Genomic DNA, 115,343 nt, shown 5'->3' with positions numbered 1-115,343 from the left:
GTACTTGACTTGATGTTCGTCCACTATGTTTACAGCAAAATAAACAATTTCCTTATATTTCATTTTTCTAATTGGATTTTTAACAACATTATGCATTTTCCTGAAGATCATTATATCGGGTATTGTAAAAGCAACTAGAATAATAGCCCTCTTACCATTAATTCCCCAAGTACCTCTTGTGCCTAAAATTAGGGGTAAGGGGCTATTCTTGCCTTGTAGATAATTGTAAACCCACTCTTGTTCGCTTAAGGTTTTTTCACTCATAAGGATAGTCTCACTCTTATTTGAACTGTTTTCGTGATAGTAGGGTTCCCATTGGCTCAGGAGACTATGCTACATAAAGTAAAAAGATATATCAGAGTTTCCAATCCGGAAAGTCTGTTTCTTTTCGTTTTTCATAATCCTTCATTCTTGAGAATGAGTTTCCTAGTTTTCCTACAATGAATCCTTGAGGGCTTGATGTTTGTATATTACCGTTCAACTCTTCTAATTTAATTTTTGCAAACATGTTTGCTACTGTAGCTAAACTTTCAATAGTATCCATTAATTCAGGATTGTCACTGTTGTATCTTTTTGCAATGGAGTAAATATAATCAAGTCTATTTCTAATAAGCTTCAGCGTTTCGATACTAAACTGTTCCTGTGCTTTTGTCATAACATTCCACTCCTTATTAATAAGCCTATGCAAAAAAAGCTAAATGAGGAATGAAATAAAATAAATAAATAAATACGCATACTTTTTCTATGACTTGTTCCACCATTTTGAAATATCGGAATTTCCTTATAAATTGAGTTTTGTAGAAATCCATTACGACAATTTTTTCACTTTGAGTAATGGGACTTTATGATTAAAATACGAGGAAAATGTTGGTTTTTAGAAGAAAAAGCAGGATTTTAATTTTTAATAATGAATATATAATACAAAACAATTTACCAATCAGAAAGTAGAGGATCGGAACCATTTCATTCATCCATCCCAATCCATGTATGAAAGAAGGTATGCGGTATGAACGAAAGTTTTTTTGCGGACTATAAAAAGTTTATTGTTACACCGGTCGATGAAAAGTCAAATGGGAAAGAAGGATTTGATCCGAAAAATTATGCCTCACATTATATTCTGACGCTGTCTATTTACAATTCTCGATTGTCGAATTGGAAGGATGCTAGTAAATATTATATTGATGTTGAAAAAAGTATCAAAACGGTTCTAGCGGAATTCAATCAAAAGCAGTATGAGGGGTACCATCTTCAATTACTTGAATTAGATCAGTTTAAAAATTATTTTGTTTTGGCTCTTTCGTCAAAAATGAAATTTGAATCAAAGGACGAAAATGACCGTGTATCATATGTGGTTGATAGAATGCTAACAAATCCTTTTTATGTGGGACAAGGATGGTTCAATTTAATTGGAGAAAAGGGAAGAGTGGAACGTAAGCTATTTTGCTGCTCTTTTATGAAATATCAAGACGAAAACCCGGGTCACTCAAAAATAGACAAAAAATTCGAAAATGTCAGTGAATTAATTCCTAAAAATGGTGAGATTAAGCTAGTTAAAACACTTTAAATTAATTTGTGGGAATATAAATTTTTAATGTAATAAGGACTTAACACGCCGGTTAAGTCCTTTTAAGTGTATAGAGTAAGATTCTGTCCGCAAATTCCTTTCCATATTATTTTTAATATGTTTTAATCGAATAGGATGATCCATTTCATCCTTTTATTTCGATTAGTTAGTATGAAGTTGTTTAGCCCATTATGGACAAATCTCCTCAACACCCCCTCATAATTAAAATAGTTTGGTTCTGATCACCTGGACCGATAAAGTCTAATGCGGCAGGAGAGAATACTGGAACTTTTCTTTTAGTACCCTCCAAAAGTATTCGGATTGGCTCAAGGACTCCATGATCTTGAAAGGCATTGCCTCCCAAGAATATCTTCTTTTTTGCCTTTTTTCTGAAAACAGCCCTATTTTTTTCACTAACTGTGCTAGCTGCGGCGGGCTCCTTCACATCCTCTTTAAGGTACAATGATGCTTTCTCCGTTTGTTTTACCTCTTCGTCCATTACTGCGACTATTCCTATTTCTTGTTCATTTACCATCAAGATGAAGTGATAGCCTGTTTCCGTTTTCTTTTGCACAACAGCCACTTCATCTGTAATGAAAGTAGCGAACTCTTCGGATTCATTCGTGAGTGAGTCTTGAGGGAGTTCCTTTTTCTTGATGACTCGAAAAAATGCTTTTGCGCCAATTTCTTCATCAGTGAAGTCAAAAGGTTTTATACTTTGTGTTCGTACAAAGTACATGTTTTTAACCCTTTTTTGCCCATTTAATTGGACACATAAAGCAACGTCTTCATTCACCACCTCTCCCTCAACGTTTTCGAGCGTAGGGACATTCATTTTCATTCCTGGAAATTGAACGAAAATGTAGCTGAAGTTTTTCTTGGGCCGTACTTCCAGAAGTCTCATAAACTCACAACCTTTCCGATTTGTTACAAGGTAATTCTCCCTGTAAGATTATAATTCAATATCCATTCTTATCTTCCTTTCTGAGTATGAAGAGTTTTCATCGTCACTTTCTTGGGAATTGCGATAGTTTCTATCATTTGTTGAGTAATTATGAGGAATTCTACTAGCGAAAATCCAGAATTGAAATTCTTTGTCGTTTTAATCTTCCATGCAGCTTACCTAGGGGCAATGTAAAAAAACAGAACGAGATTGGAGTGTCCAATCTCGTTCTGTTTTTTCAAGGTTTTTATTCATGGAATAATTTCAAAAACAGTACCTTGGTTAAAATCAGTTACTTTCATTGAGCCATAAACCCCTAAATAGAGTCTGGTTTGATCCAGATTCGTTCCCAAACTAACATAATAAGATGATTGCGACCCGAAATTATAATCGGTTTCAATTACACTAAAATCATTTAGTTTACCATCTGTTCTTACCCTGGTATAGGCTAAAACCCCTCTAACCGGAGGGCGAGCTTCTTCATGTCTCGCAAGATCGGTAAACACAACGCTTCCCGTTAAATTGGGGATTTCATTCCCCATATAGGCTTGCACTCCTGTAAGTGCAGTTCCTCCAAACTTATCGGGCCTTTGATCTTTATGAAAATAACTAGTTAGGGGCTGAAGTCGCTTCACTGACGATATTACTGCTTCATCGTAATACGCAATTATTTTCTCATCCAAAGCCGGATTTTCAGAGCAGCCCCTTATAATCGAAGTAGGAAAAGCTCCTTCCCATCCTCGCCAGCCCAGGTTTATCAATCCTTCTTGGATTGGTTCAGTGTTTCTTAAAGATGCTTGAACAAGCTGAGTAACTGGTATTGGTTTATAATGAACAAATGAAAAAATCGACTCGACCAAATCCTGTCCGACATTTCCCACATATTTGATGTACTGATTATAAAATCTTTGAAATGAAATGCCTGGTATATTGCGGACTCCTTTGGCAATTACTGTAAGTGTTTCCTGAATAGGTGCGGGAAGTTCATTAAAGCGAGTGACTACGGGTGGATGATAGACATTAGTATTTTTATCTACATCAATTTCAATTATTTTACCAGCTAATTCCATAGGATCCTGGCTTAAATTAAAGGGATCATAACCTGCTCCACCATCTCCTGTTGTTAAAACAAGTTTCCCTGTTTCTGGTGAAAAATTTAAGTTATTTACACCATTATGATTAAAAAAAGGCCTTCTTATGTTAAGTAGGGTCCGTCGTTTTTGAGGTTGACCATTCGATTGTAAAATCCATTCCTCAACTGTATCAATGTGATCATATTTAGTTTCTCTATTTATCCATTTTAGGATTAAGGTTTTGGGATCACATGGGTCAGGCTTAAAATGTTCAGAAAGAGCACCTGGACCTTGTGTTCCAGCTACTGAATAATGAAGATAAAACAATCCAGTAGTATAAAATTTTGGATGAAATGCGAACCCCAGCAATCCCCGTTCATCATATCCACTACCAGAAACACCTTGTTCAGAAGTACCTAGTTTAATGATTTGCGGGCGAATATCTAAAAAAGTCATCAAACTTGAGTTTCCTATGTAAAAGATCTCTCCTACCTGGGTTGCAATAAATAATCTTTCAATGGAGTCTCCCGGAAGGATTGCTGTTTTCATAACAGTGGGTAAATTTAACTTAGTAACAATGGGCCGTAAACGAACCTTAACTTTTTTCACCCAACATTACACTCCTTCATTTTGTTTTCTTTTTTAAGAATATGATTGGAAATGTTCTATTAGTACCAAGTAAGGGCGGAGGAACGGGATAAGCATCGTAATAAAATATTAATATGTTGTTTTATTTACCCTTTAGCAGCTGGGAATTATAGTAAAAAACTTTCATTTACCAACCATATCTCAACTAGTTTATAATAAAAGGATGTCCATATGGGACAGTAGGAGTAGATTCTTAAAGGCTAAGAAGTTTTAAGTAGGTGAGTACAATCGATGTTATTGAAACACGGGTGAGAGGTTTTATAGCTGATATTCAACACCCGAAACAAAAAAAGAAAATAAATATGAATGATTTAGAAATTCAGTTGCGAAAGCTTTTGGATGACTATTTTGAAATGGATGGTTATTCGCTGTTCTATCGTGCCATTGAAACATTACAAGCAGAGGGACAACTTATCCCGATTCAAAATAATCAATTCAATGGAAGAACACCGGCTCTGCCCTTATATTATTGGGTTAATATAAAAGTTCAGCCAGCCAAATGGGATCGTCTTGAGATGATGAAATTAGGTGATCAGTTTGATTTTTCTTTTTATGAACGGCATCCCGAATGGCAAACGAGGGACGAGTGGAATCGAATCCAGAATGTATATACTTTTCTAAAGTTCAGTCAGGAACGGGAAATCGTGTCATTCGAAGAAAGAAGTCTGGAGCTATTCGGCCATGAAAAGTTCTTACTAGACGGTAATAGTTTTCCTGATGGAAAAGGATTTTTAGCTAGAATTGGAATATCAGAAGATCGTTTAAAAATGGTGAATTACGGGGAGCCTTTTGTATTTTGGATGAAACAAGGGACAGAAATAAAAGATATTCAGCGAGTCCTGATTGTTGAGAATCTATCTTTCTTCCATACTTCCATAAAGTTATTGGAAGCGAACGAACTTGATTATGAACCTGAACTGATTATCTATGGTGAAGGGACGAAAATTGAACGGAGCTTTTCCTTCTTCTTTCGAATGTTTCCGCCGAAATCCTATCTTTTTTATTACGCGGGAGATCTAGATGCCTCGGGATACGGGATCACCATCCGCCTGATCGAAAAATACCGAAATAGCTGTATACAGCCTGCCTTAAAAATTTATCGCAAAATGCTGGAATGTCTAGAACAAAGGAATGACCAGAAACAAGGTCAAACACAAAACACCAATTATCGGGATTTATTCTTTCATTGGTTTACTGAAGAGGAGCAAGCGCTATTAATGCAATTATGGCAGGAAAATAAGCGAATCCCTCAAGAAGTTTTAACGATAGAAACCTGGAGGAGATGGATGTGAACGAGTCATGGGAAGGATTCGCACTAAGAATGCAACGATTAAATCCACTGTTCGAGCTTGGGAGGGGGATGGAAGTAGGTGAGCTGAAACCTCATATCCAAACAATTCTCATGCAAGTGCTCCTCACCATCTTTTATCGAGAATTAAATGATGATGATAGTAGACGGAAATCGGATATCAAGTATATGGTCGAAGACTCTATTAAGCACATGAAGCTTTTAGCAGACGATAAGCAAATTGAAAGGATTACTGGCGGGCTCCTGTATCAGGGGAAAGAGGAGTATAGTAAACCGTTTGAAGCCTTATATTACGATGAAATTAGACAATCCTGGGAGACACAGATCTTTCGCTATGTCACCATGGATGAGTTATATACGAATTTAGAGATTGGCGGATCCATTGTATATAAGCTCACAGATGTCGCTCAGGAAATGATTTTTATGAGCAGGGAAATGGCTGAGGAATTTTCAATAACCATTGAACAACTCTACAGTATGCAGCTGATCAAAAATGGTAATTTCAGAAAAGCCACAAGAAACCTCGATCACCTCATTTCACGAGTTAACCGCTTAATGGCAAATGAATTCACATTTCAAAAGGAAATGATTAACAATCCCAAATTCCTATTGGTGGAAGAGGAATGGCAAAGAGCTGACAATCGGGTTGAAATTGAAAAGCAATTTGAAGAAGAAAAAAATCACTTCCGGACCATTACAAGTATGATAGAAAAGACAAAACGAAGGAATGAAGAAGATGATTATATCCAAAAAGAATTGATTCTTCTTCAAGAAAAAATTGGCCATACAAGGCAATTGCATGATCGTTTTGCTAAGCTGGTCATTCAAAATATTTCATATGAGATGAAATTAAAGGCAGAAAATCCTTCTTTATTTTGGGAAAACAGTCTGGTTTCATTTCGAGAGCATTTTTATGAAAATTGGTTTATGAAGGAAGGCGTTCATCGCTTTACCGTTATCGAAAAAGTCCTTTCTCCTTTATTTTCACCGAAGAATGAATTTATTTTGCCGCTTGATTGGATTTGGGGTGAACAAGAATTCAATGAAAAACCATTAACGGAAACTGTGATGGAAGATGAGGTTGAGGACAGCATTACTCGTCAACGCGTGACCAACTGGGATTCTGTTATTAAGGCATGGAGTTATGTGTTTCAATTTTTACAAACAAACGGAGAGTTTTCGTTAACGGATGTAAAGGAGCTGCCATTAGAAGTGCAGGATGTATGGTTTGAGGAATCTGAAACGATTGATTTGTGGATGATGTTCGATAAAAAGCCGCTGAAGGTTCAAGTGATGCATCGAAAAGAAGAAACATTAACCGATGAGAGAGAAATTTTATTATATAAACTAATGAAGGAATATCCACAATTTCAAGTGTTTGAAGGCTCGAAAATCTTTACAATGTTTGATCCTCGAGCGGAGCCTTTTCTATGGTATCAAATGAAGATGACCCCTTTTAAAATATGTGTACAGGAGGAGAAAGGATGAATGCAGAAAGTGTCAAAAAAGCTTCAGCTGTCTATTTCTCGTTATTAAAAGATAAAGTAATCGACGAGACGAGTGAGCATTTCCAAACTTATTTTGATCCGGAAGTGAGACAGACGGTTCTTTTATTAGCAGACGAATCAGGTACATATATTATTGAATCGCCTAAACGCATCCAGTTAGTTGTCCAGCCAACCGGGTCCGTCTTTGCTACGAATTTTACACATATGAAAGAAAAGCATCGGCAAGTTGAATCGAAAAAACATTTTCATCTTATTAGCGTTGTCATTATGTCATTTTTAGCAGCCATCGATCGCAATCAGGCTGCAAAAATCCGCACGAAGCGGGAAGGAATTAGCTACTACGCATTAGAGCGGCAAGTCAACGACCTAATGGTTAAGTGGGATAGCATTCTTAAAGCTAAACCTACCTTCGGAGAAGATGAGCGAATTGATATGAAGGAAGTAGTGACAACTTGGAAATACATGGAGGTTGACACGGACGATTATGGGGTTAAAAAAGGCAATAGACGCACCAGAATCGGTTTAATTGCCGGCGCTATGCGTTTATTGGAGACGGAAGGGTTAATCGTCATACTTGATCGGGACGATATTCCAAAGGTGATTCCAAAACAAGAGCTTTTTGAGCGAATTGAATACCTGTACCACGATTATGATCGGTATGAAGTGTTTAAAAAATTAATGAATACAGAGGAGGATCTGCATGCCGAAAATCCATCGAATTAGAATTGTCGGCCTGAAATATGATGGCATGCAAAAACAATATAAAGACACAACGTTTAATTTCCATAATGAGGAGACATCCACAAATGGCCTTGTTGCGATGATGAATGGGGGCGGGAAAGGTGTGTTCCTTCAGACCATTTTCCAAATCCTCAAGCCTGGAACCTCGTGGGGAAAACAGAACAATCGGTATTATCAGCAGTTCTTCTTTAATAATAAAGAACAATTTATTCCCTATACCTTTCATGTTGTTATCCAATGGGAATTAGACGGTGCTGACCGCACCTATCTGATTACAGGAGGAATGTTCTCAGCCGAGCAGCGGATTTCGATGAGTGAAGAAAGTGGTAATGAGAGTAAAACATTGGAACAGGAGGCTAAGATTCTTCCTGCTATTACATTCTATACAAGAGAATTTGAACGGAAAGAAGAGGCAGTACTTGAGCATATACCACTCTATGAAAATGGTGAGGTGGCTGAAACAGAAAGTTTAAAGGACTATTTAAAATGGAATGGATATGACGTTTACAAAGATACGAAGAAGCACTATCGAATTCTTGATTCATACGGAATTAACCGTAAAGACTGGGATATTATGAAGGACATTAACAAGGATGAAGGCGGCGTCGGGAAATACTTCGAGGGAGCTGAGGATGATCATTCGCTGTTCCAAAAACGAATCATTCCTACTGTGAGTCAAGTCTTACTTCGAACTGAGCATCAAAAGAACGATCTTGTCGAGATTTTCAAGAGTCAGGCAAGTATAGCCAAGGACCTTCCCGTTCTCTTAAAAAGAGAGCAAGCCCATAAAGAGTTTCTAGAAGACATTGTCCCATTTGAAGAGCACTTAGCTAAAGGAGTCAAACATAAGGAAATTGTTCAAGCCAGTTTCCAGGTAGGAAGACAACTGCTCGGTGCTTTAGAGCATTTGAAGCAAGCGGAAGAGGAAACGCTGCTTACTTTAGCGAAAGATCTAGAGAAATTAACGATTAGACAAGCAGAGCTACACTATCGAAGAGACAATTTAGAGTATGCAAAAGCTCATAGAGAGGTAATGAACTGGGAAAAGAAATTAGTGGAAGAAAGGAAGTTGCATACTTCCTTACAAGATATCGTAGGGCAGAAACAGAAACATAAGGAACAGCTGGACTTTCAAGTTTTATTGAAAGAGTGGAGTGAAAACGAACAAAGTATTCGTACGCTTTCACAGCAAATGGCAACATTGGAACAAAATAGCGGCTTAGAGCAAGTGAATCAAAGAATGGATGAGATCAAACAAGAAGCTAGAAAGCAATGGGAGCACTCTTATCAATCAATTCAAGAAGCTGTTACGCAGTATTCCGGGTATCAAAGGTTTTTAAAGAAAAAAGGTACGGAGCTTTCCGGGCAGGATAAACAAAAGATAAAAGACATTGCACAGCTGAGTTCGGAAATTGATTCCCTATACACGCAAATTCACACCTTTGAGTCTAAGGAGTCTGCACTGATCCAAGAATTTGGAGACCGATTAACCTATGATTTTAAGGGAATGATTGAGAGTTTTTCTAAGCAAATTGAAGATAAAAAGACTAGATTAGAAGAGCTGCAAGCAAAGGATAAAGAGTCCAGTGAAAAGCAAAATCAACTTGCCACATCACATGGTACCCTCGTCCAATCGATTCAGTTTTCAGAAGAAAAATGTGAAGGATTATACATTGCAAACGAAAAACAAAAGGAAAAAGAAGCAAAACTGTTAGACAGGCTTCATGGTTTACTTGACATAGTCACGGTACCGCTTACTCACTCGCTCTTATCGAAGTATAGCTTACAGATTGAAGAGATTATGAACAATAATCGACAACAAGCTGAACAAATTAAAAAAGAACTTTGGGAAACTCAACTGGACCATTCCTTAAATGACGAACCCTTCTGGATACCAAATAAAGATGTGAAAGAATTAAAGGAATGGATTGATGAGAAGACGGGTATTGATGTATTTTATGGAACCCAGTTTCTCCAATCTTTAGATCCAGAGGAAATGGCAAACTGCAATACAGCCTATCCCCTGCTTCCTTATGGGTTGGTGGTCAGTCAACATCAATGGCAAAAGATTAATCAGCAGGTTCTTTCAGGAAGAATGTTTAAAAGTCCTGTACCGATTTTCATGCGAGAGGAAATGAATAACGAGAAGCTGCCATCGTCCTTTGTAGTCATTAACGGAACTGAAAAAGGGCTATTAAATGATAAAAATCAATTCATCAACTGGAAAATAAAAATCTCTACACAAATAGAAGAGAAGAAAGATACGCTCATAGAACTAGAAAAAACAGAAACCTCATTGCGTAGAATGCTAAAAGAAATTGATCGGTTTGTAACTAGTGATCTTTCTAGTGATATAGAAAAAGCTATCAAACAGGAACAAAACGCTCTTCTTTCCAAGGAAGCACAATTACAGGAAATCATTATACTAGAACAAAAGGAAAAAGATGCTCAGCTTGAGTTAAAAGGACAGTTGGAAAAAACAATAGGCAGGGTCGAAAACCTTACACGAAATGTAGAAAAATTAGAGGATTTTGATCAAGAAAAAACGCTTCATCAAGAAAATCTAAGGGTGAAAAGTGAGAAAGAAAAAGTAAAAGAAGCTTTGACCGTTCAGCAGCAAGAAATTGAAAAAGAGCACAAAACTATTGCTGACTTGCAAAATAAGTGGAATCAAACCTATTTAGAATGGAAGCTAACAACCGAACACAATATGAAGGAAATCAGATTCTTTATCGAAGATGCTGTTTTTCCTCAAAACGAAAAAGCAGACCTGTCTGAAGAGGTCCCGCGTTTATCACTACATTTATTAGAAGAGATCAACGGAAGTATAGAAGCGCTAAAGCAGCTGCAAAAATCTAAAGAAGAACAGGCTGGAGAATTACTCGTTATTCAAGCAAAAAAAGAAACCGAACAAAAGCTGCAAAAGAAATTAGAGAAAAAACTACATACTCTTAACGAGGCGTGGAAGGACGCTGCGGAACCTGATGAACCTTTAAGTATATTAGAAAATATGCTTCAAATGGCACAGAAGGAAGCAAAGACTGCTGAAAAAGAAGAACGGGAGAAAGGAACGGCAGTAACCGTAGCAGAAACATCATTACAGCATGCGGCCGAACAGCGTGAGAAGGCAGGAAAGAAAATTGCAAAACATGAAAAACAACCGGAAGAATGGGAAGATCTCGACTTAGAAGTTAAGGCTGTTGAGATTAAAGATCAAACAAAAATAACCAAAGAGGAAGTAAAGCAGACAGAAAAACGCCAAAAAGAAACTGAAACAAAAATTGCGGGTTTTGAAGGGGATTTGTTAACCTTATCCGTTATTCTAAAAGAAGAAGCGGCAGCATTTACGAATCAGGATGTAGAAAAAATTAAAAGCCAAGGCAAAGCTTGTATCTTATCTTGGTGTGAAGAACATCAAAAGATTCAGGAAGAAGGCCAAGAGAAGCATGCGAAAATCGATCAGTCTCTACGCAATTTAAAGCTTACGATTGAAGGGAAAGAGTGGGAGATTCGTTTCAAAAATGAAGTACTAACAACACTTGACCATATGGATACTAGGCATTATTCGCATATCCAAACCATAGTTAATAATATGAAGCGTTTTTCCCAAAGAGGATTAGAACAATTAGAACGTGACAAAGAAAGAGCAGAAAAGGCGCAAAACTTCTGGGCCAGCCGTGCCAGCATGAAAGTAATGAGCATTTCAGAAGCGATTCGTTCCATGATTGCGAAAATGAAACTGAAAAATGAACGAGGATCCTTTCCGCTTGTCCAGCTCAAAGAGGATATCTTGCCAAAAATGGCTGAAGATATCGAACCGCTGCTGAAGCAGCATTTTGTGGCTGCTATTAACAAAATCACGAAACAATTTGATATGATTGATGATCATAATCGAGCCTTAGATGAAGAAATAAAACAACTCATTAGTGATGAGCAAATTTTATTCGTATCCCTACGAAATCGCTATCCAGAGCTCTTGGTTTATAATATGCGAACGGATAATGCCTTCATGTACGGGAAACCGCAAAGAGAGCATTATTCAACCTGGCAGACGATTAATCAAGGTTCCAAGACGAAATCCGATGGCAGCGGAGGACAAAAGCTATCGGCTCGAATGGTGATGATGATGATGTTATTATCGGTTAAGAGCGAAACAGATCAAAGCTGGGTTCCTTTGGTCTGTGATAATCCGTTTGGACAGGCAGCATCGGCACATGTCCTTGATCCGATCTTTGCCGTTGCTGAAAAACTGAAGTTTCAATTCATCGTCGTCACTCCGCCCGAACTAGTGAAAACAGAAATCAGTCAAAGATTTGCTGCCTATTATAAATTGGACTTCATACGGGAAAAAGGTAAAGAAATTGTAACGGACACAATTGTTCCGGCATTTCGGATTTACCAGGGAGAAGAAGTCGTTCAGGGAAGGTAAAACAATTTGATAACATAGTATGAGATAAGGGGTGTCCCGAAAGAAGGGGACACCCTAAAAGTTTTGTACGATCCTATTTTACCTTTTGATTTGTTATTTATATTTGATATAATTGTACAATATTTTTACATCATAAGGAGAAACATCATGAAGTTTTCTGGAAAGCAAGTAGTCTTTATTAGTTTTATGTTATTTTCTATGTTTTTTGGGGCTGGTAACCTGATTTTTCCACCATTCCTTGGCCAATCGGCAGGTGCGCATTTTTGGACAGCTCTAATCGGTTTTATAGTTTCTGCGGTAGGACTCCCTATTCTAGGTGTGATTTCCGTTGCGATGGCTGGAAGTTTTAATGATTTAAACCAAAGAGTTCATCCCGTATTTGCTTTGGTTTTTCCATTTTTAATTTATATTGCAATCGGTCCGGGACTGGCCATACCTCGTGCAGGTAGTCTTGCCTTTGAAATGGGTGTAGCACCATTCTTGCCGGAGGCTTTGATGGAAAGTCCTGTTTCCTTGTTCATTTATAGCATCCTCTTTTTTGGACTTGTCACATGGTTATGTATGTATCCTTCCAAGCTAATTCACCTATTTGGAAAACTTTTGACCCCTATATTATTGGCTTTGATTGCTATCATTTTTATCAAGAGCCTAATTGATCCAATAGGTCCCCATGGAGCACCTAAAGGGAATTATCAGATAAGCCCGGTATTTCAAGGTTTTTTAGATGGTTATTTAACCATGGATGCATTAGCAGCACTCGCTTTTGGGATTGTGATTGCCAATACTTTGACCGCACAGGGTGTCCTGGATAATAAAAAAAGATCAGTTTATATGATGTACGCTGGTTTAGGTGCAGGTTTGTTACTTACGTTGATATATCTTATTTTAGGCTATTTAGGTGCAGCAAGTGCTTCATTAGGACACGCAGAAAATGGGGCCATCATTTTATCTAATGTTATGACACATCTTTTTGGAAAAAGCGGAACGCTTCTTTTAGGGATAGTATTTACTCTAGCCTGTTTCTGTGTATCTATAGGTTTAATTACCTCGTGCAGCCAATTTTTCTCCAATGCTCTTCCAAGAGTCACGTATAAAATCTGGGTCCTGATCGTAGCCGTTCTTAGTACAGCTATTGCCAATTTAGGACTAACACAAATCCTGCAAATTTCGGTACCCATCCTTGGCATGATCTACCCAATTGCCATCGTTCTTATTTTCTTAGGTCTATTCGATAATTTTGTAAAGGGGAAACGATATATTTATATCAGTGTAATCGGATTTGTGGCCATTTTTAGTCTCATAGATACAGTAAACAAGACATTTCTCGGAAATAAATGGAGTAATGCTTTTGGAATCCTTCCTTTTTATCATGAGGGAATTGGATGGATCATACCGGCGCTAATCGGTTTAATAGTTGGCTATCTTATGGGAATGTTTAAAGGAGATACTTCTTTTCCTGAAAAAACTGCATAAGGGAAGTAAAAATCTCACTAATCTTTGGGTTAGTGAGATTTTTTTGGAGAAATTTAGCCTTCGGTTATTAATGAATGGATTTGGATACTTTAATTAATGAAACGTTTTTTATGATGACGGATTGAGGTGTGCAAAAATGAAGGCAGTTACTTATCAAGGTCCTAAAAAGGTAGAAGTGAATCAAGTTGATGATGCAAAGATAGAGGACAATGAGGACATTATCGTTAAGATAACATCAACAGCCATTTGTGGGTCGGATTTACATTTATATCAAGGGAATTTCCTCTTGCCGCCAGGGTACATCATCGGTCATGAACCAATGGGGATTGTCGAAGAGGTTGGGCCGGGAGTAACGAAGGTAAAGAAAGGGGATCGTGTGGTCATTCCGTTCACTGTTTCGTGCGGACATTGCTTTTATTGCCAGCATGAAATGGAAAGCCAATGCGACAATTCTAACCCACACTATGATTCAGGTGGGTATTTTGGATACTCAGAGAAGTTTGGTAACTATCCAGGCGGGCAGGCAGAATATTTAAAAGTTCCATTTGGGAATTTTACCCCATTTGTTATTCCTGAGTCGTGTGAACTAGAGGATGAATCCCTGTTATTTTTATCCGATGTTTTGCCTACAGCTTATTGGAGTGTTGAAAATGCCGGTGTAAAAGCAGGCGATACTGTTATTGTACTCGGCTGCGGACCGGTTGGCTTAATGGCTCAAAAATTCTCTTGGATGAAAGGGGCCAAACGAGTCATCGCGATTGATTATTTAGATTATCGGCTTGAACATGCAAAAAAAATGAATCAAGTTGAGATCTATGAATTTACAAAATACCCTGATATGGGTGAGCATTTGAAAGAAATTACCCATGGTGGTGCTGACGTAGTCATTGATTGTGTAGGGATGGATGGGAAAAAATCACCGCTGGAATTTTTGGAGCAGAAATTTAAACTACAGGGCGGAACGCTAGGGCCCATTCAGATTTCAACAAAAGCCGTTAGAAAATACGGGACCGTTCAAATGACTGGCGTTTATGGCGGAAATTATAATGTTTTCCCACTAGGGGCCTTTTGGGTTCGAAATATTTCGCTAAAAATGGGTCAGGCACCAGCCCGGCATTTTATGCCGGGACTATTTGAGAAAATAATGAACAACGAATTTGATCCAAAAGAAATTATTACTCATAAATTATCGCTTGATGAAGCTGACCACGGCTATAGAATCTTTAATAATCATGAAGAAAATTGCATTAAAGTGATTCTAAAACCATAGCCTCTTGAATTTGATGTAGAAAAGGAATTCAAAAAAGCTTATAGACCTCTCGAGAATGTAGAGAATGTCTATAAGCCTTTTTTTGGATTTTATTTGTTTGGATTAAAGTTTTGTAATTCTTTGCGAGTTCCAGGAACTTCAACTGCACCTGATTTAATCTTTTCAATCCATTCATTAACCGCTGCATCAATTTCGTCTTTGTTCGCCGCTTTCGCATTGATAGGGGCTAAGCCAACACCATCTTCAGCTAACCCATATAACGTAACTTCGCCGCCAGGAAAATTGCCATCTTTTGTTTTTGTTGCGAGGTCTTTAACTGCTACATCCACGCGTTTAATGGCTGATGTAAGAACTACATCTTGACCCATGTCAGCTTGGTCGCGGTCAACACCAATTGCCCAAAAGTCTTTTCCTGGGTCTTTGGACTTACGATCATTGGCTTCTTTAAAAAGGCCAACACCAGTAGCACCAGCAGCGTGAAAGATGACGTCCGCACCAGAAGAATACATTTTAGAAGCGATTGCTTGTCCAAGTTCAGCCTTGTCAAACGCACCAGCAAATTGAACGTCAACTTGAACCTCTGGTTTAGCAGCCTTAACACCAGCTAAGAAACCAGTTTGGAACCGTTCGATAACAGGAACGTCCATGCCGCCAATAAATCCAATATGGTTAGATTTTGTTGTTTTAGCCGCTGCAATTCCTGCAAGGAATCCGGCTTCCTGCTCCTTGAAAAGAATGCTTGCAACGTTTGGCAGCTTTACTTCTGCATCCACAATCGCAAATTTAGAATCTTTTTGTTGATTTGCAATTTCCTCAACCGCTGACGGCATTAAGAAGCCAATCGCGTAAACTAAGTCAAAGCCTTCACGAGCAAGTTTATTTAAGTTTGTTGTATAATCGGCATCTGATTTAGAGGCTAGGTAATCATACCCGCCCTTACCTTTGGTTAATCCATTTTCCTTACCAAAATTTTGGAGTCCCTCCCAAGACGATTGGTTAAATGATTTGTCATCAACACCGCCAATGTCCGTTACCATTGCAACAGAGAAGTGATCTTTGTTGTCTCCACCTTTAGTGGTATCGTTGCCCTTGTTATCATTCCCTTTTCCACAAGCACCTAAAAGTGTACCTGCTGCAATTACTAGTGATAGTGCTATTCCCAGCTTACGTTTTTTCAAGATATGTGCCTCCTTAGATGTTGGTAAATAAATATAAACTATTGTTTATAATATAAACTTTCGTTTGTATTATACTTTTAATTATTATTCAGGTCAATTTATTTTGTCCGTACCACACTTAATTATCCATAATTCTAGTTATGCTTCTAATAAAACCTCTTATTTGTTTGACGAGCACATAAATAAATTCCAAATACTGTTTAAAATACATAAATTATGGAGAATTTTATGGAAGTGTGGATATTTTACACAGCACAATATGAATGACAAATTTAAAGGAGACTCGGCGATGTTATTAGTACCACGTGAAATAGACAAACTGATGATTGTTGTGGCGGCTGATCTTGCTAAAAGAAGAAGAGAAAGAGGATTGAAGTTAAATTATCCTGAAGCAGTAGCGCTCATTACTTACGAAGTGTTAGAAGGGGCACGAGATGGAAAAACCGTGGCGGAATTAATGGAATATGGCGCTAATATCTTATCACGTAATGATGTAATGGAAGGTATTGGGGATATGATTGATGATATTCAGGTAGAGGCTACTTTTCCTGATGGAACAAAACTAGTAACGGTGCATGATCCAATTCGCTAGCTATGATAGGAGGGATACAAATGGAAATGGAACCAGGTCAATTGTTTTTGAAAGAGGAACCGATTATTTGTAATGAGGGTAGGGATTTATTCAGGATAAAGGTAACGAATTCCGGAGATCGACCGGTTCAAATAGGTTCACACTTTCATTTCTTTGAAGTGAATGAATCCCTTAAATTTAATAGGGATGACGCATTTGGAAAACGATTGAATATCCCGGCAGGTGCGGCGGTGCGCTTTGAACCGGGTGATGAGAAGGAAGTTGAATTGGTGAGCTATGCGGGAGAACGCAAGGTTTATGGCTTTAACAATAAAACGGATGGATCTGTTGAAGGAGGGTACAACAAGTGAGCTTTAAGATGACGCGGAAGCAATATGCCCAAATGTACGGACCAACTACTGGGGATTCTATCCGTTTGGCAGATACAAATTTATTCATCCAAATAGAAAAGGATTTTACCACGTATGGTGAAGAAGTTGTCTTCGGAGGCGGAAAAGTCATCCGTGATGGAATGGGGCAGCATCCTCTAGTAACAAGAGGGGACGGCATCCCTGATGTTGTGATTACGAATGCAGTTATTTTAGATTATACAGGGATTGTCAAAGCAGATATCGCCATTCGTGATGGAAAAATAGCCGGCATTGGAAAAGCCGGAAATCCATTGATCATGGATGGTGTGGATATTGTCATCGGGGCCTCAACAGAAATTATTGCCGGCGAAGGCATGATTGTAACAGCGGGTGGAATCGATACACATGTCCATTTTATCAATCCCGCACAAGTAGAAGTGGCACTAACAGGCGGACTTACAACGCTAATTGGCGGCGGTACGGGTCCATCAGCAGGTTCAAGGGCTACAACCGTTACCCCGGGTGAATGGAATATTCACCGCATGCTTGAGGCAGTTGAAGGACTTCCGATCAATGTAGGGTTAACCGGAAAAGGCCAGGCGGCAACAGAAGAACCATTAGCAGAACAAATCCGTGCTGGGGTAATTGGTCTGAAGGTTCATGAAGACTGGGGAGCAACCGCTTCTGCCCTAGACTATTCGCTCCGGGTTGCCGATCAATATGACGTTCAAGTAGCACTGCATGCGGATACTCTTAATGAAGGCGGTTTCGTAGAAAATACGATGGCAGCCATTAAAGATAGGGTTATTCACATGTACCATACAGAAGGGGCAGGCGGCGGACATGCGCCTGATTTAATTAAATCGGCTAGCTTTATGAATGTGCTGCCTTCCTCTACGAATCCAACGATGCCATATACTGTGAATACGGTGGATGAACATTTAGATATGCTGATGGTCTGTCATCACTTAAATCCATCCGTCCCTGAAGATATTGCCTTTGCAGATTCACGGATTAGAAAAGAAACCATTGCAGCGGAAGATATCCTTCAGGATATGGGGATTTTCAGTATGACCAGTTCAGATGCACAGGCTATGGGGCGAGTAGGGGAAGTAGTCATCAGGACATGGCAGGTCGCAGACAAAATGAAGATGCAGCGAGGTTCACTAAAAGGAGACGGAAAACTTTCCGATAATAATCGGGCAAAGCGGTATATTGCAAAATATACGATCAACCCTGCGATAACACATGGAATTGCTGATTATGTCGGTTCTATTGAGGTAGGGAAAATTGCTGATCTAGTCATTTGGTCTCCGGCGTTCTTTGGCGTGAAACCGGAATTAGTGATAAAAAGCGGATTCATTGTACACGGAATGATGGGAGATGCCAATGCATCTATACCAACTCCCCAGCCTGTGATTAGCCGTCCGATGTATGCTGCGACCGGGAAAGCTCTGGCAAAAAGCTCGATCACGTTTATATCACAAGCCGCGTATGAAGGGAAGGTTCATGAAAAACTCGGATTAGAGAAACTAATTCTGCCCGTGCATGGAATCCGCAAACTAACAAAAAAAGACATGAAGTTAAACTCTGAAACCCCTGAGCTGACAGTGGATCCTCAAACCTATGAGGTAAGAGTAAACGGGGAGCATATTACATGTGATCCAGTAGACAAGGTGCCGATGGGGCAGCGATATTTTCTATTTTGAGGTGAGATGAATGTTAATTGAAAGAATTGAAACGAATATTGAACAAATGGAAAAGGAAGAAATATTCCGTCGCCATATGGAAAAAGTCTACCTTGACAGTGACCACTTGGTAAAAAGGATTCAGAGAGTTACGACAGACCATGGCAGAGAAATTGGCATACGTTTAAAAGACCAACGTGATCTTATTGCCGGTGATGTACTGTATATGGATGAGAAAAATATGATCGTGATTGATGTGGTCGCGGATGATTTATTAGTCATCAGCCCGCGCAGCATTAAAGAAATGGGAACCATTGCCCATCAATTAGGCAACAGGCACTTGCCTGCACAGTTTGAAGATGATGTAATGATGGTCCAATACGATTATCTTGTGGAGGAACTATTAAAGGAACTAGATATTCCCTATCAGCGGGAAGATCGAAAAGTGAAGCAGGCGTTCCGCCATATTGGTCATAGTCATGGATCATAAATTACTGTCTTTATTGCAGTTATGTGATTCAAACTTTCCTACTGGTGCCTTCAGCCATTCATTCGGACTGGAAAGTTATATCCAGGAGAATATGGTACATAATCATGAGACCTTTTTGCAATGGCTTGAAGTGTATATTTGCGAGCAGCTTATCAATACAGATGGCCTCGCCTGCAGGCTTGTATATCAAGCATTGGATGAGGAAGATTTACTGAAGGTATGGAAGCTGGATCGATTATTAAATGTGCAAAATTTACCCCGTGAAACAAGAGAAGGTACGCAGCGTATGGGTGAACGGATGTTAAATCTTGTTCAGACTTTATATGATATACCAAATTTTTCCGTTTATCGGAAAAGGATTGCGGCAAAACAATCTTTCGGTCACCCTTCAGTTGTTTTTACCATGGTTGCCCATCATCTTGGTATTTCTAAATCAACGACGCTTTTGTTTTACTTGTATTCAGTCGTTTCTAGTCTCGTTCAAAATGCTGTTCGAGGCATTCCGTTGGGACAGACATCAGGACAGAAAATCATTCGTGATGTACAGCCTAAATTAGTTGAAGCAGTAGAAACGGCTCTCCAACTGGAGGAAGCGGATTTTGGCACTGTTTCACCAGGCATTGAATTATCACAAATGAGGCACGAACGTGTAAATATTCGTATATTTATGTCGTAATAAAAGCGGAAGCGCCCTGGTCAGTGGCGTATGGCCTGGAGCACTCCAACTGAGATAAAGGAAACACGAAGAGCCCTAAGCGATTCGATGTTGACTTATCGTAGGGCGGAGAGCGAAGGACACTAGCCACTAGGGCGCTGGAGCTAGACAGTTCTCAAAGTCGAAATTTTAATTTTTTTAAAAGAGAAAGGAAGAGTGGCTATGGAACCAATTAAAATTGGCGTGGGAGGACCTGTTGGGGCAGGAAAAACCATGTTAGTTGAAAAATTAACAAGACATTTAAATGATGAAATTAGTATGGCGGTTGTTACGAACGATATCTACACAAAAGAAGATGCTAAATTTCTTATGCAAAATGGCGTCCTTCCTGCTGATCGAATTATTGGTGTGGAAACAGGCGGTTGTCCACATACTGCTATCCGGGAAGATGCATCGATGAATTTTGCGGCAATCAATGAATTAATTGAAAAACATCCTGATGTTGAGCTGATCTTTGTAGAAAGCGGCGGGGATAATCTTGCTGCAACCTTTAGCCCGGAATTAGTTGATTTCTCAATATACATTATTGACGTGGCACAAGGTGAAAAAATTCCACGAAAAGGCGGCCAAGGGATGATTAAATCAGATTTATTCATCATAAATAAAACGGATTTAGCTCCACATGTAGGGGCAAGTTTGGAAATCATGGAATCAGATACAAAAGTCTTTCGCGGGGACAAACCATTTGCCTTTACAAATCTAAAAGACGATACCGGGTTAGATAACGTCTTAGATTGGTTAAAACACAATGCATTACTAAAAGGGTTGGCTTAAGATGAATGACTGGACTGGTGTCTTACAGTTAGAAGCGGAAGAAAGAAAAGGGAAAACAGTCGCGAAAAAAGTCTATTTCCGGGGCGCATTTAAAGTAATGCGTCCTATTTACCATGATGATTCCGGTCAGGCTTGTTATTATTTATTAAATCCCGGGGGCGGCTATTTAGATGGGGATCGCTACCATATGAAGATCACATTAGGGGAAAATGCTAGATTAACTTTAACAACACAGGGCGCCACAAAGGTTTATAAAACACCAACAGACTATGCATACCAAGAATCAGAAATATTCCTAGGGGCAGGAAGTTACCTTGAGTATATTCCCGATCCGCTGATCGCCTATCAAAATGCAAAATACAAACAAAAAAATGTCATTCGCATGGATCGAAGTGCTACTTTTCTTTATTCAGATATCCTTACCCCTGGGTGGTCACCGGGGGGAGAGCGTTTTAGCTATAAAACCGTTCATTTATTAAATGAAATTTACATGGAAGATGAACTGGTAGTGTACGATCACATTAAATTAAAGCCAACTGAGCAAAATATTAATGGACTAGGATTTATGGAAGGTTATTCTCATTTAGGTTCAATGATGGTAATAAGTGAGCAGGCGGATAGTACATTCCTTGATCAGTTATATACAGCCTTTGATGAGAAGTCATATGATTGTAAAGTCGGACTTTCCTTACTGCCCGTAAACGGATTTACGATTAGAGTATTAGCTAATTCGACGCAAGTCATTGAAAAAATCTTTTCGGACATTCATCAAATGATTAGTCTGGAATGGTTTCAATCAAAGCCAAGCTCACTTAGAAAATATTAAGAGGGTATACGGCCTGATTTTTCTGGAAAAACTCTAAAGGGAAAAACATAAGGAGGCGATTTTATGTTTGAAAACTTTGAAGTATTTCAACTTCAAGAAGGAACCGCACGGGAACAATCACATTTTTCTTTAAATATGGAAGGTAATGATTATAAGGGAATGGTCCATGATGGGAAAATTCATTGGTACAATCCGCATCCAAAGCAAAAGTTTGAAGAAGAACATGTAAGTGCAGTCGAATCGCAGGTCCATCAATTGATGAATGAACATCTTGAATCATAAAAAGAAAGCATCTCTTAAACGGGATGCTATCTTTTTTATGATAAGAATGAATAAATTTCGACTTTGAGAAATGTCCAGCTCCAGCGCCCTAGCGGCTAGTGTCCTTCGCTCTCCGCCCTACGATAAGTCAACATCGAATCGCCTCCGGCTCTTCGTGTTTCCTTTATCTCAGTTGGAGCGCTCCAGGCCATACGCAGCTGACCAGGGCACTTGCGCTTTTCTTGTTAAAATGCAGGTAATACTTTTCGGGCACCGAGGAACAGCCAGGTACAAAATACAAACGGCATGGTTAGTGGTGGAAGTCCATATGGTAAAAGCCAAGTAACAATACTTGCTGAAATCGGGACCGTAAAACATGCAGCAATTGTTCCAAATATAAGACCAGTCTTATGATTCTCATTAAAAACAAGAGAAACTGCAATAATTGTTAAAATGGCATTATATCCGTAAAGTCCCTTGAAAATCAAACTGTGCTCCCCGCCAAGACCATACGATGTTACTAACGCCGCAAGATTGCCCACCATGGCATAAAGTCCAATCCTCCAACCTGCCCAAAACAGTGCAATAAAAAGCAGAATTCCGGAAACAGAATAATCGAGAAAGAAAACTTGGCCGATTCCATTGACTGCCCCATCCAGCCAATTTGCCTCACCTTTTATATTAAGAGTCCAATTGGATAATGATTGCGGCGTGAGGTCCGGGCTTAATTGGAATGTTGTCAATCTGTATGTGGTTAACAGAAAAAACCAGGTTAGGATAATATAGGGGAGTGTAAGAATGGGTACGCCTGTCTGCCGCATGAAATGGATCATCGCTGCAGTAAAGAATGCCGTGATAGCTGCTCCAATAAGCGCAATAATCCAACGGTCCTCACCGCTTAAAAACAAGTACAGAGCCATTCCTGTTAGAACTGAGTTATATCCATATATCCCTTGATTGACACTATTTGGATCTGCCCTGCCAATTTTCGCAATTAACGTTCCGATCACTGCTGAGAAAAGGGTGATTAAGCCTAATGGAACAGAGGCAACGGATATTGCTGCAAAAATAATAAACCCGGAAACAGCATTCTCAACTAAGACTACTTGTGAAATTCCTTTGAGGGTAGTTACCATTAACCAGGTTAATGTTTCCCTGTTTATTACCCTGCTAAGATTGATATGAATGATCACCACTCCTTTTCAGGGCATTCAAAGATTTTGGAAAAAAATCAATGATCGTAAATGGTATTGCAATCAAATTTCTTTATTAAATTTCCCAATTGCATGAAAAAGTATGACTGATAGATGAGAAATTTAATGTTTTCACTGAAATCAACAATTATACATAAGATACCTCATAATGACGAAGTGAGAATGGGAGGAAAAAAGTATGCCTTCTGTCATTAATTTAGGGATTATGAATATTAATTCTCCCCAGCCGAATGCGGCCATTTTTGTTGGTGAATCGATCGTGACTGGTATGGATGGTAACAGAAAATATAATTTGGGATTTGGCGGACTGTATGGTGCTTTTAATGTTGTGGGAGGGAATATCAGTAATAATATCGACAGCTTTGAAATGATTGATGGGGTAATCTTTGACCAAGATTTTAAACCAAATGTAGGCTCCAATGTTTAGAAAAGAATGCAAAAAAAAATCCTTAATTAGGACTCTGATTTTCATGCGGGTTCTCTTTTTTTTGTTTCAGTTTCATTGGACTTGCCTCGTAATTTGTTAAGGATGCATTTGTATGTGCAAAGTTGTTTCGATCCCCATGAATATTCCCTAAGCCTTGGTTATGTTTTTTACTGCTTTTAAAGTCTTCGATAAAATTGTTACCCATGCTAAAACAAGATGCTTCCGATATACTCCCAATTTTAATCGTGCCGATGTGAAAAGTGGGAGAAAGAATAGGGGATGTCATGAATTAATTCTCCTCCCCATTTTCTTTGTTTTTGATCCATTTGCTCCTTGTAACCCGATTTTCATTTCCGGAAATGGTTCCAACTACTTCGTCCAATACACTTTCGTGACGAAATTTCTTATGAGTATTTTGTTTTCCAATGAAAATACCTGATGTATTATTCAATTTGTTAACTGAAACATGATCAAATGTAATTTTAATCATCCCAAGAATTCTCCTTCGCCATTTTTACTAACGTATTCAATTAGTGGGCGAATGACACCATTTTATTATTTGACTAGGCATTTATCACAATCAAGGTACGATGAACATAAAATACAGGAGGCTAAAGGTGGATGGAATAATTGTTACCAAAAATAATCAAAACGTGGTGGGCCATTTATGTTGAAAACGTCACATTTTCATTTCACAGGAGATCTAAATGTGCAAACAATGCAAAGACAATGTGGGATATTTATTGGGGAACGAAATAATGCCGTTGGCTGGAGTTCTCATGGGAAAGAAAACAGTGTTATTGGAAATATTAGCGGCACGTCCAATATCCTTTTAAATAATATCTCAATCTTGAATGACCCGGATTTCATTGATACACCAATTGATGATCGAGATATTAATATTTCTTTTGAATCAAACGGAGAGGATGGCCATATAACGAACCTGGATATGGAGAGTTTAAACGTTAATACGATGTATCAAAATAGTGCAGTATTCGTTGGAAAGGGGCATGTGACTGGAATAGATGGAAACGAAAAAGCGAACTATTCTCAGGGAGGTTTATACGGAAACCATAACCATTTATTAAATAACCTTAATATAAATAACGATCCAGATGTGATTGATGCCATAATGGAGGATCAGGATATTAAAATAGCTAATATTCATAAAGAATCATGATATTTTTCGCTAGAATTTATTTTTAAATCGATACCCCTTGGAGGTTTTTGTTATTTTTGCATCATGAGGGGAAGCTGTGTCGGACATGGCTTCCTTTTTGGCGTTTTCTTTATTCAGCTTGTGAATAAGTGGTTTTGCTAGGTCTTCTGCTCCGTAAATATTATTGCCAATACTAAATTTACCGCTCAAGTCGTCGATTTCTATATTGTCTAATCGAAAGATAATATTTTCTAAATGTTCAATATGAACTTTGTCGATGTGAATATTATTTCCTTCATTTTCTACAGATTGTTTTTCTAGTAATTCAATTATTCGATCTAATTTGATAAATAGAAGGTCATCGACAGTTGCAGCTTTATCCGTTTTAGCTTCTTGTTTCTTTCTGAATGAAAAGAATTTTAACACAGCTTCACCCCCTTAGCTTCATTTTTCTGTGGTATCTCTTAAAAAATCTTATGCAAAGAAAATGGGACTTAGTATTAAACCAATAAGTTGGTTTATTCGTCCCTGAAACTTTTCTTACTTAGTACATAAATACTGCCGCCAAGTGTAAGGACGGAAATAAATTTACTGGCAATGATAAAGTAGCTGGCAGTTTGTGAATCAAGAGTGATGTGAGGGAGTTTAATGAGGCCGATCATGACAAGCATGCTGAAAAGAAGAATGGTGTAATAATATTGATAGGCTTTGTTAACTATCCAACTTCCTTTCTCTTCCTTTTTTGTAGTAAAAACAATCATCGCATAAGACAACACTAACAAGGTCACATACGTTAAGAGCACAACCGCGACACCGATGCCCATAATTTATTTTACAATCTCCTTTCTTTATTAAATATAAAATGGTTTTAATATCGTTCCACTTACAAAATGCCATGTTACATAATTATATTATAACAGGGTATTATGTAACATGCGAAAGAATTGATTGAAGAATGAATTTTGGGCACATTCCCATAGGACGTATCTTTTTTTAAAATGATAAAAAGGTCCCGATTTGAATTGTTTGCAATTTGTTCATTGATTGTTCATATTTAACAGGTATGATAGAAGTTGGAGCATTTGGGTTCAATCACATATTTAAACGGGCTTTGTATTTTGTAATAATATTGTGCTAGAAGGTGGTGCGAAAATGAATAAATTACTCGAAAAGGGTCAAGGTATTTTCAATAAATATATTGGCTTTTTCTTGTTATCTGTAGCTTTACTATGGATCAAAACATACATTGTTCAATTAACTCAATTCGATTTAGGAATAGAAAATACAATCCAAAAGTTTCTATTATTTATAAATCCTTTAGGATCTGCGTTACTATTTTTAGGTGTATCATCCTTGTTTAAGGGTCGGAAAAAGTATGTATCGCTGATTGTGATAGATTTTCTATTATCTTTCTTATTGTATGCGAATATTATTTTTTACCGATTTTTTAATGACTTCATTACGCTGCCGACGTTAACTCAAACGCAAAACTTCGGTGATGTCAGTGGTAGTGTCGTGTCTCTCTTAAAGCCTTATGATTTTTTATTCTTCACGGATATTATTCTTTTAATTGTTCTGCTTGCGTTTCGCTTTGTGAAAATTGAAGTGAAGGATATGCACCGGGGGAAAGTGGCTGCATTATTTTCCCTATCATTGGCAATCTCTTGTGCCAATCTTTCTTTAGCTGAAGTGGATCGTCCTCAATTATTAACGAGAGGATTTGACCGGAACTATATTGTAAAATATTTAGGGATGTACAATTACACTATTTATGATGCAGTGAAAAGTACTCATGCCTCAGCACAAAGGGTAATGGCTGACAGTGACGATGTAACAGAAGTGATTAACTATACAAAATCAAATTACGCTGAGCCAAACCCAGCTTATTTCGGTGCTGGTAAAGGTATGAATGTTATCTATTTACATCTCGAATCGATGCAAAACTTCTTAATTAATTACAAGTTAAATGGGGAGGAAGTCACGCCGTTCTTAAATTCGTTAACAAAAGATCAAAACACCCTGTATTTTGATAATTTCTTTCATCAAACAGCACAGGGAAAAACGTCTGATGCTGAATTTATGCTGGAAAACTCATTGTTTGGACTGCCGCAAGGTTCAGCTTATACAACGAAAGGATTAAATACGTATCAAGCTGCTCCGGCTATATTAGGTCAACAGGGTTATACATCTGCGGTGTTCCACGGGAATTCAGGAAGCTTTTGGAATCGTAATGAGATATATAAATCGTTTGGTTTTAATAAGTTTTTTGATTCTAATTACTATCAAATTGATACCGCTGAGCAAGCTGAATATGGATTAATGGATAAGCCGTTCTTTGAGCAATCCATTCCACTTCTTGAGACCTTGCCTCAGCCATTTTATACAAAATTTATAACCGTATCGAATCATTATCCGTATCCAATTAATGAAGAAGATGCCACCATTGCACCGGCAACCACGGGTGATAAATCTGTCGATGGTTACTTCCAGACAGCCCGGTATGCAGATGAAGCACTGAAGCAGTTCTTCGACTACTTAAAGACATCGGGATTATACGACAATTCGATTATCGTTATGTACGGGGACCATTATGGTATTTCAGAAAATCATAATAAAGCAATGGAACAAGTTCTTGGGAAGAAAATTACCCCATTTGAAAGTGCCGGCCTGCAGCGCGTACCATTATTTATTCGCGTGCCAGGTATGCAAGGTGGCGTGAACCACGAATACGGTGGACAGGTTGACCTTTTGCCGACATTGCTTCACTTGTTGGGAACTGAGACAAAAGACTATATCCAATTTGGGACAGACCTGCTTTCTGATCAGCATGATGACCTTGTGGCTTTCCGAAATGGTGACTATGTGAGTCCGACGATTACTGCTGTTAATGGGAAGTACTATGATTCCACTACAGGGTTGAAATTATCTGAGGACAAGATGGAAGAGGCCAAGAATTATAAGGAAATTGTCCAAGAAAAATTAAGCTACTCAGATAAAGTGGTCAATGGAGATTTATTGCGTTTCTATACACCTGAAAACTTTATTCCTGTAGATCGATCAACATACAACTATAATCAAGACTCCGAAAAAATTTCAAATGGCAAATAATATACTTGAAAGACGGACAATGACCAGACACTGTCCGTTTTTTTTTAACACATAATCAAGTCAATTACATATGATAATTCAGAAATAGCTTGGAGGTGGATTTAATGAGTGGTGCAGTAGGTTTCGGAAATGGTTTTGCGTTAATTGTGGTTTTATTCATCCTGCTTATTATCATCGGAGCAAGTTTTGTCGGTGGCGGGTTTTATTAAAGGATAAAAGCATTATTGTTTAAATGAAGATGGATGGGGATTGCTGCGGCAATCCCTATTTACATTCCTTATTTTTGAATCTTTCCCTCCATTTGGTGTAATGATAATGGAAATAACTGTTTTGTTGAGGATGGGTAAATTTGGGAAAAATTTGGCGCATTTACAAAACCGATTGGAAAAATATATTTAGTGTTCCGACAGCAGCTTTATTGATAGGTGCGCTTATGGTGCTGCCTTCTGCCTATGCATGGGTAAATATCAAAGCAATGTGGGACCCGTACAGCAATACATCCGGGATAAAAGTGGCAGTAGCTAATGAAGATGATGGGGCAGAAGTTCAAGGGAAAACAATCAATGTGGGCAATGATACTGTAAAAAATCTTAAACAAAATCATAAACTTGGCTGGGTGTTTGTTAACAAAAGGAAAGCCTTAAGGGGAGTGGAGAAAGGTGATTACTATGCCTATCTGATCATTCCAAAGGATTTTTCGAAAAAACTAACAAGCATTTTAGAATTAAATCCAGAAAAACCCAAAATCCTGTTTGGTGTTAATGAAAAAATCAATGCTGTTGCCCCGAAAATCACAAGCTCTGGGGCATCCAGCATTACAGCTCAAATTAGTCAGGCCTTTGTGAAGACGGTAGGAGATGCCATTTTTTCAGGATTTTATAAAGCGGGGATTGAGTTAGAGAAAGCTCTGCCGTCGATTCATAATGTAGAACAGCAAATTTTTGAACTAGAAAAGGCTTTGCCACAGATTGAGGAAATGGGGAAAAAGGCAATCGAACTGGAAGGAAAACTGCCCGAAATACGGGAAAAGGGCCAAAAAGTAATCGAGCTCGAACAACGAATTCCGGAACTTCAGCTAGCGGGAAACAGTATTTTGAAGGTGGAAGCTAATTTACCTCAAATAAAAAAAGCTGGTGACAGGGTGCTGGCATTACAAGGGAAGATTTCAGATTTACAGCATGTTAATGCAATTATCACGGATGTAATCGCCAATATGACTGAAATCGAAACGAAAATAAAACAAGGAATAACCGCTGCTGGTGCTGCCCAAACGACCGAGACTGATACCGCAAATAATCAGGAGGAGTTAGCAAGGTTAAATGAGGAGCTTGTGGCAATTCATATTCAAGTAAATCAAACACGCCTTGCCCTTCAGCAAAAAGTCGGCGAAGGGGAAAAAATAATAAATACTGCAGCCGAGTTTTTCGCCAATGACCTGCCTGTCGTTGAACAAAAATTAAAAAAGGCAGCGGAATTTGTGCGCAACGATTTACCCTTACTAGAGGAGGATATTCGAAAAGCTGCAACTTTAGTTCAAACAAAGCTGCCGCAGCTTGAACAGGCGGTCCATAAAGCAGCTGATTTGGCTCGAATTGATCTGCCGGGATTTTCAGCAAAAATCAGAAGTACAGCGGATAAACTTCGCCGGTTCGAAAGCAGCGTGAACATTAACGATTTAATTCAATTGTTGAAGCACGATCCGCAGAAAGAAAGTAGTTTTTTATCAAGTCCCGTCCTTTTGGAAACGAAACGGATCTTCCCGATTCCCAATTATGGCTCAGCAATGACACCTTTTTATACAATGCTGGCGCTTTGGGTTGGAGCTACTTTTTTGATTGCATCCCTGCGCGTGGATGTAGAAAATCCTGATAATGCTTACAGGGGCTATCAGCTTTATTTCGGAAGACTTCTAACGTTTCTTACAATCGGTATCTTCCAAGCTGTCATTGTCGCAATAGGCGATTTGTTTCTCATTCATACGTACGCGGTGGACAAACTATGGTTTGTTTTATTCAGCATTTTTATCAGCATGGTGTTTGTGATTATCACCTTTACCTTATGTTCCGTGTTCGGTAATATTGGAAAAGGGTTAGCAATCATATTCTTGGTATTGCAAATCTCAAGCTCAGGCGCCACTTTTCCTGTTAGTACGACATCAGCTTTTTTCCAAACGATCTACCCATTTATGCCATTTACGTATGCGGTAAGTATGCTCCGGGAAACAGTTGGAGGAATGGTGACTGAGGTAGTATTAAAGGATGTGTTATCATTGCTCGGCTTTGCTGCCGCCAGCTTTCTCTTGGCTATTTTCTTGAAAAAGCCATTAAGCAAAAGAATCCAACAAACCGCCGAACGGGCAAAATCCACGAAAATCATTCAGTAAGTTGTATTATTTGTTCAGTAGAAAAGGACAAAATTTGTTCAAAAAGATGTATAAGATACTGCAGGAAACGCTTCCGTTTTTGTTGAATTATTATCATATTGGAGGCGATGACTGTGGGCACGAAAATGACGGCATTGACAAATCATGATATTCAGATTGGTGAAAAAAACTGTATTTTGTGTAATAAAGACTTTGAATATATTGCTACTATTTGCGGTAGGCCTAATGTAGAGGAATTGTTAAAAAGAGATCATCCAATGAGTATTGCGGATCAAGTAGTCGTCCTTAACAAGGTCTATGCCAATCATCATCACCTTAAAATCATTGACATTGAAATTACAGCCAGATGTCCGCATTGCCAATGCAGTAACCGTTTTACTAGTTATGTTACATTAGAAAATAATCAAAAATAATGAGCATCCGTTAGGGTGCTTTTTCAATTTTCTTGACTAGAACGGGATAGTATGATATTAAAATAATGGTTAGCACTCAAATGTATAGAGTGCTAAAATAGTGTTAGAATTCAAGCAAAAGGAGAGGTCTTAATGGAGACGAAACAGTTTAAAGCCGAATCAAAACGATTATTGGACATGATGATCAACTCCATCTATACACATCGGGAGATTTTTTTAAGAGAGCTGCTGTCAAATGCGAGTGATGCGATTGATAAAATTTATTACAAAGCATTAACGGATGATTCGTTGACCTTTGACAAGGACAGCTACTACATAAAGGTAACAGCTGATAAAGAAAATAGAATCTTGAAAATTGTTGATACGGGTATTGGAATGACCAAGGAAGAGCTTGAAACGAATCTTGGCACCATTGCCAAGAGCGGCTCATTAGCATTTAAAACTGAAAATGAGTTAAAAGACGGTCATGATATTATCGGCCAATTTGGTGTTGGATTTTACTCTGCCTTTATGGTTGCTGATGAAGTAACGGTTATCAGCAAGTCGTTAGACAGTGAGGAATCCTATAAGTGGGAATCAAAGGGTGCAGATGGTTATACCATTGTCCCATGTCAAAAGGATTCAATTGGAACGGAGATTACCTTAAAAATCAAAGAAAATACTGAAGATGAGAATTATGATGAATATTTGGAAGAATATCGCTTAAAGTCGATTATCAAGAAGTATTCTGACTTCATTCGCTACCCAATTAAAATGGATGTGACCGAGAGCAGACTTAAAGAAGGCACCGAAGATGAATACGAGGATGTCCAAGAAGAACAAACAATCAATACGATGATTCCGATTTGGCGGAAAAATAAAAAGGATCTGACTAAAGAGGATTATGAGCAATTTTATGCTGAAAAACATTACGGTTTCGACAAGCCGATTAAACATATCCATATCAGTGTAGATGGTGCGGTAAGATATAATGCCATTCTATATATCCCTGAAAAAATCCCGTTTGACTTTTACTCACCGGAATACGAAAAAGGGTTAGAGCTCTATTCAAATGGCGTCTTAATCATGAACAAATGTGCGGATTTACTGCCGGATTATTTCAGTTTTGTGAAGGGTATGGTGGATTCAGAAGACCTTTCATTAAATATCTCAAGGGAAATGCTGCAGCATGACCGCCAATTAAAGCTCATCGCAAAAAACATAAACAAAAAAATTAAGAGTGAATTACTTACAATATTAAAAAATGAACGCGAGAAGTATGAAGAGTTTTATAACTCCTTTGGCAGACAGCTCAAATATGGTGTTTATAGTGATTATGGAATGCATAAAGAGGAATTACAGGATTTATTGATGTTCTACTCATCAAAAAAGAAATTGGTAACCCTTGATGAATATGTGTCAAGAATGCCTGAAGAGCAAAAATATATTTATTATGCAACAGGTGAAACAAATGAAAGAATTGACAAGCTGCCACAAACAGAACTAGTAGCTGACAAAGGATATGAAATTTTATATTTCACTGATGAAATTGACGAATTCGCCATTCGTATGGTTATGGCCTACAAAGAAAAAGAGTTCAAATCGGTGTCAAGCGGCGATTTAGGCTTTGAAACGGATGAAAATCAAAATGAGGAAACAGAAGAGAAGGATCACAAAGAACTATTTGACTATATGAAAAACATCCTAGATGGCAAGGTAAAGGATGTAAGAGTATCGAAACGATTGAAAACCCACCCAGTATGTTTAACAACTGATGGAGCCGTATCGATTGAAATGGAAAAGATTCTAAATGCGATGCCTAACAGCCAAAATGTGAAAGCTGACAAAGTTTTAGAAATTAATGTCCACCACGGTGTATACGATTCCTTAAAAGCGGCCTTTGAGAACGATAAAGAAAAATTAACGCTCTATACGAACCTGTTATATAGCCAAGCATTGTTAATTGAAGGCTTGCCAATTGAGGATCCAGTAGAGTTTACCAATGATATTTGCAAAATAATGGTCTAAAAAAAAAAGGGGGTTGCAACTTAGGTTGCAATCCCATTTTTTATCATGAATGTGAACTCCAGTTCATCTTTAGGTCGAAAATATGATATAATACTATTAACGGATAAATAAAATTCTTTTCTTTTTAGGAAAATAATATAAAAGTAAATCTAACGATAAGGTGTGGTCCAATGACAGATTTAATAAAAGATAATGTTCAACATCGAAGGCTGCCCCTCAGCAGGGTTATTTTTCGCGTAATTGCTATCACCATTGGTGCAATTCTCATGGCAACAGGACTGGAGATCTTTTTAGTTCCAAACCACGTTATTGATGGGGGTATAACCGGAGTTTCGATCATGCTGTCACACATAACCGGCTGGAAATTAGGGGTTTTTCTATTCTTACTAAACTTGCCGTTTGTTTATATGGGGTATAAACAAATGGGAAAAACTTTTGCTTTTTCTACTGTATACGGAATTATCGTTTTATCCATCTTTACCTCCTTTTTTCATCCCGTTCCTGCTTTTACAGATGATATTCTCCTTGCCACCCTTTTTGGCGGAATGATTTTGGGTATTGGAGTAGGCTTAGTCATTCGTAATGGCGGTGCTTTAGACGGGACTGAGATACTGGCACTTGTCATTAATAAAAAAGTTCCTTTTTCAGTCGGACAGATCATCATGTTTATGAACCTCTTTATTCTAGGAGCAGCAGGCTTTGTCTTTAGCTGGGATCGTGCAATGTATTCACTGTTAGCTTATGTCATCGCATCTAAGGCCATTGATACGGTTGTAGCAGGCCTGGAAGAAACGAAATCTGTCTGGATTATTAGTGATGAAGCTGAACAAATTGGGGATGCAGTAAATGCTCGCTTAGGCCGGGGCGTAACCTATCTTAAAGGTCAAGGTGCTTATACAGGGGACAGTAAAAAAGTCATTTTTAGTATCATCTCCAGATTGGAAGAATCCAAATTAACCACAATCGTAGAGGATATTGATCCAACGGCATTCCTGGCGATAGCGGACATATCTGAAGTGCGGGGCGGCCGTTTTAAGAAACGTGATATTCATTAGCTGGGTGAGAAAAGGAAAAGGATCTGCAAGGCAGATCCTTTGAGTAGTATTAATGGCCAGATTCGATCTCATCTACATGCGATACATATTGTTTATTGATTAAGATAAATAGAACCGAGATCAGCACAAATCCGCCTCCGACGATGAAAGGGACGGAAGGGTTATAAATTTCTGCCAGTTTTCCAGCCATAAATGGGGCAATTGCACCCCCGATAAAGCGAAGGAAGCTGTAAGCAGCTGAAGCTGTTGAACGTTGAACAGGTGCTGCGTTCATGACAGCGGTTGTGATTAATGTATTGTTATTTCCGAGCAAGGCACCGGCGGCAATAACGGCGGCAATAATCACCCATTGCGTTGATGACCAAATACCCATGGCGAATAATAGCAAGGCGAACAGAATTAACATGGCACACATGGATTTAACCGTTCCAAACCACTGTTGCAGCTTCGGAGCCATGAAAACAGAGGTGATGGCCAACAATATGCCCCAGCCAAGGAATACAAATCCCAAGCCATGTTCATCCAATCCCATGACAAATGGTGCATACGCAAGCAGGGTGAAAAAGCCGATGTTGTATAAAGCGGCTGTGATGCCGAAAACAAGAAGAGAACGGTGTTTTAAGGCACGGAATGGATCTAATATAGATGTTTTCGGCTGCTCGGAATCTTGCTTCGGGGCTTTTGGCATCAGCCAGAATAGCCCGATAAAGGCAATAATCATTAGTGTGGCAACGCCAAGAAATGGGCCTCTCCAGGACATGGCACCTAACCAGCCTCCAAGAAGCGGACCGACTGATATGCCAAGTCCAATAGCCGCTTCATACAAAATAATGGCTTTTGCCGTGCCGCTATTGGATAGGGAGACGATTGCGGCTAATGCTGTTGCCACAAACAAAGCGTTCCCCAATCCCCAGCCGCCCCGGAGACTGACGAGTGTCCAAATGCCGTTGGATAATCCCCCAAGGGCAGAAAAAATGGCAATAATAACAATGCCGGCAAGAAGTGTCCATTTAATCCCAATCCTTGAGGAAATCATTCCCGTAATGAGCATGGCAACAGCCATCACCGCGTTATAGCTGGTGAAAAGCAAGGTAACTTCACTATGGGAGGCATGCAATTGTTCAGCGATAGCCGGTAGAATAGGGTCCACAAGGCCAATTCCCATAAAAGCAATGATACAGGCAAAAAATACGGCCCAGATAGCCTTTGGTTGAGTGAATAAACTTCCTTTTATCTCTGGTGTTGAAGGAATAATTGGTGGTATTGATGACATACGCATTTCCCCTTTTTTATTTTTTGTAAATAGTTGTATAATGAAACTATATATTTGTATTATACAACTATTTTCCACTGCGTCAATAGTGTTTTCTTGTCGTGGGGACTTTGAAGCGTTTCTCCATCCTTTGGCGATTGTGTTATCATAGTAAAAAAGAAGAAAAGTTTATCAGTGAGGTATTAATGAAATGCACATGCATGAACAGTCTTTGGAAATGATTGAACTTGAACTGGCAATCCTAATACGCCGGACTACATCCGTTTCAACTAATAAAAAAAAGTGGAATCTTGACAGATCTGCCTACTTATTGCTCCGCCGCATTGCTACAAAAGGGGCAGTCGGGGTTAAGGTGTTGGCTGGCGAGTTTCAGTTAGATATTTCTACTGTCAGCAGACAAGCAGCCGCATTAGAGCATAAGGGGTATTTGTATAAAATTCCTGATCCGTTAGATGGACGGGCCTATTCTTTTCAAATAACGGAGCTTGGAACAAAGGAATTGAACGATCATAAACAGGCGCGATTGGAAAGAATTGCAGAGCTAATAAATGATTGGCCGGAAGAGGAACGGAAGGTATTCGGCCAACTTTTAAAGAAGTTTAATCAAGCGTCCCTTTAAACATTGGCTAGCACCAGGTGATAATCAAGGATATAAAAAAGGAAGCTGTAAAAGCTTCCTATCTTTGTGCCGTTAAAGCGGCAAACTGTTTCAGTGTGGTAGAGTAAGAAATTCGGACGCGCGACATCTGCACCATTTCATCCGGCCGGTTTTTTTCTATAAATTGCCCAGGTCTTGTGGTCGTAGCAAATTGATAATATTTTTTCGTTTCTTCCACTACTTGTTGATTAAAATGACCAAATGGATAGGCTATGGCAATAACTGGTTTACCCGTTAATTGTTCAAGTTTTATCCTTGATGTCTTTAGCTCTTCTTCAAAGTTCTTAATTTCCGGAAGATCAGCATGTGACATCGTATGGGATTGGATCGAAAAAATCCCTGAATTAGCCATCTCTTTTATTTCATCTGCAGACAAATAATAGGGGCTGCTGTCAATATTTCCAGCAACGACATATTCTGTTGCTGCCGGCTGGAACCTTTCATCCTTTAATTCCTGAAGAATCCGAAAAGCATTCATGTTGTTTTTCATCCCATCATCAAAAGTAACAAGGATGGGCTTGTTTACTTTATTTATTTCGTCCCACCGCTCAAACGTAAGGAGTGTATAGCCGTTTTCCTTTAAATAGCGCATTTGTGCTTCAAAATTCGCAGGAGTTACGAACAAATCTTTCAAGCCCTCTCCCTTGTAATCATCGATGGCGTGATACATTAGAATAGGTACATACTGCTGAAATGTCATGGTGGATTTTGCAAGAAGCTCTTGTGCTTCCCCATCGAATACACCGTACACCTCTATCTGATATTCGCCCCGCTGTCCCGAAAATTCCTTCAAATCAAAGCCAATTAAAAAGTCAGTTTCTTCTTGTATGGACGAGAACGTTTTCATAGTATCCCGACCGTCTGCCGTCCGCCAAATTTGGTATTGAACCTCTGGCATATCCATTGCACGATCTTTTAATGATAATCGTACATTTGTGGAGGCAAACGTAATGGGAGAGAAAGAAATGGTTGCTTGAGGTTTAAACTCAGGTATTTCTTTTGTTGGTGGAGCTACCTTGCTATATCCTTTGGCACTCTCAGTATTTGTTGCCTCATGAGGATTTTTCTTTGCGCTTGCAACTTTTATGCTGCAACCGGAAAGCAGTAGAGTAGAGATCATTGCGAACAAAAGTAGGTTATGCATCTTTTTCATCCTTGTAAATTAGTAATCTCGCAGAATATCATATCATTTGCAATTGTTTATGAACAGACTCCATTGTGTCAGGAATCCTCAATTTTTGAAAAAATTAGTTATATATAGTTTGTGTAAAATGGAAAAAATTATCGTGGTAAAATTTTGGTTTCGTTTATAAATAATTCCATTTTTCTATTGAATGGCATACCTTGTTGTCCACCAACTGTTAACTCTCCCTGAGATTTTTTATATTTATAATGAAGTAATAGTGAAAAGGAGAGACAGAAACAGTTTTAACTGGTATTATCATTGTGTGAATCAAATCTTTATCCAAATAGATGCTTTTTACATAATAAAGACAGGAGACAGAAGATAGTGGACACGAAAAGAATGGAACAAGACTTTTTAGGTAAGAAGGAAATACCGGTAGAGGCGTATTATGGGATCCAAACCCTAAGAGCGGTTGAAAATTTCCCCATTACGGGTTATAAAATTAACGGTGAGTTAATTAAAGCGCTGGCAATGGTAAAAAAAGCTGCGGCCATTGCTAATATGAATACAACACGCCTATATAGCGGACTTGGAAATGTCATCAGTCAAGCAGCCGATGAGATCATTGAAGGTAAATGGCATGATCAATTCATTGTAGACCCGATCCAGGGGGGAGCTGGGACTTCAATGAACATGAATGCAAATGAAGTAATCGCTAACCGTGCTCTTGAATTGCTTGGACATGAAAAAGGTGCCTATCTCCATCTAAGCCCAAATAGTCATGTAAATATGTCACAATCGACAAATGATGTATTTCCAACTGCGATTCATATTGCCACACTAAGCCTTCTTGGAAAATTGCTTGAGACGATGAAAGATATGCACAAAGTTTTCAAGAGTAAAGCGAAACAGTTTGAAAACGTTATCAAAATGGGCCGTACCCATTTGCAAGATGCGGTTCCGATTCGTCTTGGCCAAGAATTTGAAGCATATTCTCGTGTACTTGAACGGGATATGAAGCGGATTTCAAATTCTAAGGACAATTTATATGAAGTTAATATGGGGGCAACTGCAGTAGGAACAGGGTTAAACGCAGACCCTAAGTACATTAAGGATGTCGTCAAACAACTTGCTGAAATTAGCGGGCTGCCACTGGTGAATGCCGAGCATCTTGTTGATGCAACGCAAAACACGGATGCCTATACAGAAGTATCTGCTGCATTAAAAGTGTGTATGATGAATATGTCTAAAATCGCTAATGACCTGCGAATGATGGCCTCTGGCCCGCGCGCAGGGCTTGCTGAGATTTCACTGCCGGCGCGCCAGCCGGGATCTTCTATCATGCCTGGAAAAGTGAACCCTGTGATGCCGGAACTGATCAATCAAATTGCCTTCCAGGTGATTGGAAACGATCATACCATCTGTCTTGCGTCTGAAGCAGGTCAGCTTGAATTGAATGTAATGGAACCGGTATTAGTCTTTAACCTGCTGCAATCGATCAGCATCATGAACAATGGGTTCCGTTCTTTCACCGATTTCTGTTTGGCAGGGATTGAAGCAAATGAAGCCAGACTTAAAGAATACGTCGAAAAGAGTGTCGGCATTATCACTGCCGTCAATCCGCACTTAGGCTATGAAGTAGCAGCAAGAATTGCCAGAGAAGCGACGATCAGCGGTAAATCGGTCCGTGAACTATGCCTCCAGCATGATGTTTTAACTGAAGAAGAATTAGATCTGATCTTAAATATCTATGAAATGACAGAGCCTGGGATTGCCGGCGCTGTCCTTCTAGATCGGGATTAAGATAGACAATACATTAATTAAATTCCGCTTTTTAACAAATGGTGCCTGACACCCTTATTATGTTAGGCACCTTCTTTATGTTTTTATCTGTGTTCTTTTAGTTTTTTGTTTAATAGTCGAAAGATTTTTAGAGCAAGTTGGATTTGCAGTAGTTCTTCTGAGTTTTTTAGGTCTGTGTTAAGGATTTCCTTGATTTTCTCGATACGGTAGATGAGCGTGTTTCTGTGTAAAAACATGGCTTTTGCCGTTTCGCTTATATTTATGTTATTTTGAAAATAGTTCTCTAATGTGATGATATAACTTGTCCCATGAAGTTGATCATGTTCATATATTTTTCCGAGACGTTTCATGAAAAAGTCCTCTAATTCCATGTCCTTAATGTTACTGTCCAAGAAATGATAGATAGAATGATCTTCGAAATGGGAGACTCCTCCACGGTCATTAAACTTTTGCATGAGTCTGATTGATTCATTTGCTTCTGAAAAACTCTTGTGAAGTGAATGGATTGTTTCATATTGTCTGCCGATTCCAATTAAATAAGATGTATTCTTTATTTGGTTAGTCAGAACATGATAAAGTTCATTTCCGTACTGTTTTGCTTCATTCAAGGTTATCGTAGGCTTATTTTCATTTTGACCAATTAAAATGATAATGTGATTGTTACGATAAAAGCATGTAATCTCTCCATTTGCTAAATTTGAATGTTCATAAACTAGATCCACACATTTTCTAGCTCTATTCTCTAACTGAACCTTCCTTGCCACTATATCCTCGTACCGTTCAAGGTCCGCTGTATCAAAATTTATTACCATACAAAAATACTTATATTGTGAATTTAAACCATGCAATTCGCTTAGTGATTGAATGGATTCACTAGAAGTTATTTTTCCTGTGAGCAAATCATCAAAGAAATCCTGTCTAATTTTTAATTTTACATCCTCAATCTCTTTTGCTTTTATCATCTCAAGTGCCATAATCGTGGAAGCCTGTTCAAGGATAATATAATCAAATTCCGATAGTTCTCGTACGGTTTGCCAAACAATTATATATCCGTATAGATAATTTGCAACGGCGACGGGTAAGATGCGGCACTTAATTTCCATGGCTTCCAAATGATAAATTCGTTTAATGGACTTCTTCATTTCATTAATATTATCCGGAATGGAATCAATGAACGCTTGGGTGAAAATCGGTCTATTTTTTATTAAATCAAAGCAGTAGGCAAGCGGCACTTTGTTATCCTTGTGCTCCGTGAAATGGAGCAATTTCCAATCCTTATCAACAAAAATGATTGGGTTATTGATGGTTTCGGATAATAAGGAAGAGATCCTTTCGATCCCGCCGCCTTCAAGCGTAATCCTAAAAAATAAATTATGCATGTCTAACGTTTTTCGGTTCAGTAAATCATATCTCCCAGATGCTTTCTCATTAATTATCGAAATAACTCTGGACAGGGTATATTCGAAGGGTAACTCAATTAGTGGTAAACCATACTTATTTGCCTGGTCAATCATATTTTGCGGGAGTTTATCAAAGTACCGCTTCATTTTGACAACGAGCCCAGCGCAATTAATTTCAGATAGCTCCTTAATAATCCTATTTTGCAGTTCTTCGTTATCTTTAAAAATATAGCCAGTTGATAAAAGCAATTCATTAGGAGAAAGCCAATCAAATGCACCAGGGTTTTCAATAATATTTACGATTGATATTTCATTATTGATCCCTTTTTCCCCGGCGATAATTTTTATTCCGTCAATCGCTTTTATTTCAAATAAATCTTTAACTGTAAGCAAAGTCTTCTCACTCCTCTGTCAAAATATTATCACAATCCATTGTATATGTTGCACAATTGAATTCAAATCTTTTTGGATTGATTAAACGATGACGATTTTATGCAATATATCTAAAATAATCATGTAAGGTCTTAAGTTTGTCAAATAAAGGAGGCTTATTCCAGTCAAATTAGATTAGACAAAAAACAGTCTAGGTCTATGAGGTGTTTTGCGTGAGAGAAACAATTTCTGGTGATGTTGAATTTATTCAGCGAATTACTCATTCCAGCTTCAGTGGTTTTGTGCATAGTACATTTAATCGGACACTTAATATTCAGTGTTTAGAGAATGATGAACTATATACAATTGCCAGTAGAAAAATAGACAATGGGCCCAATACTTTAATCATTGATGTGGAGTATATCAATTTAATGGGTATCGAAGTAAATGATAAGGTAACGGTTGAAAATCAAGCCTTGATTATTGAAAATAAACTCGCATTATCTATTAATAAAGCTGTTAAGTGGGAAAGTATGATCCCGACATACCCGAATAATATAGAAATCCTTACTCGTAATGTTAAACGGATGAAGGAATATATCGACAGTTATGGAAAGGCCGGAGGGATGAAAAGACCAATGGCAGCCCAAGGTCCTTTTGAAGCTGAAATGTCCAAGATGCTTGAAAAGCGAAAGAACTTACTTTTGAACGAATTAGAAAATAATCATATGTCATTAGCAATACCGCATGCGGTTTCGCTTATTGGTTTAGGACCGGGTTTGACTCCGTCTGGTGATGATTTTTTAACAGGGCTTTTTACCGTTTTTAATATGAAAAACAGCCCCTTCTATGCCCAGCGTTCATTTTGTGAAGATGTACTAAAGCATGCAAAGACCTTAACAAATGACATTAGCTACATGGCTTTGAAAAAAGCAGCAACTGGGAAAGTGAGAGAGTCTATCATTAATTTAATCGAGTCCTTAATCGCTGGGAACGAAGAAGACTTATTTCTCTCTTTAAATAAAGTACTATCCATCGGATCTTCATCCGGAACAGATATTTCCTTAGGTCTTGTCTGTGGGCTGGAGACCAAATTAAAAGCAGGAGGTAAATTATGACTGTACAAGCTTTGATTAAACCAAACACGTATTTTGATTCAGTGTCATTAATGTCACTGTCAACGAAAGCAAATCAAATTGATGGTGTTGACCAGGCCATTATTGCAATGGGTACTGAAATGAATAAAGAGGTAATGAAGAATGTCGGATTAATGACTCCGGAAGTGGAGGAAGCCAAAACAAGCGATCTTATTATTGTCGTAAAAGCGGCAACAGATGAGTTGTGCGAAAACGCTTTCGAAGGCATTAATGAGTTGTTTACGAAAAAGAGTACTTCTAAAGGTAAAAGTGAAGTTAAATATTCTACTATCTCGTCAGCGGCTCAAAGTAATCCAGATACAAATTTAGCTATTATTGCTGTGAATGGGGCTTATGCCGCAAGAGAGGCAAGGAAAGCACTTGAAAATGACTTAAATGTCATGATGTTCAGCGATAATGTCAGTATTGAAGATGAAATTGAATTAAAGCAAATAGCACATGAAAAAGGCTTATTGATGATGGGGCCTGACTGTGGTACAGCCATTATTGGTAATGTAGCACTCTGTTTTGCAAATGCAGTTAGAAAAGGAAATATCGGAATTGTCGCTGCTTCCGGAACTGGCAGCCAAGAAGTAAGCGTCCGCATTCACGAATTTGGCGGCGGGATTACACAGCTGATTGGAACTGGCGGAAGAGATTTAAAAGAAGAAGTAGGCGGCATCATGATGCTTGACGGCATCCAAGCACTTGAAGACGATGAAGCCACTAAAGTTATTGTCCTTGTTTCAAAGCCACCTGCACCAAGTGTCGAAGAGAAAGTGTTAGCCAAAATTAAAACATGTAAAAAGCCTGTAGTTGTTTGGTTTATTGGCGGTGATGAAGAAAAAATCACTGAGGCTGGCGGCCATTTTGCGAAAATGTCTAAAGAAGCAGCACTTAAAGCAGTCTTGTTAGCTGGTGCTGATGAAAGCAAACTCAACAAACGTGCGTTAAACATTCCGCTTATTGAAGAGGTTCGTACAAAATTAACGCCGGAACAGAAATATATTCGTGGATTATTCAGCGGCGGAACTCTTTGCGATGAAGCCATGCATGCAGCGATGGAGAAATTCGATAATGTCTACAGCAACATTCAAAGAAATCCAGAGTTTCGTTTGAAAGACAGATATTCAAGCCAAGAGCACACATTTATCGATTTCGGTGATGATGAATATACACAAGGCAAGCCGCATCCAATGATTGATCCTGCTACTCGTCTTGAAAGATTCATGCAAGAAGCAAAGGATCCATCTGTTGGTGTCATTGTAATGGACTTTGTATTAGGATATGGTGCACACGAAGACCCAGTCGGGGCATTTCTTCCGGCAATGATTGAAGCCAAACAACTGGCTGAAGATGAAGGTAGACATTTAGAAATTATCGGATATGTTCTAGGAACAGAATTAGATCCTCAAAATCTTGATGAGCAAATTAATAAGTTATTAGCCGCAGGCGTAACACATGCAAGCAGCAGCCAAAACGCTGGACTATTAGCTAGAGAATTTGTAGTGAAGGGAGAATAGCCATGAGTAGAATTAACGATCTTTTTAAAAGTAAGCCATATGTCATAAACGTAGGAATCGAGTCCTTTAAAGATGATTTAACACAACAAGGTTCTGAAGTCATTCATTTAGAATGGACACCGCCAGGAAGAGGTAACCCTGAATTAATTGCTGCGCTTGATAAACTAGAAGATCCTGCGATGTTGGAAAAAATCGAAGAAGCGAATAAGCTTGCAGTTGAAAGAATTATTAATTCACAGCCAGTGTTAATTGGGTACGATCAAGCTATAAATTGCGTACCTGGAATGACGAAAACAACAATCCTTCACGCGGGACCTCCTATTACTTGGGATAAAATGAATGGACCAATGAAGGGTGCTGTTACTGGTGCTATTGTCTTTGAAGGGCTAGCGAAGGATATCGAAGAGGCAGCTAAACTTGCGGCATCAGGAGAAATTACTTTTTCACCTTGTCATGAACACAACTGTGTTGGTTCCATGGCTGGTGTCACATCTGCCTCGATGTTTATGCACATTGTTGAAAATAAAACATACGGAAATATTGCGTACACTAACTTAAGTGAACAATTATCAAAAATCCTTCGGATGGGTGCGAACGATCAAAGTGTTATTGATCGATTAGTATGGATGCGCGATGTATTTGGTCCAATCTTAAGAGATGCGATGAAACTAAATCCAAAAGGGATCGATTTACGTTTAATGCTTGCACAAGCGCTTCACATGGGTGATGAATGCCACAACCGAAATGTTGCAGGAACAACCCTTTTAATTCAAGCATTAACTCCATACATTTTACAAACGGATTATACAATCGAACAGAAGAAAGAAGTCTTTGACTTTGTTGCCAGCAGTGATTATTTCTCTGGTCCTACTTGGATGGCTATGGCTAAATGTGCGCTTGATGCTGCACACGGAATTGAAAATAGTACAATCGTAACCACTATGGCACGTAATGGTGTAGAATTCGGAATCCGTGTTAGTGGGATGCCTGGGAATACTTGGTTTACTGGACCGGCTCAAAAGGTCATTGGCCCAATGTTTGCAGGTTACAAGCCGGAGGATTCTGGGCTTGATATCGGAGACAGTGCGATTACTGAAACATATGGTATTGGTGGGTTTGCGATGGCGACAGCTCCTGCAATCGTTGCATTAGTAGGCGGAACAGTAGAGGACGCTATCGGTTTTTCAACACAAATGAAAGAAATCACAACAACTGAAAATCCGAATGTGACGATTCCATTGCTTGATTTCATGGGTATTCCAACGGGGATCGATGTACGAAAAGTCATTCAAACAGGAATCATGCCTATTATTAATACGGCCATTGCCCATAAAGACGCTGGAATTGGAATGATTGGTGCGGGTATTACCCATCCGCCAGTTGAAGCATTTGAAAAAGCATTGTTAACTTTAACAGAAAATATTCATTAAAAAATACTAGTTTAGGGAAGAATAGAAAGCCCAATGTATCAATCAATGGTCTGCAATTCTTCCCTAAAAATTTTTTCAAAAGGCTAAAGATAGACATGAGAATAGGAGAGAATTTAGATGGAGAAGAATTCCTTAAACATGGATCTTATCTATGCAAGTGAACAAGGAGAAGTGGATGTTGCCCAACGGCTTTTACAAGAAGGCGCGAGCATTGACTTTAAAGATGAAAATGGCCGTACAGCCCTGATGGCGGCAACACAAAAAAATCAAATCTCAGCGGTTAAATTGTTACTAGAAGCAGGCAGTGACGTTAACACAAGGGACATTACTCAACTAACGCCCTTTATTTGTTCAGGAGCAAACGGCTTTCATGAAATTCTGAGTATGATGCTGAATTTTGGTGCGGATCTAAAAAGTGTGAATCGATTTGGCGGCACTGCATTGTTACCTTCTAGTGAGAAGGGATATCTTAAAACTGTTCAGGTATGTTTAGAAGCAGGAGTTCCTGTAAATCATGTGAACAATTTAGGGTGGTCTGCACTGCTTGAATCAGTTATTTTGGGCAATGGAGGCCGTTTATACTCAAATATCATCGAAATGCTTGTAGAAGCTGGTGCAGACGTAAATCTGCCGGATCGGGACGGAAAATCATCCTTGCAGCATGCTATAGAACTTAAACATGATAGGGTTGTGAAAATTCTCAACAGGGATTTCACAGAAGAAAACGAAGTCATTCGGTCAGTAAAAAAACTTTATGCGGAAAATAAGTATGAGGATGCAATTACGGTAATCAATCAAGCTATTGAAAATGATCCTAGTAATCTTGACCTCTACTTTTATAAGGGATATTGCTTACAAGAATTAAAGAAATATATAGAGGCACTTGATGAGTACAACAAGGCATTGGCATTCAATCCAAATGATTTGGATTTCTATTTCTACACAGCCAATTGTTTAAGATTGATGAACAAAGCTGAAGAAGCATTGGCTGAATATGATAAGGCTAGTGAGTTAAATCCTAATGAGACGTTTTATCGCTATCACAAATCCAATTATTTAAGAGAATTGGGCAGGCACGAGGAAGCAGTGAATGAAATGAATCAGCTGCTCTCACTACAGCCGCATCGATATGATTTTTCATTTCATAAGGCAAATAGTCTGAGGTCATTAGGTAAACATCAGGAGGCAATAGAGGCTATAGAGAATGCCATCGAACATGACCCTACGAATCCTTTGTATCATTTGCATAAGGAACAGTCGATAGAGTTACTTAATAAACATTTCAATTAGTGAAAAGACAGGAGAATAATTGTGGAAAAATTGGTTATCGTCGCTATCGGGGGAAATTCATTAGTAAGAGAAGATGGAAGTGGCTCTGTTCAGGAACAATATGAAGCTGTAACTGAAACAGCCGTTAATATTGCTGATATGGTTGCAGAAGGCTTCCAGGTTGTTGTTACACATGGAAATGGACCTCAAGTAGGTTTTGGTCTTAGAAGATCTGAAATAGCAAATGAAGTAGCAGGTATGCCAGTAGTACCTCTTGTAAATTGTGGTGCGGATACTCAAGGCGGGATTGGCTACCAAATTCAGCAGGCATTGATTAATGAATTTGCTAGAAGAGGAATTAACAAAAAAGTGGCAACTGTGATTACTCAAGTTGAAGTTAGCGGTGATGATCCTAACTTTAAAAATCCAACTAAGCCAGTAGGTTCATTTTTCTCTCTCGAGCAATCAGAAGAAATGAAGAAAGAACATCCAGATTGGATTTTTATCGAAGATTCAGGCCGTGGTTATCGAAGAGTAGTACCTTCTCCAAAACCAATTAATATTGTAGAAAAGGACGCCATAAAAACGTTGATTGAAGCAGGCTTTGTTGTTATTGCAGTTGGCGGCGGTGGAATTCCTGTCGTTAAGAATGCTGATAATACGTATGAAGGCATTGATGCTGTTATTGATAAAGATTTTGCAACTAGCCTATTAGCAGAACAAGTTCAAGCGGAAACGTTAATTATTACAACTGGTGTTTCAAGAGTGTGTATCAATTTTGGAAAACCTAATCAACAAGCCCTAGAAAAAATTACCGTTGAGGAATTAAAGCAGTTTACGGCTGAAGGTCATTTCCCTCCAGGCAGTATGCTTCCAAAAGTCGAAGCAAGTTTAAGCTTTTTAGAAAAGAATGGTTCTAGGGTAATAATTACCGATCCTGAAAGTTTAAAAGATGCAATCGTTGAAAAGGCAGGTACGCATATTGTCAATTTGAAATAATTGATAACGGCTACCTTTAGATTTTAGTTGTATTAATTATAATACATTTTTAAGGAGAATTTCACATGGGACATGTATCTTTTTGGAAAAAGGGAGACTTTGCTGCTTCTTTCGGTTTGTTCGTGAATGTTTTAACAGACTTTTTGGTTATGATTTCATTATTAATTGCTGTAGTTGGAATGCCAAAAGAGTTTATTTTTAATCGAATTGTACCTGGCTTTGGGTTTGCTGTACTTCTATCTGGCATTATGTTTGCTTATTTTGCCTATAAATTAGCAAAGAAAACAGGTAGAAAGGATATTACCGCACTACCATCAGGGTCTAGTTCACCTGGTATTTTTCTTATCGTCTTTGTGATTATGCTTCCTCTTTATCATCAAACAAAGGATGCTGCTTTCACAACAACAGTTGCTGTGATGTGGTGCTTCGTTGAGGCTGCTATTTTAATAATAGGTGCATTCCTCGGTGAAACGATCAGAAAGCTTGTCCCTAGAACTGTATTGCTAGCAGCCTTAGCAGGTTTGGCATTTGTATTCTTGGGTATGAACCCAATGCTGCAATCCTTTGAAATGCCAGTAGTGGCATTTGTTGCAATTATTATTATCTTTATGAACTGGTTAAGTAAACATCCAATTTTTAAGAAAATACCTACGGGTTTATTATTGATTGTAATTGGAACTGCAATTGCTTGGATCGCTGGGTATCAAAATCCTGCTGATGTTACTGAAGCTCTAAAATCATTTGGCTTTAATCCACCTATGTTACATTTAAATGGGTTTGCCGACAGTTTTAACGCTGCATTACCATATTTATTAACTGCTGTACCGCTAGGATTATCAAACTACATTTTTAATCTGGAAAACGTTGAAGCTGCTGCTGTTTGTGGAGATGAATATAAAACTAGAGACGTTATGCTTACAAACGGTATTTGTTCAGCAATTGGCGGCCTTTGTGGTAACCCATTCCCAGTAACCGTATATGTAGGTCATGCTGGTTGGAAAGAAGTTGGTGCAGGTTTAGGCTATTCTATTGCTAGCTCCGCTGCCATATTCCTATTATCGATTTTTAGTCTTATGGGTCTGTTGCTAGCTGTTGTCCCAATTGCCGCTATTGTTCCTATGCTCGTGTTTATTGCGATTGTAACAGGGCATCAGGTTGTTAAAGAAAGTCCGAAATTTGAAGCTCCGGCAATCTTTGTATGTTTCTTCCCATGGGTTGCTACTTGGGCACTTACTGCCGTTAATAATGCAATTTCAGCTACTGGTATGTCGGTAGGGAATGGTGCCGATCAGGTTTCTTCACATGCCCTGCACAATGCTGGACTTTTCTACGATGGCTTGGTTGCCCTAGGTAATGGTGCTCCTATTACAAGTGTTATTTGGGGTTGTATAGCAGTATTTACGATCCGAAACACGCCTATTGGAGGCATAATAGCTGCAGTACTTGGAGCTGTTTTAACGTTTGTTGGTGCGATTCATACTAGCACTCTCGGACTTGCACAAGAAATTGCTATGCCTTTCGTTTGGGGATATCTACTAATGGCAGCGTTTTTAGTATATAAACTTTATGTTAATAAGAAAGATAATATTGGTCCCGTTATAGAGTAAAAAATGAATGCAACTTAGATATTAGAACATTTTAATCCCATTCATGGGTTAAGGAGGATTTTTAATATGGATTTTATGAAATTAGCTGCAGATGCAACAATTGTTGGAATGGCGAACAAAGTTGGCGGACCATTTGGTGCAACGATTGTCCGAGGCGATGAAGTGGTTGCAGCAGTAAGCAACACCATGATGAGAGACACGGATCCTTCTGCACATGCAGAGATGGTAGCTGTAAGAGAAGCCTGTAAAAAATTAGGAACTATGGATTTATCAGATTGTGTTGTTTATGCTACTTGTGAGCCATGTCCAATGTGTGTATCTGTTATGATTTGGGCTGGTATCAAGGATGTATACTACTGCAGCACAAGAGATGACGCTGCTAAGAATGGTTTCTCAGACATGCACCTGCGCCAATATTTAGCAGGAGAAGACGATAGTGTCATTAACATGATAAAAGTGGAAGATAGAGAAGATTGTGATGACCTATGGGAGCATTTCCACAAACTAAACAAATAAATCAATGAATCGAAAAAGTCCAGCCTGTCGATGACAGCGCCGGACTTTTTTAGTTATTGGCAAGATGAGTTTGAAGGAAGTCAATGACCTGTTTAAGAGCATTTTGGACAACTGGATTATAGAAATCTTTATCGAATACATGCTCACCGTTTGGAATTGTGATTAACTTTGCTTCGGCTCCTTCTTTTTTAATGGCAGCCCTCATAAAAACAGACTGTTCATAAGGAACATCAGTATCCTTTGTTCCATGTAAGAGAAGCGTTGGCGGATAATCACTAGTTATATTGTGAATGGGACAATACTTCCTGAGTACTTCTGTATTACCTTCTGGACGGATGCCTGTGATTTCCTCAATCCATGTTCCATGCTGTCTTGCATACACATAGAAGAGAAATCGCTCCTCTATTGAAGCTTCTGTGATTGTCTGGTCCGTCACAAGTGATGCAGCAACCCCTTTTGGGACCATATCTTTTTGACAGTAAAAACTACTGGGGGTGATTGCCCATATACCTACTAAATCACCATATCCATAGAAAGAGACAATCGCACGAGGCTTATGAATAAATGTTCCAGCAGAAAGTGCTAAGAAACCGCCTGCTGAACTTCCGATTACGGCAATTCTTTTTGGATCAATTGAAAACTGCTTTGGTCCTTCTAATTCTAACCAATGAAGAGCGTCCTGTATATCCTCAAGAATGTCTGGAAGTTTTGTCCCAGGAGCCAGTCGATAGTCAATCGAAAATATGGCAATTCCATTATCCGTGTATAGTTTTATCATGTCTTCACTGATCTCTTCTCTTGTTCCCCAAACAAGGCCGCCTCCATGAATATAAACGGCAACAGGTGCGTTATCATGGGGAATCCCATGAAAATCAGCCTTAATTTCAAAAAGATCATTTTTCTTATAAACAACTGTTTCTTTCATATCTATATTTCACGTCCTATCATGATAGTGAATACAAGATGATTTTCATTCAATTTAGTTTACCAAATACAGGGACGCAATTCATTAAATATACAACAAAGTAACCAACCAAATTTTACTTGTCTAGGACAAAATTTGTACAAACTCCTTTGTATAACATGCCTAAATGATAGCTTTGCTTTTTGGTGGTTGTAGACAATGACGTTTGCAGTAACTATTACTAAAATTATCCTTGTAAGGGTTTTCCAATGTAATAAAGGTTTCAGTAAATTTTTTAATGTATTTGCTTTTCGAAAATCATTCGTCAGGAATTAAAAAAAGGAGGCTTAAGATCTAGGATTCATGGAATAAGAATTGAAAAAGGCTTGACCGTGTTTACCAAAATAATTAGAGGTGAAATGAAATGGAGCAAACATTAAAGTTGTGGCAAAAAGGAGATTGGGCAGCTTATTTTGGATTACTCGCGAACAATTTAACAAATCTATTGACAATGGTATCGTTATTACTTTTTGTAGTTGGCTTTCCTTCAGAAATTGTTTACGGAAGGATTGTTCCGGGATTTGGTCTGGGAATTTTCTTAGCTAGCTGCTGTTACTTTGTATTTGGCCGTATGCTCGTGAAGGAAACAGGAAGAATGGATATCACGGCGTTACCATCAGGTCCAAGTGCCCCTTCCATATTTACAGTTACTTTTTTGGTTATTCTTCCAGTTTATAAGACCACCAATGACGCCAACTTTGCTTTCTCAATCGCATTGGTGTGGTGCTTATTTGAAGCTTCAATCTTAATCATTGGTGCCTTTATAGGAGACACACTAAGAAAAATCATTCCAAAGACAGTCCTTTTATCCTGTTTATCTGGTCTCGGCTTATTATTATTAGCTATGAATCCCATGCTCCAATCGTTTGAAACTCCTTTAGTAGCGTTTGTCGTACTAATCATTATTTTTCTTAATTGGTTCGGTAAGTCACCTATATTTGCGAAAATTCCAACAGGATTTCTATTATTAGCATCAGGAACAGCATTGGCTTGGATTTTTGGTCTGCAAGATCCCGCTGCTATTACTGCTGCACTCCATACTTTAGGCTTTAATCCCCCTGAAGTACATATAACTAGTGTATTTTCTGGAATACCGCATGCTCTTCCTTATCTAGCTTCAGCGGTTCCGCTAGGCCTGGCCAATTATATTTTTGATTTAGAAAATATTGAGAGTGCTCACGCTGCAGGTGATCCATACAAAACACGCAGAGTCATGCTAGCCAATGGTATTTCCTCTTGCATCGGAGCATTTGCAGGTAACCCTTATCCAGTCACAGTTTACATTGGTCATGCCGGATGGAAAGCCATGGGTGCAGGACTGGGTTATACCATTGCAACAGGTGCTTCGATGCTGATCATTTCGCTATTTGGAATAGGCGCTCTTTTATTATCCATTATTCCAGTTGTAGCAATCGTACCAATCTTGGTATATGTAGGTATCGTTACGGCCAATCAAGTTGTCCGTGAAACTCCAAAACTTGAAGTGCCAGTTATATTCATTTGTTTATTCCCGTGGATTGCCAACTGGGCACTATCATTAGCAAATAATGTTTTATCTGCGGCTGGAACAACTGGGCAAGCAGTTGGTGCTAAGGTACTGGCTGCCAAGGGTGTGTATTATAATGGTTTAGTCCATCTTGGTAATGGTGCACCAATCAGTAGTTTAATGTGGGGCTGTCTAGCGATCTTTGCTATTAAAAATCAACCAATTCGTGCTGCGATTGCTGCGGGAATTGCATCTTTGCTTTCGCTATTCGGAATTATCCACGCTGGAACAGTTGGCTTTGCGCAGCCTGCATCCATGCAATTTGTCTATGCATACCTAATGATTAGCGGATTATTTGTAGTGAAATACTTGATGGATCGCAGTAAGCATACCCAAAATTCAAAAAAAGAAGAAGGCGGAGCTGTAGCGTAAAACTATTTAAGGCGGTGATATGTAGAAATCGGTACAAACGATGGTACAAATTGCGGTAGACTACAACGCTGGCATTGATATTCACCTTCATGAAGGAGGCGAAACTGGCTTAAAGGCCATTCGCCGCCTGGCAGATCTGACTGAGGAAGCTGGCTCACAGGGCAAAGTAACTATTCGCCACGCATTCTCACTCGCCTCATTAACGGCAGGCGCAGATGTTGAAATGGAAAACCGCCTTGCCTCGTTAGGCATCTCACTTGCTAGCCAATTAGTATAGAAAAAATTTATTAAAACGGATGTCAGCTTGTAGCTGTTGTTTTTTGATCCGGCGCTAAAAAAGATTAGTGCCGGCTTTTTATTTCTTTTCAATCGTGGATCGGTAGATTTGTGTATACATACTATCTTGAGCAATATTTTCGAGAAAAAAATCTCCAATTAATTTTAGGTACTCCTCATCATCAAACATTTTTTTATTTTGTAATTCCATTTCTGCTAAACCTTCATAAGTTGATAGAAGGGCGTATGTATGATCCTTTCCAGAAACAGGTGTTAATATCTCTACCTTGTGATCATAATTTTCATTCCTGAAATTTTTAATCTCCTTTAAATTTTCAATTCCCTCCTTAAATTTCTCCTGTTTAATGACAAACGTTTGATAAACATAAACAGACATTTTCACACCTCCAATAAATGAGCAAATTTATTTATTACTATTTACTTATTCCCTATGATTATTCATAGTCCTTAACGGCTATTTTTTAGTTTCCATAAATTTATTAAAGGAAATGTGATATTTTTATCACGTCGAAGTGATAAAATAAAACAAATGTTACGAAATGATTAAAACATTTACAGAGCTTTGAAATAAAAATGGAATAGAATAGGAGAATTTATGAAACGATTTTCCATTTGCATGCGTCCAATAGTATATAAATAGTTTATGATTGTTAAAATACGAGAAAAGTTGGGGAAAAAGAGAATGTTTACAAGGTTACTAACAATTTTGCTAGCTGGAAGTTTACTCGGTTTAGTTGGATGCTCGGAACAAACAACGAAAGAAATACAAGCAAAAGCAAAAGCAGCAGAGCAACAACAGAAAATTGAAAAAGAGAAAAAAGAAATCGAAGATAAGAAACTGGAAGAAGAGCGGAGAAAAAAGGAAGAAGCAAGGCCTATTTACGTCAATATTATTGACCCCAATACAAAAGGCATTGTTAGAACCTTTAATACGAAGGACTTAGGTTTTGGAAAAGACGAGGAAGGATACAAAGCAGAAATAGGGAAAATAACAAGGGAGCTGGCGAGAGGGACAAAAGAAACACAGGGGTACGACCAAAGAATGACTCTCGATCGGCTGGATGCAAACGGTCAGGTGATAAAAGGAACACCGCAAACCATCCTTGATGAAGCGGAGTTAACTGATAAGATTATGCAGATTTCAGCAAAGGGCGGAGATGTAGAAATTCCATTGTATGTAACTGAGAGCGGCTACCAGCAAGAGGAGGCTGCGCAGCTTGGTGAAGTGGTCATTGCTTCCTACACAACGTATTTTAGTACTGGTGCAGCAGGTAGAAACAAAAATATTTCCCTATCAGCAGAAGCAATCAATAATGTTATTGTCGGAACGGGTGACTCATTTTCGTTTAACTCGATAGTTGGTCCAAGTGATGCCGAGCATGGATACCAGCCAGCAAAGGAAATTATCGATGGTAAATTGGTAGATGGGATTGGCGGTGGCATATGTCAAACATCCTCCACTTTATATAACGCGATTGATCAGGTTGCCGTCAGCTATATTGAAAAGCATAATCACTCCCTGCATGTTGGCTACGTGCCGACAGGAAGGGATGCCACTGTTTCGTATGGCGGCAAGGATTTTAGATTTAAAAATACAACCGGTGTCCCAGTTATCTTGAAAGCAATCGTCAAAAATGGTTCTTTAACGGTTGAGGTAAGAACATCCAAAGACAATCAAAGCCTGATTAAAAAGCGATAGTCATTCGATAGAAAAATCCCTTCATCTAACAGAAGGGATTTTATTTATTTCATTTCTTCCCAATCGGTGTAATGACCGCTGCCTTGGCATCCCGGACATTCGAATGAATTAAAGTAAGCGAATTCATTATAGGGGTAGACGGTATAACCCCGACCCTGGCAATCAGGACATTTCCCTTGGTCTTTCATATTCGTCACATGATTTTGATATCTATTCTCTTTCCACTGATTAAATGAGTTGAGCAGTCCCATTTTCTTCACCTCATCGTTTTTTACTATTATGGGGGAAAAATGGAATATTTATGCTTGAATGTTTCACGGCCATAGAGGGGATTTTGTTGATTAACTTCCATTTGTTTTACATTCCTATTATATTTTTATGATTATTTACTGGTTTTGGTGAAGAGAAAAATACATTTTGAAAGAGAATCTTTAAGTAGAAAGGGAAAAACTATTAGAGGAAAGAGGTGAGTATATGGCTAAATGGAATGAACAGGCTGCACCGAATAATAATTTACCGCCGAAGACCATTAAGATGGGTGAATTAGTAGGTGAGGAGGCAAAACAAGTGTTTTCCGAAGAACTATCCGACGGCGGTGAACGTGACCAGTACATCGAAAGACAAAGGAATAATTTAAAAATGAAATAATCAAGTAAGAAAAGTGGCGGTGAGCTCATCGCCACATTTTTTTCATTTCTTCTTTACAAAGCATCAAAAGAGTTGTAGAATTTCTATGTACCTAAAAAGTCTAGGTAGGTGAAAGCATGTTTAACCGTGAATTGGTAAAGGGCAGTACTTCGCTCATCTTACTCCAATTATTAAACGAGAGAGATATGTATGGCTATGAATTGGTCAAGGAGTTAGAAAAACGCAGTGACAATGGCTTAAGTGTAAAAGAAGGAACCCTTTATCCCGCTCTTCATAAGCTTGAGAAGCAGGAATACATCGAATGTTATTGGCAGGAGCAGGAAAAGGGTCCGGCACGAAAGTATTACCAGATTACTGGTGCTGGAAAAGAGCTATTAGGTGAAAAAACCCGTGAATGGCAGGACTTCGTTCAAGTAATGAACAAGGTGATTGGGAGATCGAAGCATGGAACGGCAGAAGAATAGGTTTCTTAAGGAATTAGCAGAAGGTCTTGGAAACCATCAAGATAAAGAAGACATTCTCCTCGAATATGAATCGCATATTGATGAAATTCTGATTGAGTCCTCCGATTGTTCGAATGAAGAGGAAGCGATGAAGCGGATTATTGGAAGACTTGGGAGTCCCGATGAAATAGCGGAACTTTGGAGAGAAGAACTATCCGTAACACCGAGTAACATGAAATGGCTATTCATCCTATTGAATATTCTTTTTTTCGGTGGAGGCAGTTTATTAACGCTGGCGCATAATCTTTTTGAGTGGGAATGGTTAACAGCCATATGGGGTTATTTAACGGCCATCCCAACCCTAATCGCTTTTTTGTATATGTTCTTTTGGGCATTACTGGGCTATGAAATAGGGAGGGGCTTTGGTCATCGGGGACGAACACTTCTCAGAAATACGTTCTTGCTGTCGCTGATTCCCAATTTACTATTAATGTTCTTAACTGTTTTTCGGATTATCCCGCATTCATGGTTCGCACCATTACTAACGAAAACGTTTATCATTGCTTGTATCATTTTTACGATTCTCCTTTACCCGGTCAGCTGGATTGGGTACCGATGGGGGCGGAAAGCTTCGGTATGAGCAGTTTTTTTTGCTAATATACCTAGTGAAACTATATATGTAGAAAATCTATACAAAAAATGAGGGATGTAATATGGTGACGAATATTGGTAAGAAGGATTGGATCTTTTTAGTTTTATGTTTGGCCCTCGGAATTCTTGCAGAAGAATCATTTTTTCATGGACAAATCGGCATTTCCTATATTGTGTTTGTCGTGGCATTTTATTTAGTGTTTTATTGGCGCAGTCATCGTTTTTCCTTTTCCCATCAGCGCTTTGGATATCTTGTTCTTTGCTGTATTTGGCTCCTGTCAGCAAGTTATTTTTTGAACGATAATATGTTGTTTTATGCACTAAATACAATGGTGATACCGGGGCTGATTATTTTTCACCTTGTGTTAATAACAAGTCCGAAAAGTTTCCGCTGGAGCCAGCCTGCCTTTGTTATCTTTCTATTAACACGGCTCCTGGAGGCAATAAAATATAATGCCGCTTTTGCTGCTTATTTGGGAAAAAGCATCAATAGAGGTGTGGACGAAGAAAAATTACTTATTTGGAAAAAGGTCTTGATCGGGGTGGTCATTTCTATTCCCGTCCTGGCCGTCGTATTACGGCTTTTAATTACGGCTGATACCGAGTTTGAACGAATCGTTGGGGGCATACCGGATTGGTTCCGGGTGGTTGATGGAGAAAGCATGTTCAGACTTATCATTATACTAATCTACACGGTTGCTTTTTTTGGCTTTATTCAAGTGTTGTTTCAAAAGCAAATAAAAGTTATCAAGCAGGATATCATTGCTGCGCAAAGTCAGAAGCTTGACTCTATAATTGCCATAACAGTCCTATTTTTAATCAATACGGTCTATGTGTTATTTGTACTTGTACAATTCAAGTATTTCTTTAGTGGAACATTACAGGGAGATTTGACATACGCAGAGTATGCCAGAAAAGGATTTTTTGAACTTTTGTTTGTTACGATGATCAATTTGTCTATTGTCATTGCCGTGGTCACGATGGGTGATCGTGGAAAAAAAGGACTTAAAATGGTATCACAAATTATGCTGACAATTCTTGTCCTTTCCAGTGCTGTGATGCTTTGTTCCGCGTTTTTACGGATGGGCTTGTACGAGGAGGCCTATGGATTTACCTTTACGCGGGTGCTAGTTCACTCCTTTATGATTTTCTTAGCAGTCATATTTACGTACACATTGGTGAAAATTTGGGTGGAAAAACTTTCACTATTTCATTTTTATTTTATCACCTCCTTACTTTATTACACAGCCATAACAGTGATTGACTTGGATCAAATTGTCGTAAAAGAAAATCTGAACCGCTACGAGCAAAGCGGAAAAATTGATATTCAGTATTTAAACAGCCTATCTGGTACAGGGGTACTTGGCTTAATTGAACTATATGAAAGAGATCAGACACTTCCCGGATTACAAACCATATTACTAGAACGGCAAAAAGAAGCCCGGACCCAAAGCACATCATGGGAATCATATAACCTAAAAAAAGAGCAGGCGAAGAAAAAATTACAAAGTCTTTCTATTTAAAAGCATCCATTACGATGCTTTTTTCTTTGAAACTAATGGAATGGATCTGCCGTCTAATCATTTTAGGAATATTTAAAAATTAGATGTAAGGAGGGGGAATCTTGAAACGGTTTGTCCATTTACTCATCAGAATGATTTTGGTCATAGCTGGTTTTCTGTTTATTTTTAATCTACCTTTAATAGTTGGGATTGGAAAGGATTCAATTGAGATTCACTTCAAGACGTTTTGGAGGGTTGTGGTTTCAGATATTAAATTTCTGCTCCAATTTAACGATGCCACGTATTTAGAGTTATTTAAGCAACTGGATATTTCCGGAAGTTATCAATATACCATGACGATTCTATTTGTCAGTCTTGTTGTCATCATCTTCGTTGCCATCATAGCGTCAATCATGATCATGTTGGCGCCGGAAAAGATCAGAAATCGGATTAAAAGCATCGTCAATTTTTTCGAAGCAGTCCCGGATCTACTCATTATTTTTTTATTTCAGTTTTTTGTCATAACACTGTATAAAGCGACAGGTTTCAAGTTTTTACGTCTTTACGGAATATTTGATACCAAACCATATTTTATTCCCATTATTACGATTTCCTTCCTGCCGCTTTTCTTGCTTTTGCAATTCCTGATTCAGCGGATTTCGGAGGAGCAAAATCAGCTTTACGTTCTCTATGTGAAGGCAAAAGGAATGGGCCGGTTAAGGACGCTTCTCGTACATATGATTCCAAATATTTTTTCGTTAATCATTCTACAACTAAGGACAATCATTTGGGTATTGTTATCAAATATTTATCTTGTCGAATACATGTTCAATATTAGCGGCTTTACTAGGCAATTTGAAAAAATTATTTATCGTGGTGGAGATTTCGCCACACTGATAGCCTGCTTATTGATGTTATCACTTCCATTGATGGCAATGGAAGCAGCAGGATGGCTGATCTCAAAGCGTGTTAAAGGGAAGGAGGCAGTTAGTTTATGAGGCGTTATAAAAAGACGATCATTGGTTCATCCCTGCTGTTGTTTCTATTAATAATGAGTTTTCTATACCCCTATTATGGTCCTGCGGATTTCAATCAACAGGTATTAGTAAAAGATGAATTAGGAAAAGTAATTGCCAGGGCTCCATTCCCACCATCAGAAACACATTGGTTAGGGACTTCCCGCAATGGCGAGGATTTGCACTGGGTTCTCCTTTACGGTGCTAAATTTACGTTACTTACAGCATTTATTGTAGCTTTTCTTAGGGTAATGATTGGCGGTATATTTGGCCTGTTTTTGTCTCTTTGGGCACCATATTTAAAAAATTATTTTAAAGACTTTTTCTTAACGATGCGATATATTCCGTCCATTTTACTTGCGATTATTTTGATGATCCCAATTGTTGGAGCTCCAAATGATGCGAATATCACTTCTATTGTTACTTATCAGCTTTTCGTTTTAGTGTTTATCGGATTTCCATCGGTTGCTCTTTTTGCCTCTGATATTACTGACGAATTACTGAACACATCGTTTGTCCAAAGCTCAGTTTTAATGGGAGCGGGTAAATTTCATATTATTAAAAGGCAATTGCTGCCTTACATGCGTTCTTACGGTCTCTTATTTACCGTTCAACAAATCGTAAGCACTTTGCAGATTACTATGCAGCTTAGTATTTTTGAACTTTTTCTTGGGGGAATGAACCGGGCCGGGATTTTTGGTTATGATGATCCAACAGGCAAAGTCAAGCATGCCTCATTATCACAGGAGTGGGCGGGATTAATTGGCCAAAACTTTACTGAGTTCGCGCTATCCCCCTGGATCGTCTTCACCCCGGTTATGGGCTTCTTTTTAGTGATTTTGATTGTGAATATGATGAAGAAAGAGCTGGAAGAAAATATCAATGGTTCGGATATAATGAAGATGAATGCGAAAAAGAAGAAGTATGTACATGTGATTCCTGATACTTCGTCGAGAGGCGATTTTGTTCTTGTTAATCAAAAAAGGGTAAAAGCATAATGTCTGCAAGATAAAATTTTGTCTTCCGAAATTTTTGGAAATAAAAAGCAGGGCCTAGAAAAAAATGGTCCTGCTTTAAAAGAGAATGCCTTAGTCACCGCTAAACATATCAAAAATACCCCGTGCGACACTGCCTTCATCTTTGCTGCCGCCGCGGGAAGGGGCTGCTGCAAATACCCGGCTGGCTAGACGGCTAAATGGAAGTGATTGGATCCACACTGAACCAGGGCCGCGCAATGTCGCAAAGAACAGACCTTCGCCGCCGAATAACGCTGTTTTAACGCCTTTTACAAATTCAATATCATATTGAACATTGCTCGTCATCGCCACCAAACATCCCGTATCAACCCGTAAGGTTTGGCCAGGGAGCAGTTCTTTTTTCGTTATCGTTCCGCCGGCATGGACAAAACACATTCCGTCCCCTTCAAGCTTTTGCATGATAAAGCCTTCACCGCCAAAGAAGCCAACTCCGATTTTTCGTTGGAACTCTATGCCCACCTGAACGCCTTTTGCAGCTGCAAGGAAGGCATCCTTTTGGCAAATGATTTTTCCGCCTAGCATACTTAAATCCATCGGAATGATCTTCCCTGGATATGGTGAGGCAAACGATACGTGCTTCTTACCCATTCCAGTATTCGTAAACGTAGTCATGAATAAGCTTTCACCTGTAATAACCCGCTTACCGGCACTGAATAATTTACCCATCAATCCGCTTCCGCCGCTGCCCGACCCATCACCGAAGATGGTCTCCATTTGTATATCATCATCCATCATCATAAAGCTGCCGGCCTCGGCTACGACCGTCTCTTGCGGATCAAGCTCCACTTCTACAAACTGCATATCATCGCCATAAATTTTGAAATCAATTTCGTGGTTATTCATTCCAACCCCTCCATTTATTATGTAACAGCCTGTCTTCATTATAAAAAACTCAGGAAAAAAGTGCTAATTTTAAGAAAAGCGTAAGCGCCCTGGTCAGCGGCGTATGGCCTGGAGCACTCCAACTGAGATAAAGGAAACACGAAGAGCCGGAGGCGATTCGATGTTGACTTATCGTAGGGCGGAGTGTGAAGGACACTAGCCGCTAGGGTGCTGGAGCTGGACAATTCTCAAAGTCGAAAATTATAAATTCATAACTATAAAAAAAGACGTCTGTTTTCACAGACGTCTTTTGCGTATTGAGGCGAAGAACCACACTCCACATAGTGTGCTCCTTAAAGGAATGTTCCTCGGCTTACACAACTCAGCTCATCGCTTAGCTATTATAACACTATCGTGCTCAAAGAAACAAGTGAAATATTTAAAACAAAACGCTTGCTAATGGTTCACTATTATTGTATATTCAAATAATCAGATATACACAATTAAGAAGATAAGAAGGGTGATTATGTTTACTGACAAAAGGTTCCATCATTATTCCTTAAGTAGCCTGCCAAAAGATCTCCTTGCGGGCGTGATTGTTGGGGTCATCGCGATTCCACTTGGCATGGCATTCGCCATTGCTTCAGGGGTGAAGCCTGAGTATGGAATCTACACGACCGTTGTTGCCGGGATTCTCATCTCCTTATTTGGCGGCTCAAAGTATCAAATAGGCGGCCCAACCGGGGCTTTCATCCCGATTTTATTTGGGATTGTCATGACCTACGGCTATGAAAATTTACTCATTGCCGGATTTATGGCGGGAATTATCCTGCTGTTAATGGGAATATTTAAACTGGGATCCTTAATCAAGTATATTCCTAGACCGGTAACCATTGGATTCACAACTGGCATAGCGGTAACAATTTTCACAGGCCAGATTGATAGCTTCCTAGGGTTACAAGGAATAAAGAAGCATGAGGAATTTATAAGAAACATTCAAGAATTGGTTGTCCATATGAACACAACCAGCATTTATAGTGTGGTGACAGGGGCGATTTGTTTAGCAACGATCATCCTGACGCCAAAAATTGCCCCAAAAGTCCCGGGACCGCTTATTGGCTTAATTGTTTCCACCCTGACTGCGACCCTGTTTTTTCCGGGTCAGGTCGCAACAATTGGAACGGCTTATGGTGAAATTCCAAGTTCGTTACCCAAACTCCATATCCCGGACATTAATATTGAAATAATCATAAAACTTATTAAACCGGCGTTTGTTATTGCCATGCTTGGCGGGATTGAGTCCCTGCTTTCAGCAGTCGTGGCTGATGGGATGACCAACAGTAAACATAACAGCAACAAAGAATTAGTCGGTCAGGGGATTGCCAACATGATTACGCCTCTTTTTGGCGGAATTCCAGCGACAGGTGCAATTGCCCGGACGGCAACAAATATAAAAAATGGAGCCGTATCACCCTTCTCTGGTGTGATTCATGGAGTAGTAGTATTGCTCGTCCTAGTGTTTTTTGCACCCTATGCCTCTTATATTCCATTGGCGAGTATGGCCCCAATCCTAATGGTAGTGGCATGGAACATGAGTGAGAGAAAAGTATTTGCCCATATTTTAAAAACAAAATCAACAGACTCATTAGTACTTGTTGTTACGTTTTTATTAACTGTTTTTGTCAATTTGACCATGGCGGTCCAAGTCGGACTGATCATGTCCGCTATTCTCTTTGCCAAGAGAATGAGTGATGTAATGGTGACTGAAAAGGTATTGCCGAACCCTCGGACCAAGCATGAAAAGGTTGAGACAGGCATGGTTTCAGATACACATGATTGTCCGCAAATCAGCATTTTTAACGTGGAGGGGCCGTTGTTTTTTGGAGCAGCTCTGACGTTCGAAGAAACAATCATGAATACGATCAATTATCGTCCAAAAATACTTTTGCTAAGAATGGGCAGAGTCCCTTTTATCGATACCACAGGTGAAGCGAATTTAACGCGGATTGTTCATCACTTTTCGAAAAATGGTATAGTATTGATATCGGGATTAAATCCGCAGCCAGAAAATGTATTGAAAAAAACAGGACTCTATGAGCTGATCGGCAAGGAACATTTCTTTGAACATACAGGAGAAGCCATTCAATTTGCGCTTTCTCAAATTAATCAGAACAAGTGTCTGGGCTGTAAACATTTTGCCTTTAGGGAGTGCAAACAACTCTCGGCTCAAGAAGGAGTGGGAGGGAGCAGGAAAAAGCTTACCGCTACCTTCTAGGGATAGGAAAGGAGCTGTTGAATTGAATTTAGAAATGCAGCGATTTAAAGCAGATTTTTTTAAAGCATTAGCGCATCCGTTAAGGATACGGATTTTAGAGCTGCTGGCAGAAGGGGATAAAAATGTTAACGAAATCCAAACCCTTGTGGGCAGTGAGGGATCAGCTGTTTCGCAGCAGCTAACGATTCTTCGAGCGAAGAATATTGTTACTGGTACAAAAGAAGGAAATAAAGTCATTTACACATTAAAGGATCCGATGATTATCGAGTTACTAGCGGTGGCAAAACAAATTTTTAACAATCATCTTGTAGACACAATCACTATCCTAGATAAATTTAAAGAGGATGAGGAAGAACCAATGTTGCCGAAGAATTAAATTCTTCGGTTTTTTCTATTTGAAAGGTGAAAAAGAGATAATTGTTATATTATGGAATTTATCATTTTTTTGTAATAATTAGGCCGTTTTTTCGCAGAAAAATAGACTACTATTATGGTAGGAGTACGAGATATAGAAATTTTAGGAAGGTGATTGAATATGTATGATTTAGTATTGCTGCATCCTCCTACCGTTTACGATTTCCGCGAAGAAATGCTATTTACCGGGCCGATTAGCGACGTTGTTCCATCTTCACCTGTATTTGAAATGTACCCGATTGGGTTAACAAGCATTGGGGATTATTTAGAGCGTTTTGGTCTAAAAGTAAAGATTATCAATATTGCCAATCGTATGCTGCTAAATCCCAAATTTGATGTTGAGAAGAAAATCAAAAAAGTGAAGACCAAGGCGTTTGGGATTGACCTCCACTGGCTCCCGCATGCACACGGCAGTGTGGAACTTGCAAAGATTGTAAAGAAGTATCATCCCAATACACCGGTTATGTTTGGCGGATTATCCAGCACCTATTTCCATAAGGAGCTCATTGAATATCCGTGTATCGATTTCGTAATGAGAAGGAGATACCACCGAAAAGCTGGTCTTGATGCTGTTAAATAAATTGGAAAAGAACGAAACAGACCATTTTTTTGATATACCAAACCTAACATGGAAAACGGGAGAAAACTATCATTATAATGAAATGACGTATGTCCCTGATAGTCTGGATGACTTTAATTTACCCGGATACCGTTACATCATCCGATCGGTATTTAAGTATTTTAATCTGTTAGACCCGCTGCCATACAAAGGGTGGCTGCAGTACCCGAATACAGCCATCCTGACATCAAAGGGCTGCACGTACAATTGTTTAATTTGCGGCGGTTCCAAAGATGCATATGAACTTAACTGTAATCGAAAAAACTGGTGATGCGCTCCCCGAAGAAAATGCTGGAGGATATCGTGCTCATTCAACGATTTACCAGGGCACCCATTTTCCTTTTAAATGATATCAGACAGGGTGGCAAAGAGTACGTAGATGAATTCCTAACTGGCTTGGAAAAAATCGATTTGAAGAACGAAATTGTTTTTGAATTATTCAATTATGCAGACGAAGAATTTTTCAAGCGGTTAAACAAAGCAATGCCCAAATATAGTATTGAGCTGACGCTGGAATCTGCAGATGAAGATATCCGGAAATATAATGGCAAATCTGCCATGCACAAATGCCAAAGTAATTGAAATGTTGCAATTTGCGCTAAAACATGGCTGTGCCAAAATCGATTTATTCTTTATGACGGGTATCCCTAATCAAGACTATGACAGTGCCATACGGAATGTTGACTTTTGTGAAATTATTCACAAAGAATGTGGCGGAGATTTACGAATTTCATACTTTGTTGCCCCGCTCTCGCCATTTCTTGACCCAGGAAGCCCAGCCTTTGAAAATCCGGAAAAATACGGATATAAAAAATTCTGCCATCGGCTGGAAGATTTCCGCGAGGCAATGAAGCAGCCATCTTGGAAAAATATGCTGAGTTACGAAACGAACAAAATGACAAGGGAGGAGATCGTTAGAGCCACTTATGATTCGGCCTTGCAACTAAACGAATTTAAATATAAGAATAAGATTGTACCAAAGGACGTTCATGATGAAGTAGCGGTGAAGATCGAAAAATCAGTCGAATTTCTTAAACGATTAGACGAATTGGCACTTTTACCGGATGATGTACGGAAGGTAGAAATGGTAAAAATTAAAGAAGAGGTAGACAAAATCAATCGACATAGTATCTGCGGTAAGAATGAACTGAAATGGGAGGTTAAAAAGCTATTTGCCGACTTCCCTTCCTTAACCTATATCGGTTTGGAATTACTGGTGAAGGACATCAAAAAGAATATAAAATGCCGTTTTGGAAAAATTGATCGAAATAGTGTAGTGAGCCCAAATACACAGAGTGGAAATATAGAAAAGTAATGGGGAAAAGAGACTTCATTTCCATTATCCAGGATTTTGACCTATATTTTTCAACAAAATGCGACAAGTGACTGATAACGTTTGCATTTAGATGCTTAAATAATGATGAATTTGCAATGGTTTTATGGCGAAAATGTAGAATTATGTAGGTCTCTGTCACCCTTGTGTTACTTGACTTTCAGGCTTAAAAATGTTAAATTTTAGACAGCCGTTGCACGAGATTATATTTATATTTCAAGCTTGTTCAAAATTTTGTTTTAACCAATGTTTGGATAAGAAAATGAAGGTAAAGCTATCACGTTGTAATTTGGTGAATTTTACACACGGCTTAGATTTTAAGCCAATAGGAGGATTTTTTTACATGAAAAACGGTAAAGTAAAATGGTTTAATTCAGAAAAAGGTTTCGGATTCATCGAAGCTGAAGACGGAAACGACGTATTCGTTCATTATTCTGCAATCCAAACTGAAGGTTTCAAAACTTTAGAAGAAGGTCAAGAAGTATCTTTCGAAGTAGTTGAAGGAGCTCGTGGACCTCAAGCTGCTAACGTAACTAAGAAGTAATTCTGACAAACTCTAATTATAACAGCCCGGCCAATGTGCCGGGCTGTTTTTTACTTCTAATATATGAATTTATTAGTTTCGACTTTGAAAAATGTCTAGCTCCAGCGCCCTAGCGGCTGAGTGTCCTTCGCACACCGCCCTACGATAAGTCAACATCGGTTTGCTATGCTCACCGTGTTTCCTTTATCTCAGTTGGAGTGCTCCAGGCCATACGCCGCTGACCAGGGCGCTTACGCTTTTCTTTCTAAACATGCTGTTTTTGTTATGATTTCCCGGCTCATGATTAATCCTATTTTGGTATACTAGTAGTATTGAAAAGTGAAGAAATAAAAATAGGGGTGATGCAGATGAAATTTATCCATACAGCGGACTGGCATTTAGGGAAGCTAGTTCATGGTGTCTATATGACAGAGAATCAACGTGAAGTTCTTGAGCAATTCACTGCCATTGTCGCTGAAGAGAAGCCGGACGCAGTGATTATTGCCGGTGACCTTTATGACCGTTCTGTGCCGCCGACAGATGCCGTTGAACTGCTTGATGAAATCCTTTTTAAAATCAATGTGGAGTTGGAGACACCAATTGTGGCAATCGCCGGAAATCATGACAGTGCGGAGAGGCTTTCGTTTGGCAGCTCGTGGTACAAGCACAGCCAGTTCTATCTTTCAGGAAAACTCACAAACAGCTTCAAGCCTGTTAAAATTGGCGGCGTAAATTTTTACCTCGTTCCTTACGCTGAGCCTGGCGTCGTCCGTCAACTTCTAGAGGATGACTCCATCCATTCCCATCAAGACGCAATGAAGGCTCTGATCGGCAAAATGGAAGATTCTATGAATGTAAATGAACCAAACGTTTTGGTTGGCCATGCCTTTGTATTAGGAGGTCAAACCTCTGATTCTGAACGAGTATTATCGGTTGGCGGTTCTGGGTGTGTAGGGGCCGAATTGTTCGCACCATTTTCCTATACCGCACTTGGCCATTTGCACAGTCCCGATGCCATTAACCACGAAAAGGTAAAATATTCAGGCTCACTCTTAAAGTATTCTTTTTCGGAAGCGAAACATAGAAAGTCCATCTCCATTATTGAAATGGATGAGAAAGGGAACTTTACTCACCGCTATCGCTCGTTGACACCAAAGCATGACATGCGTGAGCTTGAAGGCTATTTGGATCAGCTGCTTGACCCCCACTTTTATGAAAAAGAACGGCTGCATGATTATTTAAAAATTACCTTGCTGGACGAAGGAGCGTTAATCGATCCAATCAATAAATTACGCCAGGTTTACCCCCATGTCCTCCACCTAGAACGAAAAATGGATTTGACCGATTTGAAGAAAAAACAGTCTTTTCATGCCCTTCGGAGTGAGAAAAAGTCAGAGATTGAACTGTTTGAACAATTTTACGGGGAAATGACCACTTCTGATTTTACATTAGATAAAAAAGAGGTCATGGCAGAAATAATAGACAAAGTGCTGCGGGAGGGGAACGCACGATGAAACCGTTAAAACTGACGATGCAGGCGTTCGGTCCTTATGCCGGTAGAGAGGAGGTTGATTTTACCCAGCTCGGCAATCGAACAATGTTTGTGATTTCGGGGAAAACTGGCTCAGGTAAGACGACAATCTTCGATGCAATTAGTTATGCGATATATGGAAAGGCGAGCGGGGAAGATCGAAATGGTCCCGAACTTCGCAGTCAATTTGCCTCCGATGACTTGTTAACAGAGGTCTCGCTTGATTTTTCGCTGCGAAATAAGGTTTATTCCATCACCAGATTGCCCCAGCAACTGAAGAAGAAAGAAAAAGGCGATGGCTATACTCAGCTTGGTGCGAAAGCTGAGTTATATATATGGGATGAAGACGGAAAGAAAAAACTGCTCGCTTCAAAAATAAGTGATGTAGAGGAAAAAATAAAGGAAATCATGTTAATTGATGCGAATCAATTCCGTCAAATCTTAATGATTCCCCAGGGTGAATTCCGCAAATTGTTAACATCTGACAGTAAGGATAAAGAATTGATTTTACAGCGCCTGTTCCACACCCAACTGTATAAAATGGTCGAGGATAAGTTGAAGGATGAAGCGACAGAGCTAAAAAAGTCTGTTGAAGACCAAGTACAGTCGCGTAATGAAGCGATTCGACGCATTCAAGCTGAAACGAATCAGGAACTTCAGGAATACCTGAATGCGGGCAGTGAAAATGACACCATCATCATACCGCTTTTACAAGCCGAAATTATTGTGATGGGTGAAATGCTCGAACAATTGAATAGCAATTATAAGGACAAGCTTCATGAGCAGGACCGGTTAAAGGGGCAGCTGTTTGAAGCGGAAGCAATTGTAAAACAACTGCAAATGAAAGAAGATTTGAAGAGTCAAAAAGAGCGGCTTGAAACTCAAAAGGATGTAATTGTTGAAAAAGTGCAGCAAGTGCAAATGGCACAAAAGGCTGCGTTGTTGGCGAAACAGGAGGAGCTTTGCCATCGCTTAAAGCGGGATGCTGACAAGCTGACAGCAGATGTTCAAACAATAAAGATGAAAATAGCCGAACTGGATGACCTCGCCAAACAGCAGGAACTGCAGCTGCAAGAAGAGCTGGAACGTGAAGACAAAAGACAAGCTGCTCTTGCTGAAGTGAATGATCTGGCTAAAATCAAAGATGATGTTTATTCGTATACTTCCCTGGTAAAGGAAACGGCAGTGAAGGGCGCATTTTTAAAAACGGCTAAGGAAAGACTGCAAAAGGCTGAAGGAAAAGCGGGGCAAAATGATGAAATGCTGAAATCCCTGCAGCTGCAAAAGGCCGAGATTGAAAAAGGGCAGTTAACCTATTTAGAAAATGAAAGACATGTTGAAAGACTGCAAGCGGAACTTGACCGTTTTGAAAAATATGAGACTTTACTTAACCGCCATCAAACGGCGCAGCAAAATCTTAAACTAGTTTCTGCCCGGTTTGATAATACAGCAGCTAGATTTATGGATGCAAAAGCACTTGTAGAGGACTTGGAGAATAAATGGCTTCATGGGCAGGCCTCACTTTTAGCTTCCAAACTGAAATTGGGGGAAGCATGCCCGGTTTGCGGTTCCGAGCACCATCCAACACCGGCATTACAGCTGGATGAAAGCATACCAAGTGAACAGGATATGAAGGCGGCAAAAGAGCAGGCTGCCAAATGGGAGAAGGAAAAATCCGCAGATGAAGCAAAGCTTTACCAATGCCAATCAGCAGAAAAGATGCATGGGGAAGCTATAGCTGAAATAGAGCGGGAAATTCGCGTTGTTCGGGCTGATTTTACTGAAAATGACTTACAAGATGTTAAAACTGAGAGCTTTGCTGCCAAAAACGCGCTATTGCGAATGCAAGCTGACCTGGATCAGAAAATCAAGCTCCTTGGTCAAGTAAAACTAGAAATAGAGAAAAGGGATGCTGAAAAGGTTTCATTACAAAATGCGATTCGTCAATTTTCCACTGAAGTGACAGACTTGACGGTGCAATACACAGAGCAGAAAACAAATTTAACAAGAATGATGAACGTGATTCCCGAGAATTTGCGTTCAGAAACAGAATACGAGAAAGCTATTATTGCTGCGAAAAATCAGTATGATCAGTTGCTGAAACAGTTGGAAGCAGCACAGAGGAACTTCCAGGCTGTGAAAGAAAAACTGTCTAATGAATCAGCCAGATTGCGGGATGCCGAGAAGCACTTATTCGAAAAAAATCAAGAACTGGATTTAGAACGAGAAATCTTTATTCAAAAATTATCGGAACAGGGCTTTGAAAAATATGGAGCCTATGCAGCTGCAAAACGAACGGATGGAGAAATTCGCAGTCTTGAATCTGAAATCCGCAGTTATCGTGAAGAATTGCGCTCGGTTTCAGACCGTTTGAAAGAATTAACGGAATTATTAATAGACGTAAAAACACCTGATATCGATGGGCTAAAACAGGAGCTTGCAAAATTGGGCAGCGAGATTGAAGCCCTTAATCAAAAACGAAATGATCTTTTTGTTAAAAAACGTGATAACGAAGAAATTTATAGCCGTGTTGAGCAATTGAATGAAAGTATGAAGGTGCTTGAGGAACGGTATAAGCTTATTGGCCATCTTTATGAAATAACCAAAGGTCAAAATAATTTCCGAATCACGTTTGAGCGATATGTGCTCGCGGCCTTCTTAGATGATATTTTACGAGAGGCCAATGTCCGCCTGCGAAAAATGACATCCGGACGGTTTCAATTGCTAAGGAAAACGGATCGCTCAAAAGGAAATGCCCAGAGTGGATTAGAATTGCTCGTCTTTGACCAATACACAGGACAAGAACGCCATGTAAAAACATTATCTGGGGGGGAAAGCTTCAAAGCGTCCTTATCTTTAGCGTTGGGGCTGGCAGATGTGGTGCAAAACTATGCCGGCGGTGTTTCGTTGGAAACGATGTTTATCGATGAAGGATTTGGTACGCTAGACCCTGAGTCGCTTGACCAAGCCATTGAAGCATTGATGGACATCCAGAGCAGCGGCCGTTTGGTCGGTATTATTTCGCACGTCCCAGAATTAAAAGAGAGAATTGATGTCAGACTTGAAGTTATTTCTGACCAGACTGGCAGTAGAACGGAATTCATGTTTACGAATTAAATCCTTAATCAAAGAGGCAGCGAAATTCATCGAGATGAAATTTCACTGCCTTTTTGTATTTTTTATCTCCTGTATTATTTTAATTCTTTAGCGAGCGCGCGTCCTGCCTGCCGTCCGGTAAACAAGCAGCCGCCGACGAAGGTTCCTTCCAGTGAACGATACCCGTGAATGCCGCCGCCGCCAAACCCGGAGACCTCACCGGCCGCATATAAACCCGGAACGGGGTTTCCAGATGAATCTAGGACTCTCCCAGATAAATCCGTTTGCAGCCCGCCCAGTGTTTTGCGGCTGACGATGTTTAAACGCACTGCAATTAATGGACCCATTTTTGGATCGAGAATTTTATGAGGCGGGGCAACCCTTATCAGCTTGTCACCCAAATAGTTCCGTGCACCGCGCATGGCGGTTATTTGCAGATCTTTCGTAAATTTATTTTCAATCTCTCTGTCTCTTGCAAGAATCAGTCGTTCAATATTGGAGGGGTTTAATAAACTTTTTCCAGTCAGCTTGTTCATTCCAGCAACGAGTTCCGGCAGAGTATTGGCGATGACGAAATCTTCACCCTTTTCCATAAATGCCTTGACGGGTGCTGTTGGCCCTGGCAGAACGCGAGCTAATACTTTTTTAATACTCTTTCCGGTTAAGTCGGGATTCTGCTCGGAACCTGATAAAGCAAACTCTTTTTCAATTATTTTTTGCGTTAAAATAAACCACGAATAATCATAGCCAGTCTTCATGATGGCTTCCAGTGTTCCGAGTGTATCGAAACCAGGGAAGTTCGGAGCGGAGAAGCGCTTTCCTGTTGCATCGAGCCATAAGGAAGACGGGCCGGGTAGGATGCGGATTCCATGCATGGGCCAAACCGGATTCCAGTTATTAATGCCTTCTGTATAATGCCACATCCGGTCCCGGTTGACGATACGGCCGCCAGCCCTCTCTGTAATTGCCAGCATTCGCCCATCCACATGGTCAGGCACACCGGAAATCATATTTTTCGGAGCCGCCCCAAGCCGGGCTGGCCAATTTTTTCTAATGAGTTCGTGGTTGCCGCCGATCCCGCCACTTGTCACCATCACAGCTTGCCCATCGAATTCAAAGTCGCCGACAACTTCACGGGAACTTGCTTCGCCGCGTGCAGCGGAACTTGGCACAAGAACATCTCCGCGGACACCGACAATCGTGCCATGTTCCTTACGCAACTCATTTACCCGATGGCGGGGGCGATAATCAATCAGGCCATTTGCTATCGCTTTTCGAACCCTGTCTTCGAATGGCTTTACAAGACCTGGACCTGTTCCCCAGACAATATGAAATCTTGGAACAGAGTTGCCGTGCCCTTCAGCCAGATAGCCACCGCGCTCTGCCCAGCCAACCACTGGGAAAAATCGAACCCCCATGTCATATAGCCATTTGCGTTTTTCACCAGATGCGAAATCAACGTAGGCCTCTGCCCACTTTTTCCCCCAATAATCTTCGTCGTTCTCACGGTCCCAGCCAGCCGCCCCCAACCAATCCTGCCAGGCAAGTTCCCGGGAATCCTTAATACCTATCCTTCGCTGTTCCGGTGAATCGACGAGGAATAATCCGCCAAATGACCACCAAGCCTGTCCACCAAGCGATGCCTCTGGTTCTTGGTCTAAAAGGAGAACGTTCTTTCCGGCATCTGCAAGTTCAGCGGTGGCCACTAAACCTGCGAGTCCGGCACCCACAACAATGACATCATAGTTCAAGCAACTTCCTCCTCCGTGTTTCGAAAATTCGGAAAAATAAATATCACTTATTATAGCACGGTTCTTGCTCAATATTCGATTACCTTGTTCATTAAAAGAATTTTTTGGAAAAAGGGTGATTGATTTATATGTCACGTCGTGATATAGTCATGACAAGATATATATACTTGCGACGTAGTATTTAACGATGAGGTGGGATTTTGGACATTGAGAAGGTATTGAAAAAATATGTACCTATGACAGAAACGGCTTTTTACATTTTGCTTTCGCTTTCGGTACCTCGGCACGGATATGGAATTGTTAAACATGTTGAAGACATAACGAACTCGCGAATTATTTTAGGCTCCGGAACTGTTTACGGAACACTAACGAAAATGCAAAAAGATGGAATCATTACGGTATTTGCTGACGAAGAAAGAAAAACAGTGTACGAGGTAACGGAAACCGGAAAAACATTGATTACTGCTGAGATCAAGCGGCTGAAGGAGCTGCATCAGAATGCATTGATATACGAGGGGGAGTTTTTATGATCAAAAAAGTAATAAGGCCCTTCTGGAGCTTTGATGTCCAAAAAACTGAAAAGTGGCTCTCGCAAATGGCGGAAAATGGCTTTTTATTAGAGAAAATCAATCGGATTGCTCGTTGTTTTTATTTTCGGAAAGGGGAGCCAAAAACGTTAACATACCGAATTGGCTTCGATAAAATGCAAGGGGAATCACTAGCAAGTGTGTTAATGAATGAAGGGTGGGCCAAGGTTCTGCGTGCAGGCAGCTGGTTTGTTACATCGAATGAAAGGCCGATGGGGCAGATTAAAACCTCGACTGTCCGTGATGGAATCATCAAACATAATCGCATTATTTCCAATATTTTTGGGATTATTCTGTTTTGGTTTTCGATGATGCTCATATTTTTTCTTAGTAGTTTCGGGCTCAGTTTACTATCACCAGATTCTCAGGTGGAGGTTGTGGAGAGTCCGTACTGGATTTTCACCTATTTATATTTTGCGGTCTTAGTAATGGCATTCGTACTTTCAGTTTATACGGTAATAAAAATTCATCAAACAAATAAAAATCTATTGAATGAAAAAGCAACTACACAAAATACTCTAGGTAAAACTTATTTGAGCAAATCGGAGGAAAAGGAATACAAGCAATCTGGCAGGCTGATTAGAAAGCGAAAGCTAGGTTGGATGTATGCCCCGGATAAGCTGGAACAATGGCTCGAGAAAATGGAAGATGAGGGATATCACCTTTATCGTGTGAGTAAAACAGGAACACTGTTTTATTTCCTAAAGGGACATTCGCGGAAAATCAGTTATTGTGCCGATTATCAAAACATTTCCGATGAAAGCTATTTTGACATCCATCAAGATGCCGGCTGGAAGAAGATGTTTGTGTCATTTGGATCATTACAAAAATGGACCATCTGGAGCCGGGAATATCCCAAAGGTGAAGTGAAGCCGGTCATCTATAGCGATAAAACGAATCAATTAAAACAAGCAAGAAAAGTCGCAATCGTCTACACTTGCCTCTTCCTGCCATTAATTTTGATCTATATGGTTAATTTGGGATTGGGTATCGAATTAATGGATGATTATAAACTAGATTCACAACACATTTTTACAATTATTGTGATGGTTTTAGCCATATTGACTTTTGGCAGCTTTTCGGTCAGGACATGGATGTACTATAACCGTTTAAAAAAGCGGATTGGGTGAAATTTTCGTCAAAATGTGTAGCTCCGTATGAATCATCCCAAAATGCAGAATAATATGTTCATACATTATTAGGGGTGTTTGAGATGAAAAAAACCACCATTATTTTTTCGGGAATAGTTCTCTTATTGTGCTTAAATTCCTTTAAAAGCCAGGCAGATGAACTGCCAAGATTATCTCCCGATTGCTTAGAAAATATGAAAAATCGAGATATGCAATATAATAAGGCAATCATGAAAGATATTAGTGCCAGCCATGATCTGGACATTAATGATCAAAGCTATATAGAGGTAACGGATCGAGGATTAGATGCTGCTAATATGATTTATGGCGGAAAAGAAATCGATGAATATTATCAATCGCTCCATCAACAATTTATCGTCGCATCCCGAGGTAAACCGACATTGTTTGTAAAACCCGGTGAGGCCTATTTACTTTATAAACAACCGGACAACACGAATGTGGCTGTCCATTTAAAACTTAATGATCTTAAGTGGGAAGTCATAGAAAAGAAAAAGAAAAAAGGGGATGCTATTAAATATAAGTTGTTAAAATGTGAACAAGATTACATGAAGGAAAAGAAAGAATATAACAGCAGAGATTAATTGAGCTACAATAAGCAATTTGGAGGTAACTTGCATGCCGGAATTTTGTCCAGTTCTTTGGCCGGAAGAACCAACACCGGAAGATCAAATAAATTGCTGTAAATGTGCTCTGGACCAGCATGGTTCACGAATGGTTTGGGGGGAAGGGAATCCAAGCGCTCCTATCATGATTATTTTAGATAATCCGGGAGCCCGCGAAGATCGCGAAGGGAATTCTTTTGTCTGTGGGACAAGGCAAACACTGCAGCGGGCTGCTGACGAGGTTGGTTTATCCATGCAAGATTTGTACGTGACTTTTATTTTGAAAAGAAAGCCTGTGCGTGCATATGATAAAGAACGGGTTCGGCAAACGTGCATGATCCACCTTGATCATCAGCTTAAAGAAAAAGAGCCAAAGTTAATTTTGTGCTTAGGGAATGTTGCGGTCCAGTCTTTTTTTCAAGATTCTGAGGCAGAGGTAAAGTCCCTTCGTGGCGCTATTCATCACGTGCAAGGTTATCCAACAGCCGTTGGTTATCATCCATTAGCCGTTCGGCGCCGGCCAAATCTTTGGTCAACATTTGTGGAAGATTGGAAAATAGTTGCAAAACATTACCAAAATCAACTAACATAGAAACATAATTAACTGCGATACTGAGATCGACTAAAGTATCGCTTTTATATTTTATAGAAACGGAAAGGGGAAGGTTAACATTACAACCATTTTCTTAGTTCGTCATGGTGAAACGGATTGGAATGCTGCTGGCAGAATTCAAGGAAGTACCGATATTCCATTAAATGCGAAAGGCATTCAACAAGCTAAGGAGTGTGGGCAATTCCTGAAACAGTCGTCATGGGATGTAATTATCACAAGTCCACTTAAAAGGGCGAAAGTTACTGCAGAAATCATTAATGAGAATTTGCATATCCCTTTGGTAGAGATGGGGGACTTTAAAGAGAAATTTTTCGGGGATGCAGAAGGGATGACCTTGGAGGAAAGGAGGGCAAAATATCCAGACCATATGTATCCTAATCAAGAAGATGAGGAATCACTGACGAAACGGGTGATGAACGGATTAGAAAAAATAAACCATGACTATCCAAATCAAAAAGTGATCCTTGTTGTACATGGAGCTGTGATTAATTCAATTTTGGCTGAGATCTCGAATGGTGAATTGGGATATGGGAAAACAAGGATACAAAATGCTTGTATCAGTGATATCCATTATCATGAAAATGGTTGGAAAGTTAGGACCTTTAATCAGGTTTCTCATCTATCGCAATAAGATAAATTTGGGTCTGGTAGTTTAGTAGACCGAATGAACCAACGGCGATTAATGATTAATATGGATATTTTTTGTGTGTTATCCAAACAGAGGAGCCAAAGAGATTTAACTAAGGGAGTTTGTATCAAACTCTTGTATAGACCTTCTCTTTTGATCATATCTCTCACGGTAGTTACCGCCCGTATATGCTGAAATGGTGCTCCTCCAAAAAGCCTGTGCCGGGTAGTTCCTTTCCACTTGGGTGACGAACCACTTACCAGGAAATAAGCTGAAGATTTGAGTAGCAGCGATTTTTCCATACCCTTTACCTGCATATTTTCGAATGATAAAAAATTCTTGAATGGCGTTTGGCTCTGTTTCTGTTGCACTTTCAACGAGTGCGAAGCCAATCAGTTCGTCCTCCTTTTTTATAAAAAAGGGGTGCAGGTTCGGGTTCACCCAAAATGGCGTCAAATCAAACGGCTTATACGAACCATCGTGTTCTAATGTAATAGCAGATAAATATTGGCTAAAGTCATAAATATAAAATTGCATTAAATTATGTAAAATATGCTCTTCTTCTTTCATTACTTTCATAAGTTTTATCATTGTGCAACCTCCTATCCTCTTCTTTATTTATTAGACAAGGTGCGTCTGTTTCCTTTTTTTTTCGAAAAAAAAGGATTTTTGTTAGAAGAATCTAATAAAACATTATAGAAATAGTAGAGAGGGGAACGGAATGGACGAGTCTAAATTCTATGCCTATTGTTTACAGGGGGATGTAACAGCTGCTTTTGAGTACCTCCGCTCAATTCCATATAAAAGTGATAAATATCAGAAATTAGAGTCCAGGTATGTTAATCGTTTTTTTGGAGGACAGCCGACCTATCGCTTTAAGACGGATGACCTTTGGATTAGAAAAGTTATATTAGCATATTATCAGTATTTTACTTCCGTGCTAACAGAGAAAAATGTTGAAGATGCGGAAACTCAGCTGGTTCAGACTTTAAGCCAAATCCTTCACATGAATGATTTAACTGCCAGCCTTGATCAAATTGAAGAGAAATTAGAATTAATTTTTGAGGAAAAGGGCTTCCGATTTTTAGGGGGTGTCACGGCTCCATTTAGAGGGCCCTATATTTGGAAGACAACAAAGAAAATGGACTTCAGGGTTGAGCTGCCACACGAAACACAGGATGTTACGGTCTACTTCCTCCGTGATTTTATTATGTTAAGCTGGCTCCATTTTGCTACGTTTGGCGAAAAATATGCCGGAGGTTGGGCTAAAGCTGACGGACTTTATTACGTGGATGATGGACCGAAGAGAAAGAGAATAAAACTGGACAGCAGTGAGTTTCAAGTGAGCTATTTAAAACACGAAGCACAGCATCTAAGTGATTATTCGCGCTTTCCCCATTTGCTCCCAAAAGATTTAGAATATCGGGCGAAGCTGGTTGAACTCATTTATGAACCGAGACCATTCAGATTGCTAAAGAAATTTTCATATGAAGCCAAAAATGACCCGAACTTCCCTCATCCATATTCATCGTTTGTCATAATGAGCAGGATGGCTAAATTAGCTTTTGGAATAGAGGGGCTTCAGAACTTGGAAAAATGGGGCACATTGGATACCACTCAGATCCAGGAATGGGCTTTGGATTTATATAATATGCATACCGGCCAGCTCGAAGAAAATGGGTCAGATGTAATAGGTGTAATTTAAGTTTTTCCACTTCTTTAGGGATTTATTTTTCTACATTTACCCAATCATAAACCCTTCAGTTATAACCTAAAATAAGATGGTTCACTCATTCAAAACAAAGGGGTTGATGGGGTTGAGATGGCATAAAACAATGCTTTCCATGATTCAGCAGCGACAAGATAAAAAGGTTGCCTTGGCAGTTGATACTTCCACGAATGAAGCACCAAGCATTTTGATCAATAACATAGTAAAACTGTTTGAACAATTGAAGCCTGACACTATTTTGGTTCAAGCAGATTTTAAAATTAGAAGCATTTCCCCAGTGAAAAGTGATACGATAAAATACCAAACACACGGGAAATTTTCCTATACATTAGTGCTGGAATGGGCAAAAGAAGAAAACATAGATACACTGTTTTACATTACCGATGTAACCGGCTTTTTTTCTGAAGAAATGGATCAAGTCGATTTTGAACTTTTTTGGCTTGTCCCAGGTGGCATTTTACCGCGGGTGCCATTTGGAAAAGCAATTAAAGTTGCTTAAAAAGGAGCAAATCTCTCACATTTGGTGGGGGATTTTTCATTTTTTGAAAAGAGGAAATATCACGGTTGATGGTGAAAAGTTATATAGGATGCTTTTTAAATAAGGAGTTTTCAACATGATAAGAATGATTGATTTACATAAGAGTGACATTGTTACGGAATTGTATTTGTTGCAAAGGGCCTCTTATTTGGTCGAGGCAAAGTTAATCAATTTTTATGAAATTCCGCCTTTAAAAGAGACGGTGGGGGAACTGAAAGATTGCGGTGAGTTATTTTTGGGATATTTTCTAGACGAGGAACTTGCAGGTGCCCTGTCGTATTCCATCAATGGGAAAGAGCTGACGATTTGCCGTATGGTTGTCCATCCAAACCATTTTCGTAAAGGGATTGCGCAATTGTTATTAAAGGAAGTAGAAAAAGGTAATAAGGAAATGGCAGTATTAAAAGTATCAACTGGCAAAGAAAATATCCCTGCAAGGGGATTATATTTAAAAAATGGCTTTGAATGGGTTGGCGACATTGAGGTTGTGCCGGGATTATACATAAGTAATTTTGAAAAAAGAAGGGTAGAGGAGCAATGACAACAACATATTCACATAAGCAATTGGCGGTAAACTGTTTTAATGCCGTTTGGGATTTCCTGGATTTATCTGAAAGGACACAAGCTGAAGAGGAGAAGATGATTCATCTTGCCCATGCTTCTTTTTGGCATTGGACACAGGTAGAGGAGCATACTCCTAAAAATCTATCGATTGGGTATTGGCAGTTATCTAGGGTCTATGCAACCGCTGACCTTGGTGATCGAGCCCTTTTCTATGCTGAACGTTGTTTGGAAGTGAGCGTAAACCACCAAATTGAGCCATTTTATGTAGGGTATGCCTATGAGGCATTAAGCAGGGCAAATACATTATTAGATCATATGGATTTGGCAAAAATACAAGCCAAGCAAGCAATTGAATATGCTCAAAAGGTCAAAGATGAAAATTCAAAGATAATGCTTTTGGATGATATAGGAACAATAAAGTTTAGCCACTAAACGACCGTAACTACAAAATTTTCACAGTTACGGTCGTTTATACTACGCTTTATTTTCATTTTCGCACTATTTATTTAACCAATCAGCATCTGTACAACCATCCAAACATTTAAGCTAAGAATAATCATGGCGAATATTGAGGAAAGAACAGTTGTGATTCGTTTGTTGGTTAATACACCCATGATGTCTCGTTTTTGCGTGAAGTAAATTAACGCTATGATTGGAAATGGTAAAACAATACTAAGTACTACCTGGCTGATAATTAAAGTTTGCGTTGGGTCGACACCGATGGCTACGATAATCACGGTAGGAAGCATCGTGACTAAACGGCGGATCCATAATGGAATGGTAAATCCGACAAATCCCTGCATAATTACTTGCCCGGCCATTGTTCCAACAACAGAACTTGATACACCTGAGGCAAGTAGTGATATCAAGAATACACTGGCTGCTGCAGAACCGAGCAGTGGTGTTAGGGTATGGTAGGCCGTTGTAAGATCGGCGATATGGCTTTGCCCAGATCTGTTGAAAACAGATGCTGCCATATACATCATTGCAAGATTAACAAATCCCGCCAGGGTCATCGCAATCATTATTTCTTTTGTACTAAATTTTTGGATTTTTATTTTTTCAAAATCATTTCTAGGTACGATCCGGTTCTGGGTTAAACTTGAGTGCAAAAAAATCGCATGCGGCATGACCGTGGCACCGATTACTCCGACTGCCAGCATGATACTTTCACTGTTACCAAGCCACGGAACGACACTGTGATAGGCAATTTGTGAAAAATCGGGCTTAGAAATAATCGTTTCCACCAGGTAACATAACCCGATTAGCATGGCAAAAGCAGCGATGAATTTTTCCAGCGGCCGGAAGCCGAGTTTTTCTAGCATCAATATTAAATAGGTTACAACACCTGTAATGATAGTGGCAAGCAGCATTGGAATGCCCGCGAGAAGGTTTAGTGCTAATGTTGCCCCTAAAAATTCCGCAAGGTCAGTCGCCATGGCAGCAAGTTCAGAAACTACCCACATGATAATCGTCAGCCATTTCGGCATATGATCGCGGCAAAGTTCCGGAAGGCTTTTTCCGGTGGCAATTCCAAGTTTGCCAGACATGTTTTGCAGGAGCATCGCCATCAAGTTTGCCAGAACAATGACCCACAGCATTTTGTAGCCAAAGCGGGCACCACTTTGAATGTTGGTAGCAAAATTTCCAGGATCGACATAGGCAATGGATGCAATGAAGGCAGGGCCAAGAAACGGCAGTAAGGCCCGAATTCCTTTTACTTTTCCATTTATGGCATCCCTTGCGGCGGAAACAGTTCGGTTTTCCGCTGCACGAGCCTTGTCAACTGCTAGTGAATTAGGTTGGCTCATCAGATACCATCCTTTCTTTGATGTTTTTCGTAGACGCAAGGTTTGTTCGTCGGTGAACAAAAGTTGCATCAATGCAAAATTATAACTTTATTATATAAAATTTCGAAAAATTTGTGAATGATTTTGCCTAAAAAAATATTATTTTTTGCAAATAGAATTGGGAATGGAAATGTATGCTTGAACAAAAGCGTTCCAAAGGCTACAGTAGAATGGTAGAACGATTAAGAAGGTGGCAAGCTTGGAAAAACGATATTTTACAATCGGAATGGCGGGACATATTGATCACGGAAAAACAACCTTAACAAAAGCGCTAACGAATGTTGATACCGACCGTCTAAAAGAGGAAAAGGAACGACAAATCTCCATTGAACTGGGATTTGCACCATTATATGAAGACGATGAAATCCAAATATCCGTCATAGATGTCCCGGGCCATGAACGGTTTATCCGGCAGATGATTGCCGGAGTCGCCGGAATTGATTTAGTGGTGCTAGTCGTTGCAGCTGATGAAGGTGTGATGCCGCAAACAAGAGAACATCTGGATATCTTAAAATTCTTAGGTGTAAAAAATGGACTAGTTGCGATTACAAAAATTGACAGGGTGGATGAAGAGTTTATTGAACTGGTCAAGGATGATATTTTAGAAGAGCTGACCAATACCGTGTTTGAAGATAGCCCACTTGTTCTTGTTGACAGTCTATCGAAAAAAGGGATAGACGAGATGAAAGAATTAATTATTAAAACATTAAAAGAACAGGAAATGCGTGATGCAAAAGGGGCATTCCGACTGCCAATCGACCAGGTATTTACGGTAAAAGGTCAAGGGACGGTCGTTCGCGGTACAGTGTATGAAGGGACTGTTGTGGAAGGGCAAGCCCTAAAAATTATGCCGAACGGAATAGAAGTAAGAGCAAGGCAGATTCAGGTCCATCATAAACCGGCCGTGAAGGCGTACGCAGGACAGCGGACAGCGATCAATCTATCTAATGTATCAAAAGATGATTTAGCGCGGGGAGATGTTCTAGTATCATCCGAACACTTTATTGTGACGAAGACAGTCGACGTGGCGATTCGGATGGTGGCCGATCTCGAACATATAGTCAAGCAGCGGATGCCAATCAAGCTTCATATCGGAACAGCAGAAGTGATGGGGCGGATTGTTTTCTTTGACCGTAATGAAATAAAAGAAGAAAATGGAGAAATCCTTTGTCAGCTGCGTCTTGAGGAGGAAATACTCACGAAACGTGGAGACAGATTTATTTTACGCAGGCCAAGCCCGCAAGAAACGATTGGCGGCGGTTGGGTGATTGATCCGCGGGGAAATAAATACCGCTTCGGAAATCAGACTATTGAAGAGCTTGAAAAGAAAAAGGTTGGTACACCAATAGAACGAATCACTGCCGCTTTAGTGGAAGCGAAAAGCCTTCCCGTAAATGAATTAATCAAACGGACGGCACTTGATGAAGAGACATTAAACGAGCATCTAACTGATGCTGAATTTGTTCTATATAATGGTAAAGAGTACACACTGCAGGGGTTAATTCATTCGATAGAAGAAGATATTTTTGATCAATTACAGGATTACCATCTGACCCATTCGATGAAGACTGGCGTCAATAAGGCAGAATTAATACACACCATGCAAAAAAGGTTTCCTAAATCCTTGCTTGATTTTGTCGTGGAGAATGGAATGACAATTGGACTATTTAAGCGGAAAGAACAATTTGTGTCCCTTGCATCGTTTGTTCCCCATGTACCGAAAAGCTGGGAGAAACGGACTGAAAATTTGCTTCTTGAATTGAAAAAGGATGGGCTTAAGGTCCGGTACTTAAAGGATTATTTTTCAAGCGCGGGTATTCCTGAAACCCTTATATTCGATTTAAAGAGATTTCTTGAAGAGCAGGAGTTAATCGTTCCATTAGATGAGCAGTTTGCCTATCACGGGGATGTATTCAAGGAAGCGGTTGAAAAGCTGCGCAGCCAGACAGGCTCTGAATTTGAAGTGGGTGCTGCGAAGGAGGTTCTTGATTTATCAAGAAAATACATGATTCCATTTTTGGAACGATTGGATGCAAAAGGTTTTACCAAAAGGGTAGAGAATAAAAGAGTTTGGCAAAAATAAAAAGAGAAAGCCCCATTTCCTAAAAATCGGAAATGGGGCTTTCTTGCAATGGATTATGAAAGAAATTCTGCAGGGTTTAAGCCAAGCTCGCGGCAAATGTCTGCGACCATTTGCTGTTCATGGTGGTCGAAGTTTCCATCAGCATAGCCAATGGCAATACAATAGCGAGCAACTAAGCGTGCTATTTCCGGTTTGCTTCTTATTTTTCCGAGGGCACGGAATGCCTCGGCGCGGCCCATCATCCGGTCATTTTCCATTCTGGAAATGAACAAATTAAATTTTTGAATGACTTTATTCGTATCAAATACCCGTAATTCATCACTTTGATGGACAAATTCAAGCATCTTTTGCCGTTCTGATGCGTCCAGGTAACCATCTGCCATTGCCACTAAAGCACATGCGGCAACAACGGCATCGAGGACGTCTTGGCTTTTATAGCGACTGAACAAATCTTGTGCTTTTCTCTTTTGTGTATTTGCCCATTCCGCATAATCAGTTTGCGAAGGTGACCAATTGTTACCACAGCTATTACAGGTGAACTTGAGTTGATTCTGCCCAATAAAACCACCCAGTAGACCGACAGGGCCAAGGATTAACCCGCCGATGGCTGCTTTACCAAGACCGAAGCCTTTTTTTCCGGTTCGGACATGTGTTGAATGGCAGCGGGGGCACATAATATCGTCTCCACCATACGATTGATGTGAGCCTGTTGTCGATGGGAAAGTCGATTGGGACGGATACCCGTAAGCAGGCTGCTGATAAGATGAATCCGGTTGTAAATGCACAGGCTGTTGGTATGAAGGATTACCCGGCTGGCTTTGCTGGTAAGGACTATAGCTGCTTTGATTTTGCTGATAAGGATCATATTGGTTCGTATTTGGTTGTTGATAAGCTGTTTGTTGTTGAAAAGTATTTTGATGTTGCTGATAATTGGATGGCTGTGTTGGCGGTGTAGATGGCGCACTTGCCGGCGGATCATCAACGGCAATCCCAAAATTTCGGCATAATGCGGCTAAGCCACCTTGAAAACCGCTAGCTATTGCATTGAATTTCCATTCTCCGTTATGGCGATATAATTCGGCTGCAACAATCGCTGTTTCCACCGTAAAGTTCTGTCCTAAGTTAAACCTTAATAATTCTTCATTTGTCATTTCATTAAAAATACGGACATACGATTCTGACACTTGTCCGAAATTTTGCCGTTTTACCTGCGCATCATGAATGGTAATTGTAAAGGCGACTCGGTGAATATGGCCGGGAACTCTGTTTAAGTCGATTCTGATTTGTTCGTCATCCCTCACACCTGAACCAATGCGGTTATCGCCGCTATAGATAATGGAACCGTTTCCGCCGGAAGGGTTATTATAAAAAACAAAATCCTGATCACTGTTCACTTTTCCAGATTCATTTAATAAAAATGCTGATGCATCTAAATCAAAGTTTGAACTAAGATTGCTCCCATTCCACCCTAATCCAACCACAACATTTTGCAGACCAGGGTGTGATTTCGTTAAATCAACCTTTTGTCCTTTACTTAGTGTAACACCCACACTTTTCACTCCTCATCCTTGTTATATATGTACATTATAAATCTAATATTGAAAAAGGGGAAAACTTCAAGCTGAAGAACATTTTTGCCCACTCCTAAAGTATACGAGGGGAGGGAGAAAAGGTTTCACATTTATCTTAATCAAAATGAAATAAGGGGCTGACTCAAGTAAGTCAGCCCCTCAAACTTTATTTTTTTGTAAAATCAGCCTGTCTTCTCAGTTTCAAGTGGATTAGAATGTTCTTTTTCCCAGTAGTCAGCATTTGTAATACCAAGCTTAACAGGGTCAAACACAGGATCTTTTCCATCTTTTAATTGTGCTTCATAGTCTTTTAACACTTTTAAGGCCGGTTTTGTCAGAAGTAGAATCGCAATGATATTTAACCAAGCCATACTTCCCACACCTACATCACCTAATGCCCAAGCAAGACCAGCTGTTTTCACACTGCCATAGAATACCATTCCGCAGATGACTACCTTTAGCAGGAAAATTGTCCATGGACGTTTTGTTTTACGGTTAATGTAAGCAAGGTTTGTTTCTGCCATATAGTAATAAGCCATGATGGTTGTAAAGGCAAAGAAGAATAAAGATAGTGCCACAAATGGAGCCCCAAAGCCAGGGAATACAGCCTCAACAGCTTTTTGTGTATAGCCGGGACCTGGTTCCATTTTTCCAAGGTTGGTTACAATGGCTTTTCCGCCTTCAGGAGTAACATTGTACATTCCTGTAATAAGGATCATAAATGCTGTGGCCGAACAAACTAGTAGAGTATCTACATAGACAGAAAATGCCTGCACAATTCCTTGTTTTGCTGGATGTGATACTTCAGCCGCAGCCGCAGCATGTGGACCTGTTCCTTGACCCGCTTCATTTGAATAAATTCCACGTTTAACACCCCAAGAAATGGCTGCACCTAAGATCCCGCCAAACGCAGCATCCGTACCAAAAGCACTTGAGAAGATTAGTTTTAAAACACCCGGTAATTCAGAAATATTCATGAACGTAATAACAAGAGCAACGATAATATAACCTAACGCCATGAATGGAACGACGAATTCTGCCACACGTGCAATCCGCTTAACTCCACCAAAGATAATGAAAGCAAGGAATAGTACGATGATGCCGCCTGTAATGGCTGGATTAACTCCGAAAGCGTTTTCAACACTTAGTGAAATACTATTTGCTTGAACGCCTGGTAAAAGCACCCCTGTTGCAATAACAGTTACAACGGCAAATAATACAGCATACCATTTAATATTTAGCCCTTTTTCTATGTAAAATGCAGGGCCGCCGCGGAATTGACCATCCTGTTTTGCTTTATATACTTGTCCTAAGGTTGATTCAATGAATGCTGATCCGGCACCTAAGAATGCCATCATCCACATCCAGAAAACGGCTCCTGGACCGCCGAATGCAATTGCCGTTGCAACACCGGCAATGTTCCCGGTTCCTACTCTGCCTGATAATGAAAGACTTAATGCCTGGAATGAAGAAATACCAGCTTCAGATTTTTCACCTTTGAACATTAACGAGAAAATGTCTTTCATATGCCTAACTTGAAGAAATCTTGTTGCTAGCGTGTAAAATAAACCTACCCCTAAACATAAATAAATGAGTGCCTGGCTCCAAATGATCCCATTTAGCCAATTTACAAAATTCTCCATAAATTTCCCCCTTTGTCCTTTCTGTTTATTATTATATAACAGAATATTATACAAAAGAAAGAATTTTTTTAATTATTAATTATCTTAGCATACTAAAGCGTCAACTTGTTAGCATAATAGAATACTAAAAAGAAAGTAAGAAAAAAACACGCTGATTTTGAGGTCAGCGTGCTTTTACATCATTCTAATGATTTCCACGATCCTGATCTTTTCTAAATGGCCACCAGTTGGCATCGCCAAAAGTTTTTACCATTACAGGTACAAAAAGCGGCAGTACAACGAGCGAGTACAAGGCAAGGCCAATGAGAAGAATAGTCGCAATTTCTACTAATGATAGAACTCCGGAAGGCATCATGGCTGCAAACGTACCGCCAAGGATGACGGCTGCCGAAATGATGACAGTCCCCATTTTTTTCATCGAAAGTAAGATGGCTTGTTGGACCGGCATCTGACGGTATTCATTAAAACGGTCCATCAAGAAAATACTGTAGTCAATGCCAAGAGCCACCAGGATAACAAAGGCAAAAAACGGAACGGCCCAGCTAATTCCAGTGTAACCTAACACATGAACAAAAATCGCTTCTGAAATCGAAATGGACGTAAAGTAGGTTAGGATTAAGGAACCGATTAGATAAAGCGGCATGATGAGTGAGCGCATTAAGATAATTAATATGATACTAATACCAGCAAGCATCAAGATAACGGTTCGGGAATAATCCGCCTTGGATATAGTATCCAGATCATTATGCATACTTGATACACCGCCAACCGCCACTTTTGCATTTTCAAGCTTTGTATCTTTTATTGCTCGCTTTACTGCCTCCTTGATTTCCGGAATTTGGCCGATTGCCTCATTGGAGTAAGGATTTTTATTAAAGACCACATCAATCGTCATGACTTTTCGGTCTTTAGACAAGTAAGTATTGAGTGCCTGCTCGAAATCTTTACTGTCTAACACATCCTGAGGAATGTAAAACCCATTCTGTTTTTGTGTTGAGACATCCTTAAGATAATCTTGTGCCGAGTTGAGACCATCGGATACTTGATTTAAACCATCCGCACTCTGGGATAAGCCGTCAGAGAGCTGTGTGATTTGCCCGCTCATATCTTGAAATCCTGTTAGAATTTGCTGCTGACCATCCTTTAAATCATTTAAACCGCTTGAGAATTTCGGAATACCTTCGACGGCTTTTTCCTGGCCAATTTGCAGATTTTTGAGTCCATCCTCCAGCTCTTTTAATCCCGGTAAAATCAGTTCCATCCCTGATACAAGTTTTTCCTGGCCTGCAATGGATTTGTCAAATTGACTATTTGCATAGTTGATTCCTTGCTGGACAGCTTTAAGTCCGCCGTTTAATTCCTGTAATCCAGAGGCTATACTTTTAATTGCATCTTGAGACCTCTGAACAGTCGATTTTATAGCTTGATAGTTTTGGTTTTCTTGGATGTCCTTATAATCATTTTCTAGATTAGTAAAATATTGATTGGTTGATTGCAACGCTTGATCTAAAGAGGTCAAGCTCGCCGCAACATCCTCATAGTTTCCTCTAAGCGAGGTTAATCTGGCATCTGCTTCCTTATATCCGGCCAGCAGCTGTTTACTTCCTGCTAAAATCTCTTTATAACCAGACTGTACTTGTTCTAATCTGGTTCTAATCTCCGTCAATCCCATGGACCCTTCTTTAAGTCCGTTCTCAATTTGAGAAAGGCCATTTTGAAGTTCCCCCATTTTGGTTTTTATTGTGCTGGTTCCATCAATTAATTGATTAATCCCGTCCGTTGCTTCTTTCATCTTTGGCTGATTTGCCGCCATTTGGCTGCCAGCTTCAGTGAGCCCGTCGCTGATTTTCTTAATTCCTTCGTTCCCTTGACCAAGTCCATCGCCAAGGGTTGCAACTTGCTTCGAAAGATAAAAGTCATCAATCGGGTTTCCGGTAGGGCGGGTCACAGAACGAACAGCGTCAACATTATTCACTTTTTCGAGCTCTTGACTGATTTTTTCCGTCAGAGAAATATACTCCGATGTGTTCATTTTATCGTCATTTTTAATTACAATTTGCGTTGGCATGGATTCACCGGGTCCAAATGAATCGGCAATCAGATTAAAACCCTTTATGGATGGGTAATCATCACTGATTTCTTCAAGAGAATTAAATGATAATTGATCCTTATAGGTAAATAAGAAAGGGACCGAAACGATGGCAACAAGGATGAAGGCGATGAAAGGACGTTTCAAGGCAAATGTGCCCATCCCCCCCCAGACCTTGCTGTCGCCGTGTTCAAGTTTGCCTTTAGATGGCCAGAACAGTTTTTTACCGAGTACGGCCATGAAAAAGGGAACAACAGTAAACAATGCCAGTAATAAAATCGCTACACCTACAGCAACTGCAGCAGCTGATTTATAAAGCTGAAAAGTGGAAAATCCGATAGAGGCAAATCCAATCAGCACGGCAATCCCACTAAAAATGACCGTTTTTCCGGCAGTCCGGTAGGTTGTAATAATGGCTTCTGTTACATCTTCATTATGTGAGAGCTCTTCTTTAAAACGGCTTAGCAGCAAGATACAATAGTCGGTTCCGATGCCAAAGAGGACAGCGACTAAGAATATTTGGGTAAACGTTGATAACGGAAAATTAACGTGATTAACTAATAGACCGACAATGGATTGGGCGGTTAGATAACTGAAGCCAACCGTAACCAATGGAATAATTGGTGCAATCGCAGAGCGAAACACAAGGAGCAAGACCACTAAAATGAAGCCTACTGTAATGCCCTCAGTTTTCTTTAAACCTTCTTGTGAGTTCGTCACAAGATCTTCACCAATGACCCAGCTGCCCGTATAATAATGATCGAGTTTGACCTCATCGATCGCATTATACAACTCTTTGGTAATGTCTTTAGCTTCACGGCCATTTGCCGTTACTTTTAAGGAGACAAGGATGGTTTTTCCGTCCTTTGCAACAAGCTGATCCTCTAGTTCTTTTTGATCAAAGGGGAAAGGATTTCAGAAATCCCAAGTTTTTCTTTATTGTTTTCAAGCTTGTTCACAGCTTTTTCAGCTTTAGAAAAATCCTCCTTCGTTAGCTTTTTTTCACTGTGAAAGACGAGGGCAGTTTGTAATTCGCTGCCTTTATTTTCACTGGATTGGACATCTTTAAGGATTTTCTCGGCAATGGTCGATGAATAGCCATCCGGAACGGCAATTTGCCCTTTTTCCCGTACGAGAGTCTCCATATTTGGCGCTAGCATAAAAAGAGCTGTAATAACAGCAATCCAAGCGATTAAAATGAACCACTTTCCTTTGATAATTGCTCTCACCTTGTTATTCCCCCAGTTCTTCCTTTTTCTTGTTGGCTAAGATTCGGGCCAGCTTTTCATACGTATTGATAAAACTTTTTATTTCTGTCTCTTCAAATTGAGTAATGATGGATTCAACAAGAACTTGTATTTTTTCTTGACAATTTTGATAAAGTGTATGGCCTTCAGTTGTTAGGGTTAAATACACGACTCGCCTGTCGTTTTCATCCCGGGTTCTTTGAATCAGGCCTCTGTCGGCCATTCTGTTGATAATGGCCGTGATGGCACTTTTGTTCACTTCAAAGGCATCAGCCAATTCCGAAGACGTACATTCGCCAGACTGAGAAATGTATCTTAATATGTAATGCTGGTCATTGGTTAATTCGTCACCAATTTGTCCTTTGATTAAGGTTTCTGCTTTTTTATGAACCTGAAAAGAAACAGTCACGTACCGATCGATTAACTCCTGAATGATGGGGTTATCCATGTTTTTTACCACCTCGCAAAAAATTAGTTAAACTATTTAACTATTCACCTGTTTAACTATAAAATATAGCAGGTTTGTTCGTCAATCATTTTCCTTTAAGGAAAAGTTAAGGAACAGACCTAATAATAGACTTTCCAAGTAAATCGCCATTGTTGCAGCCGCTTTGTTTCCTTTATAATAAAATGAATTCCCTTTTTTCAAAGGAGAGGTAGAGATGCGTTTATTAGTTGTTGAAGATAATCTTCCATTGTTAGAGTCCATTGTTCAGCTTTTATCAGATGAATTTGAAGTGGATCAGGCATCGAACGGGGAAGATGCCTTATTTTTAGCCATGCAAAATATTCATGATGCCATCGTTTTGGATGTGATGATTCCGGAAATTGATGGTTTTGAAGTGTTGCAAACAATCCGTAAAGAAGGGATTAAAATCCCTGTCCTATTTCTAACCGCGAGAGATTCGTTAGAGGACCGAGTGAAGGGATTAGATAGCGGCGGGGACGATTATTTAGTGAAACCGTTCCAGGCAGCGGAGTTAATGGCGAGAATTCGGGCATTGTTACGGAGAAGCGGCAGTTTAACGACCAATCAAACAATTAAATACCGCGGGATTGAATTGCTCGGTAAGGAGAAAGAGATTCTAGTGGACGGCAATCCTCTTAGACTGACGGCCAAACAATATGAGTTGTTGGAATTTTTGATTCAAAACAAAGGAGCAATATTAACGAAAGAGCAAATTTATGACCGCGTGTGGGGATTTCATTCAGATACGACGGTGGCCATTGTGGAGGTGTTCATGCACCATCTTCGCAAAAAATTAGAACCCTTTGGGTATCATGCTGATATTAAAACGATCCGCGGTGTCGGCTATATGCTGAATGTAGAATAGGGGCAGTCATATGTTTCGACGAACACATATTAGGCTTACATTATTAAACTCATTGGTCGTAATTGTTTTAATTAGTATCCTTGGTGGCATTGTTTACTTTTATACGGATAATAAATTATATAAGGATGTTAACCAATCCCTGCTTGAATCCGTCAATCATTTTCAACAACAGTCTAAAGGTCCGGGTGAAATCCGTGAAGGGGATGGAGGACCAGGACCAAGATTCAATCGAAGAGACCCCCGGATTTTAACTTTAATTTGGGATAAAAATAATCAGTTGTTAGTGGAGCAGAACCATGATTCCGAGCTGTTTCTAGAAAATGAGGAGCTTGTCCGGCCGAAGAAATTAAATACTTTGCAAGATGTTGATGTAGAGGATTTTTCATTTAGGTATGTAGCTTTTGAACTGGAGCAACCTGAATTAGGAAAGGTAACGATCCAATTTATTCGAAATGTGAACTCTGAAAAGGAATTATTAGACAGGCTTTTATTAATAATGCTGATTGGTTGTGGTGTCGGTGTGATTTGTGCGATTGCCACCGGATATTTCTTAGCTGGCAGGGCATTGGTTCCGATAAAAAATGCCTGGCAAAAGCAGCAAGAATTCGTTTCAGATGCTTCTCATGAATTACGAACACCATTAGCCGTGATCCAGGCGAAAACGGATTTACTTTTTCGATCACCATTTGCAACGATTCAGGAAAAAATTCACGATGTTTCCACGATTTCGAATGAATCAAGGCGACTAACTAAGCTGGTTACTAATTTATTGACGCTGGCTAGATCGGATTCAGATCAAATTGAAATGAAAAAGTCATCCTTCCTATTGGATGAGCTTTTAAAGGAGATCCTGCAGCAGTACGAGGAAATTGCCATGTATCAAGAAAAGTCCCTTCGATTAGATGCAGCGGGGCCGGTTCCCTTTTTGGCAGATAAAGAAAGAATCCACCAGCTGATTGTCATACTATTGGATAATGCCATGAAATATACTAAAGAAGGCGGCGAAATCAACCTTTCATGCAGGCAGAGCCATTCTTCTATCGTCTTTCAGGTTAAGGATAACGGGATAGGAATTCCGGACGACGATATTCCTAAGATCTTTGACCGCTTCTATCAAAGTGATAAGGCCAGAACAGCCGCAGAAGGAACAGGACTTGGTTTGTCAATTGCAAAATGGATTATCGAGAAACACCATGGAAAAACGAAGGTGCAAAGTACGCTTGGTAAAGGAACAACAATAGAAATCACTTTTCCAAAAGCCCAAAAGAATTAATGCTGGGCTTATTGTTACAGATTGATGGCGGAAGCTGCAAGGTAACTAATAAAAGCTGCCGGGATTACTCGGCAGCTTTTCTGTTCACTGTTTTATTTACTCGACTATAATCGTTCCTTTAAACATCTTCATTCCGCAGCTAAACGTGTATTCTCCGGTTTTGTCCGGGGTGAATGATAGGTTTGTTGTGCCGAACTTCAGGTTCACATTGTTAATATTGAAATCTGGAATCATAAAGGTAGATAAACAGCTATTATTTTCAAGCGGATTTTCAATTTCAAATTCCACCGGTACTCCTTTTTTTACGCGAATAACGTTAGGAGAGTAACCTTTTTCCGTAACGAGCATCTTTACTTTTGGTTTGCTTGCACTGGTTACATCCACTTCCGTTGTCGATCCCGTCTGATTGCTCGACTCTTGTGCGGCCTGTGTTTCCGCAGGTTCATTTTTCCCCGGTATTTTCACCATATCACTGCTGTACATAAATAAAAATAAGGAAATGAGGACAATACCGCCGCCGATAATCGCGAACGGGGAAAGCTCCCCAGTATCGATTGAAAACTTGCTATTAGTGGCAACGTGGATATAGACAATGACAAACCCAATGATGACAATATAGAAACCTAATAAAATACCAAGCAAAATAGTTGGATTAATGAATTGCAGGAAAACTCCAAGAATAGCGCCATTAATGCCGCCCAATAACCCGAAAATAGATCCCATCAGGATGGCTAAAAGTCCAATCGGGTGTCCGGCCAAAAACCCGACGACAAATCCAATAATCATGCTGACGCCAACGACAAGAAACGTCTCACCGAAGGTAATTCCGATCATACTGCCGGAAAGCAAGCCTGTTATGACCGCAATGACCATGCTAATCATCATTCCAGGGGTGTTATTCAATTTGTTTTTATGGCGGTAAACAAGATAAATGGAATAGCCGGTGCCAATGGCAACAAATACAGCGGAAATAATCGAAAAAATCGTCATGTTCAGTCTCCTCTTATGTGTGTGTTTAAAATAAACAACATAAGAGTATTATAAATCCAAATGACAACATGGAAGCGATAGGGGTATGAACGTTTTATGAAAATTACTTAATGGAAAGGGGTTGTGGGGGGGGGATTTATTTTTCTTTTTCTTTATCTATGGTCATTTTGTAAATTCGCTTTAGGGCTTCATTTTGCATACGAATATATTCAAGTAATAAATCCTTTTCTTTCCCTCCTCTAGATCCAGATCATCTTTATCATTCTTTTTCACGCAATCACCCCTATTAGTTCATAATTGCATTTTAACTCATTTGCAAAATAGTTTAAAGCGGAACTACACATGGTAAGAAAAATATTCCACTATAGAATTGACATTTGTGAGCGGGACAGATATAATTTTGAAAAATACTATTGAAACATTGACGTGGACCAGTAGAGTGAAGCAGTCTTACAAAGAGAGGAAACCAATGGTGCGAGGTTTCTTAAGACAGTCATTTGAACCTGCCGCCGAGTTCTGTATCGGATCGTTGTTGAAGATACATGCGGATAAACTCCGTTATCATGGAAAGAGTATAAAGCACTTTGCTTTATGAATTTAGGGTGGTACCGCCAGGCCTTGGTCCCTTTTCAGGATCAGGGCCTTTTTGTATGGAGAAAAGAGAAGTCCACTAGCCGCTGGTCGCTGGAGCTGGACAATTCTCAAAGTCTTAAATCAATTTATTAATGAGGTGTCAAAAATGGCAAAGGAATTTGTAAAAGATGTTACCAGTATGGACGAGGATTTCGCCCAATGGTATACAGATGTTGTCACGAAAGCAGACTTAATTGACTATTCAAGCGTTCGCGGTTCGATGATTATTCGCCCGTATGGCTACGCACTTTGGGATAATATTAAAAATGAATTAGACCGCCGTATTAAGGAAACGGGGCATGAAAATGTCTATATGCCACTGTTTATACCTGAAAGTCTGCTCCAAAAAGAGAAGGATCATGTCGAAGGGTTTGCACCTGAAGTGGCCTGGGTTACCCATGGCGGCTCCGAACCATTAGCGGAACGTTTAGTTGTCCGCCCAACATCAGAAGTCCTTTTTTGCGAACATTATAGTAAAATCATTCATTCTCATAGAGATTTACCAAAGTTATATAACCAATGGGCTAATGTTGTCCGCTGGGAAAAAACGACACGTCCATTCCTCCGGACATTAGAGTTTTTATGGCAAGAGGGGCATACAGCGCATGCGACCGATGAGGACGCAATGGAAGAAACCATTAAAATGCTGAATGTGTATGCGGAACTTTGTGAAACCATTTTGGCGATCCCAGTTGTTAAAGGACAAAAGACGGAGAAAGAAAAATTTGCCGGTGCAAAAGCGACTTTCACGATTGAAAGCTTAATGCATGATGGAAAAGCATTGCAATCTGGTACCTCCCATCATTTCGGCACAGGCTTTGCTGAAGCATTTGGTATCCAGTACACCGATAAAGAAGGCAAATTGCAATATGTGCACCAAACATCATGGGGCTTCACCACAAGGATTATCGGTGCATTGATTATGGTACACGGCGACGACCGGGGCCTTGTAATCCCGCCAAAAGCAGCACCAACACAAGTGATGATTGTGCCAATTGCGCAGCATAAAGAGGGCGTTTTAGATTTTGCCTATGATTTGAAAAAGTCACTTTCGGCTGTTGCTCGTGTTGATATTGATGCGAGCGATAAAAAGCCAGGCTGGAAATTTAATGAGTACGAAATGAAGGGTATTCCAGTTCGTCTTGAAGTGGGACCAAAAGATATTGAAAATAAGCAAGTTGTGTTAGTAAGACGTGATACGTTAGAAAAAGTGGTTGTTCCAATGGATGAGTTAGAAACAAAGCTTGTTGAATTGCTAGATGACATTCAAGCCAATTTATATAACAAAGCACTGAACCATCGGGAAGAAAGAACAACAGTTGCCTTAACTCTACCTGAATTGAAGGAATCACTTGAAGCAAAACCAGGCTTCATCAAGGCAATGTGGTGCGGTGACCTGGAATGTGAGGAAAAAATAAAAGAGGACGCTGGGGCAACCTCCCGCTGTATCCCATTTGAACAAGAACAGCTGTCAGATTCATGTGTTTGCTGCGGAAAAGAAGCAAAACAAATGGTGTATTGGGCAAAAGCGTACTAAAAATACGAAAAGGAAAGGCTCTTCCATGAAGGAAGGGTCTTTTTTTCGCCTAATAATAAATAAAAATAAAGGAATTTCACCTGATTCTAGCGAATAGTAAATGATCTATCGGATGGAGGGAACAAAAATGAAACCTATACTAATTGATTTTCCAGAAGAGTTTTACACTGAAAGATTGGTAATCCGCAAGCCTATTCCCGGCGATGGAAAAGCAGTATATGAAGCAATAAAAGGCTCATTAAATGAATTAAAGCCCTGGATGCCTTGGGCCCATCGTGAACAAACAGAAGAGGACGTTGAGGCCAACATGCGGGAAGCCCATGCGAAGTTTTTAACACGTGAGGACTTACGGTTACATATTTTTCATAAAGAAACGGGTGAATTTATTGCATCTTCTGGTTTGCATCGAATCAATTGGGACGTGCCAAAATTTGAAATCGGTTATTGGGTCGATACGCGGCATAGCGGGAATGGTTATATCACTGAAGCAACGGAGGCGATTACGCATTTTGCCTTTACCCATTTGAATGCAAAGAGAGTCGAGATCCGCTGCGATTCTAAAAATGTAAAAAGCCGTGCCATCCCCGAAAAGCTGGGCTTTAGCTTAGAAGGAATATTAAAATGTGATAGTATTTCCGCAGATACAAAAGAGCTGCGGGATACCTGTATTTTCGCAAAGACACAGAAATGATACAAATGGAAAAACTCGACCGGTAAAAGTCGAGTTTTTCAATCTAATATATATCTTTTTAAATAGAATTTCGTAATCGCCAAATACTCACGGGTATATGATTTTAAAACAGCCTTCCATGGAGTTTTTGCCGGAAGGCCCTGAACATCTAAGCCATGGTCACGCGCGATTGAGATGGCCCGGTAGAGATGAAAATTATTCGTCACCACAAGACCGCTTGTTGCATCCCCGGGAATCAGCTTTTTCGAAAAATCAATATTTTCGTATGTATCCGTGGAGCGATCCTCTAGGATAATCCGAGATTCATTGATTCCCTGTCTGACAAGTTCCCTTTTAATGCATTCCGCTTCCGAAATATCTTCGCCTGAGCCTTTGCCCCCTGAGGCAATGACGATTGTATTTTCGTTTTCTTTTACATACTTTGCGGCAGTATTAATCCTGGTGGCAAATGCAAGTGAAGGGACGGTACCTTTTACTCGTGCCCCTAGCACGATGATATAATCAGCGTTATTGGGTGCCTCCACATGGCTATATTGACTAATTTTAAATTGAAGGAAGCCAGCATAGACTAATCCAAAAATCACAAGAATACCAGTAATAGAGTTCATCATCTTCTTATTCAGCATGTTTTTTTAACCACATCCATAAATTACTCATTACTATACGTAATGATAGTACCATAATATAACAGTTTTTAATATTTTTATATTAAAATAGGTGCATGAAATTTTCATGCACCCTTTGACTATTTATTCACAAACCCATGAAAGCCCAAGTGTTCCAACACCGGTATGCACCCCTGCAACTGTTATGAGCATCATTTTTTCTGTTTCAATATGTGGAAAGGACTCGTTTACCATTTTTTCAAGCTGGGCTGCCTTTTCCAAATGATTTGCATGGACGACGGCCACTTTCCGGACTGTTTTTGCTGCCAGGTCTTCTGTTAATTGATTTACAAGCCAAGCAAATGCCTTTTTTTCCGTGCGGACTTTATCTTTTATTTTCGCTGCGCCATCCTCGATTGATAATATCGGTTTGATATTAAATAATGAAGCTAATATTTTTTGACCGCCGGATACCCTGCCACTTTTGTGAAGCTGATCCAGATTTGATGGGACCAAATATAAACGGGTATGATCCCGTAAAGCATTTAATTGATTAACCACCTCTTGTGCATCAAGCCCTTGATCAACCAAATCTATGCCTTTTTTAATCAAATAAGAGAGGGGATAGGATCCAGTTTGCGAATCAATCGCAAACAATTTAAAATCCTCCATACCTGCTGCCATAACAGACGATTGATAGGTCCCGGTTAATAGACTAGACGCATGAATGGCAATCCCACAGTCATAGTTTTCCTTTAATTTATTATAAAGCTCAACGAAATCATTAATTGATGGCTGGGAGGTTTGGAATTTCCCTTCTTCATTTTTCATTCGTTCATAAAATTCCTGTTCGGTAATATCAATCGTTTCTTTATAAAATTCATCATTGATTACTACATGCAGGGGAATAACGTGTATATGATGCTTCTCAATAAACTCCTTGCTCAAAGAGGCTGTTGTATCTGTAATCCAAGCGATTTTTGCCTTGTTCATTATAATCATCTTCCTTTAGTGGTGATCTTAACGGTTAAAAAAAATTAATTTTAATTTCCTATCTAGCCTCAACAATACAAAAATGAACACTTGATGACTAGTTACATCTGTCATGCTCAAAAGTGAACATTCTGTGAAAACTGCAGATGAACGAAGTTTAAAAGCCTGAAAGTGTGATTTAAATCACTTAGTCGCAGTGAAATAATTCATATAATCACTATGGATATAGGGAAAACATAAATAAGGAGTGTTCAGATTGCTAGACCAAAAAACGATTGATATCATAAAATCTACGGTACCGGTATTAGAAAAACACGGAGAAACGATTACGACACGGTTCTATCAATTGATGTTTGGGAACCACCCTGAACTATTAAATATCTTTAATCATGCCAATCAAAAGCAAGGAAGACAGCAGAAGGCACTTGCCGGAACGGTATATGCTGCTGCCATGTATATCGACAATCTTGAAGCGATTCTGCCAGTGGTGAAACAAATTGCCCACAAACATAGAAGTCTCGGTATTAAGCCTGAGCATTATCCAATAGTCGGAAAGCATCTTTTATTAGCCATTAAGGATGTATTAGGGGATGCAGCAACAGACGAAATTATCAATGCTTGGGCCGAAGCCTATAATGTCATTGCAGATGCGTTTATCAGTGTTGAAGCAGAAATGTATGATGAAGCAACAAACCAAGACGGCGGATGGGACGGATTCCGCAGCTTTATTGTTGACAGGAAAGTAGTTGAAAGTGATGTTATTACTTCTTTCTACTTAAAACCGGCGGATCACAAAGGAATTTCAAGTTTCATCCCTGGTCAATATATTAGTATAAAGTTAGAAATAGAGGGAGAAAAATATACCCACATTCGTCAATACAGCCTGTCGGATTCACCAGGTAAGGATTACTACCGGATGAGTGTGAAGCGCGAAGCCGGAACGGCAAATCCGGACGGAATGGTATCCAATTTCTTGCATGATGGCGTGAATGAAGGGGATATCCTAAATATTAGTGCCCCAGCGGGTGATTTTGTCCTTGATATGGAAAAAACGAATCCTGTTGTTCTGCTTAGCGGCGGTGTTGGGTTAACCCCAATGTTGAGTATGTTAAAAACGGTGGTTGAAATGCAGCCTGGACGTAATGTAACGTTTGTCCACGCAGCCGCTAATAGTAATGTTCATGCCCTAAGAGACGAGGTTGAAGAGTTAGCAGCATTAGACCATGTGAAATCGTATATTTTTTACGATGCACCAACAGAAGAGGATCGCGTAAACAATCGCTTTGATGTTGAAGGCTTTATTACTCGTGATTGGTTAAACGACAAAGTCGCAATCGGGGAAGCAGACTTTTATTTCTGCGGACCTGTTCCTTTTATGAAAGCCATGAACCGCTCATTAAAAGAATTAGGCGTAAACGAAGACAGAATTCACTTTGAATTCTTTGGTCCAAAAGGAAGTTTAGAAGACTAAACGAAGAAGCTGGTTTCCAAATCGGAAGCCAGCTTTATTTTTTTTGCTAAGAGTTTGAATCGTGTCACAACTATGATTTAATAAAGTAAAAGGCCAGAAAGGATGTTTTTCGTGAATAAAAATGTTATACGGTCGATTACACTGATAGCAGCATTGTTTTGCCTCCTCTGGCTAATCGGGCTTGGATGGGCTGTGGGGGAATATTATGCCGGGAAGCCAGAAAAGGTTCCTGAGACAACGACTGTGAATCAGGAGGCAGAGAACAAAGATGGATTAACTATTGTGGCATTAGGTGATTCCTTAACGCGAGGCACCGGGGATGAGACGGGAAAAGGCTATGTCGGTGTGTTAATGGATGAAATAAAGGAAAAAACAAAACAGCCGGTGCAGCTCACGAATCTTGGCATCAATGGTCAAAGGTCCGATCAGCTCCGTAAACAGGTGCAGGAGACAGAAGTCGGGCGGCAAATACAAAAAGCGGATATGGTACTAGTCACAATTGGCGGGAACGATTTATTCCGAGGCGGACAAGGGTTAGCCGATTTTGCAACAGAAGACATTGCCTCGATTGAAAAAAAATACCTTGAGAACTTGAAATTTATTTTTGAAGAAATCCGTAAAAATAATCCGAAGGCAAATGTCTTTTTCATTGGACTGTACAATCCATTTATTGAATTAACGCAAGGAAAAGAGATGTCCAAAGTGGTCCGCCACTGGAATTATGACAGCGCGGAAGTAAGTGCTGCCTTTCCAAAAATCGTGTTTGTGCCAACATTTGATTTGTTTGAGTTAAAAGTAAACGATTATCTATATTCGGACAAGTTTCACCCAAATTCAAAAGGGTACCGCTTAATCGCTGAACGAGTAGCCTCATTGCTCACCTGGTAAGGAGTGTTGACAATGGAGAAAAAGATCACTTTATCCGTAAATAATTTAAAAAAAGTAATCGGGAGAAGAGAAATTATAAAAGGGTTAACGTTTGATTTGCATGAAGGAGAAGTGTTTGGCTTCTTAGGGCCGAACGGGGCCGGGAAGACGACCACCATTCGGATGCTTGTCGGCTTGATTAAACCAACATCCGGAAGTGTCCGGATTTGCGGGTATAGCATTGAGAACCAGTTTCAAGAGGCCGTAAGCAATCTTGGCTGTATCGTTGAAAATCCTGAACTATATCCCTACCTATCGGGCTATAATAATCTGCTCCATTTTGCCCGTATGCTAGACACAAAAGGAGAAGAGCGGATTAGAGAGGTGGTTGAGCTTGTCGGGTTAACGGAAAGAATTCATGATAAAGTCAAAACCTATTCACTTGGGATGCGGCAGCGCCTCGGAATTGCCCAGGCACTCTTAGGAGAACCGAAGGTGCTGATTCTTGATGAGCCGACAAATGGTTTGGATCCGGCCGGCATTCGAGAAATGCGGCAATTTATTCGCTATCTAGCCGAAAAAGAAGGGCTCAGCGTCCTCGTCTCGAGCCATTTATTAAGCGAGATTCAATTGCTTTGTGACCGAGTAGCCATTATTTCAAAGGGCACCATTATTCGCGTTGATTCCGTAGAACAATTGCTGGCCAATCGTGAAAGAGTCGTTTGGCGGATATCACCAATTGATAAGGGGAAGCAAGTATTATCTGCCTTCACAAATATTGAAGTAAAAGAAGATGGTACCATCCTGACGGAATTCGATGAACAGAAAATACCGGTTTGGAATAAACAGCTGGTTGAAGCAGGTGCGGCTGTCACAGAAATGAACCGAAAAATGCCGGTGCTGGAAGATTTATTCCTCGAACTAACGGGGGGTGACAGCATTGAATAAGCTGATACAAAATGAAATGATGAAACTGATTGCCAAAAAGCGGCTAGTAGTGATTGCAATAATTATAGGCGTCCTCGTGATGTTATTTACATATGCACAATATAAACAAGTCGAAACACAGCGTGAAAAATTAGGGACGAGCGATTGGCGGACGATATTGCAGCAGCAAATTGTTGATACGACAAATCGCTTAAGCAGCAGCAGAATTTCTGATGAATGGAAGAAACAGTTGCAAATTTCCTTACAACAGCAGCAATATTACCTGGATCATGATATAAATCCTGCAGAGCCTGGTGCACCAACTTTTATAAGAATATTCCTAGAAAATTCGGTTGATCTCTTTATCCCATTAATGGTAATGGTGATTGCCAGTGATTTAGTTTCCTCCGAGCAGAGTTTGGGCTCAATTAAGCTTTTATTGACAAGGCCAGTGAAAAGGTGGAAGGTACTGCTTAGTAAGTATATTACCCTTTGTTTCGCCATTTCCTTAATTATTGCGATTGCAGGAATCCTGTCCTATTTGATTTCGGGGGCAGTCTTCGGTTATAAAGGCTGGGATGCTCCGATCTTAACAGGCTTTAATGTTACAGAAACCGGGTTAAACACTTCAGAGGTCAAACTGCTGAGTCTGTGGAAGTTTTTGTTGATGGATTTTGGCTTGGTTTGGTTTGTCGCAATCGTAGTAGGTACGCTTTCGTTTATGCTTTCGGTTTTAATCCGCAGCACAGCAGCCGGAATGGGCGTAATGCTGGCAGCTTTAATCTCGGGTGCGATTTTAAATAATATGGTATCCTCTTGGGAATCAGCCAAATATTTTTTTATGGTGAATTTACGATTAACGGATTATATGAAAGGTACAGCACCGCCAATTTGAGGGAATGAACCTCACCTTCTCGATGCTTGTTTTACTGGCTTGGTGGGCAGCAGCACTATTCGTCTCCTTTCTTGTTTTTACGAAAAAGGATGTTTATTAATAAGCTGTATCTGCTAGAAAGCGGGGACAGCTAAATTTTTGCATAAAGATTTGATAGAATATTGAAAATTTCATAAAATAATAATGAGAAAGTGGAAAAAGAAATGGGGGAATCGTTATGTCGTTTGTAATAAAAAAGATCGATCACGTCCAGCTAGCAGCACCCAATGGCTGTGAAGAGGCAGCAAGAACATTTTTTGGTGGAGTTTTGGGGTTAATTGAGGTAGAGAAACCTGAAGAACTAAAGAAGCGGGGCGGGGTTTGGTTCGAATTTGGGACATTCCAACTTCATATTGGAGTGGAAGAACCATTTTCACCAGCAAAAAAGGCGCATCCTGCTTTTGTTGTGGAAAATATTGAAGAATTAAAAATGCATCTTAGTAATGAGAAAGTTCCTTTTACAGCAGACGACAATCTCCCTGGTGCAAGCAGAATTCATGTCCATGACCCGTTTGGCAACCGTCTGGAATTCATAGAATGGATTTAAATAAAAATGTGAACAGCCCCTCCAACTAAATGGAATGGGGCTGTCCGCCTTAAATGGGGGGATTTAAGGCAACAATAATTAGGGATTATTCTAATCAAATGGCTGGCAGGGAGAGGGGATCCCTAACGCCGGAAAATAAGAATGATTAACTTGCATTGGTTATTGCTTAGCTGTTATCTTTAACGGCTCACGGTTTATGCCAAAATGCTGCTTAATAATGAGAGCCGGTCCGCCTAGATTAAACAAATAGCGGGCTTCTATGACTTGTTTCATAAAGGCTCCAAATAATCCGGATAAGCGGAAATTCCCTACCTTTCCGACGGCCGCCATAAGTCCGATGGATGCCACGGATCCTTTGTGGTGATATTCAAATGTTTTTAAAGATTCGCCCCGTATAGAAGCGACTATATTTTTCGCACAAACGGGTGCCTGTTGCAGTGCTACTTGTGCTGTTGGCGGTAAGGCAGACTTTTCGTCCTTCATGAATAAAGAACAATCCCCGATACTAAAGACATTTTTCATGTTTTTAACGCGAAGATTTGCATCGACTGGAATCTTGCCTTTTTCAATTGGCAAACCCCAGTTATGAACAATTGTGTTTCCTTTTACACCGCATGACCAGATTAATGTTCGCGTCTGTACCTCCAGATTATTTTCCAGTATCACTTTTTCTGGTGTACATTCCAGTATTTTTATTGAAGTTAGGACTTCAATGTTTCGCTTTTCTAACACATCTTTTGTATATTGGATTGATTGCTTAGGGAAAAATGGTATGACTGATGGTGCGGCTTCAATGCCGACAATTTTAATCTTTTCAAATGGGATATCGTGTTCTTTACAAAGTTTTGGCAGGCCATCTGCCAATTCTCCGAGCATTTCAATTCCGGTAAAACCACCTCCGGCAACGACAAACGTTAAACGGGAAGGATCATGGTCTTCTTTATAAAGGTTAAATTGTTTAATGATTTGGTGATAAATAATTTTTGTACTTCTGAAGCTTCGGATCTCAAAGGCATTTTCTTTCACTCCTGGAATGCCATAGGTTTCAACCTCAAATCCGAGTGCGATTAATAAATAGTCATAACTGACTGTTTCTCCGCCTTCAAGATATACCTCTTGGGTATTGAGGTCAACAGAGGATACTGCAGCTTTTAAGAAACGGGTTTTATTTGGATTGATTAGTTCAGGAATAGACATGGCAATTTGCCGATCTGCTGCGGTGCCAACTCCGGTCTTATGCAATTGGGTTGTAAGGTAATGATATTCATGTTTATTAATTAATGTAACATCTGCTTCGCCGGATTTTAGTAATTTTTCTAAGGTTTTACTTGTGATAATTCCGCCATATCCGGCACCTAAAATGACGATTTTTGGTTTAGACATCTTGACCCACTCCTAATTTCATTTAATTAAGGATTATCTGCTTTCTTTGTGAAATCATTCACAATAGGGATTAAAAAAATAAGAGCTATTGCACAATGATTTTATGTGAAATATTTCACATACCTTTTATATTATTAGAATACAATAGTTTTACGAACATCTCAAGTGGTTTTTAACTAAATTTTTGTCAATTTGGTAAATTTTTTTTCACATTCTGGGCATGATAATTTCGTGCTGAAATTTGAATGTATATCTAATCAGAATGGAAGGGATCGTAATGAAGCTTAAAATATTTTTGACATTGGTATTAGTTTTGTCCATGTCAGGTTTTGCAAGTGCGAAAGATTCTGTGCCAGTTGACCATGAGGAAAAGCCATGCAATTGCCAGGAAGAAGAACACCGTCATATGATGCATAAAGACTGGCAGTCAATGATGAAGGAGCGAGAGCAAAAACTCCTGACATGGGTAGACCAATATACTCCGGATAAAAAGGGAGAATGGACGAAAGTGCTGGAGGAAAAGAAGACGCTCCGTAACAAGTGGTTGAGTCCGGAAAATGCGGCTAAACGAGAGCAGTGGAAAAAAGAAAAAATGGCTAAAATGGAAGAGCTTAAAAAGCAATTTGATGAAGGAAAGCTGACAAAAGAACAGTATATTGCAAAGATCCATGAAGGGAAAAAGATGGGACATTGGAAAATGTTCCATGATTTAAGAATAGCGATAGATAAAAAGGACGATAAGCAGGCTGCGGTAATTCTAAATCAACTTTTAGTTCAAATGAAAGAGCATAACAAGATGTTGAAAGAAAAATTGAAAATGTAATAAATAGCACTTGAAGTAGTCAATTCCAAAATGGGATTGGCTTTTTCAGTTTATTTTTATGGTAATTTTTTCGGGTGCTAAAGTGATCCTCTTGAGGGAATATTGTAGAAGTAGGATAGTGACTAAGAGGAGGATTTACATGGACAGAAAAAAACTGATGATGACAACGATTGGATTGGGTGCTGCCTATTTAATGCGCAATTCAAAATCACGGAAAAAATTAATGAATCAATTTCAAGCATTTGCTGAAAAATCTAGAAGATAAAGACAAAAAAGCATCCCCTCTAATCATTTCAGGGGGTGCTTTACATTTCAGCGTTATTTTTTTAAGCTAACTTTCTCTTGTTTTGCTTCTTTAACATCTTCTTTAAATTCTTCCTTTATGTCTTCAGCAATTCCCTCTGTTGCTTTTTTAAATTCACGGATGGACTTTCCAACGGCACGTCCGATCTCAGGGAGTTTATTAGGGCCAAAAATAACTAGGGCAACAATTAGAATTAAAATTAATCCCGGAACACCAATATTTGAAAACATGTTTTTCAACTCCCAAAACGAATAAAATGATCATGTCTATTATACCTTTAAATATAACATTATTCTACTATGATTAAGTAAAAGTTGCGTGGATCATAAATAGAATAAAAAATCCTATTGCAAGTTTTAAATGCCAATTATGATCAGTCCTTTTAAACCGCTTTAAACCCATGCCCATAAGAAATAACAAAACTAATGAGGAGGCAATACCGGTTAAATAAGTAAAGTCAAATTTAAATCCTCTAATAAGTGCTAAAATTCCATGCAGTGTGACGATACCGAAAGATAGGATTGCAACGGGAACATGCCATTTTCGAGCTAACTTAGCAAGGAATTGCAATGCTGTTTTCAACTGAAAGTCTTGGATACGGAATTCCTTTATTTTTTTCCATTTCAATAATCGATAGATTGGATAAATCGCTAGAGCAGCAAAAAATCCAATTCTTGAAATGGAACCGATTTGTTTAAAAATCCCTTTGTAATGTCGGAAATCCTGGGCAAATAATTGCTGGCGATTAATAAAGATGGCAATCATCCCTATCGAGATCAAAATGACCGTTGCTAGTGCAAATAAAATAATGGTTTTTCTTTCTTTGGGATTAGGAATAAAATTAGCAAAAAAACTTGATTTTTTAGCTGATTGGGAAGACTGATTAATGTTAATCACACACCTTTGATCTCAATATAAAGGTAGTTTACCCTATCTATATTAAAATTGTATAAACAGCGGGTTAAAAAAGTCTGAAATAGAATGAAGCTGATCAGGCTAGTTTGACCGAACGACTTCAACATCTATTTTTTTCCCTTCATAAAAGTCCTGGATTGCTTTATCGGCATAGACCCAGCCTTTCCAGCCAATATGAATTGTATCCTTCATGAAGTAAGGGTCATATTCATGATGGGAGAAATCGGCAATTTGAAAGCCCTCGGTTTCAATTTGTTTTTTTATCCGTTCATAATACGCGGTGCGTCCTACTTTTGGAAAACCGGTGTAGTCGTACCATGGTCCGTTAACGGGAACAGAAATAAATAACGGCTCCGCTCCAGCCTGTTTTAAAAGGCTAAGGACTAGTTGGAAATCTTGGTATTCAGGAGATTCACCATACGATGCACCAATTTTGTTATCTTTTAACGAAGGAACCATTTTGTGAATTTTATTGTATTGGCTATTAATCACGTAAAAGTGATTATTCGTTGATTTTTTTTCGCCGAGATGATTTGCCTGTGCCGCTAATTCATCCCAGGATTTATTCTTCACCTGTGGGTTGAGATCCCGCTTATGTGGAATACCGCCGACCAATGAATAATAAAGGTCCTTTTTTATTAACAATTTACGATAGGCTAAAGCGAAAGGGCGGATCCATGCACTCTCTCTTTTGGTCCATGGATTATTTGTAATCTCCGCTCGATACATGACAGATAGAAATGGATCGTTTTGAACGGGTGAAAATTTTAACAACCGTTCAATAGCCTTTTTCTTTAGCGCGGGATCGATGTTTTTATTAAAAGCTAAATCATAGCCTTGCAAGGAAGAATAATTCAGGAACAAAATGGGACTCATCCGTTCCTTTTGGCTGAAACCATTGCGGGGACAAGACGAAAACCATTTTCTTTCCCTTCAGCTGCCCAGTTTGCTCAGCAAAATTTAAAAAATGAATTAATGATTCCGTTCCTCCGCGACCGATAAGGAAAGGGGTGAAATCTCCCCCAGCCTCTTTGAAATAATTGGACGGGTGGAAACGGTCAAGTCTGGCAAGTTCTGAAGATCCATAAATCGGTAAATATTGATGATCTTCAAGCATTTTTTGCTGGACATATTTACCCTGAAACATAAATGGATTTAGTTCTGTTGCAGCTTGAGAAATTCTCGATTTGGGTATCATTTTCTCAATCCATTGATTTGGAATCGCAACCACAATAATCAAAACGAGAACGGCTGCGATTATGGGTGAGAATAATACTTTTTTCATTGGAAATCAGCCAATTGATTGGCGATATTAGTAGGTGTATTCCATGTATCACGGTCAAACTCGGTAATTGGAACAAGTATGCCGAAACGTTCTTCTATTTGAATGAGTAATTCAACTGTCCCAAATGAATCCAATAAACCGGCATCAAATAAATCAATATCCGGATTTTCCTTAACGATATCGTCCTGGCAAATTTCTGCTAATAATGTTAAAACCTCATGGTTGAAATCCATTTGAATCAAACCCCTTTATGAAATAATTGTCCTGAGAAAATATAAAAACCAAAGCAAATCACATGGAAGGTAATGATGATCGCAACCATATGGGTAAGCTTATTTTGCGGCCACCATTTGTGTTTTTTATTGAACCGTTCAAAGGCATTGTAAGCAACCATTATTACAGCATGGTATATCCCATAAATGAGATATTGTATTTCCAAACCGTGCCATACTCCCATTAATAAAAACAGTAAGATATAACCAAGGTTTGAGAGGGTGTTACGGTTTTTAATCCATTTTTTCTTCGTCATCCAAAAGACAAATCGCATGTACACATAGTCTCTGAACCAAAAGGAAAGACTCATATGCCAGCGATTCCAAAAGTCTTTAATATTCCTGCTAAGGAATGGCTTATCAAAGTTTTCCGGAGATTTGACTCCCATAATATAACTAACACCTATCGCAAAAGCGCTGTAGCCGGCAAAATCGAAAAATAGATAGAGGCTATAGGCGTACATGTAATAGAGGTGGTGTTCAAAATGACTATGGGCAATAAATCGTAAGTTCGTGATAAAAAAATGATTGATAGAATAGCCAATGATGTATTTATATAAAAAACCGCAAAAAATTTTATTTATCCCTTCATAAAGCATGAATTTGTATTGTTCGCCCGATATCACTACTTCCAAATCTTTATCAAAGCGGCGATAACGGTCGATTGGACCAGATGAAATGGTCGGGAAAAATAAAATGAAATAGAGTAATCGGGAGAGGGGCAGGTCTTTTTTAATCAGCCCATCACGTGTCTCCATGATTAATTGCGTACCCTTAAACGTTAAATAAGAAATACCGAGAAACCCAATGACGTTTATATCTGAGAAATAAGGCAGCAGCTTCGAAAGAATCAGCGGCAGAATCGAAAGAAGAACGGCAATATAAAAAATGTTGTTAGCATTGTTCTGTCTCCGATAGGTGATGTATGCCTTTATTAAAACGACTTGCCAAATCGTAAATATGATCAGTGCAATAGCTTGATTAAGAGATGAAGCAAAGATGATGCCAAGGACGATGATTGAAACCAACATGTTATACGTATGAAATCTTTTTCCCTGTAAACCGAGAATAACCGTCGGTGCTAAAAGAACAGCAAGGATGAAAAAGAAACTAAAAGAACCATAGGGTGTCATCGTAATATCATTTCCTTGAATTTTTTACGGTCCATTTTTCCATTCGCTGTCATTGGAAGCTCTTTATGGTATGAGAATTTTCTCGGGATCATATAAACAGGGATGACCTTGCTCAGGTCTTTTTTAATCGCGCTAGTTAATTGAAATTCCTTTTCAAAATCATGGCTGGCAGGAATAATGGCCGCTAGTAAATAGTCAATTTTGTCATGCTGATAGACCGGAATGACTGCGGCGGAGTTCACATATTTGCAATTGGCAATCTGATATTCAATTTCCTCTAATTCCATTCGGTAGCCATGAAGTTTGATCTGAAAATCCATCCGGCCTTTGTAAAAAATCAATCCATCGTGGCCAAGAAAGGCAGCATCACCTGTTCGATAGGCCTGCTCCCCTTCAAATTGATAAAAGCTTTTTTCGGTAAGTTCCTGCTGTCCCAAGTACCCTTTACTTACACTCGGACCAATAATAATCATTTCACCTTTTTCCCCAGGCCTGACCGCCAGGCCATTTTTATCAACCAAAACGATTCGTGTGTCTTTTTTTGGTTTTCCGATAGGGAGATTCGGGTATGCTTCCAGTATTTCAGCTGTTATCTCAACTGAAGTGACCGCAACGGTTGCTTCAGTCGGGCCATAGGTGTTAAATATTTGTGCTTTTGGGAACCGCTCCCTTAATTGCATGCATATCACTGCCGGCAAGGATTCCCCGCAAAATAAAAACACGGAAAGCTCTGGCAGCAGGTCTTCCGTAAACGTTGGTTCCATTAAACACATCTGAACGAAAGAAGGAGTAGAAGTCCATACCTCTGTCTTTGATTTGGCCAATGCTTCAAATAATAGCTTTGGCCTAGCAATCATTTCTTTCGTTATCGCAAAAATGGTACCTCCACTCGCAAGAGCGGAATAAAGGTCCATGACGGATAAATCAAACGAGTACGGTGCTTGATTTAAAAAACGAAGATTGCCATTGATGGGGAAATCCGCTGCCATCCAATCGACAAAGCTTTGCAGATTATGAGCAGAAATCTGAACGCCTTTCGGATTTCCGGTACTTCCAGAAGTATAAATAATATAGAAATTTTCATCCCCGGTAACCCAATTAGATGGATCTATTGGGACATTTGAAACTGGTTCCGCCAGAATATGATCATAGTTTACAATCGTGACTTCGGCATTGTTCAAGACCAATTCTTGTCCGGAAGCATTAATGACCCATTCAGCGCGCGAACTACTGATTATGTTTATAATCCTTTCGCTTGGAATTGACGTGTCAACAGGAATGTACGGAAATCCTGCTTTTACACATCCTAAAAAAGAGCAAACCATTGAAGCTTCCATATGACCATAAACTAAGACAGGCAACTGTCTTTTATTGGATTGCTTCAAAAGAAAAGCCGCTGTTTGCTCCGATTGTCTCCAAAGTTCGCCATAAGATATTTCTTCCGAGGGAGAGATATAGGCTAACGTTTCGGGATGTAAATGCGAAAATCTTTTTATTGTCTCTAACAATTCCATCTTGGCAGCCTCCCTTAAAAATCGTTGTAAATGTAGGACCCTGCACTTGCATCGTTAAATCCGTACATAAAAAATAACAAAAGGAGGATGAGCAAATAGTAAACAAACCGGCCAAGCCACTTTACCTTATGGCTGTTTAAAAATCTTCGTAATCTTTCAACCATCGGTGGTGCCTCCTTTTTGATGACATAACAATCATAATCCCTTTTTTGATGGAAACAATTAATGGCGAATTAATAAATTATTAAAAAATAATTAAATTTAAAAACAAAAAAGACCGACTGTGTACCCAATCGGTCTTTTGCTTCTTATGCTTATTGAATTAATTCAGACAGAATGTATTGATATAAAAGCCTTGCTGTATTTTCAATTGATGATTGGTGTGTTCGCTCGAATGCATGCGAAGAATCGATGCCAGGTCCGATTAAGCCGTGAACAATGTCATGACCGGAGCGAATGGCAGCCGATGCATCCGATCCATAATAGGGATAAATATCCAATTTGTATTCAATGTTATTTTCTTCTGCCAGGCGGACTAAATTCTTGCGTAATTGGTAATGATAGGGCCCGCTTGCATCTTTAACACAGATGGAAACCGTATATTCATCGGTGGACTGCCCGTCACCCATTGCCCCCATATCCACTGCTAAGTATTCAACCGTTTCCGGCGTTATATTGGAGTTACCGCCGTAGCCGATTTCTTCATTGTTCGAAATTAAAAAATGGGTGGTATATGGCAAGGTCAGATTTTCAGTTTTGATTTGCTTGATTAATTGAAGAAGAATCGCCACACTTGCTTTATCATCCAGGTGGCGGGATTTTATATAGCCGCTTGGAGTCAATTCCACCCGAGGTTCGAATGAAATAAAATCTCCAACCTCAATCCCTAGTGCCCTGACTTCTTCAGCTGTATGTACTTTTTCATCGATCCGAACCTCGATATTTTCCTGATTTCGCTCTGCTTTACCGGCATCCTTATAAACATGGACGGATGTTTGATGCATGAGTATAGTTCCCGTGTATTTCTTGCCGCTGCTTGTCTCAATTTGGCAATATTCTCCTTCGATGGAGTTGTATTTAAAGCCGCCAATTAAGTCGATTTTTAATCTTCCGTTGGATTTAATTTCCTTTACCATGGCACCAAGCGTATCAACGTGTGCAGTAAGCATCCGGTGTTTGCTCGTATCTTTTCCTTCTACTGTCGCAATTAACCCGCCTTTTCGGTTTCTGTATGTGTTGATTTGCAGCTCTGAAAGGAAATTTTCAACAAAAGTGATGACTTCATTTGTATTTCCGGACGGACTTGGGATCGACACTAAATCACTAATTAATTTCATTGTGTCTGCAGAATATGTAAAATTACCCACTTTAAATACCCCTTTCTGAATTTTCATTCCTTACTATTATACTAAAAATCAAATATGCCATGTAAAAAATCAAATTTATCGTCAACTTTTTAAGAATTCATGCATAGGTTAACTGTGTTTACTCATTCTCTAATCGGATATACATTGGATAATTGGGTATAAATGGAACCATTCGAACTTTTTCGAAATTAATGGAGGAGAAAAATGTTGACCAGAGTCGAATTATATAAACATAAGCCGAAGCAATCTACATGGAAGGGTCTATTATTTTTCATCGCAGCCTGCATCATCTTAACAGCCGGTTTCTTTATTTTTCGCTATTACTATCAAAGTTCAATAAAAATTGAAGCACCCAGTGAGAATTTAGGACAAAAAGTCGTCATTCATCTTCCAAATGGACAAAAAGTGTATACGTATGACAATTTGATTTTTGAAAAAGACGGTAAGACCTATTATAAAGGGGAGCGGAACACGATTGATTTAACCGGAGGAACCGTTGCCTATGAAGATTGGTCAGAATAATCAAAGACTAGCCTAATGATGGCTAGTCTTTTCATTATTTAAACCAACCTTTTTTAAAAAACCATATTGTCATCCCAACAGCAATAACTAACATCAGCAGCAGTGCGCCAAAATAGCCGTATTTCCAAGTCAATTCGGGCATATGGGTAAAATTCATTCCGTACACACCTACAATGAAAGTAAGAGGCATGAAGATGGTTGTGATGACTGTTAAGACCTTCATCACATGGTTTGTTTCATTCGAATTTATGGAAATGTAGCTGTCCCGTATGTCCGTCGTAAGCTCCCTGCTTGCTTCAATCATTTCAGTTAATTTAAGCAAATGATCATGAATATCTGAGAAATAAGCAGTTTTTCCTTCGATACTTGTTAATCGTTGAGAATTAAGAATTCTGTATAAAAGATCCCTCATGGGGGCAATTGTATGCCGCAACGATAAGAGGTCATGTCTTGTATCAAATAAATCCTTCAGTAATGCCTCCATTGATCTTCCTTTTGAATTTTCATCTATTTCATTTAAGGTATCATCTATTTGATTTACTAATGGAAAATAATTATCGACCATATTGTCAAGAACGTAGTAAAACACATGGGAAGGGTCCCATTGCTTCACGTTTGCCGCTTGACTGAAACGATTCCAAACCTCATCGATTTCAGGGGAGTGTTTATGATGAAAAGTGACAACATAGTTTTTACTGAGAAAGATATTAACTTCCTCTCGTGCAATCATTGTTGGGTTCAAAGCTTGAACCACAAAAAAAGCATAGCCTTCATAATAATCAAGCTTTGGTCGTTGTAAATGATGGATACAGTCTTCTATCGCTAGAGGATGGAAGGAAAGCGGGTTTCGCAGGAAATCTATTTCCTCCTTGACTGGTTGATGGAAATCAATCCAATACCACAGAAAATCCCCTTTGACAAGTTTTGCTATTTCTACGTCTTTGATCACTTCATGATTCTGATTTACTGCAATCGTTCTAATCATAAAAAACTCCTTATTGGCTTTTCTTACATTCAATATAAAGGAATGCAGGAAAAAAAACAGCCATTTCGGTGCGATGTCATTGTTTTTTTGAGGATAAAACTGAATCCCGGATCCATTTTTTACGTTTTTTTCGATCTTGGATGACTTGAAATAAACTTTGGATTCCAAGAGTTAGTACCACGATTATGCCGCTAAATACAATAAACACAGCAAAGTACTCGAAAGGATTATAAGACGTTAAGCGGGCCCAATGAATGTTCCCTTCTAAATCATGTGTAAACAGGTTCATGCTGAAGATTCCGCAGATGACCGTATAAAGGGTTAAAACTAAAAGCAGCATGGTGTCTCTTTTCTTGCCGGTGTTTTCTTCGTACTTAAAAAGACTAAACAGGATATCTTTTGTATTGGTAAATAAGGTATCAATATCAAAACTTTTCCTAATGTTGTTAAAAAGTTCTTGCTCTTCAGCCAGGACAGGAATTACGGAAAAAAAATAATTAGAGGTAAATGAGTTGATTGTGTAAATTAAGTGTTCAATTTCCTTTTTATCCTGGTCGAGATTGATAGCGGAATAGCCGGCTGCAATTTTTAACAATACAAGTTTATGAAACAGATTCAGTAGCACGGCATAATAAGATGGGCCGTAAAACTGTTTTGCCAGTTCGCTAAATTCGTGTGGGTGGTCATTTGTTATTAATGAAAAACATTCTTCTTCAAAAATAGAATACGTGGTGGGAGCCCAGCGATCACAGCCATGGTCTTTCAGATAATTAGAGATATAGTCTACATTATTTGCATTTACATAGGGATTTCCAGCATCATTTATTCCGCAAAGTCTTCCTGTACGATAAACATCTACTATATCAATGGTTTCTCCTTCATTTAGGGTGAGCAAGGATTGGACATACATGTTCTGAGTATTGAGAAAAGAAGAGTCCTTGTCAAAAAAACCCGGTAACCCTGGAAATAGATAATTATACAAGAAATCGTTTATCGGAAGATTAACATCTCCGCCATATTCGACTGTAGCAGCTGAAGTTTGTTGCACGAGCATGCGAAAACGATCAGCAAATTCTATTGTTTGGGAGAACGGCATGTCCAACATTTCTGTTCGAATGGTTATGAATCCCAGATAATACGGGCAAATGAATAAATCTAGTGAATGGATTTGAAAAGGTATTGTCACATGTTTTGTTTTGAGCAAACCATTCATGTCTAGTTGTTTTGTGAATCTTTGGAATCCCTTTTGCTGGTGTGATGGTGGAAAAAGAAAGTTATTTGTTAACGGAAGGAAAAAGGATTTCATTTCACGATGAGACACTCGATACCGGCCATAATAGGCTGTTTCTTTTTGTACATCCTTTAATGTATAAGAAGTAAAATATTGATCTTGTAAGTAGCGGTACAGGTTAGGGATGGTATCCGCTTTCATTGAAAAAGGGAAAATAAATTGAAAAAGAGCTGTAGTAACCTGTTTTTCTTTAAAATCGATGGGCTCCATGTGCTTTTTTTCCTTTCATAATATATCTAAAATCAACTTTCCCAATTTAAAGGAAACTTAACCAGCAAAAATAATACTTCCCTTGAAAATGAATCAGTCCATACGCCGCTGGCCAAGGGGCTTGTGTTTTTCTTTTAGAATAAAATACCAAACAACGAGGAAACTAAATGGAAAGAAGTTCTTTGAGAGGTATAAAAATGTCATCAAATCAATTGCAAACGATCAAGGAGAGTCTTAAAAATAATATACAGCCGGCAGTGGATGTGGTTTTCAAGGAATTTCATACGGCAGAAAAATATATGGAAGCTTTGTATATCAAAACGATAAGTGATGAAACGATGATCTATGATAAATTGCTTAAGCCATTTTTTGAAATCAAGAGCCCGGCTGAATTTTCAGCCTATCTTCAATCAAATCCGCAAGTAAAACCATTTGAAAGCGAGCAGAAGGCGCTTGATGAATTAATCAGAGGTGTGGCCATCCTATTTTATCAGAATTCCATCCTTTTATTGGATAGTAAAGTGGACCGGAATAACTCGGTCTTAGATACAACTGTAGAGACGACGATTCAAGGACCGCAATCCGGATTTAGTGAAAGCCTGCCCACAAACCTGGGGCTTATTCGAAAACGGTATCCGGAAACATCATTAAATGTCGAATCTACAACTGTTGGGACGATTTCAAAAACAGACGTGATGATTCTACATGATAAAAAGCGCACAGACCCCCAAACATTAAATCGAATAAGAGATTTTTTAGCTTCCATTGATGTGCACATGTTTCAAACAGGCGAGCAGCTGCTGGATATTATTAAAAAAAGTAATCGGGCGCTCGTACCTGTGATGCTTGTGACCGAAAGACCTGACAGGGTAGCCGTGAATTTAGCCGCTGGGAAAGTGATTATCTTGGTTTCGGGTTCACCTTTTGCTGTTGTTTTACCAACTGTAATGAAGGATTTCATGTCATCCATGGAAGATATTTATCAGACTTACTGGGTAGCGAAATTCCTGCAAATATTGAGGTATATTGGTTTTCTAACCAGTCTTGTTCTTCCCGGCCTATATGTTGCTGTCACTAGCTATAATCCGGAACTGTTTCGGGTTCAATTGGCATTGAGTATCGCCGGCAGCCGGGCAGGTGTACCATACCCATCATTTATTGAAGTTTTGCTGATGCTGTTTATGATGGAGATGCTGACCGAAGCAAGTATTCGGCTGCCAAAAGCGATTGGACCGACAGCAACAACGGTAGGCGGCTTGATATTAGGACAGGCCGCAACAGAAGCCGGACTTGTCAGTAATATTATGATTATCATTACATCCTCAGTTGCTATCTCAAACTTTGTTGTCCCGATCAACGCTTTCAGTTTTACATTAAGAATTATGAAATATTTTGTTTTAGCGTTGGGAACGTTTTTCGGTTTAGTTGGTGTAGTGCTTGGATTCTTCATGCTAATTGCCTATATGGTCAAACTTGATAGCTTTGGTGAGCCGTTTCTTACGTTAATTCAAAGTAAGCCAAATAAAGAATAGCTAAAAGATTGGGGGGAGGGCAATGAACCGGTACTATTTATATATTGTGTTAATGAATATGCTTGTCAATGTCATTATATTTGTTCCAAAAATATTAATAGAATATCGCTATAAAGGGGCGGTGATGGGTGTAGTCATTGCCATTCCGATTGGCGTGGCGCTTAATTATTTTTACAGCACGGCAATCAATAAGTTCCCGGAACAAGGAATGCCTGAAATTTTAGCTAATGCCAAGCATCGATGGTTTAAAATACTCCATTTCGGCAGTATTCAATTCATCTGGTTTTCGGCAGGACTCATTACACTAATAGGATTTATTGATATTTTAGCAAGGTTTGTCAATCCGGAAATGCCGAAGTTAGGCTTGCTCGTCATCTATTTAGCGGCTATTTTTCTCATAATTCAGCTTCCCACGGAAAGGGTCATGTATTTTCTTGAAATTGTCCTATTTCTCAATACGCCATTAATTGGCTTTATTATTTTTAAGGCATTTACAAATGAAAATCTTAGCTGGGATTCGATGATGGAAGTTGGGACCTATATATTTGAAAGGCCAAGCTTGAAATCGATCGCTGCAGCTACCTATTGTTTTTCCGGTTATGCCAACCTGATTATTTTTAACAGGGTAATAAAGGGGAAATTAAAGATTTGGAATTTTATAGCCATCTTCTTTTTAGGTGCGTTCAATTTGTTTACGACATTCTTTATTCCAATAGGTTTTCATGGTTCTGATGGCGCTGTAGAATACCTATATCCATGGATTTCTACAGCAGATTCACTTAGGTTGACATATAGCCCGATTGAACGAGTGATCTTCTTATTTTTAATGTTTTACATGAGTATTACGTTAATTAGTATCTC

The 115,343-nt window shown here is 39.4% G+C and carries 108 protein-coding genes, 3 pseudogenes and 1 other annotated feature (2 of these 112 cut by a window edge); of the genes and pseudogenes, 74 read left to right on the top strand and 37 right to left on the bottom strand.

The window, feature by feature from the left end; all coding sequences use genetic code 11:
• Both ACO1D1_RS08290 and ACO1D1_RS08285 read right to left on the bottom strand, forming a co-directional pair.
• Positions 1-264, bottom strand: partial view of a hypothetical protein gene (locus ACO1D1_RS08290; RefSeq protein WP_423335568.1) — the 5' portion only. Its footprint begins 39 nt before the window's first position; 264 of the gene's 303 nt are visible here — the first part of the coding sequence; it begins with the start codon at positions 262-264; the stop codon falls past the left edge of the window.
• A 91-nt stretch (positions 265-355) separates the two neighbouring features.
• On the bottom strand, positions 356-655 hold the full coding sequence (locus tag ACO1D1_RS08285) for a hypothetical protein (protein ID WP_423335567.1): 300 nt from the start codon (positions 653-655) through the stop codon (positions 356-358).
• Between the two features lie 351 nt (positions 656-1,006).
• Between ACO1D1_RS08285 and ACO1D1_RS08280 the strand changes: the two genes are divergently transcribed.
• The gene (locus ACO1D1_RS08280) at positions 1,007-1,564 is read left to right on the top strand and encodes a hypothetical protein (protein WP_423335566.1); all 558 of its coding nucleotides are present in this window, start codon (positions 1,007-1,009) and stop codon (positions 1,562-1,564) included.
• Positions 1,565-1,769: 205 nt separating this feature from the next.
• Here the strand turns inward: ACO1D1_RS08280 and ACO1D1_RS08275 are convergent, their stop codons facing one another.
• Together ACO1D1_RS08275 and ACO1D1_RS08270 are read right to left on the bottom strand one after the other, a co-directional pair.
• Positions 1,770-2,468 carry a hypothetical protein gene (locus ACO1D1_RS08275; protein WP_423335565.1) on the bottom strand — a complete coding sequence of 233 codons (699 nt, stop codon included), beginning with the start codon at positions 2,466-2,468 and terminating at the stop codon, positions 1,770-1,772.
• A gap of 290 nt (positions 2,469-2,758) precedes the next feature.
• Positions 2,759-4,189 (bottom strand): PQQ-dependent sugar dehydrogenase, encoded by a 1,431-nt coding sequence (locus tag ACO1D1_RS08270; RefSeq protein WP_423335564.1) that lies wholly within the window; start codon positions 4,187-4,189, stop codon positions 2,759-2,761.
• Positions 4,190-4,446: 257 nt separating this feature from the next.
• On the opposite strand from ACO1D1_RS08270, the gene ACO1D1_RS08265 reads away from it, so the two are divergent.
• The 6 genes from ACO1D1_RS08265 (at position 4,447) to ACO1D1_RS08240 (ending at position 14,958) form a co-directional block, all read left to right on the top strand.
• On the top strand, positions 4,447-5,520 hold the full coding sequence (locus ACO1D1_RS08265) for a Wadjet anti-phage system protein JetD domain-containing protein (RefSeq protein WP_423335563.1): 1,074 nt from the start codon (positions 4,447-4,449) through the stop codon (positions 5,518-5,520).
• Positions 5,511-7,025, top strand: coding sequence for a hypothetical protein (locus ACO1D1_RS08260; protein ID WP_423335562.1), 1,515 nt, complete (start codon positions 5,511-5,513; stop codon positions 7,023-7,025). Before ACO1D1_RS08265 ends, ACO1D1_RS08260 begins: the two co-directional genes overlap by 10 nt.
• Positions 7,022-7,768: a DUF6063 family protein gene (locus tag ACO1D1_RS08255; protein ID WP_423335561.1), complete on the top strand. Its 747-nt coding sequence runs from the start codon at positions 7,022-7,024 to the stop codon at positions 7,766-7,768. Before ACO1D1_RS08260 ends, ACO1D1_RS08255 begins: the two co-directional genes overlap by 4 nt.
• Positions 7,746-12,215: a hypothetical protein gene (locus ACO1D1_RS08250; protein WP_423335560.1), complete on the top strand. Its 4,470-nt coding sequence runs from the start codon at positions 7,746-7,748 to the stop codon at positions 12,213-12,215. Before ACO1D1_RS08255 ends, ACO1D1_RS08250 begins: the two co-directional genes overlap by 23 nt.
• Positions 12,216-12,362: 147 nt before the next feature.
• Positions 12,363-13,688: a branched-chain amino acid transport system II carrier protein gene (brnQ, locus tag ACO1D1_RS08245; protein WP_423335559.1), complete on the top strand. Its 1,326-nt coding sequence runs from the start codon at positions 12,363-12,365 to the stop codon at positions 13,686-13,688.
• Between the two features lie 136 nt (positions 13,689-13,824).
• Positions 13,825-14,958: a zinc-dependent alcohol dehydrogenase gene (locus ACO1D1_RS08240; RefSeq protein WP_423335558.1), complete on the top strand. Its 1,134-nt coding sequence runs from the start codon at positions 13,825-13,827 to the stop codon at positions 14,956-14,958.
• An 89-nt stretch (positions 14,959-15,047) separates the two neighbouring features.
• Here ACO1D1_RS08240 and ACO1D1_RS08235 read toward each other — a convergent pair whose 3' ends face one another.
• Positions 15,048-16,136, bottom strand: a complete 1,089-nt coding sequence (locus tag ACO1D1_RS08235) for a BMP family lipoprotein (RefSeq protein WP_423335557.1) — start codon at positions 16,134-16,136, stop codon at positions 15,048-15,050.
• A 289-nt stretch (positions 16,137-16,425) separates the two neighbouring features.
• Here ACO1D1_RS08235 and ACO1D1_RS08230 point away from each other — a divergent pair, with 289 nt between their 5' ends.
• The 8 genes from ACO1D1_RS08230 (at position 16,426) to ACO1D1_RS08195 (ending at position 21,853) form a co-directional block, all read left to right on the top strand.
• The gene (locus ACO1D1_RS08230) at positions 16,426-16,728 is read left to right on the top strand and encodes an urease subunit gamma (protein WP_423335556.1); all 303 of its coding nucleotides are present in this window, start codon (positions 16,426-16,428) and stop codon (positions 16,726-16,728) included.
• A gap of 26 nt (positions 16,729-16,754) precedes the next feature.
• Positions 16,755-17,078: an urease subunit beta gene (gene ureB, locus ACO1D1_RS08225; RefSeq protein ID WP_423335654.1), complete on the top strand. Its 324-nt coding sequence runs from the start codon at positions 16,755-16,757 to the stop codon at positions 17,076-17,078.
• Positions 17,075-18,787, top strand: a complete 1,713-nt coding sequence (ureC, locus tag ACO1D1_RS08220) for an urease subunit alpha (protein WP_149869722.1) — start codon at positions 17,075-17,077, stop codon at positions 18,785-18,787. The genes ureB and ureC overlap by 4 nt, the downstream gene beginning before the upstream one ends.
• A 10-nt stretch (positions 18,788-18,797) precedes the next feature.
• Entirely contained in the window at positions 18,798-19,256 is a 459-nt protein-coding gene (gene ureE, locus ACO1D1_RS08215) for an urease accessory protein UreE (protein ID WP_423335555.1), read from the top strand.
• On the top strand, positions 19,246-19,932 hold the full coding sequence (locus ACO1D1_RS08210; protein ID WP_423335554.1) for an urease accessory protein UreF: 687 nt from the start codon (positions 19,246-19,248) through the stop codon (positions 19,930-19,932). The genes ureE and ACO1D1_RS08210 overlap by 11 nt, the downstream gene beginning before the upstream one ends.
• A 201-nt stretch (positions 19,933-20,133) precedes the next feature.
• On the top strand, positions 20,134-20,745 hold the full coding sequence (ureG, locus tag ACO1D1_RS08205; RefSeq protein WP_149869725.1) for an urease accessory protein UreG: 612 nt from the start codon (positions 20,134-20,136) through the stop codon (positions 20,743-20,745).
• Between the two features lies 1 nt (position 20,746).
• Positions 20,747-21,571, top strand: coding sequence for an urease accessory protein UreD (locus ACO1D1_RS08200; RefSeq protein ID WP_423335553.1), 825 nt, complete (start codon positions 20,747-20,749; stop codon positions 21,569-21,571).
• Positions 21,572-21,634: 63 nt separating this feature from the next.
• Entirely contained in the window at positions 21,635-21,853 is a 219-nt protein-coding gene (locus ACO1D1_RS08195) for a hypothetical protein (protein ID WP_423335552.1), read from the top strand.
• Positions 21,854-22,077: 224 nt separating this feature from the next.
• Here the strand turns inward: ACO1D1_RS08195 and ACO1D1_RS08190 are convergent, their stop codons facing one another.
• On the bottom strand, positions 22,078-23,025 hold the full coding sequence (locus tag ACO1D1_RS08190; RefSeq protein ID WP_423335551.1) for an urea transporter: 948 nt from the start codon (positions 23,023-23,025) through the stop codon (positions 22,078-22,080).
• A 199-nt stretch (positions 23,026-23,224) separates the two neighbouring features.
• Between ACO1D1_RS08190 and ACO1D1_RS08185 the strand changes: the two genes are divergently transcribed.
• A complete protein-coding gene (locus tag ACO1D1_RS08185; RefSeq protein ID WP_149869728.1) occupies positions 23,225-23,473 on the top strand; it encodes a hypothetical protein in 249 nt (82 codons plus the stop codon).
• Positions 23,474-23,495: 22 nt separating this feature from the next.
• Here the strand turns inward: ACO1D1_RS08185 and ACO1D1_RS08180 are convergent, their stop codons facing one another.
• Together ACO1D1_RS08180 and ACO1D1_RS08175 are read right to left on the bottom strand one after the other, a co-directional pair.
• Positions 23,496-23,759 (bottom strand): hypothetical protein, encoded by a 264-nt coding sequence (locus ACO1D1_RS08180; RefSeq protein WP_423335550.1) that lies wholly within the window; start codon positions 23,757-23,759, stop codon positions 23,496-23,498.
• Positions 23,760-23,762: 3 nt separating this feature from the next.
• A complete protein-coding gene (locus tag ACO1D1_RS08175; RefSeq protein WP_423335549.1) occupies positions 23,763-23,963 on the bottom strand; it encodes a hypothetical protein in 201 nt (66 codons plus the stop codon).
• Between the two features lie 219 nt (positions 23,964-24,182).
• Here ACO1D1_RS08175 and ACO1D1_RS08170 point away from each other — a divergent pair, with 219 nt between their 5' ends.
• Positions 24,183-24,653 carry a hypothetical protein gene (locus ACO1D1_RS08170; RefSeq protein ID WP_423335548.1) on the top strand — a complete coding sequence of 157 codons (471 nt, stop codon included), beginning with the start codon at positions 24,183-24,185 and terminating at the stop codon, positions 24,651-24,653.
• A 9-nt stretch (positions 24,654-24,662) separates the two neighbouring features.
• Here the strand turns inward: ACO1D1_RS08170 and ACO1D1_RS08165 are convergent, their stop codons facing one another.
• Positions 24,663-25,058 carry a hypothetical protein gene (locus tag ACO1D1_RS08165; protein ID WP_423335547.1) on the bottom strand — a complete coding sequence of 132 codons (396 nt, stop codon included), beginning with the start codon at positions 25,056-25,058 and terminating at the stop codon, positions 24,663-24,665.
• A gap of 92 nt (positions 25,059-25,150) precedes the next feature.
• Positions 25,151-25,456, bottom strand: coding sequence for a hypothetical protein (locus ACO1D1_RS08160; RefSeq protein ID WP_423335546.1), 306 nt, complete (start codon positions 25,454-25,456; stop codon positions 25,151-25,153).
• 328 nt (positions 25,457-25,784) lie between these two features.
• On the opposite strand from ACO1D1_RS08160, the gene ACO1D1_RS08155 reads away from it, so the two are divergent.
• From ACO1D1_RS08155 to ACO1D1_RS08130, 6 genes are all read left to right on the top strand, one after another.
• Complete coding sequence (locus ACO1D1_RS08155) at positions 25,785-27,740, top strand: LTA synthase family protein (RefSeq protein ID WP_423335545.1); 1,956 nt, start codon at positions 25,785-25,787, stop codon at positions 27,738-27,740.
• A gap of 104 nt (positions 27,741-27,844) precedes the next feature.
• Positions 27,845-27,949, top strand: coding sequence for a YjcZ family sporulation protein (locus ACO1D1_RS08150; protein WP_149869738.1), 105 nt, complete (start codon positions 27,845-27,847; stop codon positions 27,947-27,949).
• A 140-nt stretch (positions 27,950-28,089) separates the two neighbouring features.
• A complete protein-coding gene (locus tag ACO1D1_RS08145; protein ID WP_423335544.1) occupies positions 28,090-30,123 on the top strand; it encodes a YhgE/Pip family protein in 2,034 nt (677 codons plus the stop codon).
• Between the two features lie 113 nt (positions 30,124-30,236).
• The gene (locus ACO1D1_RS08140; RefSeq protein ID WP_423335543.1) at positions 30,237-30,536 is read left to right on the top strand and encodes a hypothetical protein; all 300 of its coding nucleotides are present in this window, start codon (positions 30,237-30,239) and stop codon (positions 30,534-30,536) included.
• A 132-nt stretch (positions 30,537-30,668) separates the two neighbouring features.
• Entirely contained in the window at positions 30,669-32,543 is a 1,875-nt protein-coding gene (htpG, locus tag ACO1D1_RS08135; protein ID WP_423335542.1) for a molecular chaperone HtpG, read from the top strand.
• A gap of 170 nt (positions 32,544-32,713) precedes the next feature.
• The gene (locus ACO1D1_RS08130) at positions 32,714-33,598 is read left to right on the top strand and encodes a YitT family protein (RefSeq protein ID WP_423335541.1); all 885 of its coding nucleotides are present in this window, start codon (positions 32,714-32,716) and stop codon (positions 33,596-33,598) included.
• Between the two features lie 49 nt (positions 33,599-33,647).
• Here ACO1D1_RS08130 and ACO1D1_RS08125 read toward each other — a convergent pair whose 3' ends face one another.
• The gene (locus ACO1D1_RS08125) at positions 33,648-34,871 is read right to left on the bottom strand and encodes an MFS transporter (protein ID WP_423335540.1); all 1,224 of its coding nucleotides are present in this window, start codon (positions 34,869-34,871) and stop codon (positions 33,648-33,650) included.
• 196 nt (positions 34,872-35,067) lie between these two features.
• Between ACO1D1_RS08125 and ACO1D1_RS08120 the strand changes: the two genes are divergently transcribed.
• Positions 35,068-35,490 (top strand): MarR family winged helix-turn-helix transcriptional regulator, encoded by a 423-nt coding sequence (locus ACO1D1_RS08120; RefSeq protein ID WP_423335653.1) that lies wholly within the window; start codon positions 35,068-35,070, stop codon positions 35,488-35,490.
• Between the two features lie 58 nt (positions 35,491-35,548).
• On the opposite strand, the gene ACO1D1_RS08115 is transcribed toward ACO1D1_RS08120, so the two are convergent.
• Complete coding sequence (locus ACO1D1_RS08115) at positions 35,549-36,673, bottom strand: polysaccharide deacetylase family protein (protein ID WP_423335539.1); 1,125 nt, start codon at positions 36,671-36,673, stop codon at positions 35,549-35,551.
• Positions 36,674-37,054: 381 nt separating this feature from the next.
• Here ACO1D1_RS08115 and aspA point away from each other — a divergent pair, with 381 nt between their 5' ends.
• Entirely contained in the window at positions 37,055-38,458 is a 1,404-nt protein-coding gene (aspA, locus tag ACO1D1_RS08110) for an aspartate ammonia-lyase (protein WP_423335652.1), read from the top strand.
• Between the two features lie 83 nt (positions 38,459-38,541).
• Here the strand turns inward: aspA and ACO1D1_RS08105 are convergent, their stop codons facing one another.
• Positions 38,542-40,251: a PucR family transcriptional regulator gene (locus ACO1D1_RS08105; RefSeq protein ID WP_423335538.1), complete on the bottom strand. Its 1,710-nt coding sequence runs from the start codon at positions 40,249-40,251 to the stop codon at positions 38,542-38,544.
• Positions 40,252-40,463: 212 nt separating this feature from the next.
• Here ACO1D1_RS08105 and ACO1D1_RS08100 point away from each other — a divergent pair, with 212 nt between their 5' ends.
• The 7 genes from ACO1D1_RS08100 (at position 40,464) to ACO1D1_RS08070 (ending at position 48,710) form a co-directional block, all read left to right on the top strand.
• Positions 40,464-41,348 carry a DUF2877 domain-containing protein gene (locus ACO1D1_RS08100; RefSeq protein ID WP_423335537.1) on the top strand — a complete coding sequence of 295 codons (885 nt, stop codon included), beginning with the start codon at positions 40,464-40,466 and terminating at the stop codon, positions 41,346-41,348.
• On the top strand, positions 41,345-42,889 hold the full coding sequence (fdrA, locus tag ACO1D1_RS08095) for an acyl-CoA synthetase FdrA (protein ID WP_423335536.1): 1,545 nt from the start codon (positions 41,345-41,347) through the stop codon (positions 42,887-42,889). Before ACO1D1_RS08100 ends, fdrA begins: the two co-directional genes overlap by 4 nt.
• Before the next feature lie 2 nt (positions 42,890-42,891).
• Complete coding sequence (locus ACO1D1_RS08090; RefSeq protein WP_423335535.1) at positions 42,892-44,319, top strand: DUF1116 domain-containing protein; 1,428 nt, start codon at positions 42,892-42,894, stop codon at positions 44,317-44,319.
• A 117-nt stretch (positions 44,320-44,436) separates the two neighbouring features.
• Positions 44,437-45,609 (top strand): ankyrin repeat domain-containing protein, encoded by a 1,173-nt coding sequence (locus ACO1D1_RS08085; protein ID WP_423335534.1) that lies wholly within the window; start codon positions 44,437-44,439, stop codon positions 45,607-45,609.
• A 21-nt stretch (positions 45,610-45,630) separates the two neighbouring features.
• Positions 45,631-46,587 carry a carbamate kinase gene (gene arcC / locus ACO1D1_RS08080; RefSeq protein WP_423335533.1) on the top strand — a complete coding sequence of 319 codons (957 nt, stop codon included), beginning with the start codon at positions 45,631-45,633 and terminating at the stop codon, positions 46,585-46,587.
• Positions 46,588-46,652: 65 nt separating this feature from the next.
• Positions 46,653-48,194, top strand: coding sequence for a xanthine permease (locus tag ACO1D1_RS08075; protein WP_423335532.1), 1,542 nt, complete (start codon positions 46,653-46,655; stop codon positions 48,192-48,194).
• 66 nt (positions 48,195-48,260) lie between these two features.
• Positions 48,261-48,710: a nucleoside deaminase gene (locus ACO1D1_RS08070; RefSeq protein ID WP_423335531.1), complete on the top strand. Its 450-nt coding sequence runs from the start codon at positions 48,261-48,263 to the stop codon at positions 48,708-48,710.
• A 49-nt stretch (positions 48,711-48,759) separates the two neighbouring features.
• Here the strand turns inward: ACO1D1_RS08070 and ACO1D1_RS08065 are convergent, their stop codons facing one another.
• Entirely contained in the window at positions 48,760-49,635 is an 876-nt protein-coding gene (locus ACO1D1_RS08065; protein WP_423335530.1) for an alpha/beta hydrolase, read from the bottom strand.
• Positions 49,636-50,038: 403 nt separating this feature from the next.
• Between ACO1D1_RS08065 and ACO1D1_RS08060 the strand changes: the two genes are divergently transcribed.
• Positions 50,039-51,592, top strand: coding sequence for a xanthine permease (locus tag ACO1D1_RS08060; protein WP_423335529.1), 1,554 nt, complete (start codon positions 50,039-50,041; stop codon positions 51,590-51,592).
• A gap of 40 nt (positions 51,593-51,632) precedes the next feature.
• Positions 51,633-51,869 carry a hypothetical protein gene (locus ACO1D1_RS08055; protein WP_423335528.1) on the top strand — a complete coding sequence of 79 codons (237 nt, stop codon included), beginning with the start codon at positions 51,633-51,635 and terminating at the stop codon, positions 51,867-51,869.
• Between the two features lie 78 nt (positions 51,870-51,947).
• Here the strand turns inward: ACO1D1_RS08055 and ACO1D1_RS08050 are convergent, their stop codons facing one another.
• Entirely contained in the window at positions 51,948-52,265 is a 318-nt protein-coding gene (locus ACO1D1_RS08050; RefSeq protein ID WP_423335527.1) for a hypothetical protein, read from the bottom strand.
• Positions 52,266-52,571: 306 nt separating this feature from the next.
• Here ACO1D1_RS08050 and ACO1D1_RS08045 point away from each other — a divergent pair, with 306 nt between their 5' ends.
• The 7 genes from ACO1D1_RS08045 to ACO1D1_RS08015 all read left to right on the top strand — a co-directional run bounded on the left by ACO1D1_RS08045 (position 52,572) and on the right by ACO1D1_RS08015 (position 58,846).
• Positions 52,572-53,588: a VanW family protein gene (locus tag ACO1D1_RS08045; protein WP_423335526.1), complete on the top strand. Its 1,017-nt coding sequence runs from the start codon at positions 52,572-52,574 to the stop codon at positions 53,586-53,588.
• 474 nt (positions 53,589-54,062) lie between these two features.
• Positions 54,063-54,236, top strand: a complete 174-nt coding sequence (locus ACO1D1_RS08040) for a hypothetical protein (RefSeq protein ID WP_190284861.1) — start codon at positions 54,063-54,065, stop codon at positions 54,234-54,236.
• A gap of 116 nt (positions 54,237-54,352) precedes the next feature.
• On the top strand, positions 54,353-54,700 hold the full coding sequence (locus ACO1D1_RS08035) for a PadR family transcriptional regulator (RefSeq protein WP_149869773.1): 348 nt from the start codon (positions 54,353-54,355) through the stop codon (positions 54,698-54,700).
• On the top strand, positions 54,681-55,319 hold the full coding sequence (locus ACO1D1_RS08030; RefSeq protein ID WP_423335525.1) for an HAAS signaling domain-containing protein: 639 nt from the start codon (positions 54,681-54,683) through the stop codon (positions 55,317-55,319). The genes ACO1D1_RS08035 and ACO1D1_RS08030 overlap by 20 nt, the downstream gene beginning before the upstream one ends.
• 73 nt (positions 55,320-55,392) lie before the next feature.
• On the top strand, positions 55,393-56,853 hold the full coding sequence (locus ACO1D1_RS08025) for a DUF4153 domain-containing protein (protein WP_423335524.1): 1,461 nt from the start codon (positions 55,393-55,395) through the stop codon (positions 56,851-56,853).
• Positions 56,854-56,954: 101 nt separating this feature from the next.
• Entirely contained in the window at positions 56,955-57,830 is an 876-nt protein-coding gene (locus tag ACO1D1_RS08020) for an ABC transporter permease subunit (RefSeq protein ID WP_423335523.1), read from the top strand.
• Complete coding sequence (locus ACO1D1_RS08015; RefSeq protein ID WP_423335522.1) at positions 57,827-58,846, top strand: ABC transporter permease; 1,020 nt, start codon at positions 57,827-57,829, stop codon at positions 58,844-58,846. Before ACO1D1_RS08020 ends, ACO1D1_RS08015 begins: the two co-directional genes overlap by 4 nt.
• Positions 58,847-58,936: 90 nt before the next feature.
• On the opposite strand, the gene ACO1D1_RS08010 is transcribed toward ACO1D1_RS08015, so the two are convergent.
• Positions 58,937-59,728, bottom strand: a complete 792-nt coding sequence (locus tag ACO1D1_RS08010; RefSeq protein WP_149869778.1) for a TIGR00266 family protein — start codon at positions 59,726-59,728, stop codon at positions 58,937-58,939.
• 505 nt (positions 59,729-60,233) lie between these two features.
• Between ACO1D1_RS08010 and ACO1D1_RS08005 the strand changes: the two genes are divergently transcribed.
• From ACO1D1_RS08005 to ACO1D1_RS07965, 9 genes are all read left to right on the top strand, one after another.
• The gene (locus ACO1D1_RS08005) at positions 60,234-61,982 is read left to right on the top strand and encodes a SulP family inorganic anion transporter (protein ID WP_423335521.1); all 1,749 of its coding nucleotides are present in this window, start codon (positions 60,234-60,236) and stop codon (positions 61,980-61,982) included.
• 22 nt (positions 61,983-62,004) lie between these two features.
• Positions 62,005-62,358 (top strand): ArsR/SmtB family transcription factor, encoded by a 354-nt coding sequence (locus tag ACO1D1_RS08000; RefSeq protein ID WP_149869780.1) that lies wholly within the window; start codon positions 62,005-62,007, stop codon positions 62,356-62,358.
• 159 nt (positions 62,359-62,517) lie between these two features.
• Positions 62,518-62,976, top strand: a complete 459-nt coding sequence (locus tag ACO1D1_RS07995; protein WP_423335520.1) for a cobalamin-dependent protein — start codon at positions 62,518-62,520, stop codon at positions 62,974-62,976.
• Positions 62,963-63,286: a hypothetical protein gene (locus tag ACO1D1_RS07990; RefSeq protein ID WP_423335519.1), complete on the top strand. Its 324-nt coding sequence runs from the start codon at positions 62,963-62,965 to the stop codon at positions 63,284-63,286. The genes ACO1D1_RS07995 and ACO1D1_RS07990 overlap by 14 nt, the downstream gene beginning before the upstream one ends.
• Positions 63,287-63,303: 17 nt before the next feature.
• Positions 63,304-63,597: a hypothetical protein gene (locus tag ACO1D1_RS07985; protein WP_423335518.1), complete on the top strand. Its 294-nt coding sequence runs from the start codon at positions 63,304-63,306 to the stop codon at positions 63,595-63,597.
• Positions 63,560-64,330, top strand: coding sequence for a hypothetical protein (locus tag ACO1D1_RS07980; RefSeq protein ID WP_423335517.1), 771 nt, complete (start codon positions 63,560-63,562; stop codon positions 64,328-64,330). The genes ACO1D1_RS07985 and ACO1D1_RS07980 overlap by 38 nt, the downstream gene beginning before the upstream one ends.
• 361 nt (positions 64,331-64,691) lie before the next feature.
• On the top strand, positions 64,692-64,892 hold the full coding sequence (locus ACO1D1_RS07975) for a cold-shock protein (protein ID WP_007083969.1): 201 nt from the start codon (positions 64,692-64,694) through the stop codon (positions 64,890-64,892).
• A 347-nt stretch (positions 64,893-65,239) separates the two neighbouring features.
• Complete coding sequence (locus ACO1D1_RS07970) at positions 65,240-66,385, top strand: exonuclease SbcCD subunit D (RefSeq protein ID WP_423335516.1); 1,146 nt, start codon at positions 65,240-65,242, stop codon at positions 66,383-66,385.
• Positions 66,382-69,519, top strand: a complete 3,138-nt coding sequence (locus ACO1D1_RS07965) for an AAA family ATPase (protein ID WP_423335515.1) — start codon at positions 66,382-66,384, stop codon at positions 69,517-69,519. The genes ACO1D1_RS07970 and ACO1D1_RS07965 overlap by 4 nt, the downstream gene beginning before the upstream one ends.
• Before the next feature lie 74 nt (positions 69,520-69,593).
• On the opposite strand, the gene ACO1D1_RS07960 is transcribed toward ACO1D1_RS07965, so the two are convergent.
• Complete coding sequence (locus ACO1D1_RS07960; RefSeq protein ID WP_423335514.1) at positions 69,594-71,249, bottom strand: FAD-binding dehydrogenase; 1,656 nt, start codon at positions 71,247-71,249, stop codon at positions 69,594-69,596.
• A 200-nt stretch (positions 71,250-71,449) separates the two neighbouring features.
• Here ACO1D1_RS07960 and ACO1D1_RS07955 point away from each other — a divergent pair, with 200 nt between their 5' ends.
• From ACO1D1_RS07955 to ACO1D1_RS07935, 5 genes are all read left to right on the top strand, one after another.
• Positions 71,450-71,779, top strand: coding sequence for a PadR family transcriptional regulator (locus ACO1D1_RS07955; RefSeq protein WP_423335513.1), 330 nt, complete (start codon positions 71,450-71,452; stop codon positions 71,777-71,779).
• Positions 71,776-72,966, top strand: a complete 1,191-nt coding sequence (locus ACO1D1_RS07950; RefSeq protein ID WP_423335512.1) for a DUF2812 domain-containing protein — start codon at positions 71,776-71,778, stop codon at positions 72,964-72,966. The genes ACO1D1_RS07955 and ACO1D1_RS07950 overlap by 4 nt, the downstream gene beginning before the upstream one ends.
• 83 nt (positions 72,967-73,049) lie before the next feature.
• Positions 73,050-73,568 (top strand): hypothetical protein, encoded by a 519-nt coding sequence (locus ACO1D1_RS07945; RefSeq protein ID WP_423335511.1) that lies wholly within the window; start codon positions 73,050-73,052, stop codon positions 73,566-73,568.
• A 34-nt stretch (positions 73,569-73,602) separates the two neighbouring features.
• Positions 73,603-74,181, top strand: coding sequence for a uracil-DNA glycosylase (locus tag ACO1D1_RS07940; protein ID WP_423335510.1), 579 nt, complete (start codon positions 73,603-73,605; stop codon positions 74,179-74,181).
• 79 nt (positions 74,182-74,260) lie between these two features.
• A complete protein-coding gene (locus tag ACO1D1_RS07935; protein ID WP_423335651.1) occupies positions 74,261-74,833 on the top strand; it encodes a histidine phosphatase family protein in 573 nt (190 codons plus the stop codon).
• Positions 74,834-74,938: 105 nt separating this feature from the next.
• Here ACO1D1_RS07935 and ACO1D1_RS07930 read toward each other — a convergent pair whose 3' ends face one another.
• Positions 74,939-75,421: a GNAT family N-acetyltransferase gene (locus ACO1D1_RS07930; protein WP_423335509.1), complete on the bottom strand. Its 483-nt coding sequence runs from the start codon at positions 75,419-75,421 to the stop codon at positions 74,939-74,941.
• A gap of 130 nt (positions 75,422-75,551) precedes the next feature.
• Here ACO1D1_RS07930 and ACO1D1_RS07925 point away from each other — a divergent pair, with 130 nt between their 5' ends.
• The 4 genes from ACO1D1_RS07925 (at position 75,552) to ACO1D1_RS07910 (ending at position 78,093) form a co-directional block, all read left to right on the top strand.
• Positions 75,552-76,535 carry a hypothetical protein gene (locus tag ACO1D1_RS07925; protein ID WP_423335508.1) on the top strand — a complete coding sequence of 328 codons (984 nt, stop codon included), beginning with the start codon at positions 75,552-75,554 and terminating at the stop codon, positions 76,533-76,535.
• Between the two features lie 112 nt (positions 76,536-76,647).
• On the top strand, positions 76,648-77,058 hold the full coding sequence (locus tag ACO1D1_RS07920; protein WP_423335507.1) for a hypothetical protein: 411 nt from the start codon (positions 76,648-76,650) through the stop codon (positions 77,056-77,058).
• A 115-nt stretch (positions 77,059-77,173) separates the two neighbouring features.
• A complete protein-coding gene (locus tag ACO1D1_RS07915; protein ID WP_423335506.1) occupies positions 77,174-77,638 on the top strand; it encodes a GNAT family N-acetyltransferase in 465 nt (154 codons plus the stop codon).
• Positions 77,635-78,093, top strand: a complete 459-nt coding sequence (locus ACO1D1_RS07910) for a hypothetical protein (RefSeq protein ID WP_423335505.1) — start codon at positions 77,635-77,637, stop codon at positions 78,091-78,093. The genes ACO1D1_RS07915 and ACO1D1_RS07910 overlap by 4 nt, the downstream gene beginning before the upstream one ends.
• Before the next feature lie 74 nt (positions 78,094-78,167).
• Here ACO1D1_RS07910 and ACO1D1_RS07905 read toward each other — a convergent pair whose 3' ends face one another.
• Positions 78,168-79,472, bottom strand: coding sequence for an Nramp family divalent metal transporter (locus ACO1D1_RS07905; RefSeq protein WP_423335504.1), 1,305 nt, complete (start codon positions 79,470-79,472; stop codon positions 78,168-78,170).
• A gap of 238 nt (positions 79,473-79,710) precedes the next feature.
• On the opposite strand from ACO1D1_RS07905, the gene selB reads away from it, so the two are divergent.
• Complete coding sequence (selB, locus tag ACO1D1_RS07900; RefSeq protein ID WP_423335503.1) at positions 79,711-81,594, top strand: selenocysteine-specific translation elongation factor; 1,884 nt, start codon at positions 79,711-79,713, stop codon at positions 81,592-81,594.
• A gap of 53 nt (positions 81,595-81,647) precedes the next feature.
• On the opposite strand, the gene ACO1D1_RS07895 is transcribed toward selB, so the two are convergent.
• The 4 genes and pseudogenes from ACO1D1_RS07895 to ACO1D1_RS07880 form a co-directional block, all read right to left on the bottom strand.
• Positions 81,648-83,144 (bottom strand): TerD family protein, encoded by a 1,497-nt coding sequence (locus ACO1D1_RS07895; protein ID WP_423335502.1) that lies wholly within the window; start codon positions 83,142-83,144, stop codon positions 81,648-81,650.
• A gap of 203 nt (positions 83,145-83,347) precedes the next feature.
• Positions 83,348-84,808, bottom strand: a complete 1,461-nt coding sequence (locus tag ACO1D1_RS07890) for an alanine/glycine:cation symporter family protein (RefSeq protein ID WP_423335501.1) — start codon at positions 84,806-84,808, stop codon at positions 83,348-83,350.
• A 184-nt stretch (positions 84,809-84,992) separates the two neighbouring features.
• Positions 84,993-88,126 (bottom strand): annotated as a pseudogene (locus ACO1D1_RS07885) (MMPL family transporter).
• Positions 88,127-88,130: 4 nt separating this feature from the next.
• The gene (locus tag ACO1D1_RS07880; RefSeq protein WP_423335500.1) at positions 88,131-88,592 is read right to left on the bottom strand and encodes a MarR family winged helix-turn-helix transcriptional regulator; all 462 of its coding nucleotides are present in this window, start codon (positions 88,590-88,592) and stop codon (positions 88,131-88,133) included.
• 214 nt (positions 88,593-88,806) lie between these two features.
• Here ACO1D1_RS07880 and ACO1D1_RS07875 point away from each other — a divergent pair, with 214 nt between their 5' ends.
• The gene (locus ACO1D1_RS07875) at positions 88,807-89,478 is read left to right on the top strand and encodes a response regulator transcription factor (protein ID WP_423335499.1); all 672 of its coding nucleotides are present in this window, start codon (positions 88,807-88,809) and stop codon (positions 89,476-89,478) included.
• 10 nt (positions 89,479-89,488) lie between these two features.
• On the top strand, positions 89,489-90,751 hold the full coding sequence (locus tag ACO1D1_RS07870) for a sensor histidine kinase (RefSeq protein WP_423335498.1): 1,263 nt from the start codon (positions 89,489-89,491) through the stop codon (positions 90,749-90,751).
• A gap of 96 nt (positions 90,752-90,847) precedes the next feature.
• Here ACO1D1_RS07870 and ACO1D1_RS07865 read toward each other — a convergent pair whose 3' ends face one another.
• Positions 90,848-91,741, bottom strand: a complete 894-nt coding sequence (locus ACO1D1_RS07865; RefSeq protein ID WP_423335497.1) for a cupredoxin domain-containing protein — start codon at positions 91,739-91,741, stop codon at positions 90,848-90,850.
• A gap of 412 nt (positions 91,742-92,153) precedes the next feature.
• Positions 92,154-92,371, top strand: a binding site (T-box leader).
• A gap of 109 nt (positions 92,372-92,480) precedes the next feature.
• On the opposite strand from ACO1D1_RS07865, the gene proS reads away from it, so the two are divergent.
• Both proS and ACO1D1_RS07855 read left to right on the top strand, forming a co-directional pair.
• Positions 92,481-93,911: a proline--tRNA ligase gene (proS, locus tag ACO1D1_RS07860; RefSeq protein WP_423335496.1), complete on the top strand. Its 1,431-nt coding sequence runs from the start codon at positions 92,481-92,483 to the stop codon at positions 93,909-93,911.
• Positions 93,912-94,038: 127 nt separating this feature from the next.
• Positions 94,039-94,602, top strand: coding sequence for a GNAT family N-acetyltransferase (locus ACO1D1_RS07855; protein WP_423335495.1), 564 nt, complete (start codon positions 94,039-94,041; stop codon positions 94,600-94,602).
• A 38-nt stretch (positions 94,603-94,640) separates the two neighbouring features.
• Here the strand turns inward: ACO1D1_RS07855 and ACO1D1_RS07850 are convergent, their stop codons facing one another.
• Positions 94,641-95,228, bottom strand: coding sequence for a YdcF family protein (locus ACO1D1_RS07850; RefSeq protein ID WP_423335494.1), 588 nt, complete (start codon positions 95,226-95,228; stop codon positions 94,641-94,643).
• 123 nt (positions 95,229-95,351) lie between these two features.
• Positions 95,352-96,200, bottom strand: a complete 849-nt coding sequence (locus ACO1D1_RS07845; RefSeq protein ID WP_423335493.1) for a DegV family protein — start codon at positions 96,198-96,200, stop codon at positions 95,352-95,354.
• A 256-nt stretch (positions 96,201-96,456) separates the two neighbouring features.
• Here ACO1D1_RS07845 and hmpA point away from each other — a divergent pair, with 256 nt between their 5' ends.
• From hmpA to ACO1D1_RS07820, 5 genes and pseudogenes are all read left to right on the top strand, one after another.
• Entirely contained in the window at positions 96,457-97,671 is a 1,215-nt protein-coding gene (hmpA, locus tag ACO1D1_RS07840; protein ID WP_423335492.1) for an NO-inducible flavohemoprotein, read from the top strand.
• A 111-nt stretch (positions 97,672-97,782) separates the two neighbouring features.
• Positions 97,783-98,559, top strand: a complete 777-nt coding sequence (locus ACO1D1_RS07835) for an SGNH/GDSL hydrolase family protein (protein WP_149869805.1) — start codon at positions 97,783-97,785, stop codon at positions 98,557-98,559.
• A 12-nt stretch (positions 98,560-98,571) separates the two neighbouring features.
• Positions 98,572-99,486, top strand: coding sequence for an ABC transporter ATP-binding protein (locus ACO1D1_RS07830; RefSeq protein ID WP_149869806.1), 915 nt, complete (start codon positions 98,572-98,574; stop codon positions 99,484-99,486).
• Positions 99,479-100,460, top strand: a pseudogene (locus ACO1D1_RS07825) (ABC transporter permease). The gene ACO1D1_RS07830 and the pseudogene ACO1D1_RS07825 overlap by 8 nt, the downstream one beginning before the upstream one ends.
• Positions 100,461-100,577: 117 nt before the next feature.
• Positions 100,578-100,946: a VOC family protein gene (locus ACO1D1_RS07820; protein WP_423335491.1), complete on the top strand. Its 369-nt coding sequence runs from the start codon at positions 100,578-100,580 to the stop codon at positions 100,944-100,946.
• Positions 100,947-101,105: 159 nt separating this feature from the next.
• Here ACO1D1_RS07820 and ACO1D1_RS07815 read toward each other — a convergent pair whose 3' ends face one another.
• Positions 101,106-102,329: an NAD(P)/FAD-dependent oxidoreductase gene (locus ACO1D1_RS07815; protein ID WP_423335490.1), complete on the bottom strand. Its 1,224-nt coding sequence runs from the start codon at positions 102,327-102,329 to the stop codon at positions 101,106-101,108.
• 277 nt (positions 102,330-102,606) lie between these two features.
• Between ACO1D1_RS07815 and ACO1D1_RS07810 the strand changes: the two genes are divergently transcribed.
• Both ACO1D1_RS07810 and ACO1D1_RS07805 read left to right on the top strand, forming a co-directional pair.
• Positions 102,607-103,152 (top strand): hypothetical protein, encoded by a 546-nt coding sequence (locus tag ACO1D1_RS07810; protein WP_423335489.1) that lies wholly within the window; start codon positions 102,607-102,609, stop codon positions 103,150-103,152.
• A gap of 139 nt (positions 103,153-103,291) precedes the next feature.
• On the top strand, positions 103,292-103,417 hold the full coding sequence (locus ACO1D1_RS07805) for a hypothetical protein (RefSeq protein ID WP_263315345.1): 126 nt from the start codon (positions 103,292-103,294) through the stop codon (positions 103,415-103,417).
• 53 nt (positions 103,418-103,470) lie between these two features.
• Here the strand turns inward: ACO1D1_RS07805 and ACO1D1_RS07800 are convergent, their stop codons facing one another.
• The 8 genes and pseudogenes from ACO1D1_RS07800 to ACO1D1_RS07765 all read right to left on the bottom strand — a co-directional run bounded on the left by ACO1D1_RS07800 (position 103,471) and on the right by ACO1D1_RS07765 (position 109,912).
• A complete protein-coding gene (locus tag ACO1D1_RS07800; RefSeq protein WP_149869811.1) occupies positions 103,471-103,686 on the bottom strand; it encodes a twin-arginine translocase TatA/TatE family subunit in 216 nt (71 codons plus the stop codon).
• Between the two features lie 73 nt (positions 103,687-103,759).
• A complete protein-coding gene (locus tag ACO1D1_RS07795; RefSeq protein WP_149869812.1) occupies positions 103,760-104,353 on the bottom strand; it encodes a hypothetical protein in 594 nt (197 codons plus the stop codon).
• Positions 104,354-104,452: 99 nt separating this feature from the next.
• A pseudogene (dltD, locus tag ACO1D1_RS07790) lies at positions 104,453-105,656 on the bottom strand (D-alanyl-lipoteichoic acid biosynthesis protein DltD).
• Complete coding sequence (gene dltC / locus ACO1D1_RS07785; protein WP_149869814.1) at positions 105,653-105,889, bottom strand: D-alanine--poly(phosphoribitol) ligase subunit 2; 237 nt, start codon at positions 105,887-105,889, stop codon at positions 105,653-105,655. The pseudogene dltD and the gene dltC overlap by 4 nt, the downstream one beginning before the upstream one ends.
• 5 nt (positions 105,890-105,894) lie before the next feature.
• A complete protein-coding gene (dltB, locus tag ACO1D1_RS07780; RefSeq protein WP_149869815.1) occupies positions 105,895-107,061 on the bottom strand; it encodes a D-alanyl-lipoteichoic acid biosynthesis protein DltB in 1,167 nt (388 codons plus the stop codon).
• Entirely contained in the window at positions 107,058-108,575 is a 1,518-nt protein-coding gene (gene dltA / locus ACO1D1_RS07775; protein WP_423335488.1) for a D-alanine--poly(phosphoribitol) ligase subunit DltA, read from the bottom strand. Before dltA ends, dltB begins: the two co-directional genes overlap by 4 nt.
• Positions 108,576-108,589: 14 nt before the next feature.
• The gene (locus ACO1D1_RS07770) at positions 108,590-108,739 is read right to left on the bottom strand and encodes a teichoic acid D-Ala incorporation-associated protein DltX (RefSeq protein WP_149869817.1); all 150 of its coding nucleotides are present in this window, start codon (positions 108,737-108,739) and stop codon (positions 108,590-108,592) included.
• Between the two features lie 150 nt (positions 108,740-108,889).
• On the bottom strand, positions 108,890-109,912 hold the full coding sequence (locus ACO1D1_RS07765) for a M42 family metallopeptidase (RefSeq protein ID WP_423335650.1): 1,023 nt from the start codon (positions 109,910-109,912) through the stop codon (positions 108,890-108,892).
• Between the two features lie 234 nt (positions 109,913-110,146).
• Between ACO1D1_RS07765 and ACO1D1_RS07760 the strand changes: the two genes are divergently transcribed.
• Positions 110,147-110,464: a hypothetical protein gene (locus ACO1D1_RS07760; protein WP_423335487.1), complete on the top strand. Its 318-nt coding sequence runs from the start codon at positions 110,147-110,149 to the stop codon at positions 110,462-110,464.
• Between the two features lie 34 nt (positions 110,465-110,498).
• Here the strand turns inward: ACO1D1_RS07760 and corA are convergent, their stop codons facing one another.
• Together corA and ACO1D1_RS07750 are read right to left on the bottom strand one after the other, a co-directional pair.
• Positions 110,499-111,449 carry a magnesium/cobalt transporter CorA gene (corA, locus tag ACO1D1_RS07755; RefSeq protein WP_423335486.1) on the bottom strand — a complete coding sequence of 317 codons (951 nt, stop codon included), beginning with the start codon at positions 111,447-111,449 and terminating at the stop codon, positions 110,499-110,501.
• A gap of 76 nt (positions 111,450-111,525) precedes the next feature.
• The gene (locus ACO1D1_RS07750; RefSeq protein ID WP_423335485.1) at positions 111,526-112,950 is read right to left on the bottom strand and encodes a hypothetical protein; all 1,425 of its coding nucleotides are present in this window, start codon (positions 112,948-112,950) and stop codon (positions 111,526-111,528) included.
• 197 nt (positions 112,951-113,147) lie between these two features.
• On the opposite strand from ACO1D1_RS07750, the gene ACO1D1_RS07745 reads away from it, so the two are divergent.
• Both ACO1D1_RS07745 and ACO1D1_RS07740 read left to right on the top strand, forming a co-directional pair.
• Positions 113,148-114,482 (top strand): spore germination protein, encoded by a 1,335-nt coding sequence (locus ACO1D1_RS07745; protein ID WP_423335484.1) that lies wholly within the window; start codon positions 113,148-113,150, stop codon positions 114,480-114,482.
• 22 nt (positions 114,483-114,504) lie between these two features.
• Positions 114,505-115,343, top strand: the 5' portion of a protein-coding gene (locus ACO1D1_RS07740) for a GerAB/ArcD/ProY family transporter (RefSeq protein WP_423335483.1). 235 nt of this gene lie beyond the right edge of the window; 839 of the gene's 1,074 nt are visible here — the first part of the coding sequence; the start codon lies at positions 114,505-114,507; its stop codon lies off the right edge, out of view.

Source organism: Neobacillus sp. 19, assembly GCF_049463095.1.
Lineage (GTDB): Bacteria > Bacillota > Bacilli > Bacillales > Cytobacillaceae > Neobacillus.
Note: the sequence above shows the minus strand (reverse complement) of the source record. Positions and strands in the feature narration are given on the sequence as shown.

Excerpts from the sequence above, each read along its gene's own strand:
- corA (WP_423335486.1), bottom strand. The coding sequence starts at position 111,449 with ATGATTAGAACGATTGCAGTAAATCAGAATCATGAAGTGATCAAAGAC.
- ACO1D1_RS07945 (WP_423335511.1), top strand. The coding sequence starts at position 73,050 with ATGAAAAAAACCACCATTATTTTTTCGGGAATAGTTCTCTTATTGTGC.
- ACO1D1_RS08275 (WP_423335565.1), bottom strand. The coding sequence starts at position 2,468 with ATGAGACTTCTGGAAGTACGGCCCAAGAAAAACTTCAGCTACATTTTC.
- ACO1D1_RS08025 (WP_423335524.1), top strand. The coding sequence starts at position 55,393 with ATGGTGACGAATATTGGTAAGAAGGATTGGATCTTTTTAGTTTTATGT.
- ACO1D1_RS07865 (WP_423335497.1), bottom strand. The coding sequence starts at position 91,741 with ATGACGATTTTTTCGATTATTTCCGCTGTATTTGTTGCCATTGGCACC.
- ACO1D1_RS08060 (WP_423335529.1), top strand. The coding sequence starts at position 50,039 with ATGGAGCAAACATTAAAGTTGTGGCAAAAAGGAGATTGGGCAGCTTAT.
- ACO1D1_RS07980 (WP_423335517.1), top strand. The coding sequence starts at position 63,560 with ATGGCAAATCTGCCATGCACAAATGCCAAAGTAATTGAAATGTTGCAA.
- dltC (WP_149869814.1), bottom strand. The coding sequence starts at position 105,889 with ATGGATTTCAACCATGAGGTTTTAACATTATTAGCAGAAATTTGCCAG.
- proS (WP_423335496.1), top strand. The coding sequence starts at position 92,481 with ATGGCAAAGGAATTTGTAAAAGATGTTACCAGTATGGACGAGGATTTC.
- ACO1D1_RS07915 (WP_423335506.1), top strand. The coding sequence starts at position 77,174 with ATGATAAGAATGATTGATTTACATAAGAGTGACATTGTTACGGAATTG.
- ACO1D1_RS08200 (WP_423335553.1), top strand. The coding sequence starts at position 20,747 with ATGAATGACTGGACTGGTGTCTTACAGTTAGAAGCGGAAGAAAGAAAA.
- ACO1D1_RS07880 (WP_423335500.1), bottom strand. The coding sequence starts at position 88,592 with ATGGATAACCCCATCATTCAGGAGTTAATCGATCGGTACGTGACTGTT.
- ACO1D1_RS08005 (WP_423335521.1), top strand. The coding sequence starts at position 60,234 with ATGTTTACTGACAAAAGGTTCCATCATTATTCCTTAAGTAGCCTGCCA.
- ACO1D1_RS08180 (WP_423335550.1), bottom strand. The coding sequence starts at position 23,759 with ATGACATCCCCTATTCTTTCTCCCACTTTTCACATCGGCACGATTAAA.
- ACO1D1_RS08120 (WP_423335653.1), top strand. The coding sequence starts at position 35,068 with ATGCATGAACAGTCTTTGGAAATGATTGAACTTGAACTGGCAATCCTA.
- fdrA (WP_423335536.1), top strand. The coding sequence starts at position 41,345 with ATGACTGTACAAGCTTTGATTAAACCAAACACGTATTTTGATTCAGTG.
- ACO1D1_RS07750 (WP_423335485.1), bottom strand. The coding sequence starts at position 112,950 with ATGGAGCCCATCGATTTTAAAGAAAAACAGGTTACTACAGCTCTTTTT.
- ACO1D1_RS08125 (WP_423335540.1), bottom strand. The coding sequence starts at position 34,871 with ATGTCATCAATACCACCAATTATTCCTTCAACACCAGAGATAAAAGGA.
- ACO1D1_RS07910 (WP_423335505.1), top strand. The coding sequence starts at position 77,635 with ATGACAACAACATATTCACATAAGCAATTGGCGGTAAACTGTTTTAAT.
- ureB (WP_423335654.1), top strand. The coding sequence starts at position 16,755 with ATGGAACCAGGTCAATTGTTTTTGAAAGAGGAACCGATTATTTGTAAT.
- ACO1D1_RS08065 (WP_423335530.1), bottom strand. The coding sequence starts at position 49,635 with ATGAAAGAAACAGTTGTTTATAAGAAAAATGATCTTTTTGAAATTAAG.
- ACO1D1_RS07995 (WP_423335520.1), top strand. The coding sequence starts at position 62,518 with ATGTATGATTTAGTATTGCTGCATCCTCCTACCGTTTACGATTTCCGC.
- ACO1D1_RS08185 (WP_149869728.1), top strand. The coding sequence starts at position 23,225 with ATGCCTTCTGTCATTAATTTAGGGATTATGAATATTAATTCTCCCCAG.
- aspA (WP_423335652.1), top strand. The coding sequence starts at position 37,055 with ATGGAACAAGACTTTTTAGGTAAGAAGGAAATACCGGTAGAGGCGTAT.
- ACO1D1_RS08010 (WP_149869778.1), bottom strand. The coding sequence starts at position 59,728 with ATGAATAACCACGAAATTGATTTCAAAATTTATGGCGATGATATGCAG.
- ACO1D1_RS07850 (WP_423335494.1), bottom strand. The coding sequence starts at position 95,228 with ATGCTGAATAAGAAGATGATGAACTCTATTACTGGTATTCTTGTGATT.
- ureG (WP_149869725.1), top strand. The coding sequence starts at position 20,134 with ATGGAACCAATTAAAATTGGCGTGGGAGGACCTGTTGGGGCAGGAAAA.
- ACO1D1_RS08260 (WP_423335562.1), top strand. The coding sequence starts at position 5,511 with ATGGATGTGAACGAGTCATGGGAAGGATTCGCACTAAGAATGCAACGA.
- ACO1D1_RS07830 (WP_149869806.1), top strand. The coding sequence starts at position 98,572 with ATGGAGAAAAAGATCACTTTATCCGTAAATAATTTAAAAAAAGTAATC.
- ACO1D1_RS07800 (WP_149869811.1), bottom strand. The coding sequence starts at position 103,686 with ATGTTTTCAAATATTGGTGTTCCGGGATTAATTTTAATTCTAATTGTT.
- ACO1D1_RS07810 (WP_423335489.1), top strand. The coding sequence starts at position 102,607 with ATGAAGCTTAAAATATTTTTGACATTGGTATTAGTTTTGTCCATGTCA.
- ACO1D1_RS08285 (WP_423335567.1), bottom strand. The coding sequence starts at position 655 with ATGACAAAAGCACAGGAACAGTTTAGTATCGAAACGCTGAAGCTTATT.
- ACO1D1_RS07855 (WP_423335495.1), top strand. The coding sequence starts at position 94,039 with ATGAAACCTATACTAATTGATTTTCCAGAAGAGTTTTACACTGAAAGA.
- ACO1D1_RS08250 (WP_423335560.1), top strand. The coding sequence starts at position 7,746 with ATGCCGAAAATCCATCGAATTAGAATTGTCGGCCTGAAATATGATGGC.
- ACO1D1_RS07930 (WP_423335509.1), bottom strand. The coding sequence starts at position 75,421 with ATGATAAAACTTATGAAAGTAATGAAAGAAGAAGAGCATATTTTACAT.
- htpG (WP_423335542.1), top strand. The coding sequence starts at position 30,669 with ATGGAGACGAAACAGTTTAAAGCCGAATCAAAACGATTATTGGACATG.
- dltB (WP_149869815.1), bottom strand. The coding sequence starts at position 107,061 with ATGACACCCTATGGTTCTTTTAGTTTCTTTTTCATCCTTGCTGTTCTT.
- ACO1D1_RS07770 (WP_149869817.1), bottom strand. The coding sequence starts at position 108,739 with ATGGTTGAAAGATTACGAAGATTTTTAAACAGCCATAAGGTAAAGTGG.
- ACO1D1_RS08030 (WP_423335525.1), top strand. The coding sequence starts at position 54,681 with ATGGAACGGCAGAAGAATAGGTTTCTTAAGGAATTAGCAGAAGGTCTT.
- ACO1D1_RS08195 (WP_423335552.1), top strand. The coding sequence starts at position 21,635 with ATGTTTGAAAACTTTGAAGTATTTCAACTTCAAGAAGGAACCGCACGG.
- ACO1D1_RS08040 (WP_190284861.1), top strand. The coding sequence starts at position 54,063 with ATGGCTAAATGGAATGAACAGGCTGCACCGAATAATAATTTACCGCCG.
- ACO1D1_RS07940 (WP_423335510.1), top strand. The coding sequence starts at position 73,603 with ATGCCGGAATTTTGTCCAGTTCTTTGGCCGGAAGAACCAACACCGGAA.
- ACO1D1_RS08130 (WP_423335541.1), top strand. The coding sequence starts at position 32,714 with ATGACAGATTTAATAAAAGATAATGTTCAACATCGAAGGCTGCCCCTC.
- ACO1D1_RS08050 (WP_423335527.1), bottom strand. The coding sequence starts at position 52,265 with ATGTCTGTTTATGTTTATCAAACGTTTGTCATTAAACAGGAGAAATTT.
- ACO1D1_RS07820 (WP_423335491.1), top strand. The coding sequence starts at position 100,578 with ATGTCGTTTGTAATAAAAAAGATCGATCACGTCCAGCTAGCAGCACCC.
- ACO1D1_RS08075 (WP_423335532.1), top strand. The coding sequence starts at position 46,653 with ATGGGACATGTATCTTTTTGGAAAAAGGGAGACTTTGCTGCTTCTTTC.
- ACO1D1_RS07925 (WP_423335508.1), top strand. The coding sequence starts at position 75,552 with ATGGACGAGTCTAAATTCTATGCCTATTGTTTACAGGGGGATGTAACA.
- ACO1D1_RS07950 (WP_423335512.1), top strand. The coding sequence starts at position 71,776 with ATGATCAAAAAAGTAATAAGGCCCTTCTGGAGCTTTGATGTCCAAAAA.
- dltA (WP_423335488.1), bottom strand. The coding sequence starts at position 108,575 with ATGGAATTGTTAGAGACAATAAAAAGATTTTCGCATTTACATCCCGAA.
- ACO1D1_RS07985 (WP_423335518.1), top strand. The coding sequence starts at position 63,304 with ATGCTGGAGGATATCGTGCTCATTCAACGATTTACCAGGGCACCCATT.
- ACO1D1_RS08160 (WP_423335546.1), bottom strand. The coding sequence starts at position 25,456 with ATGGGCATCGGTGTCGCGGTTGTGCTCTTAACGTATGTGACCTTGTTA.
- ACO1D1_RS07965 (WP_423335515.1), top strand. The coding sequence starts at position 66,382 with ATGAAACCGTTAAAACTGACGATGCAGGCGTTCGGTCCTTATGCCGGT.
- ACO1D1_RS07970 (WP_423335516.1), top strand. The coding sequence starts at position 65,240 with ATGAAATTTATCCATACAGCGGACTGGCATTTAGGGAAGCTAGTTCAT.
- ACO1D1_RS07845 (WP_423335493.1), bottom strand. The coding sequence starts at position 96,200 with ATGAACAAGGCAAAAATCGCTTGGATTACAGATACAACAGCCTCTTTG.
- ACO1D1_RS08210 (WP_423335554.1), top strand. The coding sequence starts at position 19,246 with ATGGATCATAAATTACTGTCTTTATTGCAGTTATGTGATTCAAACTTT.
- ACO1D1_RS08155 (WP_423335545.1), top strand. The coding sequence starts at position 25,785 with ATGAATAAATTACTCGAAAAGGGTCAAGGTATTTTCAATAAATATATT.
- ACO1D1_RS08230 (WP_423335556.1), top strand. The coding sequence starts at position 16,426 with ATGTTATTAGTACCACGTGAAATAGACAAACTGATGATTGTTGTGGCG.
- ACO1D1_RS07805 (WP_263315345.1), top strand. The coding sequence starts at position 103,292 with ATGGACAGAAAAAAACTGATGATGACAACGATTGGATTGGGTGCTGCC.
- ACO1D1_RS07745 (WP_423335484.1), top strand. The coding sequence starts at position 113,148 with ATGTCATCAAATCAATTGCAAACGATCAAGGAGAGTCTTAAAAATAAT.
- ACO1D1_RS08070 (WP_423335531.1), top strand. The coding sequence starts at position 48,261 with ATGGATTTTATGAAATTAGCTGCAGATGCAACAATTGTTGGAATGGCG.
- ACO1D1_RS08090 (WP_423335535.1), top strand. The coding sequence starts at position 42,892 with ATGAGTAGAATTAACGATCTTTTTAAAAGTAAGCCATATGTCATAAAC.
- ACO1D1_RS08150 (WP_149869738.1), top strand. The coding sequence starts at position 27,845 with ATGAGTGGTGCAGTAGGTTTCGGAAATGGTTTTGCGTTAATTGTGGTT.
- ACO1D1_RS07890 (WP_423335501.1), bottom strand. The coding sequence starts at position 84,808 with ATGGAGAATTTTGTAAATTGGCTAAATGGGATCATTTGGAGCCAGGCA.
- ACO1D1_RS08045 (WP_423335526.1), top strand. The coding sequence starts at position 52,572 with ATGTTTACAAGGTTACTAACAATTTTGCTAGCTGGAAGTTTACTCGGT.
- ACO1D1_RS07765 (WP_423335650.1), bottom strand. The coding sequence starts at position 109,912 with ATGAAATTAATTAGTGATTTAGTGTCGATCCCAAGTCCGTCCGGAAAT.
- ACO1D1_RS08280 (WP_423335566.1), top strand. The coding sequence starts at position 1,007 with ATGAACGAAAGTTTTTTTGCGGACTATAAAAAGTTTATTGTTACACCG.
- ACO1D1_RS08085 (WP_423335534.1), top strand. The coding sequence starts at position 44,437 with ATGGAGAAGAATTCCTTAAACATGGATCTTATCTATGCAAGTGAACAA.
- ureE (WP_423335555.1), top strand. The coding sequence starts at position 18,798 with ATGTTAATTGAAAGAATTGAAACGAATATTGAACAAATGGAAAAGGAA.
- ACO1D1_RS07905 (WP_423335504.1), bottom strand. The coding sequence starts at position 79,472 with ATGAGCCAACCTAATTCACTAGCAGTTGACAAGGCTCGTGCAGCGGAA.
- brnQ (WP_423335559.1), top strand. The coding sequence starts at position 12,363 with ATGAAGTTTTCTGGAAAGCAAGTAGTCTTTATTAGTTTTATGTTATTT.
- ACO1D1_RS08055 (WP_423335528.1), top strand. The coding sequence starts at position 51,633 with ATGGTACAAATTGCGGTAGACTACAACGCTGGCATTGATATTCACCTT.
- ACO1D1_RS08035 (WP_149869773.1), top strand. The coding sequence starts at position 54,353 with ATGTTTAACCGTGAATTGGTAAAGGGCAGTACTTCGCTCATCTTACTC.
- ACO1D1_RS07760 (WP_423335487.1), top strand. The coding sequence starts at position 110,147 with ATGTTGACCAGAGTCGAATTATATAAACATAAGCCGAAGCAATCTACA.
- ACO1D1_RS07990 (WP_423335519.1), top strand. The coding sequence starts at position 62,963 with ATGCTGTTAAATAAATTGGAAAAGAACGAAACAGACCATTTTTTTGAT.
- ACO1D1_RS07875 (WP_423335499.1), top strand. The coding sequence starts at position 88,807 with ATGCGTTTATTAGTTGTTGAAGATAATCTTCCATTGTTAGAGTCCATT.
- ACO1D1_RS07870 (WP_423335498.1), top strand. The coding sequence starts at position 89,489 with ATGTTTCGACGAACACATATTAGGCTTACATTATTAAACTCATTGGTC.
- ACO1D1_RS08175 (WP_423335549.1), bottom strand. The coding sequence starts at position 23,963 with ATGATTAAAATTACATTTGATCATGTTTCAGTTAACAAATTGAATAAT.
- ACO1D1_RS08240 (WP_423335558.1), top strand. The coding sequence starts at position 13,825 with ATGAAGGCAGTTACTTATCAAGGTCCTAAAAAGGTAGAAGTGAATCAA.
- ACO1D1_RS08115 (WP_423335539.1), bottom strand. The coding sequence starts at position 36,673 with ATGCATAACCTACTTTTGTTCGCAATGATCTCTACTCTACTGCTTTCC.
- ACO1D1_RS08015 (WP_423335522.1), top strand. The coding sequence starts at position 57,827 with ATGAGGCGTTATAAAAAGACGATCATTGGTTCATCCCTGCTGTTGTTT.
- ACO1D1_RS08255 (WP_423335561.1), top strand. The coding sequence starts at position 7,022 with ATGAATGCAGAAAGTGTCAAAAAAGCTTCAGCTGTCTATTTCTCGTTA.
- ACO1D1_RS07975 (WP_007083969.1), top strand. The coding sequence starts at position 64,692 with ATGAAAAACGGTAAAGTAAAATGGTTTAATTCAGAAAAAGGTTTCGGA.
- ACO1D1_RS07815 (WP_423335490.1), bottom strand. The coding sequence starts at position 102,329 with ATGTCTAAACCAAAAATCGTCATTTTAGGTGCCGGATATGGCGGAATT.